Origin of the sequence: Streptomyces sp. NPDC050743, from assembly GCF_044456925.1 — a bacterium.
Classification (GTDB): Bacteria; Actinomycetota; Actinomycetes; order Streptomycetales; family Streptomycetaceae; genus Streptomyces.
In genome coordinates this window covers 1-113,816 of sequence record NZ_JBITGJ010000022.1, presented here as the reverse complement: position 1 = coordinate 113,816, position 113,816 = coordinate 1, and the positions used below count along the sequence as shown (strand labels likewise).

98 protein-coding genes and 2 pseudogenes are annotated in these 113,816 nt (G+C 71.5%); 30 read left to right on the top strand and 70 right to left on the bottom strand.

Annotated elements, in window-relative coordinates; translation table 11 throughout:
• The first annotated feature begins 125 nt into the window (after positions 1–125).
• The 4 genes and pseudogenes from ACIBJF_RS22325 (at position 126) to ACIBJF_RS22310 (ending at position 5,811) form a co-directional block, all read left to right on the top strand.
• Positions 126–1,196 carry a zinc-dependent alcohol dehydrogenase family protein gene (locus ACIBJF_RS22325; RefSeq protein WP_399175996.1) on the top strand — a complete coding sequence of 357 codons (1,071 nt, stop codon included), beginning with the start codon at positions 126–128 and terminating at the stop codon, positions 1,194–1,196.
• Between the two features lie 601 nt (positions 1,197–1,797).
• The gene (locus tag ACIBJF_RS22320) at positions 1,798–3,519 is read left to right on the top strand and encodes a GAF domain-containing protein (protein WP_399175994.1); all 1,722 of its coding nucleotides are present in this window, start codon (positions 1,798–1,800) and stop codon (positions 3,517–3,519) included.
• Positions 3,520–3,664: 145 nt separating this feature from the next.
• Positions 3,665–4,366 (top strand): CBS domain-containing protein, encoded by a 702-nt coding sequence (locus ACIBJF_RS22315; RefSeq protein ID WP_399175993.1) that lies wholly within the window; start codon positions 3,665–3,667, stop codon positions 4,364–4,366.
• 226 nt (positions 4,367–4,592) lie between these two features.
• Positions 4,593–5,811: pseudogene (locus ACIBJF_RS22310) on the top strand (RNA-guided endonuclease InsQ/TnpB family protein).
• Between the two features lie 80 nt (positions 5,812–5,891).
• On the opposite strand, the gene ACIBJF_RS22305 reads toward ACIBJF_RS22310, so the two are convergent.
• From ACIBJF_RS22305 to ACIBJF_RS22240, 14 genes are all read right to left on the bottom strand, one after another.
• Positions 5,892–6,545 carry a CBS domain-containing protein gene (locus ACIBJF_RS22305; protein WP_399175991.1) on the bottom strand — a complete coding sequence of 218 codons (654 nt, stop codon included), beginning with the start codon at positions 6,543–6,545 and terminating at the stop codon, positions 5,892–5,894.
• A gap of 24 nt (positions 6,546–6,569) precedes the next feature.
• Positions 6,570–7,028 carry a Crp/Fnr family transcriptional regulator gene (locus tag ACIBJF_RS22300; protein WP_399175990.1) on the bottom strand — a complete coding sequence of 153 codons (459 nt, stop codon included), beginning with the start codon at positions 7,026–7,028 and terminating at the stop codon, positions 6,570–6,572.
• A 196-nt stretch (positions 7,029–7,224) separates the two neighbouring features.
• Positions 7,225–7,740: a DUF2231 domain-containing protein gene (locus ACIBJF_RS22295; protein WP_399175989.1), complete on the bottom strand. Its 516-nt coding sequence runs from the start codon at positions 7,738–7,740 to the stop codon at positions 7,225–7,227.
• Positions 7,741–7,843: 103 nt separating this feature from the next.
• A complete protein-coding gene (mshA, locus tag ACIBJF_RS22290; RefSeq protein WP_399175988.1) occupies positions 7,844–9,187 on the bottom strand; it encodes a D-inositol-3-phosphate glycosyltransferase in 1,344 nt (447 codons plus the stop codon).
• 12 nt (positions 9,188–9,199) lie between these two features.
• Positions 9,200–10,582 carry an L-serine ammonia-lyase gene (locus tag ACIBJF_RS22285; protein ID WP_399175986.1) on the bottom strand — a complete coding sequence of 461 codons (1,383 nt, stop codon included), beginning with the start codon at positions 10,580–10,582 and terminating at the stop codon, positions 9,200–9,202.
• A 167-nt stretch (positions 10,583–10,749) separates the two neighbouring features.
• A complete protein-coding gene (locus tag ACIBJF_RS22280) occupies positions 10,750–11,139 on the bottom strand; it encodes a glycine cleavage system protein H (RefSeq protein WP_399175984.1) in 390 nt (129 codons plus the stop codon).
• A gap of 43 nt (positions 11,140–11,182) precedes the next feature.
• Complete coding sequence (locus ACIBJF_RS22275) at positions 11,183–12,364, bottom strand: NAD(P)/FAD-dependent oxidoreductase (RefSeq protein WP_399175982.1); 1,182 nt, start codon at positions 12,362–12,364, stop codon at positions 11,183–11,185.
• Positions 12,365–12,536: 172 nt separating this feature from the next.
• Entirely contained in the window at positions 12,537–15,338 is a 2,802-nt protein-coding gene (locus ACIBJF_RS22270; protein WP_399175981.1) for a SpoIIE family protein phosphatase, read from the bottom strand.
• 115 nt (positions 15,339–15,453) lie between these two features.
• The gene (locus tag ACIBJF_RS22265) at positions 15,454–16,587 is read right to left on the bottom strand and encodes an aromatic ring-hydroxylating dioxygenase subunit alpha (RefSeq protein WP_399175980.1); all 1,134 of its coding nucleotides are present in this window, start codon (positions 16,585–16,587) and stop codon (positions 15,454–15,456) included.
• A gap of 21 nt (positions 16,588–16,608) precedes the next feature.
• Positions 16,609–17,757, bottom strand: a complete 1,149-nt coding sequence (solA, locus tag ACIBJF_RS22260) for an N-methyl-L-tryptophan oxidase (RefSeq protein WP_399175978.1) — start codon at positions 17,755–17,757, stop codon at positions 16,609–16,611.
• A 52-nt stretch (positions 17,758–17,809) separates the two neighbouring features.
• Positions 17,810–20,257, bottom strand: coding sequence for an FAD-dependent oxidoreductase (locus ACIBJF_RS22255; RefSeq protein ID WP_399175976.1), 2,448 nt, complete (start codon positions 20,255–20,257; stop codon positions 17,810–17,812).
• 34 nt (positions 20,258–20,291) lie between these two features.
• On the bottom strand, positions 20,292–20,852 hold the full coding sequence (locus ACIBJF_RS22250) for an MBL fold metallo-hydrolase (RefSeq protein ID WP_399175974.1): 561 nt from the start codon (positions 20,850–20,852) through the stop codon (positions 20,292–20,294).
• Complete coding sequence (locus ACIBJF_RS22245; protein ID WP_399175972.1) at positions 20,849–21,934, bottom strand: S-(hydroxymethyl)mycothiol dehydrogenase; 1,086 nt, start codon at positions 21,932–21,934, stop codon at positions 20,849–20,851. The genes ACIBJF_RS22250 and ACIBJF_RS22245 overlap by 4 nt, the downstream gene beginning before the upstream one ends.
• Before the next feature lie 330 nt (positions 21,935–22,264).
• Positions 22,265–23,653, bottom strand: coding sequence for an MFS transporter (locus ACIBJF_RS22240; protein ID WP_399175971.1), 1,389 nt, complete (start codon positions 23,651–23,653; stop codon positions 22,265–22,267).
• Positions 23,654–23,869: 216 nt separating this feature from the next.
• Between ACIBJF_RS22240 and ACIBJF_RS22235 the strand changes: the two genes are divergently transcribed.
• The 3 genes from ACIBJF_RS22235 (at position 23,870) to ACIBJF_RS22225 (ending at position 26,609) form a co-directional block, all read left to right on the top strand.
• Positions 23,870–24,679: an IclR family transcriptional regulator gene (locus tag ACIBJF_RS22235; protein ID WP_399175969.1), complete on the top strand. Its 810-nt coding sequence runs from the start codon at positions 23,870–23,872 to the stop codon at positions 24,677–24,679.
• 135 nt (positions 24,680–24,814) lie between these two features.
• Positions 24,815–25,687: a formyltetrahydrofolate deformylase gene (purU, locus tag ACIBJF_RS22230; protein WP_399175967.1), complete on the top strand. Its 873-nt coding sequence runs from the start codon at positions 24,815–24,817 to the stop codon at positions 25,685–25,687.
• Between the two features lie 124 nt (positions 25,688–25,811).
• Positions 25,812–26,609 carry an IclR family transcriptional regulator gene (locus ACIBJF_RS22225; RefSeq protein WP_399175965.1) on the top strand — a complete coding sequence of 266 codons (798 nt, stop codon included), beginning with the start codon at positions 25,812–25,814 and terminating at the stop codon, positions 26,607–26,609.
• Positions 26,610–26,636: 27 nt separating this feature from the next.
• Here ACIBJF_RS22225 and folP read toward each other — a convergent pair whose 3' ends face one another.
• The 14 genes from folP to betA form a co-directional block, all read right to left on the bottom strand.
• Positions 26,637–27,476 carry a dihydropteroate synthase gene (folP, locus tag ACIBJF_RS22220; RefSeq protein ID WP_399175964.1) on the bottom strand — a complete coding sequence of 280 codons (840 nt, stop codon included), beginning with the start codon at positions 27,474–27,476 and terminating at the stop codon, positions 26,637–26,639.
• A gap of 154 nt (positions 27,477–27,630) precedes the next feature.
• On the bottom strand, positions 27,631–28,008 hold the full coding sequence (locus tag ACIBJF_RS22215) for a bifunctional 3-phenylpropionate/cinnamic acid dioxygenase ferredoxin subunit (protein ID WP_399175962.1): 378 nt from the start codon (positions 28,006–28,008) through the stop codon (positions 27,631–27,633).
• A 200-nt stretch (positions 28,009–28,208) separates the two neighbouring features.
• Entirely contained in the window at positions 28,209–28,811 is a 603-nt protein-coding gene (locus ACIBJF_RS22210; RefSeq protein ID WP_399175959.1) for a sarcosine oxidase subunit gamma, read from the bottom strand.
• A complete protein-coding gene (locus ACIBJF_RS22205) occupies positions 28,804–32,058 on the bottom strand; it encodes a sarcosine oxidase subunit alpha family protein (protein ID WP_399175957.1) in 3,255 nt (1,084 codons plus the stop codon). Before ACIBJF_RS22205 ends, ACIBJF_RS22210 begins: the two co-directional genes overlap by 8 nt.
• An 11-nt stretch (positions 32,059–32,069) precedes the next feature.
• Positions 32,070–33,302 carry a sarcosine oxidase subunit beta family protein gene (locus ACIBJF_RS22200; RefSeq protein WP_399175955.1) on the bottom strand — a complete coding sequence of 411 codons (1,233 nt, stop codon included), beginning with the start codon at positions 33,300–33,302 and terminating at the stop codon, positions 32,070–32,072.
• Positions 33,299–34,582, bottom strand: coding sequence for a serine hydroxymethyltransferase (gene glyA, locus ACIBJF_RS22195; protein ID WP_399175954.1), 1,284 nt, complete (start codon positions 34,580–34,582; stop codon positions 33,299–33,301). The genes ACIBJF_RS22200 and glyA overlap by 4 nt, the downstream gene beginning before the upstream one ends.
• Positions 34,579–35,439 carry a bifunctional methylenetetrahydrofolate dehydrogenase/methenyltetrahydrofolate cyclohydrolase gene (locus ACIBJF_RS22190; RefSeq protein ID WP_399175952.1) on the bottom strand — a complete coding sequence of 287 codons (861 nt, stop codon included), beginning with the start codon at positions 35,437–35,439 and terminating at the stop codon, positions 34,579–34,581. The genes glyA and ACIBJF_RS22190 overlap by 4 nt, the downstream gene beginning before the upstream one ends.
• Before the next feature lie 22 nt (positions 35,440–35,461).
• Positions 35,462–37,900, bottom strand: a complete 2,439-nt coding sequence (locus ACIBJF_RS22185) for an FAD-dependent oxidoreductase (RefSeq protein WP_399175951.1) — start codon at positions 37,898–37,900, stop codon at positions 35,462–35,464.
• Positions 37,901–38,105: 205 nt separating this feature from the next.
• Entirely contained in the window at positions 38,106–39,071 is a 966-nt protein-coding gene (locus ACIBJF_RS22180) for an ABC transporter substrate-binding protein (RefSeq protein ID WP_399175950.1), read from the bottom strand.
• A 13-nt stretch (positions 39,072–39,084) separates the two neighbouring features.
• Positions 39,085–41,061, bottom strand: coding sequence for an ABC transporter permease (locus ACIBJF_RS22175; protein ID WP_399176043.1), 1,977 nt, complete (start codon positions 41,059–41,061; stop codon positions 39,085–39,087).
• The gene (locus tag ACIBJF_RS22170) at positions 41,061–42,164 is read right to left on the bottom strand and encodes a glycine betaine/L-proline ABC transporter ATP-binding protein (protein WP_399175948.1); all 1,104 of its coding nucleotides are present in this window, start codon (positions 42,162–42,164) and stop codon (positions 41,061–41,063) included. Before ACIBJF_RS22170 ends, ACIBJF_RS22175 begins: the two co-directional genes overlap by 1 nt.
• 19 nt (positions 42,165–42,183) lie before the next feature.
• Positions 42,184–43,653: an aldehyde dehydrogenase family protein gene (locus ACIBJF_RS22165; RefSeq protein WP_399175946.1), complete on the bottom strand. Its 1,470-nt coding sequence runs from the start codon at positions 43,651–43,653 to the stop codon at positions 42,184–42,186.
• Positions 43,654–43,792: 139 nt separating this feature from the next.
• A complete protein-coding gene (locus ACIBJF_RS22160) occupies positions 43,793–44,629 on the bottom strand; it encodes a 5,10-methylenetetrahydrofolate reductase (protein ID WP_399175944.1) in 837 nt (278 codons plus the stop codon).
• A gap of 3 nt (positions 44,630–44,632) precedes the next feature.
• The gene (gene betA / locus ACIBJF_RS22155) at positions 44,633–46,303 is read right to left on the bottom strand and encodes a choline dehydrogenase (RefSeq protein ID WP_399175942.1); all 1,671 of its coding nucleotides are present in this window, start codon (positions 46,301–46,303) and stop codon (positions 44,633–44,635) included.
• A 150-nt stretch (positions 46,304–46,453) separates the two neighbouring features.
• Between betA and ACIBJF_RS22150 the strand changes: the two genes are divergently transcribed.
• Positions 46,454–47,251 carry an IclR family transcriptional regulator gene (locus tag ACIBJF_RS22150; RefSeq protein ID WP_399175941.1) on the top strand — a complete coding sequence of 266 codons (798 nt, stop codon included), beginning with the start codon at positions 46,454–46,456 and terminating at the stop codon, positions 47,249–47,251.
• An 88-nt stretch (positions 47,252–47,339) separates the two neighbouring features.
• Here the strand turns inward: ACIBJF_RS22150 and ACIBJF_RS22145 are convergent, their stop codons facing one another.
• The 9 genes from ACIBJF_RS22145 to ACIBJF_RS22105 all read right to left on the bottom strand — a co-directional run bounded on the left by ACIBJF_RS22145 (position 47,340) and on the right by ACIBJF_RS22105 (position 54,884).
• Positions 47,340–48,473, bottom strand: a complete 1,134-nt coding sequence (locus ACIBJF_RS22145; RefSeq protein WP_399175939.1) for an aromatic ring-hydroxylating dioxygenase subunit alpha — start codon at positions 48,471–48,473, stop codon at positions 47,340–47,342.
• Between the two features lie 130 nt (positions 48,474–48,603).
• Positions 48,604–49,767, bottom strand: a complete 1,164-nt coding sequence (locus ACIBJF_RS22140) for an NAD(P)/FAD-dependent oxidoreductase (RefSeq protein WP_399175938.1) — start codon at positions 49,765–49,767, stop codon at positions 48,604–48,606.
• The gene (locus ACIBJF_RS22135; RefSeq protein ID WP_351801421.1) at positions 49,764–50,126 is read right to left on the bottom strand and encodes a bifunctional 3-phenylpropionate/cinnamic acid dioxygenase ferredoxin subunit; all 363 of its coding nucleotides are present in this window, start codon (positions 50,124–50,126) and stop codon (positions 49,764–49,766) included. The genes ACIBJF_RS22140 and ACIBJF_RS22135 overlap by 4 nt, the downstream gene beginning before the upstream one ends.
• A 257-nt stretch (positions 50,127–50,383) precedes the next feature.
• Positions 50,384–50,977, bottom strand: coding sequence for an MBL fold metallo-hydrolase (locus ACIBJF_RS22130; RefSeq protein ID WP_399176041.1), 594 nt, complete (start codon positions 50,975–50,977; stop codon positions 50,384–50,386).
• A gap of 38 nt (positions 50,978–51,015) precedes the next feature.
• Positions 51,016–52,101 carry an S-(hydroxymethyl)mycothiol dehydrogenase gene (locus ACIBJF_RS22125; RefSeq protein WP_399175936.1) on the bottom strand — a complete coding sequence of 362 codons (1,086 nt, stop codon included), beginning with the start codon at positions 52,099–52,101 and terminating at the stop codon, positions 51,016–51,018.
• A gap of 212 nt (positions 52,102–52,313) precedes the next feature.
• The gene (locus ACIBJF_RS22120) at positions 52,314–52,739 is read right to left on the bottom strand and encodes a CBS domain-containing protein (RefSeq protein WP_399175934.1); all 426 of its coding nucleotides are present in this window, start codon (positions 52,737–52,739) and stop codon (positions 52,314–52,316) included.
• A gap of 35 nt (positions 52,740–52,774) precedes the next feature.
• Positions 52,775–53,077 carry a DUF5133 domain-containing protein gene (locus ACIBJF_RS22115; protein WP_399175932.1) on the bottom strand — a complete coding sequence of 101 codons (303 nt, stop codon included), beginning with the start codon at positions 53,075–53,077 and terminating at the stop codon, positions 52,775–52,777.
• A 271-nt stretch (positions 53,078–53,348) separates the two neighbouring features.
• Entirely contained in the window at positions 53,349–53,672 is a 324-nt protein-coding gene (locus tag ACIBJF_RS22110) for a hypothetical protein (protein WP_399175931.1), read from the bottom strand.
• An 87-nt stretch (positions 53,673–53,759) separates the two neighbouring features.
• Positions 53,760–54,884, bottom strand: a complete 1,125-nt coding sequence (locus ACIBJF_RS22105; RefSeq protein WP_399175929.1) for a CapA family protein — start codon at positions 54,882–54,884, stop codon at positions 53,760–53,762.
• 254 nt (positions 54,885–55,138) lie between these two features.
• On the opposite strand from ACIBJF_RS22105, the gene ACIBJF_RS22100 reads away from it, so the two are divergent.
• Together ACIBJF_RS22100 and ACIBJF_RS22095 are read left to right on the top strand one after the other, a co-directional pair.
• On the top strand, positions 55,139–56,173 hold the full coding sequence (locus tag ACIBJF_RS22100; protein ID WP_399175927.1) for a sphingomyelin phosphodiesterase: 1,035 nt from the start codon (positions 55,139–55,141) through the stop codon (positions 56,171–56,173).
• Positions 56,174–56,370: 197 nt separating this feature from the next.
• Positions 56,371–57,186, top strand: a complete 816-nt coding sequence (locus tag ACIBJF_RS22095) for an SAM-dependent methyltransferase (RefSeq protein WP_399175925.1) — start codon at positions 56,371–56,373, stop codon at positions 57,184–57,186.
• A gap of 319 nt (positions 57,187–57,505) precedes the next feature.
• Here the strand turns inward: ACIBJF_RS22095 and ACIBJF_RS22090 are convergent, their stop codons facing one another.
• The 5 genes from ACIBJF_RS22090 to ACIBJF_RS22070 form a co-directional block, all read right to left on the bottom strand.
• Positions 57,506–58,369: an LLM class flavin-dependent oxidoreductase gene (locus ACIBJF_RS22090; protein ID WP_399175923.1), complete on the bottom strand. Its 864-nt coding sequence runs from the start codon at positions 58,367–58,369 to the stop codon at positions 57,506–57,508.
• 80 nt (positions 58,370–58,449) lie between these two features.
• Complete coding sequence (locus tag ACIBJF_RS22085) at positions 58,450–58,725, bottom strand: hypothetical protein (RefSeq protein WP_351801441.1); 276 nt, start codon at positions 58,723–58,725, stop codon at positions 58,450–58,452.
• A gap of 58 nt (positions 58,726–58,783) precedes the next feature.
• Positions 58,784–59,278, bottom strand: coding sequence for an HPP family protein (locus tag ACIBJF_RS22080; RefSeq protein WP_399175922.1), 495 nt, complete (start codon positions 59,276–59,278; stop codon positions 58,784–58,786).
• Between the two features lie 185 nt (positions 59,279–59,463).
• Entirely contained in the window at positions 59,464–60,369 is a 906-nt protein-coding gene (locus ACIBJF_RS22075) for a universal stress protein (protein WP_399175920.1), read from the bottom strand.
• A gap of 210 nt (positions 60,370–60,579) precedes the next feature.
• The gene (locus ACIBJF_RS22070; RefSeq protein WP_399175919.1) at positions 60,580–61,209 is read right to left on the bottom strand and encodes a hypothetical protein; all 630 of its coding nucleotides are present in this window, start codon (positions 61,207–61,209) and stop codon (positions 60,580–60,582) included.
• A gap of 253 nt (positions 61,210–61,462) precedes the next feature.
• On the opposite strand from ACIBJF_RS22070, the gene ACIBJF_RS22065 reads away from it, so the two are divergent.
• Both ACIBJF_RS22065 and ACIBJF_RS22060 read left to right on the top strand, forming a co-directional pair.
• Entirely contained in the window at positions 61,463–61,750 is a 288-nt protein-coding gene (locus ACIBJF_RS22065) for a DUF1876 domain-containing protein (protein WP_399175917.1), read from the top strand.
• A 92-nt stretch (positions 61,751–61,842) separates the two neighbouring features.
• Entirely contained in the window at positions 61,843–62,763 is a 921-nt protein-coding gene (locus ACIBJF_RS22060; protein WP_399175916.1) for a DUF1918 domain-containing protein, read from the top strand.
• A gap of 116 nt (positions 62,764–62,879) precedes the next feature.
• Here the strand turns inward: ACIBJF_RS22060 and ACIBJF_RS22055 are convergent, their stop codons facing one another.
• A complete protein-coding gene (locus tag ACIBJF_RS22055; RefSeq protein ID WP_351801453.1) occupies positions 62,880–63,557 on the bottom strand; it encodes a metalloregulator ArsR/SmtB family transcription factor in 678 nt (225 codons plus the stop codon).
• A 78-nt stretch (positions 63,558–63,635) separates the two neighbouring features.
• Between ACIBJF_RS22055 and ACIBJF_RS22050 the strand changes: the two genes are divergently transcribed.
• Both ACIBJF_RS22050 and ACIBJF_RS22045 read left to right on the top strand, forming a co-directional pair.
• Positions 63,636–65,006 (top strand): rhodanese-like domain-containing protein, encoded by a 1,371-nt coding sequence (locus tag ACIBJF_RS22050; RefSeq protein ID WP_399175912.1) that lies wholly within the window; start codon positions 63,636–63,638, stop codon positions 65,004–65,006.
• A complete protein-coding gene (locus ACIBJF_RS22045) occupies positions 65,003–66,265 on the top strand; it encodes an MFS transporter (RefSeq protein ID WP_399175910.1) in 1,263 nt (420 codons plus the stop codon). The genes ACIBJF_RS22050 and ACIBJF_RS22045 overlap by 4 nt, the downstream gene beginning before the upstream one ends.
• 6 nt (positions 66,266–66,271) lie before the next feature.
• Here ACIBJF_RS22045 and ACIBJF_RS22040 read toward each other — a convergent pair whose 3' ends face one another.
• From ACIBJF_RS22040 to ACIBJF_RS22015, 6 genes are all read right to left on the bottom strand, one after another.
• A complete protein-coding gene (locus tag ACIBJF_RS22040; protein ID WP_399175909.1) occupies positions 66,272–67,672 on the bottom strand; it encodes an FAD-binding oxidoreductase in 1,401 nt (466 codons plus the stop codon).
• A 39-nt stretch (positions 67,673–67,711) separates the two neighbouring features.
• Positions 67,712–68,794 carry a class I SAM-dependent methyltransferase gene (locus tag ACIBJF_RS22035; RefSeq protein ID WP_399175907.1) on the bottom strand — a complete coding sequence of 361 codons (1,083 nt, stop codon included), beginning with the start codon at positions 68,792–68,794 and terminating at the stop codon, positions 67,712–67,714.
• 809 nt (positions 68,795–69,603) lie between these two features.
• A complete protein-coding gene (locus tag ACIBJF_RS22030; RefSeq protein ID WP_399175906.1) occupies positions 69,604–72,351 on the bottom strand; it encodes an alkaline phosphatase family protein in 2,748 nt (915 codons plus the stop codon).
• Between the two features lie 5 nt (positions 72,352–72,356).
• Positions 72,357–73,721, bottom strand: coding sequence for an ABC transporter permease (locus ACIBJF_RS22025; RefSeq protein ID WP_399175905.1), 1,365 nt, complete (start codon positions 73,719–73,721; stop codon positions 72,357–72,359).
• A complete protein-coding gene (locus ACIBJF_RS22020) occupies positions 73,718–74,785 on the bottom strand; it encodes an ABC transporter ATP-binding protein (RefSeq protein ID WP_399175904.1) in 1,068 nt (355 codons plus the stop codon). The genes ACIBJF_RS22025 and ACIBJF_RS22020 overlap by 4 nt, the downstream gene beginning before the upstream one ends.
• Positions 74,786–74,961: 176 nt before the next feature.
• Positions 74,962–75,942, bottom strand: coding sequence for an asparaginase (locus ACIBJF_RS22015; protein ID WP_399175903.1), 981 nt, complete (start codon positions 75,940–75,942; stop codon positions 74,962–74,964).
• Between the two features lie 237 nt (positions 75,943–76,179).
• Between ACIBJF_RS22015 and ACIBJF_RS22010 the strand changes: the two genes are divergently transcribed.
• From ACIBJF_RS22010 to ACIBJF_RS22000, 3 genes are read left to right on the top strand one after another with little or no spacing between them, the layout of a single operon-like run.
• A complete protein-coding gene (locus ACIBJF_RS22010; RefSeq protein ID WP_399175902.1) occupies positions 76,180–77,451 on the top strand; it encodes a glycoside hydrolase family 88 protein in 1,272 nt (423 codons plus the stop codon).
• A gap of 9 nt (positions 77,452–77,460) precedes the next feature.
• Positions 77,461–77,994, top strand: coding sequence for a diadenosine tetraphosphate hydrolase (locus ACIBJF_RS22005; RefSeq protein WP_399175900.1), 534 nt, complete (start codon positions 77,461–77,463; stop codon positions 77,992–77,994).
• A 32-nt stretch (positions 77,995–78,026) separates the two neighbouring features.
• Positions 78,027–78,935 (top strand): hypothetical protein, encoded by a 909-nt coding sequence (locus ACIBJF_RS22000; RefSeq protein WP_399175898.1) that lies wholly within the window; start codon positions 78,027–78,029, stop codon positions 78,933–78,935.
• A gap of 57 nt (positions 78,936–78,992) precedes the next feature.
• Here ACIBJF_RS22000 and ACIBJF_RS21995 read toward each other — a convergent pair whose 3' ends face one another.
• Complete coding sequence (locus tag ACIBJF_RS21995) at positions 78,993–79,556, bottom strand: hypothetical protein (RefSeq protein ID WP_399175896.1); 564 nt, start codon at positions 79,554–79,556, stop codon at positions 78,993–78,995.
• A gap of 107 nt (positions 79,557–79,663) precedes the next feature.
• On the opposite strand from ACIBJF_RS21995, the gene ACIBJF_RS21990 reads away from it, so the two are divergent.
• Positions 79,664–80,323, top strand: a complete 660-nt coding sequence (locus ACIBJF_RS21990; RefSeq protein WP_399175894.1) for a M15 family metallopeptidase — start codon at positions 79,664–79,666, stop codon at positions 80,321–80,323.
• Positions 80,324–80,353: 30 nt separating this feature from the next.
• Positions 80,354–81,130: a class I SAM-dependent methyltransferase gene (locus ACIBJF_RS21985; protein WP_399175892.1), complete on the top strand. Its 777-nt coding sequence runs from the start codon at positions 80,354–80,356 to the stop codon at positions 81,128–81,130.
• 72 nt (positions 81,131–81,202) lie between these two features.
• Here the strand turns inward: ACIBJF_RS21985 and ACIBJF_RS21980 are convergent, their stop codons facing one another.
• A complete protein-coding gene (locus tag ACIBJF_RS21980) occupies positions 81,203–82,813 on the bottom strand; it encodes a site-specific integrase (protein ID WP_399175891.1) in 1,611 nt (536 codons plus the stop codon).
• Positions 82,814–82,922: 109 nt separating this feature from the next.
• Here ACIBJF_RS21980 and ACIBJF_RS21975 point away from each other — a divergent pair.
• Both ACIBJF_RS21975 and ACIBJF_RS21970 read left to right on the top strand, forming a co-directional pair.
• Positions 82,923–83,012 (top strand): annotated as a pseudogene (locus tag ACIBJF_RS21975) (dipeptidase); the annotation flags it as partial.
• Positions 83,009–84,109 (top strand): alpha/beta hydrolase, encoded by a 1,101-nt coding sequence (locus ACIBJF_RS21970; RefSeq protein ID WP_399175889.1) that lies wholly within the window; start codon positions 83,009–83,011, stop codon positions 84,107–84,109. The pseudogene ACIBJF_RS21975 and the gene ACIBJF_RS21970, both read left to right, overlap by 4 nt.
• Here the strand turns inward: ACIBJF_RS21970 and ACIBJF_RS21965 are convergent.
• The 8 genes from ACIBJF_RS21965 to ACIBJF_RS21930 form a co-directional block, all read right to left on the bottom strand.
• Positions 84,081–84,533 carry a hypothetical protein gene (locus ACIBJF_RS21965; protein WP_399175887.1) on the bottom strand — a complete coding sequence of 151 codons (453 nt, stop codon included), beginning with the start codon at positions 84,531–84,533 and terminating at the stop codon, positions 84,081–84,083. The two genes, ACIBJF_RS21970 and ACIBJF_RS21965, sit on opposite strands and share 29 nt — an antisense overlap.
• A gap of 73 nt (positions 84,534–84,606) precedes the next feature.
• The gene (locus ACIBJF_RS21960) at positions 84,607–86,796 is read right to left on the bottom strand and encodes an FUSC family protein (RefSeq protein WP_399175886.1); all 2,190 of its coding nucleotides are present in this window, start codon (positions 86,794–86,796) and stop codon (positions 84,607–84,609) included.
• Between the two features lie 40 nt (positions 86,797–86,836).
• Positions 86,837–87,694, bottom strand: coding sequence for a biotin-dependent carboxyltransferase family protein (locus ACIBJF_RS21955; protein WP_399175884.1), 858 nt, complete (start codon positions 87,692–87,694; stop codon positions 86,837–86,839).
• Positions 87,691–88,338 carry an allophanate hydrolase subunit 1 gene (locus tag ACIBJF_RS21950; protein WP_399175882.1) on the bottom strand — a complete coding sequence of 216 codons (648 nt, stop codon included), beginning with the start codon at positions 88,336–88,338 and terminating at the stop codon, positions 87,691–87,693. The genes ACIBJF_RS21955 and ACIBJF_RS21950 overlap by 4 nt, the downstream gene beginning before the upstream one ends.
• Entirely contained in the window at positions 88,335–89,087 is a 753-nt protein-coding gene (locus ACIBJF_RS21945; RefSeq protein WP_399175881.1) for a LamB/YcsF family protein, read from the bottom strand. Before ACIBJF_RS21945 ends, ACIBJF_RS21950 begins: the two co-directional genes overlap by 4 nt.
• A 2-nt stretch (positions 89,088–89,089) precedes the next feature.
• Entirely contained in the window at positions 89,090–89,722 is a 633-nt protein-coding gene (locus ACIBJF_RS21940; RefSeq protein ID WP_399175879.1) for an HD domain-containing protein, read from the bottom strand.
• Between the two features lie 165 nt (positions 89,723–89,887).
• Complete coding sequence (locus ACIBJF_RS21935; RefSeq protein ID WP_399175877.1) at positions 89,888–90,226, bottom strand: GNAT family N-acetyltransferase; 339 nt, start codon at positions 90,224–90,226, stop codon at positions 89,888–89,890.
• Between the two features lie 43 nt (positions 90,227–90,269).
• Complete coding sequence (locus tag ACIBJF_RS21930; protein WP_399175875.1) at positions 90,270–91,259, bottom strand: pirin family protein; 990 nt, start codon at positions 91,257–91,259, stop codon at positions 90,270–90,272.
• A 420-nt stretch (positions 91,260–91,679) separates the two neighbouring features.
• On the opposite strand from ACIBJF_RS21930, the gene ACIBJF_RS21925 reads away from it, so the two are divergent.
• Positions 91,680–92,858, top strand: a complete 1,179-nt coding sequence (locus ACIBJF_RS21925) for an MFS transporter (RefSeq protein WP_399176040.1) — start codon at positions 91,680–91,682, stop codon at positions 92,856–92,858.
• 109 nt (positions 92,859–92,967) lie between these two features.
• Positions 92,968–93,837: a LysR family transcriptional regulator gene (locus ACIBJF_RS21920; protein WP_399175873.1), complete on the top strand. Its 870-nt coding sequence runs from the start codon at positions 92,968–92,970 to the stop codon at positions 93,835–93,837.
• A gap of 48 nt (positions 93,838–93,885) precedes the next feature.
• Here the strand turns inward: ACIBJF_RS21920 and ACIBJF_RS21915 are convergent, their stop codons facing one another.
• Positions 93,886–94,878 (bottom strand): NADPH:quinone reductase, encoded by a 993-nt coding sequence (locus ACIBJF_RS21915; protein WP_399175871.1) that lies wholly within the window; start codon positions 94,876–94,878, stop codon positions 93,886–93,888.
• Between the two features lie 68 nt (positions 94,879–94,946).
• On the opposite strand from ACIBJF_RS21915, the gene ACIBJF_RS21910 reads away from it, so the two are divergent.
• A complete protein-coding gene (locus ACIBJF_RS21910; RefSeq protein ID WP_399175869.1) occupies positions 94,947–95,507 on the top strand; it encodes a dihydrofolate reductase family protein in 561 nt (186 codons plus the stop codon).
• A 55-nt stretch (positions 95,508–95,562) separates the two neighbouring features.
• Here the strand turns inward: ACIBJF_RS21910 and ACIBJF_RS21905 are convergent, their stop codons facing one another.
• Positions 95,563–96,753 carry an acyl-CoA dehydrogenase family protein gene (locus ACIBJF_RS21905; RefSeq protein ID WP_399175867.1) on the bottom strand — a complete coding sequence of 397 codons (1,191 nt, stop codon included), beginning with the start codon at positions 96,751–96,753 and terminating at the stop codon, positions 95,563–95,565.
• 492 nt (positions 96,754–97,245) lie between these two features.
• On the opposite strand from ACIBJF_RS21905, the gene ACIBJF_RS21900 reads away from it, so the two are divergent.
• A complete protein-coding gene (locus ACIBJF_RS21900; protein ID WP_365723631.1) occupies positions 97,246–97,632 on the top strand; it encodes a DUF2267 domain-containing protein in 387 nt (128 codons plus the stop codon).
• Positions 97,633–97,724: 92 nt separating this feature from the next.
• Here ACIBJF_RS21900 and ACIBJF_RS21895 read toward each other — a convergent pair whose 3' ends face one another.
• Entirely contained in the window at positions 97,725–98,381 is a 657-nt protein-coding gene (locus ACIBJF_RS21895; protein ID WP_399175866.1) for a dienelactone hydrolase family protein, read from the bottom strand.
• On the opposite strand from ACIBJF_RS21895, the gene ACIBJF_RS21890 reads away from it, so the two are divergent.
• From ACIBJF_RS21890 to ACIBJF_RS21875, 4 genes are all read left to right on the top strand, one after another.
• A complete protein-coding gene (locus tag ACIBJF_RS21890) occupies positions 98,368–98,976 on the top strand; it encodes a hypothetical protein (RefSeq protein ID WP_399175864.1) in 609 nt (202 codons plus the stop codon). The genes ACIBJF_RS21895 and ACIBJF_RS21890 overlap by 14 nt on opposite strands.
• A 168-nt stretch (positions 98,977–99,144) precedes the next feature.
• On the top strand, positions 99,145–99,606 hold the full coding sequence (locus ACIBJF_RS21885; protein ID WP_399175863.1) for a MarR family winged helix-turn-helix transcriptional regulator: 462 nt from the start codon (positions 99,145–99,147) through the stop codon (positions 99,604–99,606).
• Positions 99,607–99,658: 52 nt separating this feature from the next.
• Complete coding sequence (locus tag ACIBJF_RS21880; RefSeq protein ID WP_399175861.1) at positions 99,659–101,380, top strand: MFS transporter; 1,722 nt, start codon at positions 99,659–99,661, stop codon at positions 101,378–101,380.
• Between the two features lie 315 nt (positions 101,381–101,695).
• Positions 101,696–102,877, top strand: coding sequence for a hypothetical protein (locus ACIBJF_RS21875; RefSeq protein ID WP_399176038.1), 1,182 nt, complete (start codon positions 101,696–101,698; stop codon positions 102,875–102,877).
• A gap of 65 nt (positions 102,878–102,942) precedes the next feature.
• Here ACIBJF_RS21875 and ACIBJF_RS21870 read toward each other — a convergent pair whose 3' ends face one another.
• The 7 genes from ACIBJF_RS21870 to ACIBJF_RS21840 all read right to left on the bottom strand — a co-directional run bounded on the left by ACIBJF_RS21870 (position 102,943) and on the right by ACIBJF_RS21840 (position 111,246).
• The gene (locus ACIBJF_RS21870) at positions 102,943–104,007 is read right to left on the bottom strand and encodes a hypothetical protein (RefSeq protein ID WP_399175859.1); all 1,065 of its coding nucleotides are present in this window, start codon (positions 104,005–104,007) and stop codon (positions 102,943–102,945) included.
• A 62-nt stretch (positions 104,008–104,069) separates the two neighbouring features.
• Positions 104,070–104,564, bottom strand: a complete 495-nt coding sequence (locus ACIBJF_RS21865) for a PPOX class F420-dependent oxidoreductase (protein ID WP_399175857.1) — start codon at positions 104,562–104,564, stop codon at positions 104,070–104,072.
• A gap of 62 nt (positions 104,565–104,626) precedes the next feature.
• Positions 104,627–106,078 (bottom strand): glycoside hydrolase family 43 protein, encoded by a 1,452-nt coding sequence (locus ACIBJF_RS21860; protein ID WP_399175856.1) that lies wholly within the window; start codon positions 106,076–106,078, stop codon positions 104,627–104,629.
• A gap of 50 nt (positions 106,079–106,128) precedes the next feature.
• A complete protein-coding gene (locus tag ACIBJF_RS21855) occupies positions 106,129–107,058 on the bottom strand; it encodes a carbohydrate ABC transporter permease (RefSeq protein ID WP_399175854.1) in 930 nt (309 codons plus the stop codon).
• 1 nt (position 107,059) lies between these two features.
• Entirely contained in the window at positions 107,060–107,953 is an 894-nt protein-coding gene (locus ACIBJF_RS21850; RefSeq protein ID WP_351801523.1) for a sugar ABC transporter permease, read from the bottom strand.
• Between the two features lie 34 nt (positions 107,954–107,987).
• Positions 107,988–109,331, bottom strand: coding sequence for an ABC transporter substrate-binding protein (locus ACIBJF_RS21845; protein WP_399175852.1), 1,344 nt, complete (start codon positions 109,329–109,331; stop codon positions 107,988–107,990).
• 85 nt (positions 109,332–109,416) lie between these two features.
• A complete protein-coding gene (locus ACIBJF_RS21840) occupies positions 109,417–111,246 on the bottom strand; it encodes a glycoside hydrolase family 2 protein (protein WP_399175850.1) in 1,830 nt (609 codons plus the stop codon).
• A 149-nt stretch (positions 111,247–111,395) separates the two neighbouring features.
• Here ACIBJF_RS21840 and ACIBJF_RS21835 point away from each other — a divergent pair, with 149 nt between their 5' ends.
• The gene (locus tag ACIBJF_RS21835) at positions 111,396–112,409 is read left to right on the top strand and encodes a LacI family DNA-binding transcriptional regulator (RefSeq protein WP_399175848.1); all 1,014 of its coding nucleotides are present in this window, start codon (positions 111,396–111,398) and stop codon (positions 112,407–112,409) included.
• Positions 112,410–112,420: 11 nt separating this feature from the next.
• Here ACIBJF_RS21835 and ACIBJF_RS21830 read toward each other — a convergent pair whose 3' ends face one another.
• A complete protein-coding gene (locus ACIBJF_RS21830; protein WP_399175846.1) occupies positions 112,421–113,677 on the bottom strand; it encodes a phosphodiester glycosidase family protein in 1,257 nt (418 codons plus the stop codon).
• Positions 113,678–113,816 lie beyond the last annotated feature (139 nt).

Here is a 113,816-nt window from a genome sequence, read left to right as displayed (position 1 = left end):
AGGGCCGGACGGCCCAAGCGGCACCGCCGCCTTGCCGACGAAACTGAAGGCGCGGGCCGTTCCGGCGCCGTGCCCCGGCAACGCGTTCCCGCGGCGGACCGACGACGAGGCGACGAGGAGCTGCCATGAAGGGCTTCGTTTTCCACGGTCCGGGGCAGGCGTCCTGGCAGGACGTCCCGGACCCCGCCATCAAGGAACCCACCGACGTCATCGTGCAGGTCGGCGCCGTGACCATCTGCGGGACGGATCTGCACATCCTCAAGGGCGACGTACCCGAGGTCCGCTCCGGCACGGTGCTCGGGCACGAGGCGGTCGGCGAGATCGTCGAGGTCGGCGGCGACGTGCGCACCGTACGGCCAGGCGACCGGGTGCTGATCTCCTGCATCACCTCGTGCGGCCGGTGCCGGTTCTGCCGGGACGGCTCGTACGGCCAGTGCAGGGGCGGCGGAGGCTGGATCCTCGGTCACTTGATCGACGGCACCCAGGCCGAGTACGTCCGCGTCCCCTGCGCCGACCTGTCCGTGCATCCGCTGCCCGCCACCGTGCCCGGCGAGGACGCCGTTCTGCTCGCGGACATCTTCCCCACCGCCTACGAGGTCGGCGTCCTCAACGGGCACGTGCGTCCCGGAGACACCGTCGCCATCGTCGGCGCCGGACCCATCGGACTCGCGGCCGTCGCCACGGCGCGCCTGTTCGCCCCGGAACGGATCATCTCGGTCGACCTGGCACCGGCCCGGCTGGAGGCCGCCCGGCGGCTCGGTGCCGACGCCGTCGCCGACGTCCGCGAGGAACCCGGCCAGCTGGTCGCCGATCTGACCGACGGGCTCGGCGCGGACGTGGTCATGGAGGCGGTGGGTGTCCCGGAGAGCTTCGAGCTGTGCACCCGCATGGTCCGCCCCGGCGGGCACGTGGCCAACATCGGGGTGCACGGCAAGCCCGCGACGCTGCACCTCGAAGACCTCTGGATCAAGAACGTGACCATCACGACCGGCCTGGTGGACACCTTCTCCACGCCCACCCTGCTGCGGATGGCCGCCGCCGGCCGGCTGCCGACCCGGCAACTGGTCACCCACACCTTCCCGCTGGACCACATGGAGGAGGCCTACGACGTCTTCTCCCAGGCCGCCGAGACCGGCGCGCTCAAGATCGTCCTCGGCGTCGAGCAGCACGCGGAAGTGGCCGTTCCCGCGGCCTGACGCAGAAGCGGCGCGACGGCCGCGGCCGAACGGACGACCGCGCACGCGGCGACCGGGGCACCGCCGGGCGATCCGGGCCGCTGCCTGGCCGCCCGACGCGTGCCGCTCAGCGAGCAGGCGGACAGCGCTCCTCGGGCGGGCGGAGCGCGTGCGGTGCGGGTGCACATCGAGCCCCGGACGGTGACCGGGCGTCGGAGCACGGTCTGAGAGCGGCTGGGAGCCGCTGCGGCGGCCGGCCGTCAACCGCCCATCGGGGCAGGCGAGTTCGGCCGGACCCCGTGCCCAAGCGGGCGCAGCCGAGATGGCGTCGGCCTCGAACGCGTGCGTGGCTCTCATCTCGGCGAGGGGGGACGGTGCCGCGGTGCCTGCCCGAGCGCACGGACAGCAGCAGGGGATCGTCCGGCAGGCCCCAGCCGGGCCGTCTCGACCAGGTCGGCACTACCGCCGCCGGGCCCGGTCGGCCGAGGCGCTGGTGCGCTGCGTGGCCGGCGCACGCCGGGCGATCGGTTGCCGGATCGCCACTCCGCCCGGGCCGGGAGGGGATACCGTGTGAGAAACCCATCGGTTCGACGCCAGGTGCTGATGGGAACTGGAGGACCTGGTGGACGGTACGGAGGAACCCCGCGTACGCCTGCCGCAGCTGAAACTCGACGAGCTGCTGGAGGAGCTGCAGGCCCGGATCAACGCGGTGCGTGGCACGCAGAACCGTGTGCACAGTCTGCTGGAGGCCGTCCTCTCCGTCGGCCGGGAGCTGGACGTGGAGCAGGTCCTGCACTCCATCGTGGAGACCGCCGCGGTGCTCGTGGACGCCGAGTACGCCGCCCTCGGCGTCATCGGACCGGACGGCACCACGTTGTCCGCCTTCCACACGGTGGGGGTCACCGACGAGCGGATCGCGGCGATCGGGCCCTTCCCGGAGGGCCACGGCATCCTCGGCGAGCTGATCCGGCACCCGCAGCCGCTGCGGATTCCCGAGATCTCCCGGCATCGCGCCTCGTACGGCTTTCCGCCGGGCCACCCGCCGATGAAGAGCTTTCTCGGTGTCCCGATCCGGGTCCGCGACCAGGTCTTCGGCAACCTCTACCTGACCCAGAAGCGCAGCGGCGTGGAATTCGACGAGGAGGACGAGTCGGTGCTGTCCACGCTGGCCGTGGCCGCCGGCGTGGCCATCGACAACGCGCGCCTGTACGAGGACGCCCGGTTGCGCGAGCGCTGGCAGCGGGCGAACGCGGAGATCAGCCACAGCCTGATGTCCGGCTCCGACCGGGCCGAGTCCCTCGGCCTGATCGCCGAGCGTGCCCGGGAGATCTCGGGCTCGGCCCTGGCGGCGGTCGCCATGCCCATGGAGGGCACGAAGTCGCTCACCGTGGAGATCGCCGTCGGCGTGGACGCGGAGGCACACCGGGGACTGGTGCTGCCCATGGGCGAAAGCCTCATGGGGCTGGCGTACACCGCGACCGCGCCGGTCACCAGCGGCGATGTCATCCACGACGCGCGGATCACCCCCGAGCCGCCGCGTTTCGAGGGGCTCGGCCCCGCCGTGGCCGTCCCGATCGGCACGGGTGAGAGCGGGGTGCGTGGCGTGGTCCTGGTGGCCCGCGAAGCCGGCGGGCCGGTCTTCCTCCAGAAGGAGACCGAGTTGCTGCAGGGGTTCGCCGCCCAGGCCGCGATCGCGATGGAGCTGGCCGACCGCAGGCAGGACGCCCAGCAGATCGCGCTGCTGGAGGACCGCGACCGCATCGCCCGCGACCTGCACGACCTCGCCATCCAACGGCTGTTCGCCACCGGGATGACCCTGCAGAGCGCGGGCCGATTCATCGAGCATCCCGAGGCCTCGGAGCGGGTGCTGCGGGCCGTGGACGACCTCGACGAGACCATCAAGATCATCAGATCGACGATCTTCGGGCTGCGGGCCCACACGGGCACCGCCGGCAGCGGTCTGCGGGCGAGGGTCGTCCGCGCGACCGGCGAGGCCACCCCCGTGCTGGGCTTCACCCCCAGCGTGCGCATGGAAGGCCTCGTCGACACCGATGTGCCGCCCGAGATCGCCGAGCACGTCGTGGCCGTGCTGACCGAGGCCCTCATCAACATCGCCCGGCACGCCCACGCCGACCGGGCCCAGGTGGTCCTGACGGCCGACGGCCGCGAGGTACGCCTGAGGGTCTCGGACAACGGCGTGGGCATCCCCTCCGGCGGCCGGCGCAGTGGACTGCTCAACATGGCCGACCGGGCGGAGGACCTCGGCGGAGGGTTCGAGGTGACCGGCCCCGACGGAGGCGGTGCCGTACTCGACTGGCACGTCCCGCTGCCCCACGCCGAGTAGGCCGCGTCCGTCCCCGGCCCCTCGCCGCGGCACGCGCAGGGCCGACGGGGTACGGAATCGGGACCACTCGGCCCATGGCCCGCACGGAACCGCCGCCGCAGCCTGAAGGTGTCCGACGACGGCACCCACGCCTCTGGAGGAGGCCATGAACGGCACTCCGGCCCTCGTGAACGACGTGATGACGCACCGGGTCGTCGCCCTGCGCGCTCAGGCGACCTTCAAGGACATCGTGAAGGTCATGCGCGAGTGGCGGGTCAGCGCCCTGCCGGTGCTGGACGACGCCGGCCGTGTCGTCGGCGTGGTCTCCGAGGCCGACCTGCTGGCCAAGGAGGAGTACCAGGACGGTGACATCGGCCGGTACGGGCGGGTTCGCCATCCCGCCGAGGTCCGCAAGGCGGACGCCGTGACCGCGGCGGAGCTGATGACCTCCCCTGCCGTCACCGTGGCAGCCGACGCCACGCCGGCCCACGCCGCGCGCCTCATGGCCCGCGCCAGGGTCAAGCGGCTGCCGGTCGTCGGCCGTGACGGCAGACTTCGTGGCATCGTCAGCCGCTCCGACCTGCTGAAGGTCTTTCTGCGAGACGACGAGGACATCGCGGAAGAGGTCAGGCGCGAGGTCGTCGTACGCCTCTTCGGCCCGCACACCGCCACCGTCCGGGTGGAGGTGCGCGACGGAGTCGTCACGCTGGCCGGCGGGGTGCGTGAGACGTCCCTGATTCCGCTCGCGGCGCGGCTCGCGCGGGCCGTGGCGGGTGTGGTGGACGTGCGGTGCGCCCTGGCCGGGCCGCCCCGCCGTCCGGACCTCGACCCCGACCTTCCCGAGCCCCACAGGGCGCACACGCCCTGAGAGACGGCGTCGGGCGCACCAGGAACCTGAACGGAGGGCGGGTTCACCGGGTTCCTCCGAGGATGCCCCGGCCTTCAGGCCGGGGAGGAATCGGACTCCTGCGGAGCAGGGCAGGGATAGCCGGATCGCCGTCAGGGCGATCCGGCGTCCACCCCGCACGGCGGTGATGCCGCCCACGATGATCGAGAGCTCTCAACTGTCAGTGGTCTCGGGTAGGTTCGGATGCATGACGACAGAGGCAGCCACGAAGGACACCGGGCATGCCCGGTACACCTTCCGTGTGCGCCTCGGCTGCCGCGCGGCGCGCACTCGAAGCGGAGTGGGATCGCTGCCGGTGGATCTGGAATGAGTGCGTCGCGAAGTCCCAGCAGGTCCACGCGCGGGGCCGGGCGACGGGCGAGAAGGTGACCTGTGGTCCGGGGCAGTTGGACAAGATGCTGACCGAGGCACGCGGGGTGTCGCCATGGCTGGCTGAGGGCGCGAGCGTGCCTCAGCAGCAGGTGATTCGGGACTTCGCCAGGTCGAGGGCGAAAGCGCTGAAGGACATCGGGGACCGGTTGCCGCAGCAGCGCCGGGCCCAGATGCCCCGCTTCAAGAAGAAGCGGCAGGCGCGGCCCAGCCTCAACTACACCAAGCGCGGTTTCCGCCTCAGGGACGGCCGCCTGCACCTTGCGGGCGGGATCGTGCTGAGGGTGGTGTGGTCGCGGGGCCTTCCGGCCGACCCGTCGAGTGTGCGGGTGTACCAGGACAGCCTCGGCCACTGGTATGCGTCCTTCGTCGTCCCGGCTCAGGTTCAGCCGCTCTGTGAGAGCGGCCGCGTCCTGGGCGTGGACTGGGGGGTGAAGGAGACCGCCGCCACCACCGACGACGCCTACGATCTGGCGCATGCCGAGCACGGCAGGCGGGCCGCGCAGCGGCTGGCGAGGTACCAGCGGATGATGGCCCGGCGACGCCGTCCGAAGGGACAGCCCGCATCCGCCGGCTACCGGCAGGCGCAGGCCCAGGCGGCGAAGCTGCACAAGAAGATCGCGAGGCAGCGGGAGGACACCGGCCGCAAGTGGGCCAAGTCCGTGGTGCGCGGCCACGACGGGGTTGCGGTGGAGGACTTCAGGCCGAGGTTCCTGGCGAAGACCACCATGGCCCGCAAGGCGGCCGATGCCGCCATCGCCGCGACGAAGCGTGCCCTGGTCGAGATGGGCCGCAAGCACGGGCGGGAGGTCCGTCTCGTGCACCCGGCGCACACCACGATGGACTGTGCCAAGTGCGGAGCGAGAACCAAGCACGCACTGCCTCTGTCGATGAGAACGTATGCCTGCACCGCGTGCGCAGCGGTGTCCCCCAGGGACGAGAACTCCGCCCGCGTGATGCTGGTCCGGGCAGGTTGGAACCCGGACGGTGCCGAGGGCGTAGGACCGCCGGGGCCGCCGGCTCCGGTGGCGGCCTGAGCCGTAAATCCCCGCTCAGCCCTGGAGGGTGACGCATTCCCCTCCCTCCAGGGAGGGGAGCCTTCAATCGTCCTCGTCTCTCACCCGGCGCCCGCGGTGGTGAGCTGGCAGTCCACACCCACGACGCCCTCCACGGCGCGCGTCATGCGTGCGGCGAGCGGTATCCGCGCGCCGTCCCGCACCCGCCCGGTCAGGGTCACGACACCGTCGGTGACCATGACGTGCACCGGTTCGACCGGGGCCGGGAAGAGCGGGTCGACGACATCGCGCCGGATCTCGTCGGCGAGGTCGTTGTCCGTCCGCAGGAACACCTTCAGCAGGTCCCCGCGGCTGACCACGCCTTCCAGCACGCCCTCTGCGTTCACGACGGGCAGCCGCTTGACGTGCCGCAGCGCCATGATGCGTGCGGCCTCGGCGAGCGTGGCGTCGGCGTGCACCGTGACGGCAGGGGTGCTCATCAGCTCGTCGGCGCACACGGCCCCCGCCTTGGCGAGGTCCGGCATCCGGCGCAGCTGCGTGAACCGGTCCGGATCGCTGTCCCGGAACTCCTCCTTGGGCAGCAGATCGGCCTCGGACACCACGCCGACCACCCGGCCGTCGCCCTCCAGCACGGGCAGGGCGCTGACCTGCCACTCTTCCATGCGCTCGACGACGTCCCTGAACAGAGCATTGCGGCCCACGGCGACGACGGCTCGCGTCATCACGTCACTCACCCGGTGCGGGCTGCTGTCCATGGCGTTCTCCTCACCGGACCGGGGTCAGGTCAGAGCACCGCTGCCGTAGGGGGCGTAGAGGTCGAGCAGCCGGACCCGGGAGGCATGCAGCCGTTGGGCGGCCACGCGCCCGACCCAGACGGCGATCGCCCGGCCGAACTCGGCGTCGGCCGCGCACATCGCGAGCACCGCCTCGGCGTCGAGCTCCCAGGCGCGCACCGGGCTGAGGGCCTCGGCTCCCAGGTGCCACAGGTACGGCGGGAAGTGCCAGGACCAGCCGACCAGTTCGCCGTGCCCGAGGGTCTCGATGACGGCGGCCCGGCGGCCCGGAATGTGCAGGTCGAGGGCGATGGTGCCGGTGCGCACGATCCAGAACCGGTCGGCGTGCCGGCCCTCCTCGAACAGGCGGGACCCGGCCTCGAAGGAGACCTCGTGCGCCAGGCGCATCAGCCGTTCGCGGTCGACGGGCTCAAGAGCCGCGCTCATGGTGGTGGTGGAGGTCATCGCCCCGACTCCCTTCGTGGCTTCTGCTCCCAGCGTGCGCGCGCCGGGCCGAGGCCGCCACGGGCCACTCGGGCCGGGCCTGGGGTCCTTCGGCCCCGAGCGGGACGTCCACCGGCACCAGCCATGGCCGGAAGCCGTCCGGCCCCACCGGAGGCAGACCTCTCGGCGGGGCCGGGCTCGGCGGATGGACGCCGGATCAGTCGTCGTGGTCCTTCGACCCCGTCGCCGTCTTCGAGTAGGCGTCGTGCCAGGCGGCCTTCGCTCCGGAGTCGCCGATCCGGTAGACGTCCACGACCGCTCCCACCGCGACGGCCAGCGAGAGCACGCCGACGACGATCCGTACCGGCAGGGCGGACCAGCGCATGCCGCGGCCCTGCCCGGGCTGCGCCGGAGCGCGCCGCCCCGCCCACCACACGACCGCCGCCAGCACGAACAGGCCCACGGCCCACGGCAGCAGTCCGTCGCCCAGCTCGGTGTGCCGGCGTACCAGGGCGTCGTCGTTCACGTGCCGTTCGAGCCACTCTCCGGCCTGCGTGGTCAACGGCACGCTGACCAGGGCGACGAAGGCGAGCACCGGGAGCAGGACGCCCAGCCGGCGGGCGGCGCGCGGCCAGAGCGCGGCCGTCAGCAGGGTCAGTGCGGTGAGGGGTATCAGCACGACGACCACATGGACGAACAGGACATGGGCGGGCAGACCGTTGATCAGAGTCATCCAGGGGCTCCTGAGGGGGGTGTGGGCGCGCGCCAGCCTGGCACAGCCACCTCTCAGTTGGCTCTCAGCCACTTGAGCCACAGGCGGTGTGTGCGCGGGGCGTTCACCTGTGGTGGCGGCGGCCGCGCAGCGCCGCGGCGTACACGTCCGCCGTCGTCGCCGCGGCGGTGTCCCAGCCGAAGCGACGGGCGTGCCGGGCGGCGGCCGCTCCCATCCGGGCGGAGAGTGACGGGTCGTCGGCGAAGGCGCACAGCGCCCGCGCGTAGTCCACCGGATCGTGCCCGCGTACGAGAACGCCGCTCACGCCGTTTCTCACCGCCACCGGAAGACCGCCCACCTCGGCGGCGATCACCGGCGTGCCGCAGGCCTGCGCCTCGACGGCGACGAGGCCGAAGGACTCGCTGTAGGACGGCATGACCAGAACGGACGCTGCCCGGTACCAGTCGGCGAGCTGGTCCTGGCCGACCGGCGGGCGGAACAGGACGACGTCGGAGATGCCGAGCCCGGCCGCCAGCTTCTGCAGTCCCTCCGGTTCGGCCAGACCGCTGCCGCTGGGCCCGCCCACCACGGGCACCCTGATCCGCTCCCGTAGCGGCGGCCGGTCCGCGAGCAGCCTGGCCACCGAGCGCAGCAGGATGTCGGGCGCCTTCAGCGGTTGTACGCGGCCCGCGAAGAGTGGGATCAGGGCGTCCCGCGGGAGGCCGAGGCGGGCCCGCGCCGCGGTCCGGCCGGCCGCGATGCCGGACGCGTCGGGCCGGAACCGGTCCAGGTTGACGCCCGGGTGGACGACGGCGACCCGGCCGGTGTCGGCGTCGTAGTGCCGCCGGAGCTCCTCCGCTTCCCTCTCGGTGTTCGCTATCAACCGGTCGGCCGCCCGTACGACTTGTGTCTCGCCGGTCACGCGGTGCGCGGGCTCGGGGGTGTCCCCCTCGGCGAGGGAGGCGTTCTTGACCTTGGCCATGGTGTGCATGGTGTGCACCAGCGGGACGCCCCAGCGTTCGGCGGCGAGGCGGCCGACGTGGCCGGAGAGCCAGTAGTGCGAGTGGAGCAGGTCGTAGTGACCGGGGCGGTGGTCGGCCCAGGCCTGCGTCACGCCGTGCGTGAAGGCGCAGAGTTGGGCGGGCAGGTCCTCCTTGGCCAGACCTTCGTAGGGTCCGGCGGTCACGTGCCGTACCAGGACTCCGGGTGCCAGTTCGACGCTGGGCGGGAGTGCGGCGGAGGTGGCCCGCGTGAAGATCTCCACTTCGATGCCGATGGCGGCTAGGCGCTTGGCGAGTTCGACGATGTAGACGTTCATCCCGCCGGCGTCGCCGGTGCCCGGCTGGTGCAGCGGTGAAGTGTGCACGCTGAGCATCGCGACGCGCCGGGGGCGGCTGTGGGCGCCGGGCGACCGCGGCCCGGGCAGGTGGATGCGCGGCACGCTTCCTCGCTCGATGACCCGTACCATCGCCTCTCAGCCTCAGCACTCGATGACGTTGACGGCGAGTCCGCCGCGGGCGGTCTCCTTGTACTTGACCTTCATGTCGGCGCCGGTCTCCTTCATCGTCTTGATGACCTTGTCCAGGGAGACGTGGTGGCGGCCGTCGCCGCGCAGGGCCATGCGGGCGGCGGTCACGGCCTTGACCGCGGCCATGCCGTTGCGCTCGATGCACGGGATCTGGACCAGTCCGCCGACCGGGTCGCAGGTCAGGCCGAGGTTGTGCTCCATGCCGATCTCGGCGGCGTTCTCCACCTGTTCGGGGCTGCCGCCGAGGACCTCGGCGAGGCCGCCCGCGGCCATCGAGCAGGCGGAGCCGACCTCGCCCTGGCAGCCGACCTCGGCGCCGGAGATGGAGGCGTTCTCCTTGAAGAGCATGCCGATCGCGCCGGCGGCCAGCAGGAAGCGGACCACTCCGTCCTCGTCTGCGCCGGGGACGAAGTTGATGTAGTAGTGCAGGACCGCCGGGATGATGCCGGCCGCGCCGTTCGTCGGGGCGGTCACCACCCGGCCGCCGGCGGCGTTCTCCTCGTTCACCGCCATCGCGTAGAGGGTCACCCACTCCATCGCCCGGCTCGCCGGGTCGCCCTCGCTGCGCAGCGCCCGGGCCGCCGCCGCGGCCCGCCGGCGGACCTTCAGGCCGCCGGGGAGGATGCCCTCGCGGGACAGGCCGCGGGAGACGCAGCCTTCCATGACCCGCCAGATCTCGAGCAGACCCGCGCGGATCTCGTCCTCGCCGCGCCAGGCCTTCTCGTTCTCCAGCATCAGCGCGGAGATGGACAGGCCCGTGTCGCGGGCGAGTCGGAGCAGTTCGTCACCGGTGTGGAACGGGTGCGCCAACTCGGTGTCGTCGGGCTTGATCCGGTCCGCCCCCACGGCGTCCTCGTCGACCACGAAACCGCCGCCGACCGAGTAGTACGTCTTCTCCAGCAGCGGCAGGCCGTCGGCGTCGTACGCGAACAGCGTCATGCCGTTGGCGTGGTACGGCAATGCGCGCCTGCGGTGCAGGACCAGCTGGGTCGAGGCGTCGAAGTCGATCTCGTGGGCGGGGCCGATCTCGGCACCGAGGAGGCGGATGCGCCCGGTGCCGCGGATCCGCTCCACGTCCAGGTCGGCCTGGGTGACGTCGACCGTGTGCGGTTCGTTGCCCTCCAGGCCGAGCAGGACGGCCTTGGGGGTGCCGTGGCCGTGGCCGGTGGCGCCGAGGGAGCCGAACAGTTCCGCTCGTACCGCGGCGGTCTGGGCCAGTACGCCGTCCTTCTTCAGCCGGGCGGCGAACATGGCGGCGGCGCGCATCGGGCCGACGGTGTGCGAGCTGGACGGGCCGATGCCGATGGAGAACAGGTCGAAGACGCTGATTGCCACGCCATACTCCGTGGGGTGGGCGGGGTGTGCCGGGCATGGTCCCGGGCGCCCCGGTGGGGGGTTGTCGGTTACAGGGCTGGGGAGCGGGGGTGCTTCGCGGCGCGGCGTCAGGGCCTCGCTGTCGCGCCGCGGCGGCCGGGGCAGCCCTCGGCGTACGTGTCGCAGGGTCATCGGCACTCTCCTCGAACGTGGGCGCAGTGGGCGGCGTACGCATCGGCGGACAGCGCGCCGGCGATGTTCTCCACCCGCAGCCTGAACAGCCACCCACGGCTGTAGAGCGCGGAGTTGACGACTCCGGGATCGTCGGCCAGCGCGGGGTTCACTTCCAGGACCCGGCCGGTGGCAGGGGCGTACAGGGCGCCCGCACCGGTCGACGAGGTGATCTCCCCGCAGACCTCCCCGGCCTCGACCCAGGTGCCGACGTCGGGCAGCCGGAGGTGGACGACCTCGCCGAGGACCTCGGCGGCGAACGCGGTGATGCCGACGGTGGCGTTGCCCTCGTCCACGACGAGCCACTCGTGGTCCCAGGTGTACCTCAGGTGCCGCGGAATCCTCATGGCGGCCTCCCGGTCGGGCTGGAGGGGGAGTTGACGCGCTGGGTCATGAGGTGACGGGCACGGCGGCGGGAGCGAGGGTGCGACGGAGCCGGTTGAACAGCTTCGGCTGGTTCAGGGAGAGCACCGCGACCGGCGTGTCCTCGCGGCGGTAGACGGCGGTGAAGGAATGGCTGTCGAGGTCACCGTCGACGACCTGGGGCTCGGCGCCGGGAGCGACGTGTCCGGCGAGCTGGATGCGCACCTGGTACTGGTCGGACCAGAAGTACGGCGCGGTGACCGGGGCAGGGGCCGACACGCCTGAGAGCAGCGTGCGGGCGGCGGTCCTCGCCTGCTCGGCGGCGTTGCTCCAGTGCTCGATGCGGGCGTGCCGCCCCGTGAAGGGGTTGGGGCAGCGAGCGACGTCGCCGACGGCGACCACGCCCGGGACGCCGGTGGCGCAGCCGGCGTCGCACACCACGCCGTCGTCCACGTGTACGCCGGAACCGGCGAGCCAGTCGGTGGCGGGGCGTACGCCCACTCCGACCACGACGATGTCGGCGGGCAGCACGCGCCCGTCCGTCAGCCGTACGCCGGTCACCCGGCCGTCGCCGGTGAGTCCCGCCACGCCGGTTCCGCACAGCAGGCCGACCCCGTGATCGCTGTGCAGCGAGGAGCACACCAGCCCCATCTCGCGGCCCAGTTGGCGTTCCAGCGGCACGTTCAGCGCTTCGACCACGGTGACGTGGAGCCCGAGCCGGTGGGCGGTGGAGGCCACCTCGGCGCCGATGAAGCCCGCGCCGATGACGACGAGACGGGGCAGACCGTTCAACAGCTCGGCGCGCAGGGCCTGGGCGTCGTCCAGGGTGCGCAGGGTGTGCACGCCGGCCAGTCCGTCCGCGCCGGGGAGCGTGCGGGGAGCGGCGCCGGTGGCGACGACGACGCCTTCGGTACGCACATGCCGCCCGCCGGCCAGAGTGACGGTCCGGGCGGCGGGGTCGAGCGCCACCGCGCGCTCGCCGAGCAGCCACTGCACGTCCAGGTCCGCGTATTCGTCCGCGTCGCCGAGCGCGAGGGCGTCGGCGTCGAGGTCGCCCTTGAGGAAGTCCTTGGACAGCGGCGGGCGGTCGTAGGGGGCGTGCCGCTCTTCGCCGACGACGACGATCTCGCCGTCGTAGCCCTCTGCGCGCAGCGCGCGGACCGTGCTCAGACCGGCCAGCGACGCGCCGACGACGGTGATGCTCCTCATGCGGGCTCCCCGGGAGACTGTCTCGAATGGCACAACAACCTTCGCTATACGCAACATGCTTTCCGCCGCGTCGTACCACTGTCAAGGGGACGGCATGCACCGGTCCCCCATGGCGAAGAAAATTGCGCGATGTGCAACAGAAAGGGCCGCCGAAGCGGGCGAGGGCCCGATGTCAGAGGGCGGACTCGTCCCACTCGTCCAGCAGCGCCTCGCCCATGGCTTCCTCAGGCCCGACCTCGGCGGTCTCCAGTGACTGCTCGCACCAGATGACCTTGCCGCGAGCGGTGTACCGCACTCCCCAGCGGCGGGCGAACTGGGCGACGAGGAACAGCCCTCGGCCGCCCTCGTCGGTGGCGGCCGCACGACGCATGTGCGGTGATGTGCTGCTGCCGTCGGCGACTTCGCAGATCAGACTGTCCCGGTCGAGCAGCAGACGGAGCCGGATGGGCTCGCCTCCGTAGCGGATGGCGTTGGTGACCAGTTCGCTCAGGATGAGTTCGGTCGTGTAGGAGATCTCGTCCAGACCCCAGGACTCCAGGCGGCGGGCGCAGGCGGCGCGCAGGGGAGCGATGGCGGCGGGATCGGAGGGCATGTCCCAGTCGGCGACCCGGTCCGGGTCCGTGAGCCGGGTGCGGGCGACCAGCAGGGCGATGTCGTCGCTGGGACGGTCGGGCACCAGGGCGTCGAACACGGCCTGACAGTCCTGTTCCGGTGTCCGGTCGGGCTCGGCCAGGGCGCCGGCGAGGAGCCGGAGGCCTGCGTCGAGGTCCCGGTCGCGGTTCTCGACCAGTCCGTCGGTGTAGAGAGCGAGCCGGGAGCCCTCGGCCAGGTGCAGTTCGGCGGTCTCGACGGGCAGCCCGGCGCAGAGGCCGAGCGGCGGTGAGACGGGAACGTCGGGGAACGTGACCGTGCCGTCCGGGCTGACGAGGGCGGGTCCGGGGTGACCGGCACCGGCGATGCAGCAGCGGCCGGAGACGGGATCGTAGACCGCGAACAGGCAGGTGGCACCGGTGATGCCGGCGCCGTCGCCCTCGCCCTTGGCGGTCTCGGTCTCGTCGATCTGCGCGACCAGTTCGTCCAGGTGGCTCAGGAGTTCGTCGGGCGGCAGGTCGAGGGCACAGAAATTGTGGACCACGGTGCGCAGGCGGCCCATGGTCGCGGCGGCGTGCAGTCCGTAGCCGACGACATCGCCGACGACGAGGGCGACCCGGGCCCCGGGCAGGGGGATGACGTCGAACCAGTCCCCGCTCACCTTCGCCTGGGCGGGGAGATAGCGGTAGGCCACGTCCAGGGCCGACTGCTCGGGCAGGGCACGGGGAAGCAGGCTGCGCTGCAGGGTGGCCGCCATGGTGTGCTCACGGGTGTAGCGGCGGGCGTTGTCGATCGCGACCGCCGCGCGGGCCGCCAGCTCCTCGGCGACGGCCAGATCCTCCTCGGTGAAGGCTTCCTGGTCCGAGCGCCAGAAGTCGGCCACTCCCAACGCGATGCCGCGGGCCTGCAGCGGCACGCTGACCAGCGACCGGATACCGAAGTCCAGTATGCGCCGCGCCCGCTCGGGATCCTGCGCCCGCCAGCTTCGCGAGGCACGCAGATCGCGCTCCAGTACGGCGTGGCCCCGGCGCAGCCCCTGTGCCTGCGGCATCTCCGGCAGCCAGGTGATCATCTGGTCCACGCGGTACAGCGGATGGTCGTCGCGGACGCCGCGCACGGCCGTACGGTGCATGGCGAGGCTCGTACCGTCCGGTTCCTCGCCCCGGCGCACCGCCTCCAGCAGCGCGACGGTGGCGAAGTCCGCGAACCGGGGTACGGCGATCTCGGTCAGTTCCTCCGCCGTGCGCACCACGTCGAGTGTGGTGCCGATCCGCACCCCGGCGTCGTACAGCAGTTGCAGGCGTTCGCGCGCGATCCGGGCACGGCCGGCCAGCTCGCGCAGCTCGGTGGTGTCCCGCAGGGTCGCCACGCTGCCGCCGGCCCCGCCGTGCGGGATGGTCGGACGGACGTTGACCGCGAGCAGCCGCTCGCCCGCCAGGACCACCTCGTCGCTCACGGCCCGGTCCGAGGCGAGCAGCGTCGCGGCAGGCGGGGACAGACCGAGCTCGGTGATCCGCCTGCCCGTCGCGTCCGCGGGCAGATCCAGCAGGCGGCTCGCCTCGTCGTTGGCCAGCTGCAGCCGCCCCTCGCCGTCCAGGACGAGCACGCCTTCGCGGACCGAGTGCAGGACCGCGTCGTGGTGCTCGTACATCCGCGTCATCTCGGCCGGTTCCAGCCCGTGCGTCTGCCGGCGCAGTCGCCGGCTCACCAGGGCCGACCCGCCCGTGACCAGCACCAGCCCGGCGGCTGCGGATCCGAACAGCAGCGGCAGCTGTCGCATCACCATGCGGTCCACTCTCTGGACCGAGATGCCGACGGAGACCAGTCCGACGACCTTGCCGTCGGCGTCGGTGACCGGGACCATCGTGTCCACGGCCCGGCCGACCCCGGGCGTGTTGTACGTGGCCTGGTGCACCTTGCCCGCCAGCGCGTCGGCGTAGGAGCCGACGACACGCTTGCCGATGAGGTGCGGGTCGGGGTGGGTCCAGCGGATGCCGGTCGGGCTGAAGGCGATGACGTAGTTGACCCTGGCCAGCTTCCGGGCCTCCTCCGCACGCGGCTGCAGCACCGCGCTGGGGTCGGCGGACTTCATGGCGGCCACCGTCCCCGGGGCGTGCGCGAAGGTCTCGGCGCCGACGAGTGAGCGGGCCCGGGCCGCCTGCAGGCTGGAGTTGCGGGCCTGCAGCACCAGGGCCGCCACCGCGGCGACGACGAGCAGCAGCACGACCCCCACCTGGAGGATGAGGACCTGGCCGGCGATGCTGTGCACGTTCAGGACGGAGGGCAGCCGTGCCGGTGGCCGTCGCGAGGCCTGCCCCTCGTCCCCGGGCCCCGCCGCCTGTGCGGTGCCTGGCCTTCGGGTCGCACGCCGTTGCCTGGCCATATCTCCAGTATGGGTGGCTGCCCGACGGACCCGGCCGAAGCGGACGGCGGACGGCGCGTCCACCTGCCGGAAGGCCGAGCGGCAGGTGGACGCGCGGAACCCGGGTGGGCGGGGGTCAGCGGGCGGGCCGGACGTCGAGCCTGTCCTGCAGCCAGGTGTGGAAGGCGCCGATGTGGTGCTCGCTGGGCACCAGGACGCCGCCCTTGGCGTAGGCCCGCGAGCTCATGCCCGGCTGGGTGCGCTCACAGGCGTCGAAGTCCTGCTGGTTGACGCGGTGGAACAGCTCCACCGAGCGGTCCACGTCCTTGCCGCTCTCCACCACGTGCGGCAGGTACAGCCAGTCGCACTCCACCACCGTGCGGTCGGACGCCAACGGGTACATCCGGTGGAAGATCACGTGGTCGGGCACGAGGTTGATGAACACCTGCGGCTTGACCGTGATCGCGTAGTAGCGGCGGTCCTGGTCGTCCGCGACGCCCGGGATACGGTCCAGGCCCTCGCTGCCGTCGACCGTGAAGCCCTTGACCTCCTCACCGAACTCCGCGCCGTGGCCGACGTAGTACTGCGCCGCGTAGCCGTCGGCGAACTCCGGCAGCACCTCGGTCAGTTCGGGGTGGATGGTCGCGCAGTGATAGCACTCCATGAAGTTCTCGATGATCAGCTTCCAGTTGGCCTTCACGTCGTACGTGATCCGCCGGCCGACCTGCAGGTCCTCGATGCCGTAGTTCTCGATCGACTCGGTGTCGCCGAGCCGCTCGACCACCGCGCCGATCACGTCCTGCTCGAAGGACGGCGGGGTGTCGGCCAGGCACACCCACACATAGCCGAGCCATTCGCGGACGTGCACGTTGATCAGGCCGTACTCGGTGCGGTCGATGTCCGGCATCGACGTCAGGTTCGGCGCCGCGACCAGCTTGCCGTCCAGGCCGTAGGTCCAGGCGTGGTACGGGCACTGGAACGCGCGCTTGACCTCACCGGACTCCTCCAGGCAGAGCTTCGCGCCCCGGTGCCGGCAGATGTTCAGGAACGCCTTGATCGAGCCGTCCCGGGAGCGGGAGACCAGAACGCTCTCGCGGCCCACCTGATAGGTGCGGAACTGGCCCGGCTTCGCCAGGTCCGAGGCGCGGGCCACACAGAACCACATGGCCTCGAAGATCCGCTCCTGCTCCAGGGTGAAGACCTCGGGGTCGGTGTAGTACTCCCCGGTCAGCGTGGCGATCAGGCTGGGGGGAAGGCTGGTCGTCGTCATCGTGATCACCTCGGAATGTGTTCAGACGCGCACGCGGCGCGGGTCGAAAAGGGCGATGGGGTGCTCGGTGGTGCCGTCGATGGCCAGGTCGGCGATGATCTCGCCGATCACGGGGACGAACTTGAACCCGTGACCCGAGAAACCGCAGGCCACGGTCACTTGCGGGTGGTCCGGGTGCCGGGCGAGGACGAAGTGCTCGTCCGGGGTGTTGCTGTACATGCAGGCCGCGCCCTTGAGGAAGCGGCCGGGCAGGGTGGGGATCCGCGGGCGCAGGTAGGCGGCCATGGCCTCGATCTCGTCCGCGTGGATCTCCCGGTCGAGGGTGTCGGGGTCGCTGGGGACGCCCTTGCGGAAGAAGGCGACCTTGGCGCCGCCGTCCGGGCCGTCGAGGGCGGGGAAGCCGTAGATCTGGGTGCCGTCGGGGTCCTCCCAGATGTAGACGGGATGCCGGTCGGCGGTGAACGGGCCGGTTCCGCCCTCGGGCTGGAACCAGTACATGACCTGGCGCTCGACCGTGACCTTCACACCGAGGTCGGCGAGCAGCTTCGGCGCCCAGGCCCCGGGGGCGAAGACGAGCCGGTCGGCGGTGTAACAGCCGCGGTCGGTCACCACCCAGGACTTGCCGCCGGGGCCGTCGGCCTCCCAGCCGAGGACCATCTCCGCGAAGCGCAGTTCGGCACCGTGGGCCGCCGCCAGCTCCAGGTGGGCGGTGACGGTCGCCTCCGGCCGGGCCACGCCGGCCCTGCGCTCGTAGAAGGCGACGTCCTCGGCCGTCGGGGTGAAGGTGGGAAAGTGGCGGCGGATGTCGCCGGCGGTCAGGACCTCGTGGTCCAGGCCGAACCGCCGGGCGCTGCGCAGGGTACCGGCGAACGCCGCGCTGTCCTCGCGGCCGATCATCAGGCCGCCGGTCTCGGTGAAGACCTCGTGGCCGGAGTCGACGGCCAGCTTCTCCCACAGCTCGCGCGCCCTGAGCAGCAGGGGCACATAGGCCGGGTCCTCGAAGTAGGCCTGCCGGTAGATGCGGGATCCGCCGTGGCTGGAGCCGGAGCTGTGGGCCGGGCCGAAGCGCTCCAGGCCGAGCACGCGCTGACCGCGGGCGGCGAGGTGACAGGCGGCCGCGCTGCCCATCCCGCCCAGACCGACGACGATCACGTCGTACGTAGGGGCCATGTCCATCTCCTGGGAGTCGTGCCGGTGGTGGATTGGTTCGGGCCGGGCCGGTTCAGCGCCGGATGCGGGACATCTCCGGGTCGAACAGCGGCTCGGCGGCGGTGACGGCGGGGACCCTGGCGCCGAAGTACTCGATCTCCACCGGGGTTCCGGGGGCGGTGTGCCCGGCCGGCAGCCAGGCGTAGGCGATCGGCGCGCCGATCGTGTAGCCGTAGGCGGCGCTGGTGACGTAGCCGACCGGGCGGCCGTCCACGTATACCGGTTCGTGGCCCATCACCACGGACTGCCGGTCCTGGACCACCAGCGGGACGAGCCTGCGGCCGACCGTCTCCTCGCTGATCCCGTCGAGCGCGGCCTTGCCGGTGAAGTGCGGCTTGGTGCGGCGGACGGCGAAGCCGAGGCCGGCCTCGTAGGGGTTGTGCTCGGCGGTCATGTCATGGCCCCACGAGCGGTAGCCCTTCTCCAGGCGCAGGCTGTTGAAGGCGCTGCGCCCGGCGGCGATGATCCCCAGCTCCTGCCCCGCATCCCACAGGGTGTCCCACAGCTTGGCGCCGAGGTCGGCCGTGGTGTAGAGCTCCCAGCCGAGCTCGCCCACGTAGCTGAGCCGCATCGCGGTGACCGGGACGTCGCCGAGGTAGGCCTGCTTGGCCTTGAAGTAGCCGAATCCCCGGTGCGAGAAGTCCGTGTCGGTCAGCGGCTGCACGAGGTCGCGGGCGCGCGGGCCCCACACGCCCAGGCAGCAGGTGCCGGCGGTGATGTCCCGTACCTGCACCGAGCCGTCCCCGGGCAGGTGCCGGCGCAGCCAGTCCAGGTCGAGGTTGCCGTTGGCGCCGACCTGGAAGCGCTCGGTCTCCAGACGGGCGATGGTCAGGTCGCTGCGGATGCCTCCGGCCTCGTCGAGCAGCAGGGTGTAGGTGACCGACCTGACGGGCTTGTCGAGTTGACTGGTCGTCAGCGCCTGGAGGAAGGGGAGCGCGTCGGGGCCCGTGACCTCCAGGCGCTTCAGCGGCGTCATGTCGTACAGGGCGACGCGCTCGCGGGTGACGAGGGCCTCGGCGCCGGCGATCGGCGACCAGTAGCGGGACGCCCATGCGTTCCGGCCCGGGATCAGGGCCACCTCGGGCAGGGAGGCGTTGGCCTCGTACCAGTGCGGGCGTTCCCAGCCGCCGCCCTCCAGGAAGACCGCGCCGAGGGCCTCCTGACGGGCGTGGAAGGGGCTGACCCTGAGGGGGCGCGGGGCTTCCATCGGCTGCAGCGGGTGCAGGATGTCGTACACCTCGACGAAGTTCTGGCAGCTGCGCTCGTGGACGTACGACGGTGCGAGCTGGACCTCCTCGAAGCGGTTGATGTCGCACGCGTGGACGTCGGTGCGGGGCCTGCCGTGGACCAGCCACTCGGCCATGGCCTTGGCCACGCCGGCCGAGTGGGTGACCCAGACCGCCTCCGCCAGCCAGAAGCCCTGGACCTTCGGCGACTCCCCCATCAGCGGCATGCCGTCGGGGGTGAAGGAGAAGATGCCGTTGAAGCCCTCCTCGATCTTGGCGTTGGCCAGGGAGGGGAGCAGGGCGAGGGAGTCCGCCCACGCACCCTCGAAGTCGGCCTCGGTGAACTGCAGCGAGGACGGCATCACGGCGTCACGCGGGTGGGCGACGTCGTCCAGGGAGACGGGCATGGGCCGGTGGGCGTAGGAGCCGATGCCGATGCGGTCCACGAGCTCGCGGTAGTACAGGCCGGCGTCCTGGTTGCGCAGGATCGGCAGACAGGCCTCGGTGTACTCGTCGTTGAGCCCCTTGAGCTGCGGGACGGCCGTGGTCCTGGCGTACTGGTGGGCCAGCGGTACCAGCGGCACCTCCTGCCCGACCATGCGTCCGATCGCGGGGCCCCAGAAGCCGGCGCAGGAGACCACGATGTCCGCCGGGAAGGTCCCCTGGTCGGTGACGACCGCGCTGACCCGGTCCCCGGTGGTCTCGATCCCGGTGACCGTGTGGTGGCCGTGGAACCGGGCGCCGCGGGCCATCGCCAGGCGGGCCTGCGCCTCGCCCGCGCGCAGCGCCTTGGCCAGGCCGTCGCCGGGGATGTGGAAGCCGCCGAGGATCCGCTCGGGGTCCAGCAGGGGGTGCAGTGCGGCGGACTCCTCGGGGGACAGCAGGCGGCTGTCCACGCCCCAGGAGCCGAGCCAGCCGTGCCGGCGCTGGAGCTCCGCCAGCCGCTCGGGGCTGGTGGCCACTTCCAGGCCGCCGACCTGCTTGAAGCACCACTGCCCGTCCAGGGTGAGCGTGCGGTACTTCTCGACCGTGTACTGCGCGAACTCGGTCATCGTCTTCGAGCCGTTGGTCTGGAAGACTAGACCGGGGGCGTGCGAGGTGGAGCCGCCGGTGGCGAACAGCGGGCCCTGCTCCAGTACGGTGACGTCCGTCCAGCCGCGTGCGGTCAGTTCGTCGCTGAGTGCGCACCCGACGATGCCGGCGCCGATGATGACCACCTTCGGCTGTGCCGCCATGGTCTTCCTCCAGGTTCGTGTCGTGGCGGGCGGGTCAGTGCCCTCGGGCGATCCAGGCGTCGAGCCGGGGGGCTTCGGCGCCGATCGAGGTGTCGTCGCCATGGCCGGTGTGCACGGTGGTGCCGGTGGGGAGCGTGAGCAGCCGGTCGCGGATGGAGGCGATGATGGTGTCGAAGTCGGAGTAGGAGCGGCCGGTGGCGCCGGGCCCGCCCTTGAAGAGGGTGTCGCCGGAGAACAGCGCTCCCAGCTCCGGTGCGTACAGGCAGACCGCGCCGGGCGAGTGCCCGGGGGTGTGCGGCACGTGCAGAGGGGTGCCGGCCACGGTCAGTTCCTCGCCGTCGGCCAGTTCCCGGTAGCCGGGCTCCCGCGGGGCGTGCGCCGCCTTCCACAGCACCTCGTCGGCCGGGTGCAGCAGGATGGGTGCCCCGGTGCGGGCGGCCGGCTCCGGTGCGGCGTTCACGTGGTCGTTGTGGGCGTGGGTGCAGACGACGACCTCGTCGTCGCCGATCAGCCAGACGTTGTTGTCCACCTCCCGGCTGCCTCCGTCCAGTTCGGAGGTTCCGGAGGTGACCAGGCGCTCGATCCGCGCGGTCACAGGACGACCACCGAGCGCAGGACCTCACCGCGGTGCATCTTGGCGAACGCCGCCTCCACCTCGTCCAGGGCGATCGTCTCGGTGACGAACTCCTGGAGGTCGAAGCGGCCTTGCAGGTAGAGGTCGATCAGAGCGGAGAAGTCGCGGGAGGGCAGGCAGTCGCCGTACCAGGAGGACTTCAGCGCCCCGCCGCGGCCGAAGACGTCCAGCAGCGGCAGCTCGACGGTCAGCTCCGGAGTGGGTACGCCGACCAGGACGGCGGTACCGGCGAGGTCGCGGGCGTAGAAGGCCTGCTTGTACGTCTCGGGGCGGCCCACCGCGTCAACGACGACGTCGGCGCCGAAGCCGCCGGTGAGGCTGCGGACGGCCTCGACGGCGTCGGTCTTGGAGGAGTCGACGGTGTCGGTGGCGCCGAACCTCTCGGCCCACTTCAGCTTCCGCGCGTCGACGTCGACGGCGATGATGCGGCCGGCGCCGGCCACCTTGGCGCCCGCGATGGCGGCCATGCCCACGCCGCCGCAGCCGATCACCGCGACGGAGTCCCCGCGGCCGGCGCCGCCGGTGTGGACGGCGGCGCCGAACCCGGCCATCACGCCGCAGCCGAGCAGGCCGGCCGCCGCGGCCGAGGCGGTCGGGTCCACCTTGGTGCACTGGCCGGCGGCGACCAGGGTCTTCTCCGCGAAGGCGCCGATGCCCAGGGCCGGGGACAGCGGCGTGCCGTCGACGAGGGTCATCGGCTGGGCCGCGTTGAGTGTGGCGAAGCAGTACCACGGCTTGCCCTTGCGGCAGGCACGGCACTTCCCGCACACGGCGCGCCAGTTGAGGATGACGAAGTCGCCGGGCGCGACATCCGTGACGCCCTCGCCGACCGCCTCGACCACGCCGGCCGCCTCGTGGCCGAGCAGGTACGGGAAGTCGTCGCCGATGCCGCCCTCGCGGTAGTGCAGGTCGGTGTGGCAGACGCCGCAGGCCTGCACCTGCACCAGCGCCTCTCCCGGGCCGGGGTCCGGCACCAGGACGGTCTCCACCGAGACCGGGGCGCCCTTCTTCAGGGCGACGACGGCGCGTACCTCGTGTGTCACTGCCGATCTCCTCGTTGAGGGTGGCCGAATACGGGATTCGGCCGGTGTTCTGGATGGCGGGTCCGATCGCGCCAGTGGAGCGGTCGACGAGGGAAGAGAGAGAGGGGCCGACGGGCCGGCGGCCTGGGGAAGGCCGGGATCGAGCCGCCATGCCTGTTGCGTAATATGCGACTCAGTTCGCTATAAGCAACGGTCACACTGTCATGCCTCTGGGTGACGGGTGTCAAGAGGTTGGCCGGGCGAACTTCACCGGTGCGCGGACGCACGCGGCCGGCCGACCCCGAGGGGGTCGGCCGGCCGTGTGTTACAGGCTGTTGGGCGCGTGCGCCGTCAGGATCGTTCGAGGTCGCGGTCCCGTTCGGCCACCGAGGGCGGGGTGCTGCCGGGCAGGGCACTGGTCTCCGCGAGGGTGCGGCCGCGCGTCTCCTCGGCCCACAGGAAGGACACCAGCCAGCCCACCAGGGTGATGCCGGCGCCGATCAGCATGGTGGTGCCGATGCCCAGCCTGTCGAGGGAGATGGGCAGCAGATAGGTGCCCGCCGCGGCGCCGATACGGCTGATCGAGGTGGCCACCCCTCCCGCGGTGGCCCTGATGCCGGTCGGGAACAGCTCGTTGGGATAGGTCCATTCCAGCACCGTGGGGCCACCGGAGAAGAGGGCGTAGGCGCAGAAGCACGAGACGACCACGGCGATGGGCAGTGCGGAGCCGCCGCCGAGCACCGCGAGTGGGACCACCATCAGGGCGAACGACCACACGATGACGGGACGGCGTCCCACCCGGTCCACCAGCCGCAGCGCGGGGATGCAGCCCAGGACGAACACGATGCTGATCAGCGCGGAGCCCAGGTTGCTGCTGTTGCCCTCGCCGAGGCCGAAGGAGCCCAGGATGGCGGGGCCGAAGGTGTACAGGGCGAACATCGGCGTGATCTGACACATGTAGAACAGACCGCAGAAGAGGGTCCGCCGTAGATAGGCGCCCTGGAAGAGATCGCGGAAGCGGCTGTGCTCCGCCGACTGCTCCTCGGCAGCGGCCGCGACCAGCTGCCGGATGGGGACGGTGCGGCCGAGGGCCTTCTCGATCGACTTCTGGGCATCGGCGGTGCGGCCCTTGTTCACCAGCCACAGGGGCGACTCGGGGGTGCCGATGCGCAGCAGCAGGATCACGGCGCTCAGTACGGCGCCCGAGGCGAGCATCCAGCGCCAGGTGCCGGCGCCGCCGATCTCGGCCAGCGCGTAGCCGATCACATAGGCGGCCGCGGCTCCGACGTACCAGGCCAGGATGAGCACGCCGAGCAGCCGGCCTCGATGCCGGTTCGGCACCCATTCGGCCAGCAGGGACGTCGCGATCGGATAGTCGGCTCCGATGGCCATGCCGAGGACGAAGCGGAGTGCGACGAACTGCCAGGTCTCGGTGGCGAACACCGACAGGATCGATCCGCCGACCAGCACCGCCAGGTCGATGGTGTACATCGCCTCACGGCCGAGCTTGTCGGTGACGGCGCCGAAGAAGAGGCCTCCGACGAAGATGCCGACCAGGGCGGCGGCACCGATGAGGCTCTCGTCCCCCGTGGTCAGGTTGAGTTCGTTGCTCATGCCGACGAGGGCGACGCCGATGATGCTGAGCAGATAGCCGTCGAGGAAGGGGCCGCCGGCGCAGGCCCAGGTGAGCTTGCGATGGAATCTGCTGAGTGGCGCCTCGTCGATGGCACGGATCGACATCGGACCTCCTGGTCTTGAGGACTGGGCCGGGTTGCGCTACGTAAAACGCGTCTCTATATACGCAACCGAACATAGACAGCGTTTCGACGTCAAGACAAAGGGCCGAAGCTCTTGTAACTTCCCCATACTTCCCTCCATCATGTTGCGCATTGCGAGTCTGGTTTCGAATTAAGAGACTCGCCATTCCCCGTGAAAGAGGAGACGACCGGTAACCCCATGAGCGACAGCGCCGACGGCCGCCCGAGCGAGCGGGCGGGCCCCTCGCATCCGCCGCCGTCCCCGGTTCAGTCGGTGGACCGGGCCGCGGGGATTCTGGAGTTCCTGGGACGCCAGGAAGAGGCGGGCGTCACGGAGATCGCCGCCGAACTCGGCGTCCACAAGTCCACGGCGTCCCGGCTCGCCGCCGCCCTGGAGTTGCGCGGTCTCATCGAGCAGTCGGAGGAGCGCGGCAAGTACCGCCTCGGTCTCGGCCTGATCCGCCTGGCCGGTGCCGCCTCCGTCCGGCTGGACCTCTCCCGGCAGAGCAGGCCGGTGTGCGAGCAGTTGGCGGGACGGGTCGCGGAGACCATCAATCTGGCCATCCTCGACGGGAACGCCGCGATCAACATCGACCAGGTGCTCGGCCCGTCGGCCATCACCACGCACAACTGGCTGGGTCGGCGTACGCCGTTGCACGCCACCTCCAGCGGCAAGGTGCTGCTGGCGCATCTGCCCGAACCCGAGCGGGAAAGACGGCTCTCGGCATCCCTGGAGCGCTACACGCCGCACACCGTCATCGACCCCTGCGCTCTGCGGACCCAGCTGACGAACGTCCGCACGGCCGGCTTCGCCTACAGCGTGGAGGAGCTCGAACGGGGTCTGAACGCGGTGGCCGCACCGGTCGTCGCGTTCAACGGGCAGGTGGTGGCCGCGCTCAGCGCCTCGGGGCCGTCCTTCCGGCTGACCGTGCAGCGACTGCGCGAGGTCGCCGCCCTGGTGCGGAGCGCGGCCCAGGACATCTCCGGCCGGCTCGGCCACCTCGGCTGACACGACGCCCGTTCGTTGCGCATCGCGCATCTTCTCGCGCCTTTGAGAACAAGCCTCTTGACCGGCCGCCGTTCGCACCGGACGATGTTGCGTATCACTCTCATCGTTGCGTATTACGCACTAATGGAGGATGTCATGACCCCTCGCCCGCAGCCCGGCCGCGAGTTCGTCCTCACCCTCTCGTGCCCCGACCGGGCCGGCCTCGTCCACGCCGTCACCAGCTTTCTCGTCAGCCACTCAGGCAACATCCTCGAGAGCCAGCAGTTCGACGACCGCCTGCAGGACCGCTTCTTCATGCGGGTGCACTTCGAGGTCTCGCATCCGGCCACGACCCTGGAGCAGCTGCGCACCGACTTCGGCCCGGTCGCCGAGGCGTACCGGATCACCTGGCAGCTGCACGACGCCTCGACCCCGACCCGCACGCTGATCATGGTGTCGAAGTTCGGCCACTGCCTGAACGACCTGCTCTTCCGCCAGTCCACGGGCTCGCTCAACATCGAGATCCCGGCGATCGTCTCCAACCACCGCGACTTCGAGCCGCTGGCCCGCAACTACGGCATCCCCTTCCACCACATCCCGGTGACCCGGGACACCAAGGACGAGGCCGAGGCCCGGCTGCTGGAGCTCGTCGGCGAACTCGGCGTCGATCTGGTGGTGCTCGCCCGCTACATGCAGATCCTCTCCGACGACCTGTGCAAGCGGCTCGACGGCCGGGCCATCAACATCCACCACTCCTTCCTGCCGAGCTTCAAGGGCGCCCGGCCGTACGCGCAGGCGCACCAGCGCGGAGTCAAGCTCGTCGGAGCCACGGCGCACTACGTCACCCCCGACCTCGACGAGGGCCCGATCATCGAACAGGACGTCGTCCGTGTGAATCACTCCCACACCCCGGACCAGCTGGTCGCCATGGGCCGCGACGTCGAGGCCCGGGTCCTGTCGCGCGCCGTGCAGTGGCACAGCGAGAGCCGTGTGCTGGCCAATGGCAACTGCACGGTCGTCTTCCGCTGACACCGCCGTTCGCGCGGCCGGCGAGAACCACCGGCGACGACGGCTCCCCTGCCCGAGGAGCCGTCGTATACCCTCCCTCTGCGAGCCACGGGGCCTGGCGACCAACCAAGCGTATAGTTGCGCTATGAGCAACTACACCGCAGATGGCGAAACAACAGCTCCGGCGGTGAGCGGCGTGCAGTCCGTCGACCGCGCCGTCAGCGTCCTGGAGATCCTCGCCCAGCGCGGGGAGGCGGGGGTCAGCGAGGTCGCCGCCGAGATCGACGTCCACAAGTCGACCGCGTTCCGGCTGCTCGGGGCGCTGGAGGCGCGCGGTCTGGTCGAGCAGGCGACCGAGCGCGGCAAGTACCGGCTCGGCTTCGGGATCGTGCGCCTGGCCGGTGCGGTCACGGGGCGCCTCGACATCACACAGCAGGGCCGGGAGGTGTGCGAGCGGCTCAGCGAGGAGATCGGCGAGACCGTCAACATCGCCGTCCTCCAGGAGCACTACGCCGTCAACCTCTACCAGGTGCGCGGCCCGGGCGCCGTCGGCACCCACAACTGGGTCGGCCAGCTCACCCCCGTGCACGCCACGTCCAGCGGCAAGATCCTGCTCGCGCACCTGCCGGCGAAGGAGCGCGCCGAGGTGCTCGCGGCCTCCGGGCTGCAGAAGCTCACGCCGCACACCCTGACCGCGAGGACGAAGCTGGAGAAGAACCTCGACCAGGCGCGGGACCGCGGATACGCGGTGACCCTGGAGGAGCTCGAGATCGGGCTGCACGCCATGGCGGCCCCGATCCGCTCGCACCACGGCGAGGTCGTCGCCGCCCTCAGCGCCTCCGGTCCCGCGTACCGCTTCACCGAGGAGCGCATGCACGAGCTGGCGCCCCTGCTGCTCAAGGGCGCGGAGGAGATCAGCCACCGGATGGGGTACGTGGGCTGAGTCCCGCACAGGTCCGCGCCCGGGGCGTCACACGCCCAGGCGTAGAAGGGGCAGCGGCGCCGTGACCGCCGCCTCGGCGCCCCAGCGGGCCGTCACCCGCACCGCGTCGAGGGTGGAGCCCACGTCGTGCACACGCAGGCACCAGACGCCCTGTGCGGCGGCGAGGACGGACACGGCGGTGGTCGCGGCGTCCCGCGACGGCGCCGGGCGCGGCCGGCCCGTCGCCGGATCGGCCAGCACCTGCCCCAGAAACGACTTGCGGGACGCGCCCACGAGAACGGGACGGCCCAGCGCACGCACCTCCCCCAGCCTGGCCAGCAGCTCCCAGTTGTGCCCGGGCGTTTTGGCGAACCCCAGCCCCGGGTCGACGATCAGGCAGCCGGGCTGGACTCCCGCCTCCAGCGCCGCGTCGATTCTCAGCCGCAGCTCGTCGACCACGTCGGTGACGACGTCGTCGTAGCGGGCGTTGGCCTGCATGCCGGCGGAGTGGCCGCGCCAGTGCATCAGCACGTACGGCGTGTTCGCCCGGGCCATCAGCGGCAGCATCGCCGGGTCGGCGAGTCCGCCCGAGACGTCGTTGACCATCCGGGCACCGGCGTCGAGGGCGCGGTCGGCCACCTCGGCCCGCATGGTGTCGACGCTGACGGTCGCGCCCGCCGCCGCGAGTTCCCGGACGACGGGCAGGACGCGCCGCAGCTCCTCCTCGGCCGGCGGACGCTCCGCGCCGGGGCGGGTCGACTCGCCGCCCACGTCCACGATGTCGGCTCCCTGCTCCAGCAGGGCGAGTCCGTGCGCGACGGCGGCCTCCGCGGCGAACGACCGCCCGCCGTCGGAGAACGAGTCCGGCGTGACGTTCACGACGCCCATGACCAGCGTCCGGCCGGGCCGCGGCAGACCGTACGGATGAACGTCCGGGGTGCCAGGACGGGTTGAGGCGGCACAGGCCCCGGCGGCGGTCACGGGGACCCCGCCCTGCGCGCCGCCGCCCCGGCGAGCGCGGCGCCGTGGACCGCCACGGTCCTCACGTGCCGCCTCCGGCGACCGCGACGCCTCCGAGCCGGGCGGCGGCGCAGGTGGGCGGGAGGTTCGGCGGGGCGTCGGAGAGCTTGACGTAGATCATGCCGTCCTCGACGAGGACCTGGTGGGTGCGCACGGGAAGCCGGGCCGGCGGAGCGTCCACGCCGCCGGTGCGCAGGTCGAACTTCGAAGCGTGCAGCGGGCATTCGACCTCGCACCCCTCCAGCCAGCCGTCGGCCAGCGAGGCATCCTGATGGGTGCAGGTGTCGTCGATCGCGTAGACCTCGCCGTCCTCGGTGTGGAACACGGCGACGGGCGGGTCGTTCTCGAGCCGGAACGCCTCGCCTCGGGGCAGATCGGCGATGGGGCACACGGGAATCATCGGGACCACCTCGGTGCGTATTACGAAACTTAATGCGCTTAGCGCAACGTCAGTCTGGGGTCGGCCCCCATCGTTGTCAAGAAGTCGCCCGGGCTTTCACGGGAGTTCGCCGCCCGGCCGCCACTGGAACGGCGGTGCCGGGCCGACCGTTCGGGTCGGCCCGGCACCGCCGGGTCATCTCTGCCGCCCTGCCGGGCCGGTCATCTGTATTCGACGGCCGCGTCCAGCAGCCAGTCCGCCAGGTAGCTGGCGAAGGAGGAGCGCACCAGGACCCAGAAACCGGCCCTGGGTTCGTCGCGGGCCACCAGCACGACCTGGGTGCGGGCCAGCGTCGTCTGGGCGCAGCGGCCGGGGCCGAAGGCACGCGGGTGCAGGTCCAGCGAGCAGCCGTGGGCCAGCAGGTCGCGCGCGCGGGGTCCGCCGACCAGGAGGGTGGTGCGCTGGGCGGAGACGTCGGTGACGGAGACCGGTTCGTCCCCCGCCGCCGAGCGGATCCGGCTCTCCAGATCCCGCTCGGTGCCGCGCAGGCCCACCACGAGCCATTCGTCGGGGCCGAGCCACACCGCGGTCACGTCCCCCGCGTGCACGACGGTGTTGGGTTCCAGGGGCAGTTGGAGGCCCAGGGCCAGTGCGACGGCTTCCGCCGCCGGGCTCTTGGCGTCGAGGCGGACGTTCACCTGGGCCAGGAAGGGGAGTTCGGCCAGCCGGATCGCGCCCCGGGAGGAGCGGGTCGCGGCGGCCAGGCGGTGGGCGGCGTCGCCCAGGGGGCTGCGCTGCCGTGCGGTCAGGGCGGTGTCAGCCATCGCGGCGGGCTCCCTCGGGGTCGTAGAGGACGGGGCTTGCGACGGTCACCGGGACCAGCCGGTCGCCGACGGGTGCGAAGAGACGGTCGCCGATCCGGTCCCGGCCGCCCTTGATCAGGGCGAGCGCGAAGGTCCGGCCGAGTGCCGCGCTGCGGTAGCTGGAGGTGACATGACCGAGCATCGGCACGGGTGGGGCGGGCAGTTCGCGGTCGGCGACCAGGTGCGTGCCCTCCGGCAGGAAGACGGCCGGGTCCTCGGTCAGGAGCCCGACGAGGTGCTTGCGGTCGGGGCGGACGGTGTCGGCGCGGGCGTAGGAGCGCTTGCCGATGAAGTCGCGCTTCTTCTTGGAGACCGCCCAGCCCATGCCGATGTCCTGCGGGGTGACCGTGCCGTCGGTGTCCTGGCCGACGATCGGGTAGCCCTTCTCGGCACGCAGCACGTGCATGGTCTCGGTGCCGTAGGGAGTGATGCCGTACGGGGCGCCTGCCTCGTACAGCGCCTCCCACAGGGCGAGCGCGTCCCACGGCGACACGTTGATCTCGTAGGCGAGTTCGCCAGAGAAGCTGATCCGGCACACGCGCGCGTCGATGCCGGCGACGTCCGACTCCCGCCACGCCATGAACGGGAAGTCCTCGTTGGACACGGCCAGTCGGGGTGCCAGTGAGCCGAGGACCTCGCGGGACTTCGGACCGACCAGGGCCACCGTGGCCCACTGCTCGGTGACCGAGGTGCAGTGGACCCGCAGTTCCGGCCACTCGGTCTGCAGCCACTCCTCCATCCAGTCCAGGACGGCCGCCGCGTTGCCGGTCGTGGTGGTGACCAGGAACCGGTCCTGGGCGAGCCGGATGACCGTGCCGTCGTCGAAGACCATGCCGTCCAGGCGGCACATCACGCCGTAGCGGATCATGCCGACCTTCAGGGTGCTCATCATGTTGGTGTAGAGCCGGTCGAGGAAGAGCGCCGCGTCCGGGCCCTGCACATCGATCTTGCCGAGCGTGGAGGCGTCCATGAACGCCACGCCCTCGCGGGCGGCGCGGCACTCGCGCAGCACGGCGCTCTCCATGTCCTCGCCGTCCTGCGGGTAGTACCAGGGGCGCTTCCACTGGCCGACGTTCTCGAACAGCGCCCCGTGCGCCACATGCCACGCGTGCAGGGCCGTCGTGCGAACCGGGTCGCTCAGCGCGCCGCGGTCGCGCCCGGCGAGGGCGGCGAAGGAGACCGGGGTGTACGGCGGCCGGAAGGTCGGCAGGCCGAGCGCCGAGATGTCCACGCCGAGGAGCTCGGCGACCACTCCGCTCGCCAGGACGCCGGCCGTCCTGCCCTGGTCGCCCCCGGTTCCGGCGGTCGTGTAGCGCTTGGTGTGCTCCACCGAGCGCAGACCCGCCCCCGTCGCCCGCGCCAGGTCGTCGACCGTCACGTCACGCTGGAGGTCGACGAACCGGGGGGCGCCGGTGTCGGTGGGGACGGTGAAGACCTGCATGGGCGGGGTGTACGGCTGTGCGGCCGTGGCCGGGAGGGCGGGCGCCTCGGCGGTGTAGCCCTCCGCCTCGACCGCCCGGGCGCCGGCCGCCGCGCCCTGCGCGAGGACCGTGGCCAGGTCGAAGGCGCCGTTCGCGCTGCCCGCGACCTCCACCGCCTGCCGGCCGTGGTCGGGCACGAACGTGCCGAGCACGTCGTCGTGACGGAGCTTGCCGCCCGCCTGGCTGAACAGGTGCGCGACCGGGTTCCAGCCGCCGGAGACCAGCAGCAGGTCGGCGGTGAACTCCCGCTGCCCCGTGGCCTCCCGGTGTCCGGCCGGCTCTCCGTACGGGGCGACCGTCACGGCCGTGAGCCGGTCCGTGCCCTGAGTGCCGGTGACCGCGTGTCCGGCGAACACCTCGATCCCGGCGGACCGGGCGCGCTCGGCCCACTCCCCCGGCTCGGGCCGGGTGTCGACGATCGCGGCGATGTCGACGCCCGCCGCCACCAGGTCGAGCGCGGCGGCGTAGGCGCTGTCGTTGGTGGTGAACACGACCGCCTGCCGGCCCGGCAGCACGCCGTACCGGCGGAGGTACGTCCGGGCCGCGGAGGCCAGCATCACGCCGGGCCGGTCGTTGTCGCCGAACGCCAGCGAACGCTCGTGCGCGCCGGTCGCCAGTACGACGTGGCGGGCGCGGATCCGCCAGACACGCTCGCGGGAGACGTTCGCCGGGGCCTCGGCGCCGAGGTGGTTGGTGCGGCGCTCGACGGCGAGGAGGTGGTTGTCGTCGTAGTGGCCGAAGACGGTCGTGCGCCGCAGGACGCGCACCTCGGGCGCCGCTTCGAGCCGCGCGCGCGTCGCCTCGACCCAGTCGAGGTGCTCGCCGGTGCCGAGCAGGCTGCCGCCGGGTTCCGGCTGGTCGTCGGCGAGGATGACGCGGGCGCCGGTGCTCGCCGCCGCCGCTGCCGCCGCGAGGCCGGCCGGGCCCGCGCCGACGATCAGCAGGTCGCAGTGGGCGTGTACGGCGTCGTAGCGGGCGGGGTCCGGTTCGGTGGCGAGGCGTCCCTGGCCCGGGAGGCTGCTCGCGACCAGGCCGTCGTACAGCTCGACGGTAGTGGCGGGGAGCATCGGCTCGGGGAAGGGGGCCTCGATCTGGACGACCGCGTTCGGTTCCTCCACGCCGGCCGAGAAGATGCCTCGGGGGCGGCCCAGCTTGATGCTGGTGGAGGCCTGGATGACGCCGTTGGCGAGGAGGGCGGAGGCCAGGGTGTCGCCCCGGTAGCCCTGGTATGCGGTGCCGTCGAAGGTGAAGGTGAAGGGGGTGTCGCGGTCGATTCGGCCGCCGGCGGGGGTGCGGAAGGGATGGTCGCCCCCGCCGCCCCTAACCGTCCCATCCTCCAGGGGCTCTGCCCCTTCGACCCCGCCAGGGGGCTCCGCCCCCTGGACCCCCGTCGGCCCTGAACGGACCTCGTCCTCAAACGCCGGACAGGCTGGTTGCTCCGGACGGGGCTCCACCGTCTCCGGACGTGACTCCCCCACCTTGTACACGGCGAGGATCTCGTTCGTCGCCGTGTCCCGCACCGCGTTGAACCACTTGCGGCAGCCCGCCGCATGGCTCCACCGCTCGGCGAACGGGCCCTTGGGGTTGTCGCGGAAGAACAGGTACCGCGCCCACTCCTCGTCGGTGAGGGCGGCGGGGTCCTCGGGGTAGGGGACGTGGGCCTGGCCACCGTAGTGGAACTCGGCCTCGTCACGGGGCCCGCACCACGGGCAGGGGATGAGCAGCATGGTTCGGCTCCCTAGTGGGCCACCGCGGCCGCGCCGTGCTCGTCGACGAGCGCGCCGGTGGTGAAACGGTCGAGCGAGAAGGGGGCGTTCAGAGCGTGCGGGGTGTCGTGGGCGATGGTGTGGGCGTAGACCCAGCCGACACCCGGGGTGGCCTTGAAACCACCGGTCCCCCAGCCGCAGTTGAGGTAGAGGTTGCCGACCGGGCTGAGGCCGACGATGGGCGAGGCGTCCGGGCTGACGTCGACGATGCCGCCCCAGGTGCGCAGCACATGCGCGCGGGCGAAGACCGGGAAGAGCTCCAGGGCCGCCGACATCTGCTCCTCGATGATGTGGAACGCGCCGCGCTGGGTGTAGGAGTTGTAGGCGTCGATGCCCGCGCCCATCACCAGTTCGCCCTTGTGCGCCTGGCTGACGTACACGTGGACGGCGTTGGACATCACCACGGTCGGATGCACCGGCTCCAGCAGTTCGGAGACGAGCGCCTGCAACGGGTGGCTCTGGATGGGCAGTTCGATGCCCGCCATGGCCGCGAGGACCGAGGTGTGGCCGGCCGAGCACAGGGCCACCTTGCCCGCGGCGATCGGGCCGAGCGTGGTCTGTACGCCGACCACCCGGCCGCCCACCACGTCCAGCCCGGTGACCTCGCAATTCTGGATGATGTCGATGCCGGCGGCGTCCGCGGAACGGGCGAAGCCCCAGGCCACGTAGTCGTGCTTGGCGATGCCGGCGCGCGGCTGGTAGGTGCCGCCGAGGACCGGGTAGCGCACGTCGGGTGAGGTGTTGACGATCGGGCAGACCTCTTTGACCGCTTGCGCGTCGAGCCATTCCGCGTCGACGCCGTTGAGCCGGTTGGCCTCGACCCGGCGGACGCTGTCGCGCACGTCCTGCAGGCTGTGGGCGAGGTTCAGCACGCCGCGCTGGGAGAAGAGGATCGGGTAGTCCAGCTCCTCCTCCAGGCCCTCCCACAGCTTGAGTGCGTGCTCGTAGATGCCCGCGCTCTCGTCCCACAGGTAGTTGGAGCGGATGATCGTGGTGTTGCGGGCCATGTTGCCGCCCGCGAGCCAGCCCTTCTCCAGGACCGCGACGTTGGTGATGCCGTGGTTCTTCGCCAGGTAGTGGGCGGTGGCGAGGCCGTGGCCGCCGCCGCCCACGATCACCACGTCGTACGACCGCTTGGGCGCGGGGGTGCGCCAGAGCCAGTCCGGGTGGTCGGGCAGGTCGGCGCCGGGGGTGCGGGGGCTCATCGGGCGTCTCCGTCGTGCGAGAGGTGCGGGTAGAGCGGGTGCCTGGCCGCCAGCGCCTCGGTGCGGGCGCGTAGTGCGGCCACGTCCGGCTCGGGCTGGAGGGCGAGGGCGATCACGTCGGCGACCTCGGCGAAGTCGTCCTCCGTGAAGCCGCGGGTGGCGAGCGCCGGGGTGCCGATGCGCAGTCCGGAGGTGACCATGGGCGGGCGCGGGTCGAAGGGGACGGCGTTGCGGTTGACGGTGATACCGATCTCGTGCAGCAGGTCCTCTGCGTGCTTGCCGTCGAGTTCGGAGTCCCGCAGGTCGACGAGGACGAGGTGGACGTCCGTGCCGCCCGTCAGCACCTTCACCCCGGCCGCTGCCGCGTCGGGCCGGGTGAGGCGTTCGGCGAGGATGCGGGCGCCGGCCAGGGTGCGGGCCTGGCGTTCGGCGAACTCGGGCGACGCGGCGACCTTGAAGGACACCGCCTTGGCCGCGATGACGTGCTCCAGCGGGCCGCCCTGCATGCCCGGGAAGACCGCCGAGTTGATCTTCTTGGCGAGGTCGGCGTCGTTGGTCAGGATCACCCCGCCGCGGGGACCGCCGAGCGTCTTGTGCGTGGTGGTGGTGACCACGTGCGCGTGCGGGACGGGGCTCGGGTGCAGTCCGGCGGCGACCAGGCCCGCGAAGTGCGCCATGTCGACCATGAGGAGCGCACCGACCTCGTCGGCGATCCGGCGGAAGGCCGCGAAGTCCAGCTGCCTGGGATACGCCGACCAGCCCGCGATGATCATCTTGGGGCGGTGCTCCTTGGCGAGCCGTTCCACCTCGTCCATGTCGACGAGGTTGTCCGCCTCGGAGACGTGGTAGGGCACGACGTTGAGCATCTTGCCGCTGTAGTTGATGCGCATGCCGTGGGTGAGGTGGCCGCCGTGCGCGAGGTCCAGGCCGAGGACGGTGTCGCCGGGCTGGAGCAGGGCGAAGAACACGGCGGTGTTCGCCTGGGCGCCCGAGTGCGGCTGGACGTTGGCGTAGCCGGCGCCGAAGAGGGACTTGACGCGTTCGATCGCCAGCCGCTCGGTGACGTCGACGTGTTCGCAGCCGCCGTAGTAGCGGCGGCCGGGATAGCCCTCGGCGTACTTGTTGGTCGCGACCGAGCCCTGCGCCTCCATCACGGCGGTGGGCGCGAAGTTCTCGGAGGCGATCATCTCCAGGGTGGACTGCTGGCGGTGCAGCTCGGCGTGGAGGGCTTCGTGGACCTCGGGGTCCAGCTCCGCCAGGGGCGTGTTCAGCGCGTTCATACGGTGATCGCGTTCCTCTCGGCGGCCTCGACGACGTTGGCGAGCAGCATGGCTCGGGTCATGGGTCCCACTCCCCCGGGCATCGGCGCGAGCCATCCGGCGACCTCGGCGGCCTCCGGGTGGACGTCGCCGACGAGCCCGCGCTCGGTGCGGGTGATGCCGACGTCCAGGACGGCCGCGCCGGGGCGCAGCATGTCCTTGGTGATCAGTCCGGGCGAGCCGGCCGCCGCGACGACGATGTCCGCCTCGCGTACGTGCCAGGCCAGGCCCTTGGTGCCGGTGTGGCACAGGGTGACGGTGGCGTTCTCGGACCTGCGGGTGAGCAGCAGTCCGATGGGCCGTCCGACCGTGATGCCCCGGCCGACGACGCACACCCGCGCTCCGGCGAGCGGGACGTCGTGGCGGCGGAGCAGTTCGACGATGCCGCGCGGGGTGCACGGCAGGGGCGCCTCGACGCCGAGGGTGAGCCGGCCGAGGTTGACCGGGTGCAGCCCGTCGGCGTCCTTGGCGGGGTCCATGCGCTCCAGGACGGCGTTGGCGTCCAGGTGGCGGGGCAGCGGGAGCTGCACGATGTAGCCGGTGCAGGCCGGGTCGGCGTTGAGTTCGTCGATGACGTCCTCGACCTGCCGCTGGGTGGCGTCGGCGGGCAGCTCGCGGCGGAGGGAGGCGATGCCGACCTGCGCGCAGTCGCGGTGCTTGCCGGAGACGTAGGCGTGACTGCCCGGGTCGTCGCCGACGAGTACGGTGCCGAGGCCGGGAGGTCGGCCGGTCAGGGCCGTCGACTTGGCGACGCGCTCGGCGAGTTCACGGCGGATGGCGGCAGCGGTGGCCTTGCCGTCGAGAATTTGTGCGGTCACGTGCGGTGCTCCCCTCGAACGCTCAGCCGCGAAGGCGGGACATGGCCGGGTCGAACAACGGCTCCTCGGCGACGACCGCCTCGATCCGCTGGTCGAAGTAGCCGATGTGCACGGTCCTGCCGGGCTCGGCCAGTTCCGCCGGGAGCCAGGCGTAGGCGATGCCCTTGCCGATCGTGTAGCCGTACGCGGCGCTGGTGACGTAACCGACGGCCCGGTCGCCGTCGTACACCGGCTCCTTGCCCATGACGACCGCCCGCGGGTCGTCGATGGTGAGGCAGCTCAGCCTGCGCCGCACGTCGTTCTTGCGCCGCTCCAGCGCCGCCTTGCCGATGAAGTCGCCCTTGTCGAGCCTGACGGCGAAGCCGACGCCGGCCTCGTAGGGGTCGTGCTCGTAGGTCATGTCGGTGCCGAAGGAGCGGTAGCCCTTCTCCAGACGCAGGCTGTTGAAGGCGCCCCGGCCGGCGACGATGCCGCCCAGCGGCCGGGCCGCGGCCCACAGGGTGTCCCACAGCTTCAGGCCCTGGTCGGCGGTGGTGTACAGCTCCCAGCCCAGCTCGCCGACGTACGACAGCCGCATGGCGGTGACCGGTACCGAGCCGATGTAGGCCCGCTTGGCGCGGAAGTACTTCAGGCCGTCGCCCGAGAAGTCCGCGTCGGTGAGGGGCTGCAGCACCTCGCGGGCGAGCGGGCCCCACAGGCCGATGCAGCAGGTGCCGGCGGTGATGTCGCGGACCTGGACGCGGCCGTCGGCGGCCAGGTGGCGGGTGAACCAGTCGAGGTCCAGGTTGCCGTTGGCGCCGACCTGGAAGAGGTCGAGCGCGAGGCGGGCGACGGTGATGTCGCTGCGGATGCCGCCGTCGTGGTCCAGGAGCAGCGTGTACGTCACCGAGCCGACGGACTTGGCGACCTTGCCGGTGACCAGGCCCTCCAGGAAGTCGGCGGCTCCGGGGCCGCTGACCTCCAGGCGCTTGAGGGCGGTCATGTCGTAGAGGGCGACCTTCTCGCGGGTGGCCTGGGCCTCGGCGCCGACGATGGGCGACCAGTAGCGGGCGGCCCAGTCGTTGGGGGTGGGGATGTCGCGGCCCTCGACCAGCGAGGCGTTGGCCTCGTACCACTGGGGGCGCTCCCAGCCGTTCGCCTCCAGGAAGAACGCGCCGTGTTCCTGCTGGCGGGCGTAGAAGGGGCTGGTGCGGATCGGGCGCGGCTTCCCGGCCGGCTGGAGGGGGTGGAGGATGTCGTAGACCTCGACGAAGTTCTGGCAGTCGCGGGCCAGGACGTACTCCGGGGAGAGCTGGTGCGGCTCGAAGCGGTTGACGTCGCACTCGTGCAGGTCGAAGGAGGAGCAGTAGCCGTCGACCAGCCACTCGGCGACGGCCCGGCCGACGCCCGCGGAGTGGGTGACCCACACGGCCTCGGCGACCCAGAAGCCCTTGACGTCCGGGGACTCGCCGAGCAGCGGGTAGCCGTCGGTGGTGAAGGAGAACAGGCCGTTGATGCCCTCCTCGACCTTCGCCTCCTTGGTCGCCGGGAGCAGGGACTGGGTCTCGGTCCAGGCGTCCTCGAAGTCCTCCTCGGTGAACTTCAGCACCGAGGGCATCTCCTCGGCCTCGTCCACGGAGAGGATGTCGCCGGCGCAGACCGGCATGGGGCGGTGGCCGTAGTAGCCGATGCCGAGGCCGTCGAAGCGGTCGCGGTAGTAGAGGTCGGCGTCCTGGTGGCGCAGGATCGGGCGGACCGCCTCCTCGGTCTGGCCGGCGAGGGCGGGGACCGGGCCGGTCCAGGCGAGCTGGTGGGCGAGCGGGGTGAGCGGCAGGTTCATGCCGACCATGCGGGCGATCTTCGGTCCCCAGATGCCGGCACAGCACACGACGATGTCGGCTTCGATCTCGCCCTGGTCGGTCACCACGCCGGTGACGCGGCCCTCGCTCTGCCGGACGTCGAGGACTTCGTGCCGGGCGAGGAAGCGCACGCCGCGTTCGGTGGCCCGGCGGATCTGCGCCTCGACGGCCAGGACGGCCTTGGCGAGGCCGTCGGTGGGGACCAGGAGGCCGCCGAGGACCTTGTCGCGGTCGACCAGCGGGTGCTTCTCCACGCACTCGTCCGGGGTCAGCAGGCGCGCCTCGATGCCCCAGGCGCTGATCCAGCCGTGCCGCCGCCGGAGTTCGGCGAGACGCTCCGGGCTGGTCGCCACCTCGAGGCCGCCGACCTGGAGGAAGCAGGGCTTGCCGTCCACCTCCAGGGAGCAGAACTTCTCGACCGTGTACCGGGCCAGCTCCGTCATGGTCTTCGAGGCGTTCGTCTGGAAGACCAGGCCCGGCGCGTGCGAGCTGGAGCCCCCGGTGGCCGGGAGGGGGCCCTGGTCGACGACGGTCACCTCGGTCCAGCCGCGTGCGGAGATCTCGTCCGCCAGGGCGGCTCCCACGACGCCCGCTCCGATGATGACCACTCGGGGTCCCGCCATCGCCCAACCTCCGAACTTGAGACCGGTTCAGTTGCTTGTTGCGCAACTTGATTCAGGTTGCGCAACTCAATGTGCCTGGCGCCATGGAGGGTGTCAAGGGGTCGGTGACGTCGGAAAACGGCCCGGAACACGGCGACGCCCGGCGGGCGGTACGCACGGGTGCGCACCGCCCGCCGGGCGTCCTCGGCCGACCTTTTCCGACGTGCTACTTCAGCCAGGCGTCGACCTTGTCGCGGTTGGCCTCGACCCACTTCTTGGCCGCCGCGTCGTCCGACATCTTGTCCACCGCGATGTACTTGGCCACGGTGTTCTGGTCGTCGTTCGTCCAGTGGAAGTTCTTCACCAGCTTGTAGGCCGGGCTGCCCGACTTGGCGAACTGCGCACTGACGATCTTGTCCAGGTCGTAGACGGGATAGTCGCAGGCGATCTTCGCCGCGTCGGCGTCGCAGCCCTTGGTGTAGGTGGGCAGGTTGACCTTCACCAGCGGCACTTCCGACAGGAACCACTGCGGTTCGTAGAAGTAGCCGATCATCCACTGCTTGTTCTTCTCGGCGGTGCGGAAGGCCTGGATGAGCGCGGTCTCACTGCCCGCGTACACCACCTTGAAGTCCAGCTTCAGGTTCTTGACCAGGGCGGCGTCGTTGGTGACGTACGACGGGTCGCCGTCGAGCAGCTGGCCCTTGCCGCCCGACTCGGAGGTCTTGAAGTTGGCGGCGTACTTGTTCAGGTTCTTCCAGTCGGTGATGTCCGGGTGGGCCTTGGCCAGCCACGGCGGCACGAACCAGCCGATGACGCCCTTGTTCCCGGTGGAGCCGGCCTCGACGGCGGTCTTCTGGTCGGTGATGTACTTCTTCCTCAGATCGTCGTGGCCCCAGTTCTCCAGGACGGCGTCGACCTCACCGGTCCCGAAGCCCTGCCAGGCGATCTCCTCCTTCAGATCCTTCTTGTTGACCGTACAGCCGAGGTCGTGCTGCGCCACGTACGCGACGACCGCCGCGTCCGCCTCGTAGCCGACCCACGGGTTGACGGCCAGGTTGAAGGTGCCGCACTTGCCGCCCGAGGACTTCGAGCCGGCCGAGGTGCTGTCGCCGACCTTGGCCCCCGAGCAGGCCGTGAGGGTGAGACCGAGGACGGCCAGGCCGGCCGCGCCGGCTCGCCAGTGTCTTGCCATGGTGTCGTGCTCCTTATGCCCTGGTGCGTCGCGCCGCAGCCTGAGTGATCCGGTCGAACATGACTCCGAGCAGTACGATGGCGAGCCCCGCCGCCAGCCCCTTTCCGTACAGCTCTCCCTGCGAGAATCCGGCCACGACGTCGTAGCCGAGGGCGCCTGCCCCTACCAGGCCGCCCACCACAACCATCGACAGCACGTAGATCAGGCCCTGGTTGGTCGCCAGAGTCAGGGCACTGCGTGCCATCGGCAGTTGGACCTTGGTGATGATCTGCCAGGTGTTGCACCCGGCGGAGGTGGCCGCCTCCACGGTGGACTCGGACACGTTCCGCACACCGTCCGCGATGATCTTGATCGCCACGGGCGCCGCGTACACGACGGCCGCGACGATCGCGGTGAACCGGGTGGCGCCGAAGAGCGCCAGGAACGGCACCAGATAGACGAACGGCGGCATGACCTGCGCGGCGTCCAGGCTGGGCCGCACTATCCGGTCCACGAGCCCGCTGCGCCCCATCCACACACCGAAGACGACGCCGAACAGCATCACCAGCACTGTTGCCACGGCGGTCGAGGCGAGGGTCGTCATGCTGTCCGACCACAGCCCGGTGCCGACGAGCAGCCCGACGCACACGGCGGCCGTCACCGCGGCGAGCCGGCCGCCGAGGACCGCGCCCAGCGCGACCAGGGTGATGCCGACGAGCCACCACGGGGAGTCCGTGAGCAGTGTCTGGAACGGGTTCAGCAGACCGTTGGTGATGACGTCCCGGATGCCGTTGGTCAGTCCCGAGAGGTGGTCCTGCAACCAGGTGGTCGTCGAGTCGGCCGCGCTCGCGATGTGGCTGCCGGTGCTGCCGTTGCCGGGGAACTCGGCCGCCCAGACGTAGGTGTGCGACAGATAGACCAGGACGGCCGCCGCGATCCCGCCCGCCACCAGCAGCGGACGGCGCCACTTCCTCAGGCGGTCACCGCTGCGCCGGGCCGCGTCGGCGCGTGCGGCCGCCGCGGTGGTGACCCGGTCGAGCACGATGGCCATGACGACGATGGCCAGGCCGGCGTTGAAGGCCGTACCGACGTCGAGCGACTGCAGGGCCTGTACGACGGTCTTGCCGAGGCCGGGCGCGTCGATCAGGGCGGCGATGGTCACCATGGCCAGGGCGGCCATGATGGTCTGGTTGACGCCCATGACCACGGTGCGCTTCGACATCGGCAGCAGCACCTTCAGCAGTTGCTGCGACCGTGTGGTGCCGAGCGAGTCGGCGGCCTCGACGGTGGTCTCGGGCACCGAGCGGATGGCGTGCGCGGTGATGCGGATGGCGGGCGGTGCCGCGTAGATCACCGTGGTGATCACGGCGGAGGCTCCGCCGATGAGGAAGATCAGGGTCAGCGGGGCGAGGTAGACGAACGTCGGCATCGTCTGCATGAAGTCCAGGAAGGGCGTCATGATCCGGTTGAACCGGTCGGAGAGACCGGCCCACACGCCCAGCGGGATGCCGATGAGCAGGGCCACGAGGACCGCCGACAGGGTCAGCGCGAGGGTGTCCATGCTCTCCTGCCACAGGCCCTGCAGCCCGAAGAAGGTGAAGCCCGCGACCGCCAGCAGCGCGACCCGCCAGTTGCCCACGGCCCAGGAGACATAGCCGGTGAGTCCGACGACGCCGAGCCAGCCGATCTGCGGGACCGGGCGACTGCCGGTGGGCTGGGAGATCAGCGACTGGACGAAGGTCACCAGGTTGTCGATGACCAGCCGGATCTCGTTGAAGAAGTACAGGAAGAGCGGGTTGGAGTTCCGGTTGGCCCCGATGCTGTCGTTGAGGTCGTTCAGCCGGCGGTGCAGACCGGTGAGGTCGGCCGCCGCGAGGGTCAGCGTCTGCCGGCCGCGCAGCACGGCGAAGAGCACCAGCCAGGCGAGCAGGATCGCCGCCACCACCATGGGACGGCTGACCTTCTGACGTATCGTCGCGACCGGTGCGGTCGCATCGGCGGCTACGGCCATCACGCACCGCCTTCCTGACCGGCTGCCTGCCCGGCGACGACGGAGAGGATCTCCTCGTCGCCGACGATGCCGAGCAGCTTGCCGTCCTCGACGACCTTGACCGGCTTGTGGGCGGCCAGCACGGTGCGGGTGGCCTCGCGCACCACGACGTCCGGTCCCAACTCGGGCCCGTCGAGGGCGTCGTCGGGTTCGGCGGGGCGCATGATCCAGCGCAGGGTGAGGACGTCGCCGCGCGGCACGTCCTTGACGAAGTCGCGTACGTAGTCGTCGGCGGGGGCACCGACGAGTTCGTCTCCGGTGCCGCACTGGACCATCTTGCCGTCGCGCATGATCAGGATGCGGTCGCCGAGCTTCAGGGCCTCGGAGAGGTCGTGGGTGATGAACACCATGGTCTTGCCGACCTCGTGGTGCAGGCGGATGACCTCGCTCTGCATGTCGCGGCGGATCAGCGGATCGAGCGCGGAGAACGGCTCGTCGAAGAAGAGGACGTCGGGGTCGCCGGCGAGGGCGCGGGCCAGGCCGACGCGCTGCTGCATACCGCCGGAGAGCTGGTCGGGGTAGGAGTTCTCGTATCCGGCCAGGCCCACCAGTTCGACGACCTCCAGGGCCTTCCTGGTGCGCTCGGCCCTGCCCATGCCGCGGATCTCCAGGCCGAACGCCACGTTGTCGACGACCTTGCGGTGCGGCAGCAGACCGAAGTGCTGGAAGACCATGGAGAACTTGCTGCGCCGCAGTTCGCGCAGCCGGCGGGCGTCGGCGCCCCGGATGTCCTCGCCCTCGAAGACGACTTCTCCGGCGGTGGGTTCGATCAGCCGGGTCAGACATCGCACCAGGGTGGACTTGCCGGAGCCGGACAGGCCCATGACGACGAAGACCTCGCCGGGCGACACCTCGAAGTCGACGTCGCGTACGGCGGCGGTGCATCCGGTGCGGTCCATGAGCTCGCGGCGGCTGAGTCCGCACAACTCCTCGGAGCCCGGCACCTCGTCGGCCTTCGGCCCGAACACCTTCCACAGCCGGCGCACGGAGATGACCGGGGTGCGGTCCTTGGGATCCTGGGACGTGTCGCGCCGCTGCGACACCTCGGTCTGTGCTGGGGTCATGATCGACCTCTTTCGGCGTTCAGCCGCGGAACCAGTGTTGCGGCCGGGGTTGGATGTTCTGCCAGACGTGCTTGGGCTCTCGGTACTCGTCGAGGCCGGTCGGTCCCAGCTCACGGCCCACGCCGGAGTGCCCGAAACCGCCCCATTCCGCTTGCGGCACATAGGGGTGGTAGTCGTTGATCCACACGGTGCCGTGGCGCAGCCCGCGGGCCACGCGCTGGGCCTTTCCCGCGTCCTGCGTCCAGACGGCTCCGGCGAGGCCGTACTCGGTGTCGTTGGCGATGCGGACGGCGTCGTCCTCGTCGTGGAAGCGCTCGACGGTGAGCACGGGTCCGAAGGACTCCTCGTGCACCACGCGCATGTCCTGCCGGCACTCGTCGAGGACGGTGGGCGGGTAGTAGAAGCCGCCTTCGAGCGCGGGGTCGTCGGGGCGTGCGCCGCCGCAGCGCAGTACGGCGCCCTCGGCGAGTCCCGCGGCGACGTACGCCTCGACCTTCTCGCGGTGCTGCGCGGAGATCAGCGGACCGGTCTCGGCGTCGGGGTCGAAGGGTCCGCCGAGGCGGATGAGCCGGGCCCGCCGTACGACCTCGTCGACGAAGGCGTCGTGGATCGAGTCCTCGACGATCAGCCGGGCGCCGGCCGAGCAGACCTGCCCGGAGTGCAGGAACACGGCGGTGAGCGCGAAGTCGACGGCGGTGGCGAAGTCGGCGTCGGCGAAGACCACGTTCGGGTTCTTGCCGCCGAGTTCCAGCGCGACCTTCTTCACCGTCGCGGCGGCGGTGGCCATGATGTGCCGCCCGGTCTGCAGACCTCCGGTGAACGACACCATGTCCACGGCCGGATGCTCGGCGAGCGGTGCGCCCGCCTCGGCTCCGGCGCCCAGCACCAGATTGGCGGCGCCGGCCGGGAGTCCCGCCTCCTGAAGGGCCTTCATCAGCAGGACGGAGGTGGAGGGCGTCAGCTCGCTGGGCTTGAGGACGACGGTGTTGCCCGCGAGAAGGGCCGGGGCGACCTTCCAACTGGCTTGCAGCAGCGGGTAGTTCCAGGGGGTGATCAGTCCGCAGACGCCGACGGGCTCGTAGGTGACCCGGCTGAGGGCGTCGTCGCGGCCGGTGTCGACCACCCGTCCTGCGCTGGTGCCGGCGATGCCGCCGTAGTACCGGAAGCAGGAGACGACGTCGGCGATGTCGTACTCGCTCTCGACCAGCCGCTTGCCGGTGTCGAGGGATTCGGCGCGGGCGAACTCCTTGGCGTCCCGCTCGATGATGTCCGCGGTGCGCAGCAGCAGGGCGCCGCGCTCCCGTTCGGGGGTGCGGGGCCAGGGGCCCTCGTCGAAGGCGCGCCGGGCGGCGGCGATCGCCGCCTCGGTGTCGGGGCGGGTCGCCTCCGCGACCGTGGCGACCAGCGTGCCGTCCGCCGGACAGCGGATCTCCCGGTGGCCGCCGGCCACCGCGCCGCGCCATTCTCCGTCCACATACAGATCTGCCACGGCCGTGCCCTTCGGATCAATTCGTTGCGCATCGTGCATTGAATTGCTTGTGGTGGAACACCCTGGCCGAATCGGCCGAGACCCGTCAAGGGGTCGGTGTATCTCGATTTGGCCGCCGCCGCGCCGCTCCCCGCGCGCGTCAGCCGCCCAGCCGGTCCAGTGCCGCACGGCGCCAGCGCTCCGTCTCGGCGATCTGGTTGAAGGTGAAGAGGTGCAGACCGGCCACCGCGGCCGCGGGCCCGGAGAACGCCTCCGCCGAGCGGCTGAGCAGCCGCTCGGGAGCGTAGCCGCCGGGTGCCGCGAACCGCAGGAACCAGGAGGGGTGCCGGGTGAGGAAGCGTGTCGACTCCCCCACCCCGATCTTCGTCGCCATGGCCAGCAGCTTCGCCCGCTGCACGGGTCCGGCGACGCCCACGTACACGGGCAGGGTGACGTCACGGCGCCGGATCCTGGCGATCCAGTCGCCGAGCACGCGCGCATCGAAGCACAGGTTGCTGACGATGTACGTGGCGTGCGCCCGCTTGTCCCACATCGACTGGATGGTGATGTCGTCGTGGATGAGCGGATGGCTCTCCGGATAGCCCGTGATGCCCAGGTCGGCGAAGGGACTGCCCAGGTCGCTCAGCCCGCGCAGCACCGGCAGCGCCCCGTCGTACGGGCCGGCCGGCGGATCGGCGTCACCGGCCGGCACGAAGACGTCGTCGACGCCTGCCGCGCGCAGCCGCTCGGCCACGTCCTTCAGGTGGGTGTCGTCCCGCAGCAGCCGTGCGGGCACATGGGGGACGACGCGGTAACCGTGCGCCGCGAGCCGCTCGGTGAGGCCGAGCGTCGGCTCCAGCCCCTTGACCGGCGACGCCGTGACCGTGACCACGACGTCGCGGGGCACATGGGCGAGGACCTTCCCCTCGGTCGCCTTCGCGGGCAGCACCTCGTAGCGGACGCGGCCGAGCAGCGCGCGCAGGACCTCGGCGCCCATGGCTCACCCGGCCTGCTTCTGGGCGTCGCGATGCCGGTAGTACGCGGCCTTGGAGGGCTCCAGCGGCTCCTTGCCGAGGATGAGGTCGGCCGCCTTCTCGGCGACCATCATCACCGGCGCGTAGATGTTGCCGTTGGTGACGTACGGCATCACCGAGGCGTCCACCACCCGCAGCCCGTCCAGTCCGTGCACCCGCAGGGACAGCGGGTCGACGACGGACATCTCGTCGGTGCCCATCTTGCAGGTGCACGAGGGGTGCAGAGCGGTCTCGCCCTCCTTGGCGACCCAGGCGAGGATCTCCTCGTCGGTCTCGACGGAGGGTCCGGGCGAGATCTCGCCGTCGTTGTACGGGGCGAGGGCGGGCTGGTTGAGGATCCTGCGCGCGACGCGGATCGCCTCGACCCACTCGCGGCGATCCTGCTCGGTGGAGAGGTAGTTGAAGCGCAGCGCGGGCTTGACCCGCGAATCCCTGCTCTTGATCTTCACCGATCCGATGGCATCCGAGTACATGGGCCCGACGTGCACCTGGTACCCGTGGCCGCCGGCCGGCGAGGAGCCGTCGTAGCGCACGGCGACCGGCAGGAAGTGGAACATCAGGTTGGGGTAGTCCACGTCCTCGTTGCTCCGGGCGAAGCCGCCCGCCTCGAAGTGGTTGGTGGCCGCGGGACCCTTGCGGAACAGCCACTGCAGCCCGATGAAGGGGGCGCGCCACTTCGCCATGTACGGCTGCATGGAAACGGGCTGCTTGCAGCCGTACTGGACGTACACCTCCAGGTGGTCCTGCATGTTCTCGCCGACGCCCGGCAGATCGTGGACGACGTCGATGCCGAGGGCGGACAGTTCGGCGGCGTTGCCGACGCCGGAGAGCTGCAGCAGCTGCGGGGAGTTGATCGCGCCGCCGCACAGGATGACCTCGCCGGCGCGGACCTGCTGGGGCGCCCCCTTGCCGCGCCGGTACTCCACACCGACGGCCCGCTTGCCCTCGAAGAGCACCCGGGTGACGAGGGCACGTGTCTTCACCGTGAGGTTCGGCCGCTTCATCGCGGGCTTGAGGTACGCCTTCGAGGCCGACAGCCGGCGCCCGCGGTGGACGTTGCGGTCGAACTTGGCGAATCCTTCCTGCCGGAAGCCGTTGACGTCATCCGTCGGCACGTAGCCCGCCTCCTGCGTGGCCTTGAGGAAGGCGGTGAAGAGCGGGTTGGTCGCGGGACCGCGTTCGAGGACGAGGGGGCCGTCATGGCCGCGGAACTCGTCGTCCGGGTCGGCCGCGAGGCAGTTCTCCATCCGGCGGAAGTACGGCAGGCAGTGGGCGTAGTCCCAGGTCTCCATGCCGGGATCGGCCGCCCAGCGCTCGTAGTCCATGGGGTTGCCGCGCTGGAAGATCATGCCGTTGATGCTGCTGGAGCCGCCGAGCACCTTGCCGCGGGCGTGGTAGATGCGCCGGCCGCCCATGTGCAGCTCGGGCTCGGACTCGTACTTCCAGTCGTAGAAGCGGCTGCCGATGGGGTAGGTCAGCGCCGCGGGCATGTGGATGAAGACGTCCCAGGGGTAGTCGGAGCGGCCGGCCTCCAGGACGAGTACCCGGTTGCCGGGGTCGGCCGAGAGCCGGTTCGCCAGTGCGCTGCCGGCTGACCCACCGCCGACGATGACGAAGTCGTACTGCAAGGGAGCCATGGTGCCTCGTCTCGCTCGGGCCGCTGATGTGCGGGCATGCTAGTACGGGTATCGCTATACGCACTAGGTTGCGGACGGCGCAACTTGTAAGATCTTTGTTCACACTGCGTTGCTTGCATGTGTGTTGTTTACTGCGCGTATAGTTCCGCTATGAGCAACTACAGTCCGGATACCGAAACAAACGGATCACCACCCGGCGGGGTGCAGTCAGTCGACCGCGCCATCAGCGTGCTGGAGATCCTGGCCCAGCGCGGCGAGGCGGGCGTGAGTGAGGTGGCCGCCGAGATCGATGTGCACAAGTCGACCGCGTTCCGGCTGCTCGGGGCGCTGGAGGCGCGCGGTCTGGTGGAGCAGGCGACCGAGCGCGGCAAGTACCGGCTCGGCTTCGGCATCGTACGCCTGGCGGGCGCCGTCACGGGACGCATCGACATCACCCAGCAGGGACGTCCGGTGTGCGAGCGCCTCGCCGAGGAGATCGGCGAGACGGTCAACATCGCCGTGATGCAGGAGCGCTACGCGATCAATCTCTACCAGGTGCGCGGCCAGTCCGCCGTCACCGCCCACAACTGGGTCGGCCAGCTGACCCCGCTGCACGCCACCTCCAGCGGCAAGATCATGCTGGCCCACCTGCCGGCCGGGGAACGCGCGGCGCTGCTGACCGAGACCGGCCTGAAGAAGCTGACCCCGCACACCATCTCCGCGAAGGCGAAGCTGGAGAAGAACCTCGCCGAGGCCCGGGAGCGCGGTTACGCCTGGACGCTGGAGGAGCTGGAGATCGGGCTGCACGCCATGGCCGCCCCGATCCGCGACCGGGAGGGCCAGGTCATCGCGTCCATCAGCGCCTCCGGCCCCTCCTACCGGTTCACCGAGGAGCGCATGCACGAGCTGGCTCCGGTGCTGGTCAAGGGCGCGGAGGAGATCAGCCACCGGATGGGGTACCTCGGCTGAGCGCCCCGAGCACCACCGCCGTACGGCCCGCGTACGCCCCCCGCGCGGGCCACGGGCGCTCCTCCGGCACGACACAACCGCCCCCGCGTCACTCCGGCCGCAGCGTGCCGAGACGCTCGTTCACCCAGTCGTGGAAGGCACCGATGTGGTGCTCACTGGGCACCAGCACCCCGCCCTTGGCGTACAGCCGTGAGCTCATCCCCGGCTGAGTGCGTTCGCAGGCGTCGAAGTCCTGGCGGTTGACCCGGTCGAAGAGCTCCACGGACCGGCTGACGTCCTTGCCGCTCTCCACGACGTGCGGAAGGTAGAGCCAGTCGCACTCGACGACCGTGCGGTCGACGGCCACCGGGTACATCCGGTGGAAGATCACGTGGTCGGGCACGAGGTTGACGAACACCTGCGGCTTGACGGTGATCGCGTAGTACCGGCGGTCCTGCTCCTCGGACACCCCCGGAATGCGGTCCAGGCCCTCGGAGCCGTCGACGGTGAAGCCCTGGACGTCCGCGCCGAACTCGGCGCCGTGGCCGACGTAGTACTGGGCGGCGTAGCCGTCGGCGAACTCGGGCAGCACCTCGGTGAGTTCGGGGTGGATCGTGGCGCAGTGGTAGCACTCCATGAAGTTCTCGATGATGAGCTTCCAGTTCGCCTTGACGTCGTACACGATCCGCCTGCCCACCGACAGGTTCTCGATGCCGTAGCGCTCGATCGACTCCACGTCGCCGAGGCGTTCGACGACCGCGCCCATGACGTCCTCCTCGAAGGAGGGCGGGTTCTCCGCCAGACAGACCCAGACATAGCCGAGCCACTCGCGCACGGCCACGCTCACCAGGCCGTACTCGGTGCGGCCGACATCGGGCATCTTGGTCAGGTTGGGCGCCGCGACGAGCTTGCCGTTCAGGTCGTAGGTCCAGGCGTGGTACGGGCACTGGAAGGCCCGCTTGACCTCGCCCGTCTCCTCGGTGCAGAGCTTGGCTCCGCGGTGCCGGCAGACGTTGAAGTAGGCGCGGATCGCGTTGTCCCGGGCCCGGGTGACGAGGATGCTCTCGCGACCCACGTCCACGGTGCGGAAGGCACCCGGCTTGGCCAGGTCGGACGAACGCGCGACGCAGAACCACATCGCCTCGAAGATGCGCTCCTGTTCCTGGGCGAAGATGCCGGGATCGGTGTAGGCGGAGCCGGGGAGAGTGGCGATCAGGCTGTCCGGCAGGCTGGTCGAGGTCACGGTGCACTCCTCGGGAGACGTCGTGGGTCGGTAGGTCACGCGCCGGGAAGAGCAACTTCGGGCGGCGTTGTGTATGGAGCAACACTGCGTTTCATGTGCAACGCACAATGAGTTGCCGCAGGGGGTGGTGTCAAGATGCGGCGGAGGCGAACTGCTTGCGCCGGCGGGTGAACAGCCGCGGCTGGTTCATGCCGAGCACGGCGACCGGCCGATCGCCCCTGCGGTAGACGGCCAGAAAACTGCGGTCGTCGGTCGAGCCCTCCTCGACCGTCACGCTGTCGGCCCCGGCGGCGTGGCCGACGAACTGGATCTTCACGCCGTACTGATCGGACCAGAAGTACGGCGGCCGGGGCGCAGCCGGCTCGGTCGCACCGTGGGCGAGCAGCACGGCGACGGCGGCGTCCGGGCGTTCCAGCGCGCCGGTCCAGTGCTCGACCCTGCGGTGGGCCCCGGTGTACGGGTCGTACCAGTTGGCGCAGTCGCCCACGGCGACCACCCCGGCGACGCTCGTGCGGCCGTCGGCGCCGCACTTCACACCGTTGTCGAGTGCGACGCCGGAGCCCTCCAGCCACTCGACACAGGGGCGCGCCCCCACGCCGACGACGACGGTGTCGGCGGGGATGCTGCGGCCGTCCTCCAGGAGCACCGCGTCGACCCGGCGCTCCCCGCTCAGCCCCTTGACCCCCACGCCGCACAGCAGCCGTACGCCGTGATCCGCGTGGAGGGCGGAGACGACCTTGCCCATGGCCTCGCCGAGCGGCCCGGCCAGCGGTGTCGCGGCCGCTTCGACGACGGTCACGTCGAGACCGAGGGCGTACGCCGTGGAGGCGACCTCGGCGCCGACGAACCCGCCGCCGATCACCACGAGCCGTCCGCCCCGGGCCAGGTCGTCCCTCAGGGCGCGGGCGTCGTCGAGCGTGCGCAGCACATGGACGCCCGCGAGGCCCTCGGTGCCGGGCAGGGTGCGGGCGGCGGCGCCGGTCGCGATGACCACGCCGTCGGCACGTATCTCGCGGCCGTCGGCGAGCCGGATCGCCCGCTCGGTGCGGTCGAGTCCGGTGGCGCGGGCGCCGAGCACCCACTCCGCCCGGAGCTCCTCGTCGTCCCTCTCCAGTGCCAGTTCCGCTTCGCCGATGGCACCGGCCAGGAACTCCTTGGACAACGGCGGCCTGTCGTACGGGCGGTGGAGCTCGTCGCCGACGACGACCAGCCGGCCGTCGTACCCCCGCTTCCGCAGCGAGCGCGCGGCCGAGAGTCCGGCCAGCGAGGCGCCCACCACGGCGACGGTCCTCACGCGGGGCCTCCGGCCAGGCGGGCGGCGACGCACGGCGGCAGGTTGGGCGCCTCGGTGGACAGCCGCACGTAGACCATGCCGTCCTCGACGACGACCTCATGGGTGCGGACCGGGAGCTTGGCCGGCGGTGCGTCCACGGCTCCGGTCCTCAGGTCGAACTTGGAGGCGTGCAGGGGACATTCCACCTCACAGCCTTCCAGCCAGCCGTCGGCGAGCGACGCGTCCTGGTGGGTGCAGGTGTCGTCGATGGCGAAGAGTTCGCCGTCATCGGTGTGGAACACCGAGACCGGCGGGTCGATGTCGAGCCGGTGGGCCTCGCCTCGCGGGAGATCCGCGAGTCGGCACGCGGGAATCATCATGACACCTCGGTGCGTATAGCGAAACGGATTGCGATTAGCGCAACGTCAGTCTGCGGGCCGCTCTGAAGCGTTGTCAAGGCGTCGAAAGGGCCCTTTGCGCGGTGTCCGGCGACCGGTTTCCGGGCATGCCGGAGCGACCTCGAACGCGCAGGTCAGCAGGCAGATCAGGGGTGGTGGCACAGGTGCGACGACGGCCCTGCCGCCGGTGCCGTCCACGTCGGTCCGTCACCGGGGCAGGGCCGCTGTTCGCCGGGCGGTCAGAAGCCGCGCTCTATCCACTCCTGAAGATGCGGCGCCTCGGCGCCGATGGTCGTGGTGTCACCGTGGCCGGTGTGCACGACGGTGTCCTCCGGCAGGGCGAGGAGGCGTTCCCTGATCGACCGGATGATGGTCGGGAAGTCGCTGTACGACCGTCCCGTGGCCCCCGGCCCGCCCGCGAACAGCGTGTCGCCGCTGAACAGCGCCGACAGGTGCGGGGCGTAGAGGCAGACGGCGCCCGGGGCATGTCCCGGGGTGTGCAGTACGGCCAGCTCGACCCCGGCGACCGTGAGGCGCTGCCCGTCGGTCAGTTCGCCGTCGGGCGCCCGGTCGGGATGGGTCTGTTTCCACAGCGGCAGATCGCCGGCGTGCAGCAGGACCGGGGCGCCGGTCCGGGCGGCGAGGTCGGGTGCGGCGTCGATGTGGTCGTTGTGCGCGTGGGTGCACACGATCGCCCGCAGGGTGCGACCGCCGAGGGCCCGGGCGATGGCCTCGGCGTCATGGGCGGCGTCGATCACGACCGCCTCCGTGTCGTCGCCCACGATCCACACGTTGTTGTCGACGTCCCAGGTGCCGCCGTCCAGTGAGAACATCCCCGACGTGACGAGACGTTCGATGCGGGCGCCCGCCGTCACAGCAGCACCACCGAACGCAGCACGTCGCCGCCGTGCATCCGCTCGAAGGCCTTCTCGACCTCGTCCAGCGCGATGGTCTCGGTGACGAAGGCGTCCAGGTCGAGGCGGCCCTGCAGGTAGAGGTCGATGAGCATCGGGAAGTCACGGGAGGGCAGACAGTCCCCGTACCAGGAGGACTTGAGGGCGCCGCCGCGGCCGAAGACGTCCAGCAGGGGCAGTTCGAGCTTCATCTCGGGCGTGGGGACGCCGACGAGGACGACGGTGCCGGCGAGGTCGCGGGCGTAGAAGGCCTGCTGGTACGTCTCCGGGCGGCCGACGGCCTCGATGACGACGTCGGCGCCGAAGCCGCCGGTCAGCTCGCGCACCGCGTCGACCGCGTCGGCTTCCTTGGAGTTCACCGTGTGGGTGGCGCCCAGCTTCCTCGCGGTGTCCAGCTTGCGGTCGTCGATGTCCACGGCGATGATCCTCGCCGCGCCCGCCAGCTTGGATCCGACGACCGCCGCGGCTCCCACACCGCCGCACCCGATCACGGCGACGCTGTCCCCGCGACCGACGTTGCCGGTGTTGATGGCCGCGCCGATGCCGGCCATCACGCCGCAGCCGAGCAGCCCGGCGGCGGCGGCCGAGGCGGCCCGGTCCACCTTGGTGCACTGGCCGGCCGCGACGAGCGTCTTCTCGGCGAAGGCGCCGATGCCCAGCGCCGGCGAGAGCTCCGTACCGTCGGCCAGGGTCATCTTCTGCTTCGCGTTGTGCGTGTTGAAGCAGTACCAGGGGCGGCCGCGCAGACAGGCCCGGCACTGACCGCACACCGCACGCCAGTTGAGGATCACGAAGTCACCGGGAGCCACGTCGGTGACCCCCGCACCGACCGCCTCGACCACACCGGCGGCCTCATGCCCCAGCAGGAAGGGGAAGTCGTCGCTGATACCGCCCTCGCGGTAGTGCAGATCGGTGTGGCAGACCCCGCAGGCCTCTATCTTGACCAGCGCCTCGCCGGGGCCGGGGTCGGGAACGACGATGGTTTCCAGGCTGACAGGGGCGCCCTTGCTCCGCGCGACGACACCCCGGACCTGCTGAGACATGGCCACTCCTCGGCTCACAGAGGATCAAGGTGTTGCCTATTACGGCACACCTCTCACGTTTCGCAACACAGCATCGCGGAGGCCGAAGCAGCGGTCAAGGATCCGTCAGCCGTCAAAGGTTTCGCCGACGTCTCGGCCGGCCGACTCCTGGGACAGGAGCCGGCGTGCGCGGCCGAGTCGCCGGCGACGGGGTGCTTGAGTCTCTTGCGCGATCAGGCGGGGGCGTACACCCGGTGGACGAACTCCGCGAGCTGGTCGTCGGTGAGATGCCGGGCGATGTCGGTCTCGCTGATCATCCCGACCATGCGCTTGTTCTCGACCACCGGGAGGCGCTTGATCTGGTGGCCCTCCATCTCCCGCAGGGCCTCCCTGATGTCGGCAGCGGCATCGATCCAGCGCGGCGTGCCCTCGCACAGGTCACCGCACGTCATCCGCGCCGGGTCGCGGCCTGCGGCGATGCACTTCACCACGATGTCGCGGTCGGTGATGATGCCGCACATGCGGTCACCGTTGTCGGGGTCGCTGACCGGAAGCGCGCCCACCTCGTGGTCCCGCATCATCTGCGCGGCCCGGTCCAGCGTCTCGTGCCGGGGTATCCACTGGGCGCCCGGGCTCATGATGTCCTTGGCAGTCGTCATCGCTCGTCCCTTCACGGCGGTGCCCGTGCGAGCAGTCAGCCCGCCCGGGAGTCCTCGGTCGTCGGAGTGGAGCGACGCGACCGCCGGCCGACGGAGGCCGCCCGTATCCGCCCGTTCCGCTCCCTCAGGTAAGTGACCAGGTCGGTGCACAGGTAGCGGCGGGCGGCGGCGGCCGCCTCCCGCGGGTTGCGCTCACCCATCAGCACGCACAGCGTGTAGCCCGAGTCCTCGAAGGCGGCACGCGACGTGAGATCGGCGGGTGCCGCGACTGTGGCGCGCTCGCACACCCGGTAGCGTCGCAGCAGGCGGCGTACTTCGGATTTCGCCGGTAGGAGCATGGTGAGTTCACCATCCCAGGGGCTCGGCGGACTTCCGGTAATGGCGCCGATGCCGCGGCGCACGACCACATCCCTTGCCCGAACAAGGCCTTCAGCCATCGTGCCCGAGGCACGTGGCGCTGTCCTGTTGGCCTTTCAATCGGCGCACGGCGAACCGTGGAAGGCTGCGGAACCTCGGCGCGACCCCGCAAAGGGCCACGAAAGCCTCGGTGCCGCCTGCGCAGAGGGCCGAGGCGCTTCGCTGCGCCCCGCGCCGCACGATCCCCGGCAGTCAGGCCCGCGCCCCCGGTCCCGTCGGCCCGGTCATCCCGCCCAGCGTGGTGTCCCGCGTTCTGCGCCCCCACGGATCCCTGTGGCGGCGGTGACGGTGCCGACGGGTGCCGCCCGCGGTCGTCATCGCCAGACCCAGGCAGAAGACGAGCGCCAGCGCGAGGCCCGAGCCGAACAGCGCGAGGCCGTTCATCGTGGCGATGTGGTGGTCGAGGACGGAAACGGTGTACGCGGGCCCGCCGGACAGGTTGCCGACGACCGCCAGGGCCGTGAAGGCACCCGAGCCCGCGAGCAGGAGCAGTCCGAGGAACAGCATCCGAGTCATCTCCTCAGGAAACGTCTGCCCGCCTCGGGTACCCGCGACTCTCCGGCTGATCCTCACTGCACCGCGTGACGTCCGGCGCCCCGTGCATCACCGGTCCGCGCCCGCAAACCCCGCCACGACACTGAGCGTGCCGTCGGCCTCCATGCCGATGTGCAGGCCGTGGCAGATCCGGTCGAGGGTCGAGCGCAGCCACGCGCGGTCCCGCTCCTCGGCGGGCTCCAGCCGCATCCGCCGCGCCTGCCAGGGGACCATCCGCACGCCGGTCGGGCGCCCGGTGTCCGCCTCCACCGAGACGAAGTAGCCGAGCCGGAGGTCGTCGCGGTACTCCTCGTAGCCCGAGATGCCCTCGTAGTCGTCGATGAAGTCGCCGCAGCCGTAGAGGATCAACCGGTCTCGGTACACCTCGACGGGACGGGGGTGGTGCGAGGAGTGCCCGTGGACGATGTCCACGCCGCCGTCGACCAGGGCGCGGGCGAAACGGGTCTGCTCGCGGGGGACGAGATAGCCCCAGTTGGAGCCCCAGTGCACCGACACGACCACGATGTCACCCGGTCGCTTGTCCCGCCGCACCTGATGGACGGCCGCCTCGGCCACCGCCGCCGACGGCTCGCGGGCGTAGGCGACGCCGGAACGGTCCGTGGTCGCGGCCCAGTCGGGCGGAATACCGCTGGACCGTGTCCCGAGGGCGAAGACCAGGATCCGGCGGCCGGGACCGACAGGGACCGCCGCGGGCGCGCAGGCCTCGTCGGCGTCGCGCCCCGCGCCCACGGCCCGCAGGCCCGCACCGGCGAGCGAGTCCAGGGTTTCCTCCAGGCCCGGCCGGCCGAAGTCCAGCACGTGGTTGTTGGCCAGGACGCACACATCGGGCCGGGCCACCGTCAGGGCCAGCAGGTTGGCCGGGTGCATCCGGTAGTGCACCGCCTTGCCCGGCGCGAACGCGTCGCTGCGCGTGACCGACGTCTCCAGATTCACGATCCGCACATCCGGCGCGACCTCCTCCAGCAGTCGCAGCGCCTCGCCCCACGGCCAGGCCGGATCGACCGGTGCCGGGATCGGACCGCTGACCGCCTCGACCAGTTCCACGTACGTCCGGGCATCCGTGACGTAACCCTCGCGCAGCTCCGGGTTTCCGGGGTGCGGGAGGATCTGGTCGACGCCGCGGCCGAGCATCACGTCACCGCACAGAAACAGCGTCACCACACCGCCGCTCATACACCCACCCTAGGCGGCGTCTCCCTGCCATGGCCCGTCCGGCATCCGTGTGAACAGGCAGCACACGAACACCGGGCGCCGACCGGTGGGACTCACTCCGCATGGGGCGAACTTGTCCAGACACCTTTTCTCCATGAGGCGATCGGACGAAGTTCCCCCGGCCGTAGCGGCGAGCACCCTAGAGTCGCGCTGTCATGTACGCGACCGACCATTCGGTCGCGGTCGAGGGACGACCCACTTCACCAGGAGAGCGCATGGTCTCGCGTCGTACAGCTACCGCCCTCACCTCCGCGGCGGCAGCTCTGCTGCTCGGCTTCAGCGGCTACGCGGCGCCCACTGCGGACGCGGGCACCGGCACCGGCCTTTCGGTGTTCGCGTGGAACGTCGACCTCGGCACCGCGATCGTCGACAGCACCCAGAACGAGAGGGCCGCGCAGCGCACCCCGACCATCGAGTCGATCATCCGCAAGCACAGCGCGGACGTGGTCGTGCTGGACGAGGACTTCAACAACAGCTCGACCGCCGACATCGTCGGCAAGCTCGCCGACCTCTACCCGTACCACACCCCCGTCGTCGGCCAGACCTGTTCCGGCGGCGGCTGGACGGGCATCAGCGGCGACTGTTCCAACTCGTGGTTCGTCATCAACGGCGGCACCATGATCCTCTCCAAGTATCCGATCACCGCCCAGTACGCCCACGTCTTCGGCAACTCCACCTACGGCACCTGGGACTACCACGCCAACAAGGGCGCGGCACTGGTGCGGATCGAGAAGGACGGTGTGCGGAGCTGGGTGGTCGGCACTCACCTGCAGGCCGACGAGTCCGGCACCTCCACGGACACCACGCAGTCCACCCGGCTCGCGCAGCTCGGCGAGATCCGCACCTGGGTGGACGGCATCGTCGGCTCGACGGCGCCGGTGCTGATCGGCGGGGACCTGAACGTGGAGTACTACAGCGGCCGGTCGCGCGGTGACTACGCGGACGCCCAGACCGCGGTGAACGGCGTGCTCGGCACCCCGGCCGCCGACTCCGGCCAGACCCTGAGGACCATGGACTGCCCGGTCTCCGCCTGGTGCCAGTACATGTCCGGCATCGAGTCCTTCCCGAAGGACTACCGGGACGACCTCGACTACATCGGCTACCTCAACGCGCCGGGCCGCCCGGCGCCGGCCGCGATGTCCACCGTCAAGGTCGGCTTCGACCCGCAGCCCGGCTGGACCACGGGCCAGACCGACACCGCCGCTCCCAGCGACCACTACCCGGTCGAGGCGACGTTCCAGCTCGGCTGACACCGCGCGAGACCGACCGGCCGGACAGCGCAGAACTCCCGGGACACGGTGCCCCGGGGGTTCTCCCTCGGCCGGCCCACGGAACTGTCCGCCGGGGAGTAACCCGAACTCATAGGCGAAAGGTGAGCGTTCGGACGTAGGTTGTGCGGTGAGTGATCCACGCCTTGACACGCCCTCACGAAAGACGGACACGACTCATGACCGACCCCGCGACGACGCCCGAGACGGCGATGGGCCAGAAGATCGACACGTCGGTGCCGCATTCCGCCCGTATCTGGAACTACTGGCTCGGCGGCAAGGACAACTACCCCGTCGACGAGCAGGCCGGCGACGCGTACACCGCGGTCTTCCCCGGCATCGTCACCATCGCCCGCAGCAGCCGTGCCTTCCTGCGCCGCAACATCGCCTATCTGGTCCATGAGGCGGGCATCCGGCAGTTCCTGGACGTCGGCACCGGCCTGCCGACCGCCGAGAACACCCATGAGGTCGCCCAACGGCTCGCCCCCGAGGCGCGGATCGTCTACGTCGACAACGACCCGATGGTCCTGGCGCACGCCCGCGCCCTGCTCTACTCCTCGGCCGAGGGCGCGACCGCCTACATCGACGCCGACGTGACCGCTCCGGAACGGATCCTCGAGGCCGCCGCGGAGACACTGGACTTCGGCCGCCCCGTCGCGCTGATCCTCAGCAACATCCTGGGACACGTCGCCGACTACGATCAGGCCCGCTCCATCGCCAACCGGCTGATGGCCGCCCTGCCGTCGGGCAGTTACCTCTCCGTCAACGACGGCTCACGCGGCATCGACCCGGTCTTCGAGCAGGCCCAGGACGCCTACAACGACAGTGGCGCCGTGCCGTACAACCTGCGCACGGTCGACCAGATCACCGCGTTCTTCGACGGCCTGGAACTCATCGAGCCCGGCGTCGTCTCGGTCACGCAGTGGCGTCCGGAGCCCGGCTCGCCCACCCCGGAGGTCATCGCCGAGCACGGCGGGCTCGCGCGGAAGCCGTAGCGGAACAACAGGCGGGCGTCGGAGCCTTGTCGGACAGTCCGTGGCATGCCAGGCCACGGGCTGTCCGAGGGCCGCGCTGCTCTGCACCGGCATGCCGGCACTGTTCGCCGGCCCGGGCCCTGTCCGTGCCCGTGGGCATCACGCCGGCGAGTTTCACCGTCGCGCCCTACATGATCAGCCTCCACGCCCTCACCGAAGGCCGCGTCGGGAGGCCTCGCGGGGACGCAGCGTCTGGATCGGCGACCTCGTGCCTCGGGCGAGGCGACGATGAAGACGGTTCGAACAAGGAGAGTCCTGCGGCGGGGGCGGTGCCGGCTGTTCAGAACCGCGGCGGGCCCGCCTCGATGCGGCGCAGCACCGGTGCCAGACGGTCCAGGTCGGGGCCGGTCTGCACCTGTCGCTCGTCCCACCAGGTGGCGCCGGCGTCGTACAGCGGACCGATCACGTCCCTGGCCTTGGCCGGTTCCGGGGGCGTGGCACCGCCGAGCACGAACTCGAAGGGCTGCTCGGGTCCGGCCGTACGCTGCTCGCGCACATAGCCGACCAGCTCCCGTACCTCCGCCGCATCCGGCACATGCCCGTGCCGGGCCGTCTCGAAGAGCGGCACCGCGCCGTCCCACCGCGCCGCTCGGCGCATGGGCGGGCGGCGCGGCCAGAATCCGCCGATCCACACCGGCGGACCGGGCCGCTGCACGGTGGCGGGCACGAGCGTCACGTCCCGCACCTCGTAGTGCGGGCCGTGGTGGTCCACCGGCTCGCCGGACCAGAACCGCCGCAACAGCCGCAGTCCCTCGTCCAGCCGCTCGGCGAGGAGGCGCGGATCGGTGGAATCGCCGAAGCTGCCGTACTCGTCCTCGATCGGGCCTCCCAGGCCCGCGGCGAAGATCACCCGGCCGCCGCTGAGGTGATCCAGGGTGGCCACTTGGCGGGCGAGTTGCTGCGGACGGTACCGCGGGACCGGCGTCAGCAGGGTGCCCAGCCGGATCCGGGAGGTCGCCAGCGCCGCGGCGGTCAGCAGCATCCAGGGGTCCCCGAAGGGACGGCCCTGGTGCTGTCGGTGCAGTACGTGGTCCCAGACGAACAGCCCGTCCCAGCCCGCCTCTTCGGCGGCGGCGGCCACGATCGCGACGTTACGGGGATCGGCGAAGTCGCCGAAGTTCGGGATGTTGACGGAAAAGCGCATCCCAGCAGGATGCGCACCCGGCGGCGGAGGGGCAATCGCATTTACGCCCGGGGCACTTGGGGGCCGGCATGTACGGATGCTCAGAGGTGGGGGACGGTGGATCCGCCGCCCGCCTTGACCGCTTCCACGGCGGCCTGGTGCAGTTGCCGGCTGAGCACCTCGGAACGGCAGGGCACGGGGCTTCCGGAGAGGGTGAACCATTCGGAGGTGCCCGTGTACTGGACCGCCACGTCGGCCTCGTTGCCGTCCCAGGTGGTGTGGACGGTCAGGTCGCCGACGACGATGCCCGCCTCGTTGGTTCGTGCGCCACCCCGGCCGGTGAAGACTCCGGGGGTGGTCCATGATGCCCAGACCATGACGTCAGCCTTCCTTTCTGAGTGAGCGGCCGCTTGAACGGCCCGGTGAGCGGAACCGCTACGGAATGGGGATTCCGCGCGCCTGTGGTGCGTGGCGGGGCGGCAGCCCGTCCAGGGTGGCCCGTTCGGGACTCCGGCTGACCGTCTCGGAGCAGGTGCGCAGGCCTGCGGCGGCGGCCACGTAGTCCCGGGCCGTGAGCAGGCCGACCAGCCGTCCCCGCGGATCCGTGACCGGCAGGGCGTCGAGGCGTTCCTCGGTCATCACGGCCGCCGCGCGGAGCATCGACTCCTCGGGGTGGACCGTGACGGTACGGCGGGCGTGCACGAGCTCGCGCACCGTGCGGCGGGACAGCGTCACGGCCGCGGCCGCGCAGGCCACGGCGAGTTCGGCGCGGTCCAGGACCCCGGCGCAGCAGCCGTCCCCACGGACCACCGGGAGCTGACGCTGCTCGGACCTCTCCATGACCTCCCAGGCCATCAGCACACTCTCGTCCTCACCGATCGAGTACGGAGCGGCATCCATCAGGCTCCGCACCGCGATTCGCTCGTCCACGGTTGCCTCCTCGTACCGGGCGTCCGGCCCCGGTCATGCCTCTCGGGCGGCGCCGGTGCGGCGCCCGGTGCTCTTTCAAGTTCGCCGGACATGCCGTCCCTGTCATGGGGCCGCATGGCCCTTGCGGGGGCCATTGGCCCCGGCCGCCTCGTCGGCCGCCCGGTCGCCCTCCTCGCAGTGGCGGATCAGCTGTGTGGGACGACCGCGACGGGGGCCGTGACGTGGTGGATGGCCGCATGCGTGACGTGCCCGATGCGGTCGCCGAACAAGCCGGTGCGGATGCGCCGGCCGACGACGGCCAGCGAGGCGTCGCGGGAGTCCTCTACGACATTCTGCGCGGCACTGCCGCACCGGCTCGACTCGATCACCTCGACGTCGGGGAACCTCTGCCGCCAGGGTCGCAGCACCTTGCTCAGCAGCTCGGCCTGTCCGCGCGCGAGCGAGTCGTAGAGCTCGACGTCGCCGGCGAAGCGGTAGAAGGAGGTCGGTGGCTCGGGCCAGCTGTGGACGGCCCGCAGGGGGGCCTTCCGGCGTACGGCGGCCTCGAAGGCGAACTCCAGCAGGGTGTCGTCCGGATCGTCGATGTCGAGACCGAGCACGACGGGCCGGAAGGGCGTCGCGGCCGACGGCTCGCCCGCGGGATCCGTCCTGTGCTCGTCCGCGGCCCGCTCCTCCGCCCGCACCAGCACCACCGGGCGCTCGGCGCGGGCCACGACGGCCAGACTCACCGAGCCGGTCAGGAATCCACCGATCCCGCCGAGGCCCCGTGAGCCCAGCACCAGCAGTTCGGCGGGCCCCGCCGCCTCGCAGAGGATGTCGGCCACGGTTCCGGTGAGCTGCTCGGTGACCACCGTGAGGCCCGGGTGACGCAGCCGGATGCCTTCCGCGACTTCCTGCACCGTCCGCTCGGCCCAGTGCCGGTAGGCCTCGGGGTCCAGCAGCGGGTTCTGGGCCAGGCGCCCGGGCACCGGCTCCCTGACGCACACGATCTTCAGCCGCAGGCCGCGCAGCAGCGCCTCGCGCGCCGCCCATTCAGCCGCGGCACGGCTCTCGGGCGAGCCGTCGATGCCTGCTGTGACGGTTCCGGACATGGTCTCCGCCTCTCGTGACCGGCCTCCATCAGCGCCGCGCACGGCACCAGGGGCCTCGCCGGCCTTTCAGGCCCACGGTCGCAGCATCTCCGGTGCGGCCGCGCGTCGACAGAGCCATGCGGCCGGTCACGCCGGGCCGACCGGTCCCTTGGGCACGGCCACGCGGACGCCGCGGATCCAGGGCCGCCGTGGAGGGCGGATCCACGACGCTCAGCTCGTTCGGTGGGATGTGGACAGGACGTACGTACGGCCCTCACGGCCCCACTCCCCGTGCTCGGGGGTCAGACCGGCGTCCATGGCCCGGAGGCAGGGGCGGCCGATGTGCGCGTAGACCAGGCGTCCGACCCGGTTCCGGGCCGCCTCCGCGCCCACCTCCCGCACGGGGGCGTGCCCGCCCACCCCGCCGCGGAAGCGGATGGGGCGGTTCCAGGACGAGGCTTCGGCGAACATCAGGTCCGCGTCCGCGGCCCAGGCCGGGAAGGCCCAGAACTCCGGTGCCCACACCACCGCCCCCGGCCCTCCCTCGATGCGGTAACCGCAGGTGGGATGGGAGGTGTGCGCGACCGGCAGCGCGCGGATGCGCAGCTCGCCGAAGTCCGCGTCCGTCATGCGCGGCACCAGGCCGCGCGCTGCGGCGAGACGCCGCAGGGCGGAACGCAGTTCGGCGTGCTCGTCGGTCACGAGCCAGGCGTCCAGCCGGCCCTCGGGCGGCTCCGCGCCGGGCCCGCCGTCGAACGCGACGCGCCGGCGGCCGTAGGCGAGGAGCAGTCCGGCCGGGGCGAAACGCGGGGAGGCCATGGCGCCCACGCCCAGCAGCGTGAGCCGGAACCGAGGCGGCATATCCGTCACCTCCCGGGAAACCTGCCCGTTCATCGTCTCAGGCAGGCGGCGACTGCGAGCGCGAGCCGCGCAGGCGGCCCGAGCGGGCGTCCGGTCGGTCTCCCGGGGCCGGACGCCGGTCTCCCAGGGACGTTCGGCCCTGGGCCTGGAGGCCGCCACCGGCCGATGGTGGGACGGAGCGGGGAATCCGACCAGCGGCTCGCCGGAGGCCGCACGAGGTGCCGGTCGTCGGGCCGGGACGAGGAGGAACGTCATGTCGCACACGACGCAGTGGCAGGTCCGCCTCCACCTCTTCGAGGACGACGACGGGACGACGAAGGCGCATGCGGTGCTGGACACCGGCGGCACCGCTCTCTCCGCCGACGGAAGAGCGCGCTGCCATCCGGCGGACGCGAACGTGCCGGAGATCGGCGACGAACTGGCGGCGGGCCGGGCCATGGTCGACCTCGCCCATCAGCTGCTCAGCGCCGCCGAACGCGACATGCGGGCAGTGGAGGAGCCCCGGCAGAGCAGCCGTCGGCCCTCTGCACGGCCCGTGTGAACCTGTGCCGCGCCAGGGTTCGCGCCCCGTGCGGCGCTGTGTCCCGCGTGGCACGTCGGAGAGAGCACGATTCTGCGGAGAGGGCGGCGATCATGCGAGCTCACCTCGGCGACCAGCTCATCGTGGAAAGTCCGGCGACCGGTGCCGCCAGGCGCGACGGCGAGATCGTCGGGCTCCACCACCAGGACGGGACACCTCCCTACGAGGTGCGCTGGTCGGACACGGACGAAGTGACCCTGGTGTTCCCGGGACCCGACGCGCACATCCGTCCGCTGCACCACGAGCGGGCCGCGGGCCCGCACGGGCCAGGGCAGGTCACGGGTGAAGCGACCGCCGTCTCCCCCGCCGCCCCACCGCCAGGGGCGGCCGACCCCGGCGACATCGGCCGGCGCGTGGCCCTCGAACGCGAGAGGCAGGGCCTCAGCCGCGAGGAGACGGCCGGCCGCGCCAGGATGTCGCCCGACTATCTGGCGTATCTCGAGGAACGGCCCGCCGACCCGACCCTGACGACGCTCGTCAGACTGGCCGACGCACTGGGCACCACGGTCGCCGCCCTGCGCGGCGGAGGCATCGATCTCCCACCCGCTCAGGGCTACGCACTGCTCCATCCCGAGCTGCGCGACCTCTCCCCGGAGGAATGCCGCACGCTGCTCTCCGCGTACGGCGTGGGCCGCGTCTCGGTGACGACGTCCGACGACCGCCCGGCGGTCATACCGGTCAACTACGACGTGGTGGACGACGCCATCGTCTACCGGACCGCGCCCGATTCCGTGGCCGCCGCGGCCGCCGAGCGGGAGGTCGCCTTCGAGGTCGATCACCTGGACGAGGCTCTGGGCCAGGGCTGGAGTGTCCTCGCCGTCGGCCCGGCGAGCGTCGTGACGGACCCGGACACCGTCCGGAGCCTCGCCCGGCAGGCCCACACCCCGCCCTTCGCCGGCGGTGAGCGCGAGATGTGGGTGTCGATCCGGCCCACGAGCCTCACGGGCCGTCGGATCGTTCCGGCCAAGCGGTAGACGCCCCGGCCCAGCGCGGACACCGAGGCTGCGGGCGAGCGGCAGGGGACCGGGGCGCAGGCGTGACGGCGTTCAGTCCAGGTGGGCCGGGCCCGGACGCGCCGGGAGTGCCTCGCTCACGTCGGCTCCGCCGCGTCCACGGGCATGTCGGCCAGGCGCCATTCGAGCATGCCGTCGTTGAGGCGGATGGCCCGCCGTCCGCGGTCGGTGAGGAGGCGGACCGCGTCGTAGGCGAGGACGCAGTACTCGCCACGGCAGTACACGACGATCTCGGTGTCCTCGGGCAACTCGCTGATGCGGTCGGCCAGTTCGCCGACCGGGATGGAGATCGCGCCGGGGATGTGCCCGGCCCGGTACTCCTCCACCGGCCGCACGTCGAGCACCACCACATCCCCCGCTGCGACGCGGGCGTGGAGTTCCTCGCGGCCGACCTCCACGGCACCGTCGTCGCCGAGGTAGGCGTCGCGGGCGGCCGGCACGGCGGCTTGGTGTTTCTCGGCGACCTTGCGCAGCAGCGCGAACAGCCGGGCCACGTCGTCGCCGGCGAGCCGGTAGTGGATGCGCACGCCCTCCCGGCGGGTGGCGACGAATCCGGCCTGCTTGAGCGTCTGCAGGTGCGCCGACGCGGTCGTCAGGTTGAGCCCGGCCGCCTTCGCGAGGGCGTCGACGGTCCGCTCGCCCTGGGCCAGCAGATCGAGCAGTTCCAGACGTTTTCCGCTGGCCAGCGCCTTGCCGCTGGCCGCGAACGCGTCGTACAGCTCCGCCTTGGAGCCGGTTGCCGTGGTCTCCGCCATGCGCATCCTCCATATATCCATGGAATATCGTAGGGGATGCGGGGTGACACGGGAGTACCGGATGTCGGAGGAACGGCCATGGGTTTCGCTGGGGACCATCTGATTCCGCTGGTGGACGAGGGACTGGGCAACAGCGCCTACCTCGTCGACCTGGGCGACGGCCGGGCCCTCGCCGTCGACGCGAGCCGCGATCTGCGCGCCCTGCACGCGGCCGCCGACCGGCGCGGGCTGCGCGTCGCGTTCGCGGCCGACACCCATCTGCACGCCGACTTCCTCTCCGGTGCCGTCCAGCTCGGCTACGACCACGGCGCCGCCGTGCTCGCTTCCGCCGCCGGCCGCCGCGCCTTCCCGCACCGGGGCCTCGCGGACGGCGACGAGGTCGACCTGGGCGGGCTGACGCTGCGGGCCCTGGCCACCCCCGGGCACACCGACGAGCACCTGTCCTTCCTGCTGCTGGACGGCGGCCGCCCGCTCGGGGTGTTCACCGGCGGCTCGCTGATCGTGAACTCGGCCGCGCGCACCGACCTGCTCGGCGCCTCACGCACCGAGGAGCTGGCCCGTGCGCAGTACCGCTCCCTGCGGCGGCTGACCCGGCTGCCGGACGAGACCGCGGTGTGGCCCACCCACGGAGCCGGCTCGTTCTGCTCGGCTCCGCCCGGCGCCGAACGCACCACCACCATCGGCACCGAGAAGCGGGCCAACCCGCTGCTCGCCGCGCCCGACGAGAACACCTTCGTGTCCCGGCTGATCGCGGGCCTCGGCAGCTATCCCGCCTACTTCGACCGGCTCGCCGCACTCAACCGGTGCGGCCCCGCCGTCCTGACCGCCACACCGACGCTGCCCGCCCTGGACACCGAGCGGGTGCGCGCGCTGCTCGCCGACGGCGGCCATGTGGTCGACGTCCGTCCGGCCGTCCGCTTCGCCGCCGCCCACATACCGGGGTCGATCTCCATCCCGCTGCGCGGCACGTTCGCCACCTGGCTGGGCTGGCTGCTGCCCGCCGGGGACCCCATAGCCTTCGTCGCCGAAGAGGACCAGGATCTGTCGGAGATCGTCTGGCAGGCGTACAAGATCGGTTACGAGCGGCTCGCCGGCCGTCTCTTCGGCGGCGTGACCGCCTGGCAGGAGGCCGGCCTTCCCACCTCGGCCACCGCGTTCGTCACCCCGGACCAGGCGCCGGACGCCCCGTACCTCGACGTCCGGCAGGCGGCCGAGTACACCGCCGGACACGTCCCGGGCGCCGTCCACCTCGAACTCGGCGCCCTCGCCGCCCACACCGCCGAGGTCCCCGGGGGCGCGGTGGTGGCCTGCGGGCACGGGGAGCGGGCCATGACCGCCGCCAGTGTGCTGGAGCGCGCCGGCCACACCGACCTGACCGTGCTGAACGGCAGCCCCGGTGACTACGCCGCGGCCCACGGCCGCCGGCTCACCATGGGCGCCGCCCGGTGAGCGCGACCGTCGACTCCGAGGCCACGCCTGTTCGGCTGGGGCTGCGCGAGAACTGGGTGCAGTTCACGCTGCTCGTCATCGTGAACGTCTGCGTGGGCGGCCTCGTCGGCCTGGAACGCACGACCGTCCCGCTCATCGGCGCCCGCACCTTCGGCCTGACCAATGACCTGGCCGTCTTCTCCTTCATCATCGCCTTCGGCCTGACCAAGGCCCTCACCAACCTCGCCGCGGGCGCGCTGACGGCCCGCTTCCGCCGCAAGCAGCTGCTGGTGACGGGCTGGCTCATCGGCGTCCCCGTGCCGTTCGCGCTCGCCTGGGCGCCGTCCTGGGGGTGGATCGTGGCCGCGAACGTGCTGCTCGGCCTCAACCAGGGCCTGACCTGGTCGATGACGGTCAACATGAAGATCGACCTGGTCGGCCCCGCCCGGCGCGGACTGGCCACCGGCCTGAACGAGGCGGCCGGCTACACCGCCGTCGGCACCACCGCCCTGGTCACCGGCTATCTCGCCACCGCCTACGGCCTGCGTCCGGTGCCGGAACTCATCGGTGTGGTCTTCGTCGCCGCCGGGCTCGGCCTCGCCCTGGTCGTGCGGGACACCGCCGCGCACGTCGCCCTGGAACTCGCCCACCACACCAGGCCCCTGACGTCCGGCGAGAGCACCGCCCTGGCCGCCACCTTCGCCCGGACCTCCTGGCACCACCGCTCCCTGCGCGGCGCCAGCCAGGCCGGCCTGGTCAACAACCTCAACGACGGCCTGGCCTGGGGCGTCTTCCCCCTGCTCTTCACCGACCACGGTCTCGGCCTCGCCGCCGTCGGCCTCGTCAAGGGCCTGTACCCCATCCTCTGGGGCCTCGGCCAGATCCCCACCGGCCACCTCTCCGACCGGATCGGGCGCAAACCGCTCATCGTCGCCGGCATGCTGACCCAGGCCGCCGGATTCGTCCTGGCCCTCGCCCTGTTGGACACCCCGCTCCTGGCGGGCGTCCTCTCGGCCGTCGCGCTCGGACTCGGCACCGCCATGGTCTACCCGGCCCTGATCGCCTCGGTCTCCGACCACGCGCACCCCGCCTGGCGGACGGGCGCGCTGGGCACCTACCGCTTCTGGCGCGACATCGGCTACGCCGTGGGCGCCCTCGTCGCGGGCGTCCTCGCCGACGCCCTCGGCCTGAACGCCACCGTCGTCGCCGCCGCCGCGCTCACCGCCGCCTCCGGCCTGCTCGCCGCCCGCTGGATCAGCGAACACGACACCGGCCGCTGACGCCGCTCAGTCCGGGGCCGGCGGGATGTTCTGGTTGGCGTGGAACAGGTTGTCCGGGTCGTAGGCGCGCTTGACCGCGGCCAGGCGGTCGTAGTGACCGCGGTAGGTGGTGCGGACCCGTTCCTGGCTCTCCCCGGGACCGATGAAGTTGACGTAGGAGCCGCCCATGGAGTGCGGGTGCAGGTCGGTCCAGTAGTCGACGCACCACTGCCGGATCGCCTCGGCGCTGCCGGGGTCCGGGTCGATGCCGGCGACGATGCCGGACCAGACGGCGTCCCGGTAGGCCCAGGCCGTGCCGTCCGCGTCATCGACCTGGTGGGCCGCCCCGTCCACGGGGTACAGGTGCATGGTCGACAGGCCGGTCGGGATGTTCTCGCCGTACTTGTGGTGCACCTCGATCGCGGCGTCGGAGACGGTCTCGAAGAAGTCGCCGCGCCAGTACCACTGCAGTCCCTCGGGAAGCAGCCCGTCGAACATGCTCTGCAAGGCGGGGTAGGGCATCGGGGCTGCGAAGTGGAAGGCCGGCGGCGCCGGCTCGTTCACCACGGCGAACGTCTCCGCCAGGCGCTCGTCGGAGAGGTCGCCCGTGTAGCACCAGACCACGGCGCACATCTTCTGCCCGTGGATCGGCTCGGGGAAGGGCGGGCCGGGCGGTACCACGAGGAGGGCGAAGAACCCGTAGAGCTCGTCCGGCGCGGCAGGCAGGAACTCCCGGTACCAGCGCAGCACTTCGGTCGTGCGGTCGACCGGCCACAGCGTCACGGCGCCCCCGACCGTGGACGCCGGGTGCAGCCCGAAGGTGAACGACGTCACCACGCCGAAGTTGCCGCCTCCGCCGCGCAGCGCCCAGAACAGGTCCGGGTGGTTGTCCGCCGACGCGGTCACGTAGCTGCCGTCGGCGAGGACGACGTCGGCCGACAGCAGGCTGTCGATCGTCAGGCCGTACCTGCGGGTGAGATAGCCGTGGCCGCCGCCCAGGGTCAGACCGGCGACGCCCGTGGTCGACACGATCCCGGCCGGCACGGCGCGTCCGAAGGCGTGTGTCGCATGGTCGAGGTCGCCGAGTTGGCTGCCGCCGCCCACCTGGACGGTGTCCGTCTCCGGGTCCACCCTCACCCAGCGCATCGGCCTCAGGTCGAGGACGAGTCCGTCGTCGACCAGGCACAGACCCGGGCCGCTGTGGCCGCCGCCGAGCACGGCGAGCTCGGCGGCGGTGTCCCGGGCGAAGGAGATCACCGTCTGCACGTCGGCCACGTCCACGCACTGGGCGAAGGCGGCCGGCCGCCGGTCGATCATGGCGTTGTAGATGCTGCGGGCCGCGTCGTAGCCGGGGTCCTGCGGTGTGATCAGGGATCCCCGCAGTGCCTCGCGCAGACCGCCGACAGCCGTTTCGTCGCTGGTGTTCATGGCCGAGTGCCTTCTTGGAGGTACGAGTCCTGCAGCTGGTCAGCGCCTGGTCGCCACGTAGTAGACGTTGAGCGGGTCACCCTCCACGGACTTGACGTCTATGGTCCCGAACCCCGCCTCCGCGAGCATCCGCACGGCCGTCTCCTGGCCCCACGCCGTGCCCAGACCCGCTCCGCCCGTGCTGAGCGAGGTCGTCATGCAGTAGAAGACGGAGAAGCCGTAGAGCGCGGGGGCGAAGGGACGGCCGATGTTCTCCTCCAGCCTGCTGGAGGCGGCGATGTCGCCCATGAGGAACGTGCCCGCGGGGCGCAGGGCGCGGGCGATCGCCTCGAGGGTCTCGGCCGGCCGGGCCAGGTCGTGGATGACGTCGAAGGCGGTGATGAGGTCGTATTCGCTGGTGATCCGGGTCGCGTCGGCGACGGTGTAGGTCAGGTTGTGCAGACCGGCGACGGCCGCCTCGGCCCGGGCGGTCGCGATGGCGGCCTCCGACTGGTCCAGGCCGTGGAAGCGGCTCGCGGGAAAGGCCTTCGCCAGCACGAGCGGGGCATGGCCCTGCCCGGTGCCCACGTCGAGAACCTCGATGCCGGCCCGCAGCCGCTCGGACAGCCCCGGCACCAGCGGCACGATCACATCCACCAGCGCGAGGTCGTAGATCCGGGCGGTCTCCTCGGCCCGCAGCGCCTGGAAGCGGGGATACGCCGAGTACGGCACTCCGCCGCCCCTGCGGAAGCACCGCACGACCTGTTGCTCGACCTCGCCCATGAGCGCGACGTACGGCATCATGGCCGCCACGTTGCCCGGGCCCGCCGCCGTGGTCAGCGATGCGGCGTGCTCCGCCGGCAGCGCGTACGTGTGCCGCGCCGGGTCGTACTCGACGAGTCCGCCGACGACCATGCCGCCCAGCCACTCCCGCACATACCGTTCGTCGAGATCCGCCGCCTCGGCTATGCCGGCGCTGGACGACGGGGGCAGGCCGGCCAGGGTGTCGAACAGGCCGCACTGGTGGCCGACGCTGGTGAGCAGGGCCAGTGCCGCCTTGTTGAGGACGTCGACCATCTCGGCGGCGAACGCTTGCTGCCTGGCGGGATCCGGTGGTGCCTGCCGCTCCTGGGAAACCGACATGTTTCCTCCCTCGCCGGTGAGCTGCGGCGAGCTTCACCGGGGGTGCTGGGACACGACCGGCGAAACCACCCAACTGCCAGGCTATGCCCGATCGGGATCTCCGCACCTCACGAACGCGGAACGGCTGCCGGAGCCACGGCCGGGTGCCGGCGGCAGCGATGCCGGACGCCCGCAGACCGCGGGCCAGGAGCTCCATCTCCGGGAGGGTTCCGGAGCAGCCGCCGCGCTTCGCCGACCGTCCGCTCACGCGCAGCGTCGCCGGCCCGTGCTCGGCGAGCAGCTGATCCCGCCGTTCGCCCGGCGGGCCCGCGACCTCCTGGGCGGCTTCGCGCGCCAGCGTGGCGCGGCGCGCACTCGGCGGATGGCGGCTGGTCGCCCTGGTGCCGGGCAAGGACTACGGCCCGCTCGGCCGGGCACAACTGCGCTGGCTGCGCGACGTACTGGCAACCCCCGCCGCACCGGGCACGATCCTGGCCTTTCACCACCCGCCCATCGCCCTGGACGTCGACGTGCAGCAGGCACTCGGGCTGCACAACGCCCGGGAACGCGCCGTACCCGGCCCCTCCGCCTCTCTCGTCCGACTCGGCGCGCCGCACGGCCCTCTCATCCACACCCTCCACGCCCGGGACATCCGCATGGGCGAGACCCTCCACGAATCCGACGCGGACCAGATGCGCGAGGTCATCGACAGGCTCGGGCCGGCTCGGGGACCGGCGCGGGATCCCTCGCGTGGGGCGTGCCATGCCGGAACGCCGAGGACCCCTGGCAGGCGTGCGGCCGGCCAGGGGTCCTCGACGAATCAGCCTGCGTCAGCCGTCGGACTCCGACGACGGGATGTAGGCGCCGGGCACGTCGTTCGGTGCGTAGATCTTCTTCTCACCGGGGTACGGCGTGCTCCAGTTGTGCGTCTGATACCACGTGAGGTGGTTCATCTGCGCGGGGTTGGCGAAGTCGGGCACCGCGTGCGACCCGGTCAGCCGCTGCTTCGACTTCCAGCTGTCCCACTCGGCGGCGAGCTTCTGCATGTCCGCCGGGACCTTGGCCGCCGGAACGGCAGCCGCCTTCGGGTCCTGCGCCGCCGGGGTGTCGACACCGCAGGAGGGCGGGGTCTTCAGGCCGTCGGTCAGCGAGGTCCGGTTGGGCACCGCCTTGAACGGCGTGTAGTCCGGGCGCTGGGTGAACGCCCCGCGCATCGGCGACGCCGCGCTGTCCTTCTGGTTCATCGGGTGGATCCCGAGGATCTGCTCGATGGTGCGGATCATCGTGATCTGCGAGTAGTAGTGGCTGTCGACGGTGCCGTGCTGGGCCCAGGGGCTGATGACCTGGATCGGGGCACGGTGGCCGTCGACGTGGTCGAGACCGGCCTGGGAGTCGTCCTCGACGACGAAGATCGCCGAGTCCTTCCAGTACTTGCTGTGGGAGATCTCGTCGACCATCTTGCCGACCGCGAGGTCGTTGTCCGCCACCTGAGCCGCCGGGCTCGCCGGACCACCGGTGTGGTCGTTGGAGAGCCAGAACATGTTCAGGTTCGCGGGACCGTTCTTCTCGAAGTCCTGCTTCCAGATCTGGTACTTGTAGACGTCCGGGACGTCGAGGTCGAACATCGGGAAGCCGGGCACCGACACGGAGTTGAGCGACGGGATCGCCGAGCCCGTCTGTATCGGGTAGGCGGTCGGCTGGCCCGTCGCGTCCATGTTCTTGGCGTCGCAGTACAGGTTCTGCCAGGTCGCGCCGGCCGGCTTGCTCTCGATCGACTGGAACTCGCCGAAGTCCCGCACGGTCTTCCCGGCCGCCTGCGCACCGCTCCAGATGAAGCCGGTCTTCTGGTGGCCGAGAGCGTCGTTCTCGGTGTCGTAGCTGCGCTGGTACTCACCGGCGGACGACTCGGTGTACTCCGGGTCGTCGGCCTGCATCAGCCAGTTGTGGCCCTCGGCGGAGTTCGTGCCGATGTCGTACGTGTTGTCGTACAGGCCGAACTGCTTGGCCAGCGCGTGCTGGTTCGGCGTGACGTTCTCGCCGAACTGCGTCACCGACGGGTCGCCGTTGCCCTGCGGCATGTCGCCGAACACCTGGTCGTAGGTCCGGTTCTCCTTGACGATCAAGAAGACGTGCTTGATCGTCGAAGGGTCGCCGAGCCGCTGCGGGACCGCCACCGGCCGCGTCGTGCCGCCGCCCTTGGCCATCGAGACCGAGCCGGGGGTCCAGCCGTTCTGCTGGAAGACCTTGGCCGTCTCGGACCGGATGACGCTGTCGTCCGGCAGGGTGAAGCGCTGGAGGCTGGACGTCGTGTCGTGGGTGCCGTGCCCGGCGGGGTTGTTCGGGCGGCGGGCGTCGATACCACGGGTGTTGGAGACCAGCACCTGGTTGCCGACGGTCGTGATCTCCGCGGGGAAGTAGTCCGTCGGGAGCAGGCCGACGTAACTCACCGGCTCCAGCGGGCTCTTGTACCGGTAGACGGCGACCGCGTTCGCGCGGCCGAGGGTCACCAGCAGGCGGCCGTCGTCAGTGAGCGTCACCGCGTTGGGCTCGTAGCCCACCGACGCCTCCGGCCACGGCTGGGTGTTGATGGTCTGCACGACCTTGTTCTTGTCGGTGTCGATGACCGACACGTTGTTGCTGGCCGTGTTGGTGACGAACAGCGCCTTGCCCTTGGCGTACAGGGCGGTGGGGTGCAGGCCGACGTCGATGCTCGACGGGTCCGCGGTCGGGTTCGCCAGGTCGATGACGCTGACGGTGCCGGTGGTGGTGGCGCCGGTCTTCGGGTCGGCCGGCACCTGGGTGCCGTACGAGTTGATGGTGGTGTCGCCGGCCTTTGCCGGACGGCCGCCCTCGTTGCTGATGTAGAGCTTGTCGCCGACCTGGACCATGTCACGCGGCGCGTTGCCCACGTTCCAGCTCTGCTTGATGGCGCCGGTGGCCGCGTCGATGGCGACCACCCGGTTCTGGCCGTTGACCGCGGAGTACACGGTGGAGCCGTCGGCCGAGAAGACGGCCTCGCCGACCAGGGCGTGCTTGGACCCGTCCGCCGGGATCTTGATGGAGGTCGGGTTGGCGACCGTGCCGTCCGGGTTGACCGTGAACTTCGTGTAGCCGTCGGTCTGGCCCAGCCACAGCTGCTTGCCGTCGGGCGAGTACGTGGGGCCTTCCTGGCCCACGGAGTTGCTGCTCAGGCGCGGGGTCGACGAGGCGGCGGTGCCGACGACCTGCTGCACCTTCCAGTTCTTCACGTCGACGATGGCCAGCGCGCTGCCGCCGTCGGTGACGGAGGCCGCGATGTGGGTGCCCTCCGGGCTGGGCGAGGACGACATGATCTTGCCGTTGTTGATGACCAGGCGTTCGCCGTAGGGGGCGATGTACTGGTCGCTGGAGATCACCTGACCGCGGTCGGTCGTCTGGCCGACCTGGTCGGTGCCGAACTGGTGCGTCTGGGCGTAGCCGACGCCGGCGGTGACGGCCAGGACCACCGCGGTGGCGCCTGCCGTGAGGGCGCTGCGGCGCCCGATTCGTCTACCGCGGAACTCCGTCTCCACAGGCCTGCGACGACGTGTTACCTGCACTGGAGTCATCCCTTCGTGGTGCTGAGAAGTTCGACGTTGCCGTCGAACTGCCAAAGTGGGTTCGGTGCGTCGCCGGTCGGGGTCCGCACCAGGAAGTAGCCGTTCACTTCCTTCGGTCCGTCGCCGTCGGCGACGAACCGCCCGTCTGAGGTGACGTCGAGTTGGTAGATGGCCGTCCCGGTGGCCTCGACGTTGGGGAGATGCCAGGACACGACGCAGCGCCAGTCGTTGCCGGGTCCCACTGCGGCGACCCTGACGCTGCCCTTGTCGCACGTCGCCGTGGCCTTCAGCTGCGCTTCGGTGACGTCGGGACGGTTGAGCTGCTTGGTCTGCATGCGGTAGAGGTGGGCGAACTCCGTGGCGAGGGAGCGCTGCACCTTGTCCTGCGTGATCCCGGAGCCCGTGGCCCCGGTCGCCGTGGCGACGACGGCGACGGTCGCGCCGGCCAGTGCGACGAGCGGCAGGAGACCGACGGCGACCGCGCGGCGCCCCGATCCGTCGGCGGTGAGATTGGTGAAGTCGCGCCGCAGGAACAGCAGATATGCCAACGTTGTCGCGAGCAGGGCCCACACCAGGCTTACCACGACGCCGATCAGGAGCGGGCCGAGCTGTGCCGGGCTGGTGAACAGGCCGTTCCAGGCGATGAAGGCGTAGCCGGGCAGCGCGAGGCGTACGGAGACCGGGAGCGGCAGCATCTGGGCGAGTTGCATCGCGAGCGCGACGACCGCGGGCAGCAGCAGACCCATCGGGGACCGCCCCAGCACGACGGAGCCGAGGAGTCCGATCGCGGCGAGGGCCAGGGTCGGGGCGAGTGCGCACACCCAGGCCAGGGCGACCTGGCCGGCCGCGTCCGATGGCGTCAGCTGGTGGCCGTCGAGGCCGACCAGCGGCCGGTTGCCGACGGTCACGAGGCCGCCAACCGCGCTGGAGCAGGCCAGCCCGGCCACGAGGAGCAGGATGACGGTGAGGCTGGCCAGCGCCTTCGCCGCGAAGATCCGCCGCGGCGAGCGGACCGCCACCAGCAGGTGCCGCCAGGTGCCGAGCCGGTCCTCGGAGGCGAACACGTCGCCGGCGACCACCGAGGTCAGCAGCGGCAGCGCCCAGGTGCCCGCGAAGCCGAGCATCACCAGCGGTCCGGCCCACCCGGTGGCGAGCATCCAGCGGCCGAAGAGGGTGTCGGAGGGGAGTGTGCTCTGCTGGCTCACCGCCGCGACGAACAGCGCCGGGGCGAACCAGCAGGCGAGCACCAGCAGGCGGATCCGCCATTGCGAGACGAGCTTGACCAGTTCGAAGCAGTAGCCGCGAGCCACCGAGACGCGGCCGGCGCCGGTGGACCGGTCGGGGGCGGGGGCGGTCGCGGTGGCGGTCATCGGCCGGCCTCCTGCTGCTCGGCGGGGGTGTCCTGCGGCTGGGCGGCGGCTTGCAGTTGCCGCTCGGCGCCGGCTTCCTGCTGCTCGACGACGGACTCCGGCTGCTCGGCGCCGGACTCCTTCCCTTCGCTCTCCGCCTCCTGATGTTCGGTCAGGGCGAGGAAGGCGGCCTCCAGCGGCGAGACCACGGGGGCGAGTTCACGCAAGGCGGTGCCCGACTGCACGAGCCGCACCACGAGTTCGTCGAGCGCCGGCACGAGGGCGCGTACGACGAGCACCTCGTCGCCGCCGGGACGTCCGTCGTCGACGAGGTGGATCCCGGGCGTGTCGGCAGCGATCCGGCGGGCGGTCTGCGGATCGGAGGCGATCAGCCGGTAGTCCAGTTCACGGTTCTCGGCGGCCAGCTTGCGCAACGGGCCGGAGAAGACGACCCGTCCGGTGGCGAGGATGGTGACCTCGGAACACAGTGCCTCGAGGTCGTCCATGCGGTGGCTCGACAGCACGACGCTGGTTCCCTCCGCCGCGAGCCGGGCGAGGACGCCGTGGACGTGCTTCTTGCCGGCCGGGTCGAGGCCGTTGGACGGCTCGTCCAGCACGAGGAGCCGGGGCTTGGTGAGCAAGGCGGCGGCGAGCCCGAGCCGTTGCCGCATGCCCAGGGAGAAGCCGCGGATCCGGTCGTCGGCGACATCGATGAGTCCGACTTGGCCGATGACGTCGTCGATGCCCGCCGTGCGCGCGTCCTGGCCGCGCAGAGCGGCGAGCGCGGCGAGGTTCTGCCTGGCGGTGAGCGACGGGTAGAGGCCGGGACCGTCCACGAACCCGGCGACAGCGTCGGGAGCGGCGAACGTCCTGCCCACCGGGGAACCGAGGATCTCCAGACTGCCGCTGTCGGCCACGGCCAGCCCGAGCAGGAGCCCGAGGAGCGTCGTCTTGCCGGCGCCGTTCGGACCCACCAGTCCGTGGATCTGTCCCTGCGCCACATCGAGGTCGATGCCGTCGAGCGCGACGACATCGCCGAAACACTTGGTGATCCCGCGAGCCCGGATCGCGAGGAGTGAGTCCATGAGCCCCTTCTTTCGAAAGCCTCATGGACCCTAGGGAGGGCACACCGTACGCACAGGAATCGCCAGTTAAACGCTCAAGGAACGGAAGCCGACAGCCGTTCGCCGCGTCCACAGCCGGAGGAGGGCGCCTGCGCCCTTGCCCTCCAGCGTAGCTGACGTTCCGTCAGTGACACGTGTCAGAACGCCGCGCGCACCTCCCCCACCGTCTCCCCCCGCCCCAGCACCGGCGTGCGGCCGATGCGGTCCACGACCGGCGCCGTGACCCCCGTCAGGCGCAACGCACGGGCCAGGACCGGGCCGAGGGCCCGGACTCCACCGTCCTCGATCTTGAGGGCCAGGGCACGGCCGTCGGGCAGGGCGAGGGCCTGTACGGCTTCCGCGCCCACCTTCGACAGGGCGCCCGGCATCTCCCTCATGAGCCAGGTGTCGTGGCGGTGGGTGCCGGCGACGTACTCGGGGTGGGCGCGCATGGCGTCGGCGACCCGCCGTTCGGGGGTGCCGGGCGCGGCGAGGACGAAGGAGCGGAAGGCACGGGCGAGGCCGGTCAGACTGATCGCCATCAGCGGCGCCCCGCAGCCGTCCACGCCGACGGCGGCCACCGGTTCACCGGCCGCCTCCTCCACGACCGTACGGATGAGGCGCTGAAGCGGATGGTCCGGGTCGAGGTAGGACTCCAGCGGCCAGTCCCGCAGCGCGGCGGCGGCCAGCATCGCCGTGTGCTTGCCGGAGCAGTTCATGGCCACACGGTCGCGCCGGCCGCCGGCCGCCAGATAGGCCTCCTGCTCCTCCTGGTCCAGCGGGAGGGCGGGCGGGCACTGCAGGTGCTCCGGGGTCAGGCCGTGCTCGTCGAGCATCGCTCGCACCAGGTCGCGGTGGAACGGCTCGCCGGAGTGGCTCGCGGCGGCCAGGGCCAGCCGCTCTCCTCGCAGGTCGAGGCCGGCCCGCAGTATGCCCGCCGCCTGCATCGGCTTGTTGGAGGACCGCGGGAACACGGGGGAGGCCACATCACCGATCGCCCACTCGACCGAGCCGTCCGCGGCCAGGAGCACCACACTGCCCCTGTGCCGTCCTTCGACGAATCCGGAGCGGACGACCTCGGCGAGGACCGGGGCACTCGGCGCGCTCGCGCCGGGAGTGGTGAGGGCGGGGTGGGACATCGGCGGTCACCTTCCGGACGGGAATCGGGTTCGACCCGCCCGGCCGTCCCCGGGATCTCCGGGTACGTCGGCCGGATGAGCGGGTCGCTCCGCACCGTACTCAGGCCGGAGTTGTGCTCCGCAGGCAGGCCTGGCATTCATGGACATGAACATCACACATGTGGGTGTACGCGGAGAGCGCTGCCGTGCCAGACTCCCTCAACGCCCCAGCCACATTGCTTACTTGGAGGACCGTCCATGAGCATGTCCCGGCGCACCGTGCTCGCCGTGGCAGCCGGAGCCACGGCAGCCGCCGTCCCACCCGCCGACGCCGCGGAGGCGTCCGGCAACCGGAGCCCGGCCTCGGCTGTGCGAGCGCTCCGCGCGGCGGCCGACTACGCGGTGGAGAAACTGCACGCCGTCGCGCCCGGAGTGACCGGCTTTCCCGTCGGCACGAAGTTCGAGAAGTGGACCTACTCCCAGAACGGTGACTGGGTCGGCGGGTTCTGGCCGGGGACGCTGTGGATGGCGTATCTCCACAGCGGAGACGACGCGTTCCGCACGCTGGCGCTCGACTCCGCCCGCAAACTCGCTCCGCGCCGGCACGACACGTCCACCCACGACCTCGGCTTCCTCTTCTATCCGTCCTGGGTCACCGCCTGGCGACTGACCGGCGACGACAGTTGGCGCACGGGCGCGATCGAGGCGGCCGAGTCGCTCATCCAGCGCTACAACCCGCGCGGCCGCTTCATCCGGGCCTGGGGAGCGCTGAACGACCCGAACAACGCGGGCCGGGTCATCATGGACACGATCATGAATCTCGATCTGCTGGCCTTTGCCGGCCAGCAGACGGGCGACGACAAATACCTCAACATCGCCGTTGAGCACGCCAAGACGGCACAACGGGTCTTTCCCCGCCCGGACGGCTCCACCCCCCACGTGTTCGACTTCGACCCCGAGACCGGCGCCCCGATCGGCCCGAACACCGTCCAGGGCTACAGCCCGTCCTCGTGCTGGTCCCGCGGGCAGGCCTGGGGCGTCTACGGGTTCACCACGATGTATCGCCGCACCGGAGACCAGGGGTTTCTTTCCACGGCGCGCAAACTCGCCGACTTCGCCGTGGGAGCGCTGAGTCCGGATCAGATTCCGGTGTGGGACTACAAGGCGCCGCAAGCGCCGTACGACATCAAGGACACCTCGGCCGGCGCGGTCATGGCATGCGGGCTGCTCGACCTGTCCGCCGCGACCGGCCGGCGCGAGTACCGGCAGGCCGCCCTGCGGATCCTCACCGCGCTGTCGGAGACCTGCCTGACGCGGAACTCGGCCCGCGCGGAGGCGATAGTCGCCCGCTGCACCCGCAACCGGCCGGCCGAGGACGGAATCGAGGTCTCCCTCCCCTACGCCGACTACTACCTGCTCGAAGGCATCCTGCGCGTGCTGCGGCCGCGGGACGTCGACCGGGCCATCGACCTGTCGGCAGTCCGAAGCGATCACGCAGGCCACACCCTCGCTCGTACGGCCAGGCCATAGGTTGGGGCCATGAGTGACGACTGGCGCACGGACCGGATCGGGGCTGCTCTGCGGGGTGAGAACCCGACGGTGCTACGGCGGCTCCAGGCGGGGTTCGCGGTGATCGGCGACGTCCAGTTCCTGCCGGGCTACTCGGTCCTCCTGGTGGACGAGCCGGGTGTTCAGCGGCTGTCCGAGCTGCCGAGGGCCAAGCGGCTGGCGTTCCTGTCCGACATGGACAGGCTCGGAGAAGCCGTGGAACGGGCCTGCCGGCGGCTGGATCCCGCCTTCCGCCGGGTGAACCTGGAGATCCTCGGCAACACGGACCCGTTCCTGCACGCCCACGTCTGGCCCCGGTTCGAGTGGGAGTCTCCCGAGGTGGTGGGGAAGCCCGTATGGCTGTATCCGCCGGACCGGTGGCGGGACGAGCGATTCCGCCTCGGTCCGCACCACGACGCGCTGCGGGAAGCGATCGGGACTGAGCTGGACGCTGTGTTACGAGCCTGTGACACAGAGCTGACAGTTCCAAGATCAGGCCCTGTCAAGCTCGGCTTCACCGAATGACCTGACCTGTGCATTCTGGGGGAAATCAAGCCATGACCACCCGTACCCGCACCATGGCGGCCGCCATCGCCGTGGCCGCAGCCGTCACCGGCACGGCGCTGCTGGGCGTCTCCGGCGCCGCCTCGGCCGCCGCCGGCGCCTCGCACGGCACCCTGACCATCAGCAACGGCACCAAGTACGTGCTGATCAACGGCCGCAAGGTGAACTTCGGGGTACCCGTGCGGGACCTCGCCTGGTCCCCGGACGGCGCCAAGGCGGCCTTCGTCGACGGCTCCGGCAACCTGGACATCGCCAACCCCGACGGCAGCGGGCGTGTGGTCGTGGCCAAGAACCCCGGCAACCAGAACTGGTCCCACCCGACCTGGCAGGTGACCGCGAAGGACACCCGGTACAACATCCCCGCCAAGGACAACCTCGTCTTCGCGGCGCGCGCGGGCGGTGTGTCCCGGCTGAAGTACATCTCCGCCAAGGCCGTCCACGGCACACCCAAGACGTTGTCCCTGAACGCCGAGCCGGGTCCGGGCGGGGCGCTGCCGCAGACCGGCAACGTCTGGCCGAACGCGGCCGGCCACTACGGCACCTCGGTCTACGCCAACGTCGACAACGGCGCCGTGTACATCCGTGACGACTACCTGCGCCAGCAGGGCGGCAAGCTCACCCAGGGCTCCCAGCCGGCGCTGTCCCCGAACGAGGAGGAGGTCGTCTTCGTGCGCTCGGTCGCCGGTCACGACCACGTGCTCGTCGAGGACTTCACGCACGGCAACCACGTCAAGGACCTCACCCCGCACGCCACGACCGACTACACCGAGCCGGCCTGGTCCCCCGACGGCAAGACCCTCGCGGTGCGCACCCCGTCCGGCACGGTGACCCTGCCGGCCGACGGCACGGGTCATCCGGTCAAGGTCACCTCGACGGTCGGCCTGGCGGCGTACCGCCCCTGACGTCGTACGAGTCGTACAAGGTCACGGGCCGGGCGCGTCCGGGGCGCGGAGTGCGGGTCACTTCGCGGCCCGGGCGAGCTCGGCCCGCAGTTCGTCCAGGTGCGCGTCGGCGGTGTCGTGCGGCAGGAACTCGACGACGTCGAGGAACCGGAAGAGCACCCGGCTGCCGGTGACGGCGTACTCGTACTCGGCGAACCCCACCACCGCGCCCATGGCGCCCCGGACCGCGCCCCGCACCACATGGGCGGTCATGTCGTCCCGCTCCGCCGCCGACATGCCGCGCCGGGCGTTGGGCCGGGCGAGATAGGGACACACCATCGAGGCGTACAGCATGCACGCACGGTGGCCCGGTCCTTCGAGGGTCGGCGCGAGATTGCGGTAGGGCCGTCCGGCGGCCAGTGCCTCCCCGATCGCCGCGCTCTCCACGGCCCCCACCACACGCCACACCGGTCCCTGTGGCATGCCCTGATTGCACACCGAGCACAGCCGCTTCCGCGCGCATGCGGCGCTGCGTTCGTAGTCGGTCAGCGCGAACTGCGGCTCCTCCCCTTCCCAGGGAGTGATCGCCGGCACCGGATACCCACGGGCGTCACGGGGCCGTGCCTCGACCGCGGCCGGCATGGGAACACTCTCGAATCGCACAGGCCATGACTACCAGGGCCAACGGCTTTCGGCCAAGGCCGCCCAGGTGGCCGCCTGTTGCCGGGAAGATCGGCCAGGATCGGTGCATGAACGAGATCGTGCTGATGTCGGATCCAAGGGTCGCGGCCGTCCCCGTGACCGACTGCGATGAACCGCTCGTGGACGTCCGGCTGCGGAATTCCCTCGCCGTGGACGCGCGCCGGGCCGAACCGTCAGGGGCGTTCGCGCATCTGCGGGAAGGGGTGCTGATCCGTCTCCTCAGGGCTCAGCAACTGCTCCCGGACGGCCTGCGTCTGCTGTTCGTCGAGGGGTACCGGCCGCCCGCGCTGCAGCGGCAGTACTTCGAGCAGTACTCCGGCACGCTGCGGGCCGCGCACCCGGACTGGCCGGCGGAGCGGGTGCGCGAGGCAGCGAGCCGGTATGTGTCGCCGCCGGAGATAGCGCCGCACAGCGCCGGTGCCGCGGTGGACCTCACGCTCGTCGACGCCGAGGGCCGGGAGCTCGACATGGGGACGCGGGTGAACGCCAACCCGGAGGAGAGCGACGGCACTTGCTACACGGACGCCGCCACGATCGGCCCCGCAGCGCGGGCCAACCGGCGTGTGCTCGGTGCGGCGCTCAGTGCCGTCGGCTTGGTCAACTACCCCACGGAATGGTGTTCCCAGTCAAGTTCTTGTGTTCAGAGTCTGGGAGTCAGCCGCAGGTCCTGGGAAGACTTCGCAGGCAGGCTTGGCCATGCGAAATGACTGAGCACTGACGACGTAGATCGTGCCAGGATGCTCGGCATGTCTGGTCGCGCACTGAGTTTCGGAGCAAAGGCGGAAGCATACGAACGCTTCCGACCGGGGTACTCCACGGAGCTCTTCGACACGGTGATGGGGTATGCGGGGCAGCCGGTCCGAACTGCGCTCGAGATCGGCGCTGGGACAGGCAAGGCGACCCGCCTGTTCGCTCAGCAAGGGATCAGCCTCACCGCGACTGAGCCTGACGGGGCCATGCTTGCCGAGTTGCGGAGCCATGTACCGGCAAGCGTCAGGACGGTGCAGGCCGCGTTCGAGGACCTGCGACCTGGCGAGAAGTACGGGCTGGTCTATGCGGCGGCAGCGCTGCATTGGACGAACCGGGAGGGCAGGTGGCAACGGATGGCTGCGCTGCTGGAACCCGGTGGCGTGTTCGCCTCCTTCGGCGGACCGATCCGGCTGGCTGACCCGGCCGTGGAGGAAGCTGTTCGCGCGGCACGGGCGCCGTTCCTGGAGAGCGATGAGGTTCCGTCCCCGGACGGGACGCCTCCGGAGCAGGAAATGCAATGGCCGGGTACGGAGCTTCAACGATCTGTGTGGTTCACCGATGTTCAGCAATCGGTGATCGAACGGCGCTTGACGATGAGCGCTCGTGACTACGTTGGCCATCTCTCGACCATCTCGGCCTATCTCATACTGCCGTTCTCGGAGCAAGAGCAGGTATTCGGTCAGATCATGCGAGTTCTGCCTGAGACGGTCGAGCTTGTCGCCGACGTCACCGTCCATCTCGCGCGTCGGCGCTACGGGCAGTAGTACCTCGAAGGGCAGATGCCCGCCACTGCGGCCGCCCATCCAGCCATGCCACAGGCAGCGTACGGCTGGTGGTCACTTTCTCGTCGGATGGAGGGAGATGACATTGTCCGGTGCCTCTTCCGGGCGCTTCTCCGGCTTCTTACCTTGATGAGTGAGGACGGCGTTCGCGAGCGCGAGTTGAGTAACTTGGTGCCGGAGTGCCGTAATCTCGGCCTTCTGCGTGGCAACAGTTTCTTTCAGGTCGGAGACGGCTCTCCGGAGTCGCCTTTCCGATTCCGGGAGTTGCTTCGTCTCCATGCGGATGCGCTCATAGAACTCGTTCTTTAGGTCTGCGTGGCGTTTCTGGAGGGCCATGCGGTGAACACCAGCCTCGGCCGCGAGGGCAACGACAGTCAGCGCGCCGTCGGAGGTTGTGGGCTGGCCGGCGAGGAGCCGGTCGATAGCGGCCCGTATGCGTGCGCGTTCGTCGGTGGATTGCTCGGTCATGACAGGTCCTCGGCGGGTTGGGCGGTGGCGTGGTGCGTGTCGGTGCTGGTGCGGTGCTCGGCGGTGGCTCGAAGGCGCCTGGCCAGCGGGAGTCAGGCCCCGGACCTCTGCGGCTCGGAGGTTCCGGCTCACCTCCCGCTCGGCGGGGGACAACAGCACCTCTTCGCAGCGCAGGTTCGCCGTGGTGAACACCGTGTTCCAACGGTCGGGAAGCATCGGCAAGCCCTGCTCGGTCAGCCACAGCCACGCAGGTTCCGGCCCCTCCGGGCCCTCGACGAACAACCACTGCCGTTCCCGCCAGCCCAGATGGGTCAAGTACTGATGGCCCTCGACACCATTTCGGTCCACCCAGAAGACTCTCGGTGCCCGGCCGCGGGTCACCTTCGTGACCAGGCGCATCTGCTCAACCCGCTCGTAGCGGCCCACCTGCTGAGCGCGCTTCACCGCCCAAGCCCGCTCCGACTGCACATAGGTTTCGACCTGCCGCAGGGCATCCAGCGAGGTGTAGAAGGTACGGCCGTTCTTTGATCGGGTCACCGCCCCGGCGAGCTGGCCGTGCTGGTAGCGCCCGTGCTGCAACTGCTGAGCGGGCAGCTCGAACGTCAAAAGCGACCCGCCTTCCTGTCGCCGAAGCCCCGAACTCAAGATGAACTGCACAAACGAGGTGTTACGGGCCTCGGTCCGCGCATCCCATCCCCAACTCGGCACCCCGTCACGGCCGTGACCGCGCAGGCCGACGTCCGACCATAAGCTCCACGTACGCGGTGTCAGCCACGACACCCGGGCACTGACCGAGTCAGCCGCACGGTCCTCCCGCCGGGACGCGTCCACCGGCCGCGGGCTCACCCTCGCCCACTTGAACAGGCGGGTGAAGGCGGCGGCCTCACGGTTCCATTTCGACCCGCTGATTCGCTCGGGATTCTGCGGAGCATCACAGCGCCAGGTCCTGTAGTTCAGCAGGTCCTGCTCGGAGGCCCGGCGCCAGTCGATCCCGCGCGACGACAGGAACGTCAGGAGGATCCGAATGTCCGTGGCGTAGTTTCGCTTCGTCTCCCGTGCAAGGAAGCGGAAGTGCTTCGAGAGAACGAACTCCAACAGGTCGGAGTCGATGGTGAAATCTGGAGCGATGAAGACAGGATAACCCGGCATCAAGCCGATCCGCTCGACCGCCGTCGGAAGGTCCTCGACCCCCAACACTCCCGCTTCAGGAAGCGTCCTTCACCGGCCCGGGTCGGGCACCCACACCACATGCCACTCACTCACACTCGCTCCTCCCTTGATGCTTGAACACATCCAATCATCAGGGAAATGGTGGCATTGGTCCTTCGGCGACCGGTACTGGGCGCTGTCCACCGAAGCCGGCAGTGCGCTGTACGGGCCACGGGAACTCGGATGAGCCCTGATGCGGCCCGCCCCGACGGCCCATGCCCGGCGGGTGAGGGACCGGGCCGCGCGGACGCCGGTGCCGCCATGCCCTGCGAGCCGGGTCCTGTCGCGACGGCTGGGGGCGCGCCTCCGCTCGATCCCGAACTGGCGCTCGCGCTGGCGGGTTCGGGGCGTGATGTGCGGGAGCCGTTCACCCCGGAGAACCTGGCGGCCCGGCAGGCGCGGGATGCTGCCGGGCGGCCCAGGCCGACGGTGGCCGATCTCCGGGCCGGCGGCCGCTTCGAGGTGGCGGAGCTGCGGGTGCCGGGGCCGCCGGACGGGCCGGACGTCGCGCTGGTCAGCGCACGGCCCGCGGGGATCGCCGGGCCACTGCCCTTGCTGTACTACATGCACGGCGGCGGGATGATCACGGGCAACGCCTGGTCCGTGTTGCCGCGGCTCCTTCGCGAGTGGGCCGCCACCCTGGAGTTGGCGGTCGTCTCCGTCGAATACCGGCTGGCGCCCGAGGCGCGGTATCCCGCAGCGGTGGAGGACTGTTACGCGGGGCTGGTGTGGGTGGCCGCGCACGCGGCGGAGCTGGGCATCGACGCCGGCCGTGTCGTCGTCGGGGGGAAGAGCGCCGGCGGCGGACTCGCCGCCGCGCTCGCCCTGCTCACCCGTGACCGGGGCGGGCCCGGCCCGGTCGGGCAACTGCTCCTGTGCCCGATGCTCGACGACCGCGACGACACGTTCTCCAGCGGTCAGATGGCCGGCGTCGACACCTGGGACCGGACCTCCAACGCGACCGCGTGGCAGGCGGTGCTGGGCGACCGGTACGGTGCCGCGGACCTGCCGCCCTACGCGGCTCCCGCCCGCGCGACCGATCTGTCGGGGCTGCCCCCGACCTATGTCGAGGTCGGGTCGGCCGAGACCTTGCGGGACGAGGCCGTCGCCTACGCGCAGGCGCTCTGGCAAGCCGGTGGCCAGGCGGAACTGCACGTCTGGCCCGGCGGCTGCCACGGCTTCGACACCTTCGCACCGCGGGCGGAGCTCAGCCAGGACGCCCGCGAGGCCCGTACCCGCTGGCTGCGGCGCGTTCTCACGCGGACGCGACGACCCCGTAGGTGACCAGGCCGTAGGCGAGGTGCGGGATCGCGTCCGAGGCCCAGTCGGCGGGCGACCAGGTGCGCGGGTCGCTGATGTCCAGGCCGGCTATGGGCACGTCGGCCAGCGCCATCCCCAGGGCTCCGGTCAGCACGGCGCCGAGCCAGGCGTGCGGCCGCAGACCGGCGCGGTGGAGCAGTGCCACGAGGACGCCCGTGCCGACTCCCACGGCGGTGCCCGACAGCGCCCCCAGTCCGGACAGCCGGTTGTCCCGTCCCTCCCCGTCGGGGACCGGGTGTCCCGCCTTGGTGGTGATCTTCTCCACGACGGCCTCGGGGGTGCTGCTCGAAGGCCGGCCGCGCAACGCCATGTCGAGATAGCTCACGGCGTTCAACGCGGTGGTGCCGGCAGCCCCGGCGGCACAGCCACGCGCGATGGTTCGGAACATGCGGCTCCGTGTCCCCCGCCCTGACGTGGGCCAAACGGCGCCGCCCCGGCCATGTCCGGGTCCAGCGGCGCGGTCACCGCGCGGGTGGGCCTGGTCCGGCCTCCGGGCCGCCCTGTGCGATCCGGGTCAGGTCGGTCATCAGCGAGTCGAGCCACGACACGGTCGCGTAGTACAGGCGCGGCGTGCCGGGCGGCTCGGGGACGGAACCCACGAGCGCCGGATCGAGCAGCGGGAACCGCCCGGTCGGGGTGTCCGCTCCGGGATCCAGGGCGGCCGACACCAGCAGCATCCGTGCGGCCACCCGGTCCCCCAGCCCGCTGACGGACTCGGCCGCCACGGAGCCGAGGCCGCTCAGCGGCGGCGCCAACAGCCGTTCGGAGCCCCACAGGGTGTGGTGCCCGGCCATCAGCGTGGCCTGCCAGTCCACGGTGCGCGGGGCGGGCCTGCGCGCCGCGCCGCCGAAGGGTGTCGGCTCGCTCTGGAACTGCGCGTACGCGGACTCGGCGAGGACGACCGCGCTCTGCAACGACCGGTGTCCGGAGGCCCCGGACGGTACGGCCGCCGCAGCGCCGCCCGCCACCGAGGCGCCGGTCGCGACCACGATCTCGGCGGCCCGGCGCAGGAGTTCCGCCGCGTGGCGCAGTTCGTCATGGGCGCCGCGCGGCCAGGCCAGTAGTCCGAAGACGGCGCCGATCGCGCTGCCGACCAGCACGTCCAGCACCCTCACCTCCGCCAGCCGCCAGGTCGGCGGGGCCAGCTGGGCGAAGACCAGGGCCACCAGCACGGTGAACAGGCCCTGTGCCCAGCCGACGCCCTTGACCGGTCCCACCGTGAAGGCGAGCAGCATCCACGCCGGCAGGACGACGGCGTAGACGGTGGTGTCGGTCCCGGCCAGGCTCAGCACCCCGGCGGTGACGAGGGCCCCGGCCAGGGTGCCCGTGAGCGCCAGACGGATGGTGTGCCAGGTCTCGTCCATGGTGGTCCGGGTGAGGGTGAGCGTCGCCAGCATGGCCCAGAAGCCATGGGGCAGCGTGTCCACGCCGGCCACGAGCCGGGCCGCGGTCAGCGCCAGGGCGATCCGGACCGCGTTCTGGAAGCACACCGACCGGCGCCCGGCGTGGCCGCGCAGCCGGTGCCACCACAGGATCGGCGCCCACGTCCCGGCGTACCAGAAGCGGCCGTGCGCGCTCTCCACCGCCGCGTGTCTTCCGCGTACGGCGAGATCGGCCGCCGGGGCCATGGCGAGCGCGGCGTCGGCGATCTCCAGCACGGCGGCGTGCCGGCGCAGCACGGCGGGCGGGAAGTCCGGCGCGCGAGCGGTTGCGGGCGCCGGATCCCCGGCGGGGGCCGGGCCCGCGGACACGGCCGACAGGTGCGCGCGTGCCCTGACCAGGTCCTCGTACGGGGCGACCGGTGACGGTCCGGTCCCCAGGCAGTCCGCGGTCGCGGTGGCCAGCCGGGCGACGGCCCGCAGTACGGCACTCACCTCGGGGCCGGGCCGCCCGCCCGGTGGTGCGGGCAGTTGCGCCAGGCGGCTGAGGAGGGTGCGCGTGGCCAGACCGGTGTGGGCGAGGGCGCGGTCGCGCAGGCCTGCCCCGGCCGGGCGTTCCGCCTCCGGCACGGTCAGGGACCGCAGCGACCGGCCGGCCTCCCAGGCCTCCCGGATGTGGGGGGCGGTCAGGGCGTACGGCGGTGCGGCGAGGAGGGTCGCGTCGTGGGCTGCGGTCCGCACGGCGTCGGCGGCCCGTTCCCGGTACGACGGCGGGCCGGGCTCGGGAAAGATCAGCGCCTCGGCGACGACGAAGAGGACCAGTCCGGTGCTGGTCCCGGTCAGGCGCTCGCCGAGCGTGCCGGGGTCGTACGGGGGGAACGACGGGAGGATGTAGAGGAGTTGCAGGCCTGGCGCCGCCCCCGCCGGGCGTGGACCGCCCACGGCGGCGAAGGCCAGCGCGAAGCCGACCGCGAGCATGCCGACGACGGCGCTCCAGGTCCGTACGGACAGATACGTGCCGACGGCGACCAGCAGCCAGCACACCGGAAGCAGGCGGAGCACCGTCGCGGCCCGCTGCCGGCCGGTGCCCGGGATCTTGGCGAGTCCGCCCAGTGCCACGGCCGCGAACAGGGCGTAGGTGGCCGCGACAGGACGGCCGAGGCCGTAGCGGAAGAGGTAGAAACCGGCCGCGGCGACCAGCGTCACGCGTATCGCCCGGCGGCCCGAGACGGCGTAGTCCGCCCTGATCCGGCGGGCTGGGACACCACCCACCCCTACAGGATCACCCACCGCCGAGGGCCCGGCACTCCGGTCAGCCCGGGGTGAAGCGGATCGGCGTACCGGCCGCGGCCTGCGCGGCAGCCGCCAGGGCGGCCTCGGTGACGACGCCGATCACCGGGTAGCCGCCGGTGGTCGGATGATCGTGCAGGAACACCACCGGGCGCCCGTCCGGGGGCACCTGCACGGCGCCGAGGACCATGCCTTCGCTCGGCAGCTCACCGGTCGACACGCGCTCCAGCGCCGGTCCTTCGGTGCGCAGGCCGATCCGGTTGCTGTGCTGCGACACGCGGAACGTCGCCGAGGTGAGGGTGCGCAGCGCGCCGGGGGTGAACCAGTCGGCGCGGGGGCCGAGCCGCAGCGGCAGGGTCAGTTCGGTCGGCGGCGCCGGCCAGGGGGCGCTGTCGGGGAGCGCCGGCTGCCGGGCGGGGGCGCCGAGCGGGAGGACGTCCCCGGCCCGCACCGGCGCCGGGCCGAGTCCGGAGAGCAGGTCCGTGGAACGGCTGCCGAGGACGGGCGCGACGGCGATGCCGCCGGCGACGGCGACGTACGAGCGCACGCCCGCGGTCACCCCGCCCACGTCGAGTACGGCGCCCGCGGGCACCCGTACGGGCACGCCCCAGGCCACCGGCCGGCCGTCGACCGTCACGGGGCACGGCGCTCCGCCGACCACGACACTCACGCCCCGGTCGGGGCGCAGGGCGCAGCCGGTCAGGGTGGTCTCCAGGACGGCGGCTCCGGGGGCGTTGCCGAGCAGCAGATTGGCCAGCCTCATGGCGGCGGCGTCGAGGGCGCCGGAGCGGGGAACGCCCAGGTGGGCGTGGCCACGACGGCCGCTGTCCTGGACCGTGGTCAGGGCGCCGGAGCGCACGACGGTCAGCTTGACGGTCATGGCGCCCCTTCCGCCGCCACGAACCGCACCCGCGTCCCCGGCGTGAGCAGGGCGGGTTCCTCCCGGCCGAGGTCCCACAGCGGGGTCGGGTCCGGCATGGTCCCGATCAGCTGCCAGCCGCCGGGTGTGGCGCGCGGGTACACCGCGCTGTAGGGGCCGGCGAGCGCGACCGCGCCGGCCGGGACTCGGGTGCGGGGGGTGTCGCGGCGCGGCACGTGCAGTTCGGCGGGCAGGCCGGTGAGGTAGCCGAAGCCGGGGGCGAAGCCGCAGAAGGCGACGCGGAAGGTGCAGGAGGAGTGCCGGGCGGCGACCTCGTGCGCGGCGACGCCCCACAGGGCGGCCACATGGGCCAGGTCGGGTCCGTCGTAGCGTACGGGGATCTCCACGACTCCCCTGTCGTCGGTGGCCCGGGTCGGCACGTCCCAGTGGGAGATGTGGCGGGCCAGCTCCTCCGGGTGGGGGACGCCGTCCAGGAGCACGGTCCGCGCGCCCGGCACGATCTCCGCGACGGGCGGCAGCGCGCCCGCCGCGCGCCGCCGCAGGAGTTCGGCGTGGAAGGCTCCGGTGTGCTCGGCGTCCGGCAGCTCGACGAGCAGCGCGTGCCGCCCGGCGAGGCGCACCTGCACAGACCGGCTCTCCGTCATGCGAACGCCCCGACCTCGATCCCGGCCGCCTCCAGGGCCGCGCGCACCCGCGCCGCGATCCGGGCGGCGCCCGGGGTGTCGCCGTGGACGCACAGGGAGCGGGCGGTCACCACGACCGTCGTACCGTCCACGGCCTTGACCGCGCCGTCCACCGCGAACGCCAGCGCGCGCCGGACCACCACGTCCTCGTCGGTCACGACGGCGTTCGTCTCGCGCCGCGACACGAGCGTGCCCGAGGAGGTGTAGGCGCGGTCCGCGAAGGCCTCCGGTACGGCGGTCAGACCCGCCTGCTCGGCCGCGGCGAGCAGCTCCGACCCCGGCAGGCCGAGGACCGACAGGGCGCCGCCGGCCAGTTTCACGCCCTCGACCACGGCCGCGGCCTGCTCGGCGTCGTGCACGGTGCGGTTGTAGAGCGCGCCGTGCGGCTTGACGTAGGCCACCTCGGCCCCGGCGGCCTGCGCGAAGACCCGCAGTGCGCCGATCTGGTAGGCCGTCTCGGCCGCCAGTTCGTGGGCCGGTACGTCCATGGCCCGGCGGCCGAAGCCGGCCAGGTCCCGGTAGGACACCTGTGCCCCGATCCGGACGCCGCGTTCGGCGGCGAGGTTGCAGACGCGGCGCATCACCGCGGGGTCGCCCGCGTGAAAGCTGCAGGCGACGTTGGCGCTGGTCACGACGGAGAGCAGGGCGTCGTCGTCGGTGAGGGTCCAGCGGCCGAAGCCTTCACCGAGGTCCGCGTTGAGGTCGATCACGGTCAGAACGTAATCGATTGTTGAACGATCCGACAAGGGATGGATTCACCGACGGCCTCGGCCCCTGATCGCCTCTGCGCGCCCTGCTGACGGCGGGCGGCGACGCGCTCCACGACCGGTCGCCACGACTCCAGCGCAGCCACCGCCAGGCCCACGACCTTGCCGGCGTCGTCGGCGCGACGCAGTGCGATCGCCACCGGGAAGTCGGGGTCCGCCTCGAAGGCAGCCGCCTCCGCCGAAGTCATGGGACCGCCCTGGCAGCCGAGGGTGCGGGCACTCTCCGGCGACAGCGCCAACAGCGGGTCGGCGGCCGCGAGGTAGCGCTTGGCCGGGATGTGCGCGGCGACCAGACGGGCGACCCGCGGCCCCAGCAGGTCCTCGACCGCGGCCACGGCGTGCCCGCCGTGTCCCGCTTCGTCGGCGGGCACGAGGTAGTGGCCGATGTCGTGGACCAGCCCGGCCACCTGCAATTCCTCGTCGTCCGGGTGGCTCACGGCGAGCAGGGCGGCGACCTGGAGCCCGTGGTCCAGGATGTCCACCGGGTCGCCCGACCGGTCCGGGGTGTCCCAGACGTCCGCGCAGTCGGCCAGCAGAGCCATGAGCTCGTCCACGGACGGCAGAGGTTCGTACGTCATGGGCCCAAGCTGCCGCGCCGAGGCGTACGGCGGATGTCGGCGGGGTGTACGCCGCCGGGCCTGGGCGTCGTCCTCACCGACACCGAGCGTGCGAGTCCTCGCGCGCAGCCGTCGGTGCGTTCAGGCATCGGGTGGCCGGGCGCGGCGGCCGGCCGGAACCCGCGGTCAGCCCAGTTCGGTGTCCAGCCAGCGCAGGACTTCGGGGGTCACGGGGTCGGTGATGTCCGCGAACTCCTCGTGCTTGTTCAGGAACTTGGCCACGTACGGGCAGACGGGCACGATCCGCTTGCCGGCCTCCCGCACGTCGGTGAGCGCCTCCTGGACCAGCCGGGAGGCCAGGCCCTGTCCGGCGAAGGCCTCGTCGACCTCGGTGTGGAAGAAGACGCGCTGCTCGCCGCGGTCGCGGTAGGCGGTCAGTCCGGCGCGCTTGCCGTCGACCAGGATCTCGTACCGGTGCTTGACCTCGTTGTGCTCGACGGTCGGAGCGGCGGAGGGCTGGCTCATGGGATGCCTTTCGGATGGGGTTCGGTGCACGCGGCGGGACGGGTCAGTGGCGCGGCGGATTCCTGCGGGGCGTGATGACGGCGTTCGGCAGGGCGGGGGCGAGCAGACGGTCTCCCGGATACCCCTCGACGGCGCCGAAGCGATCCGAGGAGTTCTGCCAGTCCTCCCGGGCCTTGGCGATGTCCTCGTGGCTGCGCCCGATGAAATTCCACCACATGACGATCTCCTCCTCGAAGGGGGTTCCGCCGAGCAGCACCGTCCGCGCGATGTCGTCCGACTCGTTCGTCAGCGTCAACGCCTCGGCGCCCGGCGGGACATAGCCCAGCTCCGAAGGTCCCACCTGGGTGTCGAGCAGGCGCACCTCCCCCTGGTCGACCAGCAGGCCGTGCTCGAAGGCGGAGTCCACTGCGAGCGTGAGGGTCGCGCGGGGCCGGATGACGATCTCGGCGCCGAGCAGGGGCGTGAAGGTCGGCACCGGGGAGACCCGGCCGGCGAGGGAGCCCAGGAAGACCCTGATCTCGGCTTCGCCGGTCAGCACCGGCTCGGGTGCGTAGTGCTGGAAGTCCCGTTCGGTGTGGCGGTGTCCCTCCGGCAGCGCGACCCACAGCTGTACGCCGTGCAGGATGGTGGTCCGCGGTGTGGAGACCTCCGAGTGGCTGATGCCGTACCCGCCCGTCATGAGGTTGAGCTCGCCGGGCCGTACGTGGGCGTGGTTGCCCATGCTGTCCCGGTGCTCGATCTCCCCGGTGAACAGCCAGCTCACCGTCTGCAGCCCGGTGTGGGGGTGCGGGGCGACGTCCATGCCGCCGGTGACCGAGACGTCGTCGGGGCCGTAGTGGTCGGCGAAGCACCAGGCGCCGATCAGGGTCCGGGCCCGCTGCGGCAGCGTGCGGCGTACGGTCATCGCCCGGGGACCGCCGAGGGGCACGTCGCGCGGGGTCAGTACGTCGACCCGGGCGGCCCGGGTGGACCGCTCGGCGTCCACCGCGCCACCGCACCGCAGTTCCGTGGGTTTCGTTTCGACGTTGCTCACCGTGGACCGCCTCCCGGAGGGGTAGTTCTATATTCAACTATGATGCCATGATCATAGACACCCGGCACCGGATGTCCATCCATGCCGGCCCCCGGCTCGACCCGACGCTCGTAGTGCTGACCAAATTACGCGTTTGTCCAGAAATCATCTGATACGGATTCGCGGACGGGACCGGTTACCCGCTGGTCATCTCGATCAGAGATGACCGACATCCCGAACCATCGCGATTAAGAGGGAAGCAGAAGGGGGCGGCGCGGCGCTTGTGCCTGTGCGAGCAGCGAGGAAGCTGCCCGATCGTCGCCAGGCATCCCGCCGAGCCGGCCCTCACCGGCTCCCGGCCAGAAGAAGGTCACCGTGCCCCAGTCCCTCGAACTCCGGACCCCACGTCAGGGTGCGACCAGCACCGAGCCCGCACCCGGTGTGCCGGGCCGGCTGATCGCGCTGCTGGCCGTCGCCGCCGGCATGACGGTCGCCAACCTGTACTACGCCCAGCCCCTGCTCTCCTCGCTGCGCGAGGTCTTCCACACCAGTACGGCGGCGGCCGGCTGGCTGATCACGCTCACCCAGGTCGGCTATGTGATCGGCATGCTGTTCCTGGTCCCGCTCGGCGACCGGCTGGAGAAGCGGGGCCTGATCACGGCTCTGCTGACGGTCACCACGGTCGCCCTGGTGACGGCCGGGCTGGCCCCGAACTTCCCCGTGCTGCTGATCGCGTCCCTGGTCAGCGGCGCCACCTCGGTCGTCGCCCAGATCCTGGTCCCGTTCGCCGCGACCCTCGCACCCGACCACTCCCGCGGCCGGATCGTGGGCCGGGTGATGAGCGGCCTGCTCACCGGGATCCTGCTCTCGCGCACCCTGAGCAGCCTCGTCTCCGACGTCGCCGGCTGGCGCGTGGTCTACCTCGGCTCCGCCGTCCTGATGGCCGTCCTCGCCGTCACCCTGCGCTCGGCCCTGCCCCGGCACGCGCCCACCACGGCGATCCCGTACGTCCGCGTGCTGCACTCCACCCTGCAACTGGTCCGCACCCACCCCGCACTGCTGCGCCGCGGGCTGTACCAGGCGGCGATGTTCGGCGCCTTCAGTGCCTTCTGGACCACCGTCTCCTACCTCCTCACCGGCCCCGGGTTCCACTACTCCGCCATCGGCGTCGGTGTCTTCGCCCTGGTCGGAGCGGCCGGCGCGGGCGTGGCTCCGCTGGCCGGACGGTGGGCCGACCGCAAGCTGACCCGGCCCATGACGGGCGCCGCGTTCGTCCTCGCCGCGCTGGCCTTCGCCGTCGCCGGGTTCGGCCGGCACCACATCGTCCTGATAGCCCTCGCCGCGATCCTGCTCGACATGGCCGTCCAGGCCACCCTGATCCTCGGCCAGCACACCATCTACCAGCTCGACCCCCACGCCCGGGCCCGCCTCAACAGCGCCTTCATCGCCACCTTCTTCCTCGGCGGCGCCCTCGGCTCCCAGCTCGGCTCGCTGACCTACCACTCCGGTGGCTGGACGGCGGTGACGGCACTCGGCGCCGCCCTCCCTGTCCTCGCGCTCCTGTACTGGCTCACCGAGCACCGGAAGGAGCACCGGAGTCATGCCCGGGACGCCGCATAAGGATTCTCGCGGAGGTCCAGGCCCCGGCGAACGGCGTCCGCCCGCATACCATGCAGCGAAGATCCATGATGCCCAAGGCATGGGCACTGCGTCCTGACGGGAGCGGATGATGGACCTGCGGCAGATGGAAGCCGTCGTCGCGGTGGCGGACGCAGGCGGGTTCACGGCCGCGGCCAGGCGGCTGCACGTGGTCCAGTCCGCCGTCTCAGGCACGGTCCGCGCCCTCGAACGCGAGCTGGGCACCCCGCTGTTCACCCGGACCACCCACCGGGTGACGCTCACCCCGGCCGGGGAGGCCTTCGTACCCGCCGCACGAGCGGCCCTGCGCGCCGCCGAACTGGCGCGCGAGGCGGTCGACGCCGCCAAGGGAGAACTGCGCGGGCGGGTGACCGTCGGCATCATGCAGGGCGTCTGGGCTGGGCTGCACCACGCCCTGGCCGCACTGCGGTCGGAGCACCCGGGCGTGGTGGTCCGGCTGCGGCAGGCGGCGGTGACCGACATCCGGCAGGCCCTGCGCGAGGGCACGGTGGACCTGGCGGTGGTGGCACTGGACCGCCAGCAGCAGCGGGGACTCGTCACCCGGCTGCTGTCCCGCGAGGAGATGGTCCTGGTCGTGGCCCCCGGCCGGGACCTCGCCGAGAGCGCTCCCGAGGGCGCCGTCGAACCGGACACGGTCGCGCGGCTGCCCCTGGTGGACTTCACCCCGGGCTGGGCGATCCGCCACGCCGTCGACCGGGCCTTCCGCGCCGCCGGCGTCGAGCGCACCACGACCTTCGAGGTCAACGACATCGTGGCCGCGTCCGAACTGGTCCGCAACGACCTGGGTGTCTGCGTCATGCCCCGGTCCATCGCCGACCGCTTCCCCGATCTGACGACGTATCGGTTCACCCGGCATGCACCGAGCTGGAAGGTGATGGTGGTACGGCCGCACGGTGAGCCTCCCGCTGCGGTCGCGGCGCTGCTGCGGCACATCACCTGAACAAACGGCGGCCCGGAGGCAGTTCACCGGCGGCGAACGGCCCAGACGTCAGCCGGCGGAGGTGACGTCCGTACGCAGGACGGCCCGCCGTCTGTGCAGTTCGCCCTTGTCCATCCGGGCGTGCACCTCCGCGGCCGCTCTGAGGGGGGAGACCTCGATGCTGCGCGGGCGCAGAGCACCCCGGGCGAGCAGGTCGTTGATGTACCTTGCGGCTTCCGCGAGTTCGTCGGGTGTCGCGTGGGAGATCACGAACCCCACGATGGAACGGTCGTTCATGTACAGCGCCCCGGCGGGCAGCACGGGCCGGGTCCGGGCGCCGGCCAGCAGCACCACGCGGCCCCTGCGGGCGAGCAGGTCGACCGTGGTCTGCAGGTCGTTGACGCCGGCCGTGTCCAGGTACAGGTCGAGACCCGACGGCGCCGCGCCGCGGATCTTCTCGGTCAGTTCCGGATCCCGGTAGTCGAACACCTCGGCCGCGCCCAGCTCGGCGCAGTACCGCGCGTCCCGCGCGCCGGCCGTGGCGAGGACGCGGGCGCCTGCCCGCGCCGCCATCGTCACCAGGGCACTGCCGACATTGCCCGCGGCGCCGCCGACGAGCACGGTCTCCCCCACCCGGAGCCGCCCGTGGACGAACAGAGCCAGATAGGCGGTCGCCGCCGGATGGAACGCCGCCACCGCCGCGTACGGATCGACTCCCTTGGGCAGGTGGTACAGCCGGTCGGCCGCCACCACCGCCTGCTCCGCCGCCGCACCCTGCCTCCCGCCGTGCCCGAGGCTGTTGCACCACACCCGGTCCCCGGCGCGGAACCCGGTGACACCGGGGCCCGTCTGCGCGACCGTGCCGACCAGGTCACGGCCGACGACGAAGGGAAAGTCGATTTGCGTGGGGAAGAGCCCGGACCGCACGAACGTGTCCACCGGGTTGACCGTGGTGGCCAGGACGTCCACCAGTACGTCGGTGGGGCCGGGCCGGGGCGCGGGAATCTCGCCGTACCGGATGACGTCGGCGGAACCCAGCTCCTCGATGTACGCAGCGCGCATGGGACGACATGTTTCCACTCCACATCGTGTCCGCCGGCCGATTTCCCGTATGGCGCTGCTCTGAGCGGATGGTGCGAAACCCTCGATCGGGAGCTGTCGGATACGCCGACGGCTACGTCGCCGGCAGCGACGTCAGCATCGACAACCCGGGCGGCGACGGGGCCGAGTCGCTCTTCGAGTGGATCCACAACCTGGCCGGCTGGCGGGAGCGCCAGGGCATGGCCGGCGGGGAGGACAACCGCGACTCCGAGTTGCTCCGTGAGTGGTTCGACGCCACCGGAGCCGTGGTCATGGGCCGGATGATGTACGACACGAGCCAGGAGTTCTGGGGGGTGAAGGAGGGCGGTACGACCTTCACCTTCGTCACCGACGGCGTCCACAGCGCCCTCGACCAGGCAAAGGCCGCCGCGGGCGCCAAGAACGTCGACATCGCGGGCGGAGCGAGCACGGTGCAGCAGTACCTCAGGGAAGGGCTCATCGAGGAGTCGCGGCTCCACGTGGTGCCCGCGCTCCTCGGGGAAGGCCTGCGGCTGTTCGAGGGCGTGGGTACCGGGCAGCGGAGGGTCGAGCAGGTCAGGGTGGTCGAAACGCCCCTGGCCACCCCCCTGAAGTACCGCTTCGTGAGGTGACAGACCTGGCTGCCCGACGGCGGCGCCCGGTACCGCTCGCGCCGTGTCGGCGAGGTCAGTGCCTCGGCTCCGCGCTCTCCACGCCGAGTGCCCAGGCCCCGTAGGCCGTCCCCGTGGTCTCGAAGGAGAAGATGATGTGAGAGGCGGCGGTGTTGACGTCGCGCCAGAACCGCTGGACCGGGTCGGAGTCGAAATGACCCGTCGTCCCCGTGCCCCGGAAGAGCCGTTCGACGGCCGACACCGACAACTCGACCGCCAGCGCGAAGTCCCGCGGTCCGCGGACCGCGGCCTCGCCCTGCTGGGTCTCCTCGGTGCCGTCGGCGACCCGGGCGGCCCGCTGGACGAGGAGTTCCGCGGCGTCCACCTCCGCGGCCGAGCGCGCCAGGTCGATCTGGACCGACGGCTTCTCGCGCAGCGGGGCGCCCCGCCGGTCGACCCGCCGGAGGTTCTGCTCGGCGGCGGCCCGCACCGCGCCCCGCGCGGCACCCACCACGGGCACGGCGAGCGGCAGCGCGTTCACCTCGTTCACCGGGACCGTGTGGCAGCGGGCCGCGGAGGCCGTCGCCCGGCCCGCGTTGATGTCGAACCTCGACAGGGTCAGATACTCGGGCACGAAGACGTCGTCCAGGACCATGGTGTCGCTGCCGGTCCCGCGCATGCCCAGTGTGAACCAGGTGTCCTTCACGGTGACGTCCGCCTGTGGCACCGCGAAGAACCGCACCTCGCCGCGCCCGTCGGGGCCCACCTCGCCGGGTACGGCGGAGCAGGCGAAGACCCAGTCGGCGAAGCGCACCCCGCTGATGTACTTCCACTCACCGCTGAGCCGCCAGCCACCGGAGACGGGCTCGGCCTTCCCGGCCGGCATGAGGGCGCCCGCCATCAGGGCGTCCGGTCCGTCGCCCCAGATCACCGCCTGTCCCTCCGGGGGCAGGTACGCGCCGTACCGGGCCGCGTAGGCGGACAGCGAGGCGGCCCAGGCGGCCGAGGCGCAGCCCTCGCCGACCAGGGTCACCGCCAAGGTCATGTCCACGAACCGGCCTTCCGTGCCGTCGAAGGCCGCGGGGACGAAGTGCCGGGCGAACCCGGCCTCCCGCACCGCCTCGACCACCTCGGGCGCTAGGCGCCGGGCGGCCTCCGTCTCGTCGCTGCACCGCGCCGCGATCTGCGCCACGCGCGCAGCACCGGCGACGACCGCCGCCACGCTCGGCCTCTCGGCAAGGATCGTCGCCGTGCTGTCGCTGAGCATATGTTCGCCACCTCCGTTGGGATGGCCGCAGTCTCTCCGGCCGCGCCCGCGACAGGCCGCACCCGAGCCGAGACCGGCCCGCCAATCACCCGACCGGCTTCGCCTCGGCCCGCCGTGCAGTGCTCCGCCGGCAGGTGCGGCGCATGCGGTCTCGCCGGTCTGGAAGGCGGTGACGATGCCGTCGTGCTCGGCGAGGATCGTCTCGGCCCTGCCACGTCACCGGCGGCCGCGGCGCGGCGCTGGGCCAGGGTCCGGCGCGGCTCCAGTGCCTCCCACACCCACGGCGGTCGGCGGTGGTCACTCCGGGCGCGTCGCCGGCGGCGGTGTCGGCGCGTTGGTCGTCCACGGCCGCGCACATCGCCGCGATGTCCTCCAGCCGAAAACCTACAATGACGACATCACCCGTGTCCGTCGGCCGTCCCGGACCCGGCCGCGGTGGACGGCAGGGGTGCAGCTCGCCGTGATGGCCTACGACGACAGTGGGAGGCCGCCGTGCAATTGGAAGAATTCCTGGCCCAGGTCCGCGACCGGGGCGAGTACCGCAGCCGCGAGGAGACCGAGCACGTCTGTGAGGCGGTCCTGTGGGTGCTCGCGACCCGGATCGCCCCGGAAGAGGCCGACGAACTGGCGGCCCGGTTGCCCGCCCCGCTGGACGAGGCCCTGCATCTGGACCGTGGGCGTCCCGAGGCGTTCGACTGTGACGAGTTCCTCCGGCGGGTGTCCGTGCAGACCGGCGCCCGGCCCCGTACGGCCGAGTGGGACGCGGACGCCGTGCTGTCGACGGTGGCCGACGCGGTGCCCGCCGGGCAGATCGACCACCTCCTGTCCCGGCTGCCGGCCCGCTACGCGGAGTTCTTCGGGAGGCCGGACCTGAGCTGACGGAAACCGCGCCGACGGGCGACTTGGCGAACCGCTCGCGCCGGGGGGTGCCGGCGCGAGCGGTCACCTGTCCTGCCGCGCGGTCTGCCCGGTCAGTCGGTCGTCCCGGTCAGTCGCTCGTCACACCACTGCCTGGCCACCTCGGCGACCTGTTCCAGGGCTCCGGGCTCTCCGAACAAGTGGGTCGCGCCCGGAACGACGTGCAGGCTGTGCGGCACGCGCAAGTACCGGGCCGCTTCCTCGTTCAGCTCCTGGACCTGCTGGTCCTGGCCGCCGACGATGAGCAGCACCGGGGCCTGCACCCGTCCAAGGGCGTCACCCGCAAGATCGGGCCGGCCGCCTCGCGAGACCACGGTCAGCACCCGGTCGGGGCGCTCGGCGGCGGCCACCAGCGCCGCGGCGGCGCCCGTGCTGGCGCCGAACAGGACGACCGGGAGGCCGCGGGTGTCGGGTTGTGTGTCCATCCAGTCGATCGCTGCGACGAGCCGTCGGCCGAGGAGCGGGATGTCGAAGCGGTGCTCGCCGGTCAGCGCGTCGTGCCGCTCCTCCCGTTCGCTCAGCAGGTCCATCAGCAGCGTGCCGAACCCGGCGGTGCGCAGTTCGGCGGCCACCATCCGGTTGCGCGGACTGTGCCGGGAACTGCCGCTGCCGTGCGCGAAGAGCACCACGGCCCGCGCCGCCGTCGGGACCACGAGGTCACCGGAGAGCGTGGCGTCGCTGGTGGGCACCAGAACCATGTCGGAGATCATCGGCATCACTTCTTCCACGCTGCCGACCCAGCGGATCGCGGACATCCTGGCGTATCCCCGCGTACCCACCATATCCGTGCGAAAAGCCGCCTGCCGGGTTGACCACGATGAGCGGCTGGTGATCCTCGCTGGAGGAACAGCCCCGTCGGGAGATCGACACGGAGGTGCTGCACGACCGCCTGCTCAGGGCGGTCAAAGGACCTGGCTGCGCGAGGCGGAGGAGGTCGTCCACGCCCGCGGCGACCGCGAGCGACGCAGGCAGCCCGATCCGCTGGACGTCTCCTCACTCGCGGCCCGCGCGGCCGCGCACCCGGGCCGGGTGGCCGCGATCGAGGCGGTCTGGGACGGCGACACCGTCCATGACTTGTTCGTGCGCCCGGTCGCGGTCCTGGAGGAGCCGGACGGGGAAGGACATCCGGCGACCGTCCACCAGCGCACCGACGGGCCTCCGCCGGCCGCTGCCGCCACCGAGGCGGGACAGACCCTGGCCGACCGTCTCGGGGTGCCGTTCCACTTCGCTTCCCCGGACGTCCCCGACCACGAGGCCCCGCGCCGGCGGCAGGTCCATCGGCGAGGGGCCTCCGACGTGCCGTAACCGCCGTGGTTGCGAACGGCGTTGAGGGCGGGACTCGCCCCCCGGGGGTCGTTCCCGCACAGCAGCGCGATCAGCCGGGCGCGGCGGGTGGGCTCCCGAGGTGCCGGGACGGACACGCCCCGCCGAGACGTACTTGATGTGCAGTGCACGTATCTGCATAATGAGCTTATGCATAAGCAGGTTATGGACCCTGTCGGCCCGGTGGACTCATCGGCCGAGCACCTGATGCTCGCCGTTGAGGACATCGTCCGGTACGTGCGCCGGAGCGCCACGACCGGCGGCCTGAGCACCGCGGCCTCGTCCGCGCTCGGCCGGCTGGGGCGCGAGGGACCCCAGCGGCTGACCGAACTGGCCCGCGCCGAGAACGCCTCCCAGCCCAACATGACCCAGCTCGTCACCCGCCTGGAACGCGCGGGGCTGGTGCGCCGCACCGCCGACCGCACCGACGGCCGTGGGGTACTGGTGGAGGCGACCGACACCGGCCTGGAGGTGTTCCGGCAACGGCGGGCCGAGCGCGCCGACGCCCTGGCGGAGCTCATGGAGGAGCTGACCGGGCCGGAGCGGCACGCCGTGGCGATCGCGCTCCCCGCGCTGGCCCGGGTGATCCAGGACCGCCAGGCACGTTCCTGAACCTGCCCGTCCCCTCGCAAGCTCCCCGAAGAGAACTGGAGATGAAGCGTTCATGAGCGCACCGCATGGAAGGACCGCCAGCCCGTTCCGGCAACCCAGGGCCGTCTGGGCCGTGGCGTTCGCCTGCGTGATCTCGTTCATGGGCATCGGCCTGGTCGACCCGATCCTGCCCGCCCTCGCCGAGAGCCTGCACGCCTCGCCCAGCCAGGTCTCGCTCCTGTTCAGCAGCTATCTGATCGTCACCGCGGTGGCGATGCTGGTCGTCGGCTGGTTCTCCAGCCGGTTCGGCGCCAAGCGCACTTTGGTCATCGGCCTCGCCGTCATCGTGGTCTTCGCCGCGCTGGCCGGCTCCTCGGGCTCCATCAACGGCATCGTCGGCTTCCGCGCCGGCTGGGGCCTGGGCAACGCCCTGTTCATCGCCACCTCGCTCGCGGTCATCGTCGCCTCGGCCAGCGGCGGCTTCGGCGGCGCGATCATCCTCTACGAGACCGCGCTCGGCCTCGGTATCGCGGTAGGGCCGCTGCTCGGCGGCGAGTTGGGCGCCGTCAGCTGGCGCGGCCCGTTCTTCGGCGTCGCCGTCCTCATGGCCATAGCCCTGGTCGCGACCCTCGCCTTCGTACCGTCCCTGCCCAAGCCCGCCCGGCGCACCTCCCCCATGGCGCCGCTCAAGGCGTTGCGCCACCGCGGTCTGCTGACCATGGGCATCATGGCCCTGCTCTACAACTGGGGCTTCTTCACCATGCTCGGCTACGCCCCCTATCCGATGAAGCTCAGCGCCCACCAGCTGGGTCTGGTCTTCACCGCCTGGGGACTGCTGGTGGCCCTGTTCAGCGTGTTCGTCGCCCCGCGTCTGCAGGCCCGCTTCGGCACCGCTCCCGTGCTCTACGCCAACCTCGCCGGCCTCGCCGTCGTGATGGCCGTCATCGCCGCCGACGTGCAGACGCCGGCCGTGGTCATCGTCGCGGTCGTCGTCAGCGGTGCCTTCATCGGCATCAACAACACCCTCACCACGCAGGCCGTCATGCTCGTCTCGCCGGTGGAGCGCCCGGTGGCCTCCTCCGCGTACGGCTTCCTGCGCTTCATCGGCGGCGGCCTGGCGCCCTACGTCGCCGGCAAGCTCGCCGACGCGACCGACCTGAGCGTGCCCTTCTACCTCGGCGCCGCCACCTTCGTCCTGGCCGTCCCCGTCCTGGCCAGCGGGCACGGCCTGCTGCGCCGGGCCGAGACGGACACCGGGGAGAGCGAACCGATGGCACCCTCGCTGACTCCCGTCGGCGCCCCGGCGGCCACGGACACCGCGCCGGTCATCGTCGCCGTCGGCGCGCACGACCGGGCCGCCGCCATCGTGGACGCGGCGGCCCGCCTCGCACGGGACACCGGCAGCCCGCTGGAGGTCGTCCATGTCCAGCGGACGGCGGTGGTCGAGGAGCAGGCCGTCGATACCGAGACCACCGAACAGGCCCGGGCCGCCGTGGTCGCCCACCTGGACCGCCTCGCGGGCCAAGGCATCGCCGCCACCGGTCAGATCCTCCACAGCGTCGGCGATCACGCGGCCGCGGGCCGTGCGCTGGCCCAGCACGCGGCACGCGTGGGCGCCCGCGCGGTCGCCGTCGGCCGCTCTCCGCGTGGCCCGCTCGCCCAGTTCGCCGACGGCAGTCTCACCACGGCGCTCACGCACAGCGCCCCCTGCACGGTCGTCCTGCTCGACGCCGGCGACAGCCACCGGCACCTGACACCGGACACCCTGGCGGAACTGCGCGACGCCGCGGCCTGAGGTCGGGAGGAACGGTCCCGCCGGCAGAGCCGTTTCAGCCGTTCGGACGGCCTCGGGGTCCCACGCCGTGTCACGGGAGTGCCTTGCAGTCGGGGCACTCCCGTGACACCTACGGCGCCACCCCACCGACCCGACCGGCTTCCAGCAGCGCGGTGAGTTCGTCCAGGTCCCGCGCTCCGGCCACGGCCCGCTCGAGGGCGCTCTTGTGGTTCATCATCGACGTGTTGTCGAACAGCTTGCCGTACGCGGGCCTTCCATACGGGTGTGTTCCGGATTGCGCTCGGGTTTGCCGCCGCTCATGGTCGGAGGGTGAGCATGCCACCCGCGCTGCGGTCGCCCGACAGCCCTCGTGAGACCGGCCGTGGTCGGGTGGAGGGTGCGCCCGGCGTTCTCCTGGCCCTCGCCGTCTTCGGGGCCGTCCGGCTCGCCGGGATCATCCTGCTGATCGTGGTCGACGCGGTGGCCGGCCGGCCGTTCGGGAAGAGCCTGGTCCATGCGTGGGACTCGGTCTGGTACCTGCACATCGCCGAGCACGGCTACGGCACCCAGCTGCGCATCACCAGCACGGGCGCGGTCCAGACCGACTGGGCGTTCTTCCCGCTGTATCCGGGGCTCATCCGCGCCCTGTGCGGATGGGTCCCCCTGACCGCCGGGCAGGCCGGCCTGCTGATCGCCTGGGGCTTCGCGGCGCTCGCCGTGTACGGCATCTACACGATCACCCATCACCTCTACGGGCGGACGGTCGCCATCGCCGTCGTGGCCCTGTGGGCCGTACTGCCGCAGTCGGTCGCCCTCACCCTGGCCTACACCGAACCGCTGTTCACCGCATGTGCCGCCTGGTCCCTGTACGCCGTGCTGCACCGCCGCTGGCTGGCCGCGGGCTCGCTGGCGCTGCTGGCGGGCCTCGCCCGGCCGAACGGTGTCGCGGTCGCCGCAGCCGTCGCCGCCGCGGCCGCGCACGAGGTCGTACGCCAGCGCGGGCGCGCCTCACCGGGACTCCTGGCCGGCACGGTCCTCGGTCCACTGGGCTGGGTGGGTTATGTGCTGTGGGTGGGACGGCAAACCGGTGACCTGTGGCACGGCTACCTGCAGGTGCAGAGCGCCTGGAACTCCCGCCTGGACCTCGCCGTCGGACCACTGCGGTTTCTGGAGTCGATGCCGCTGCAGGGCAGTTGGGTGACCTACCCGCTGTCCGTGGTCCTCGTCGTGGCCGGCATCGTGTCGTTCTGCGTGCTGTGTCTGGAGCGCGCCCCGCTGCCGCTGGTGGTCTTCGCGGGCATGCTGCTGCTGTCGGCGGTCGCGGTGTCCGGACCCTTCTCGTCCAAGCCGCGCTTCCTCCTCCCGGCGTTCCCCCTGCTCATCCCGCCGGCCCGCGCCCTCGTACGGGCGTGGCACGCAAACCCGTCGGCCCGGTCCCGCCTGGTGTGCGCCGGCCTCACGGCCGTGTCCCTGCTCTACGGCACCTACCTGGCGGCCCTCGCCGGCCAGCCGCTGTGAAGGCTCGGAGATCCTCGCGCAGAAGGACACACATCGGCTCGTGCCGGACCGGCGCCGTCGGTCTTTCAGGGTGCCTGTAGTGTCCAGCGGTTGAGCGTCTCGGTGCCGGCGTCGTAGGTGAGCCAGGTGCCGTCGCCGAGCGGACGCACCTCCGGGCCGGCGGGCCCCTGGGGATAGGTCACCGTCCCGCGTATCTCCAAGGTGCGGGCGTCGAGAATCCAGTGGCGGTTGTCCTCTGCGTCCTCGTCGGAGTCGACGGTCGAGCCGATGACGGTGCCGGCGTCGACGAAGCCGCAGAAGTAGTTCCAGGAGTGCGGGTCCTCCTCGTCGGCGGGCTCCGCCTCTCTCTCGGCGAGCACGGTGCCGTCGAGGGCGTGCAGACGCAGGTCCGCGCCGTAGTGCTCGACCGTCAGGAAGCCCTCGTGTCCCGCGTGGACGTCCATCAGGATGCGGTCCATGGTCTCGTTCAGATCCCAGCCGGTCAGCTCCTTGCCGTCCCAGCGTCCCCAGTGCAGCAGGATGCCGTCCTGGCCCATGCCGATGCACAGGCCCATGTGAACGCCGTCCGGGTGGGAGAGGTGGTGCGATCCGGCGGCGGCGCTGTCCAGCGGCAGCGCGGCCAGCTCGCGTCCGCCGAGGGCGTCCAGCACCACCCAGCGTTCCTCCCAGTGATCCTCCTCCGGCTGGGTCACGATGTGCGCCCACACCAGTCTGCCGTCGTCCGAGACCCGGCAGGAGCCATGCTCGAGCCCCGGGCACACCTCCTGCTCATCCCCGGTGTGCGGGTGGCCCAGTTCCGGTCCCCAGCAGCTGTGCCGGTACTCCCACAGGGTCTCGCCGTCCGTGCTCACGGCCCGCACCGCGCGCTGCCCCGAGAACACGGCGAACGTGCCGTCGGGACTCACCGAGTGGACACCGCGGTCCCAGCCCGGCCAGGGCAGCGGAAAGACGGCGCCGGGCGCCCGCTCTCCGGCGAACACCTCGTCCAGGTCGTACACCTCCAGCTCATGGCCGTGGTGGAGGAGGGCGCGGCGCGAGTCCGTCCCGCGGCTCTCGAAGGCGAAGCCGTTGACCAGGGCGTGTCCGCCGGGCAGGCGGACCGAGCCGCGCAGGTGTGCAGTGATCGACATGCGTCCGAAGATAACGAAGCCCACTGACAGCGGACCGGTGAGGAGCAGCCGGGCGACGCGGCTCACTCGGGGGTCGTGGCGCCGGCTCGCCGTTCCCGCCGGCCCTCGATGTCCAGGGCCGTCCCGTACAGCCGGTCCACCCGCAGCCGGATCACGACCCTGCGCTCGGCCACCTGCTGGGCGAGGAAGGCGTCCTCGTCCTCGGGCCTCGCGGCCGGCGGGAGCATCGCGAGCAGTTCCCGCCCGACCGCGTCACCGGGCACCGTGGTGATCTCGGAGACCTCGGCGGATCCCTCGGCGACGGCGAACGACCACACGTCGCCGCCCTGCACATGCAGCGCCGCCCGTGGATCGCGCCGCAGGTGCTTGGCCTTCACACGGTCGGCCGTCGTGGACAGCCGCACGACACGGGCCTCGGGGTCCCAGGCGTAGAGCATGGTGGTGAGGTGGGGGTGACCACTGCGCCTGACCGTGGCGAGCGTGCCGAACCGCTGCCTGGCGAGCAGATCGGAGAGGGCTTCGTCGGACAGGGGCCGGGGTGCGGGTCCTTGAGTCATGTGGTGATCAACTCCCGTGCCCGAGGCGGCATTCCGGGTAGCGTGCCCCCACCTGGCGGCCGTCAGTTCGTGTACACCTCCGCCCGGTCCACGCTCACGAACACGGCCTGCGACTGGGCGTTGTGCTCGCCCGTCACGCGGATCCGCAGTGTGTGACGGCCGTACGGCAGCCGGGGGCTCACGTACTGGAGGGTCTCACCGGTGCGGATCGCCCCGTAGAAGTCGACGCGTTGCTCCGCCGCTGCGTCGACGCCGACGGCGGCGATGCCGTTGCCGGTGTCGCGGACGGACAGCAGGGCGATGCGGGTGCCGGTGAAGGTGAAGGTGGCGGTGTTGCCGGCCTGGTCGCTCCAGTGGTCGTCGCCCCAGAAGCACTGGGTGGCGCAGCCGGTGCCGGAGTTCCAGGTGCCGGTGTAGGCGACGGTTCCGGCGCCGCTGGAGCGGCCGTCGTCGTTGATCCAGTAGGTGCCGGATCCGGGGTCGCCGGAGGGCAGGTCCTGGGTCGCGCCGAGGGCGAGCGGCCGGCCGAGGTCGGGGCTGCCGTCCGCGTTCCAGGTGATCTTCTGGGCGCGCGTGGTGCGGTCGGTGTAGGTGTACGCCGACGTGGCCTTGGCGTGGTAGACGATCCAGTCCTCGGTGCCGTCGGGCGAGCGGAAGAAGGCGTGGTGGCCGGGGCCGTAGACACCGTGGTCGTCGGCGCGGGAGAAGACCGGGCCGGAGTGCTGGGTCCAGTCGGCGGGCACCAGCGGGTCGGCGCCGTCGGGCAGGGACATCATCCAGAGCTGGTAGTCGGGCTTCCCGGTGTCGCACGTCGAATACGTCATCCAGGTACGGCCGTTGCGGTTGAGGAACTCGGGTCCCTCGCGGACCTCGGGGCAGCCGCCGGCGGCGTCGATGGCGACCGCGTCGCCGGAGACGGTGAACGGGTTGGACATCGGCGCGATGTTGAGGCCGTTGTGCTGGTAGGGGTTGATGCCGCTGTAGGCGAGGTAGAGGCGTCCGTCGTGCTGGAAGACGCTGGGGTCGATCGCGAAGTCCGAGGCGTGGTTGGGCGGTGCGAGCCTGGACTTGAAGTGGTACGGGCCCGCGGGGTCGTCCCGGTCGGACTCCAGGACGTAGACACGGTGATGGTCGTCGACGCCGTCGTCGGCGGTGTAGTACAGGTACCAGCGGTCACCGAAGCGGTGGAACTCCGGTGCCCAGATGTCGCGGTCGCGGGACGAGTCGGTGTCGGTCCAGACGGTGACGGGGTCGGCGGTGAGCAGGGTGCCCAGGGACGGTGAGCGCCACATGCGGATGCTGTCGCCCTGGGTGGTGGTCAGGTAGTAGGCGCCCTTCCAGTAGGTCATGTAGGGGTCGGGGCCGGGATTGAGCGGGTTGCGGAAGGTGCCGGTGCTCGCCTTCACCGCGGGCGCGTGCGGCGGCGTGGCCGCGGTGGCCGCGGGGACGGTGGCAAGGCCCAGCAGTAAGGCCAGGAGGACGGCGAGGAGTGGGGTGCGGGGGCCTGTGCGCATGAGCGGCTCCTTCGGTGGATGTCGTCGGGCGGAACAGGGGCCGTGCCGGCTCACTGGCCGCCGAGGCCGGTCGTCGCCACGGACTTCACGATGTGCCGCTGGAAGAACATGAAGACAACGACGAGCGGCAGCGCGGCCAGCACGGCCGAGGCCATCGACTGGGCGTACTGGATGCCGTAGGCGTCCTTCACCGAGGTGATGCCGACCGGCAGGGTCATCAGGTCCGGGTCGGACGTCGACACGAACGGCCACAGGAAGTTGTTCCACGCCCCGATGAACACGAAGATCGCCACGGCGGCGAGCATCGGCCGGGACAGCGGCAGCAGCACCGACCAGAAGATCCGCCAGTGACCGGCGCCGTCGATACGGGCCGCCTCCTCCAGCTCGTGGGGCAGCGAGTCGAAGTGCTTCTTCAGGATGAAGACCATCACGGGCGCCACGGTCTGCGGCAATATCACCGCCGCGTACGTGTCGAGCAGGTGCAGGCTCAGCATCTGCTGGAACCAGGGGACGATGAGCAGTTGGGGCGGGACGACCACGGCGGCCACCGTGAGCGCGAACAGTCCGCGGCGGCCGGCGAACAAGGTGCGGGAGAAGGCGTAACCGGCCATCGCGGAGACCAGGACCGTGATCACGGTGACGGCGGCGGCGATGAGGAAGCTGTTGAGCATCCACAGCGGCAGGTCACCGCGTTCCCAGACGGTGCTGAAGCCGTGGAAGGTGAGGCCGTGCCGGGGCCAGAACCAGTGCACGGGATCGCTGGCGTCCTGCTCGGACTTGAAGGCCGTCAGCAGCGCCCAGGCCACGGGCAGCAGCCACACCAGCGCCATGACCGTGAGGGCGGCGAGGGCGAGGATGCGCGTGGTCCGGCCCTCGCCCAGGGAGAGGTGTGCGGCACGGCGCCGGGCCGCCACCTCCCGGACGGCGGGCGGTACTCGGGGCGCGGGGGCGGTGCGGACGGGCAGGTCGGTGGAGGCCATGTCACTTCTCCCGGCGGCGGAGGGCGGTGTACTGGGCGGCGGAGGCGAGGACGACGAGGGCGAAGAAGATGTAGCTGATCGCCGAGGCGTAGCCGAGCCGGTAGCCGGTGAAGCCGACGTCGTAGACGTACTCGACGACCGGACGCGTGCTGTTGTCCGGGCCGCCCTTCGTCAGCAGGTACACCTGGTCGAAGACCTTCAGCGAGGCCAGGATCTGCAGCACCGTGATGACGGCGGTGATCCGGCGAAGCTGGGGCAGGGTGATCGACCACAGCCGCCGCCACGCGCCGGCGCCGTCGATGGCCGCCGCCTCGTACAGGTGGTCCGGGATGGACTGCAACGCGGCCAGGTAGAGCAGGAAGTTGAAGCCGACGGTCCACCACAGCGTGGTCAGGACGATCGCCCACATGGCGACCGACTGGTCGCTGAGCCAGGCCACCTGGCCGAGGCCGAGCGCATCGAGGAGGTGGTTGTACAGGCCGAGGTCGGGCTGGTAGAGCCAGAGCCACAGCAGGCTGACGACGCCCACGGGCAACAGGTAGGGAGCGAAGAAGGCCAGCCGCCACACCCACTGTCCGGGCAGGCCCGTGTGGACGAGCAGGGCCATGCCGAGGGCGACCACGACGAGCGGCACGGTCGACAGGGCGGTGAACCACACGGTGTGGCCCAGGGCCCGCCACATCTCCGCGTCCTTCAGGGCCTCGGTGAAGTTGTCGAGGCCGATGAAGGACGGGGCGTGGGCCGACAGGGAGGTGTCGGTGAGGCTCATCCACAGTCCCTGGACCAGGGGCCAGAGCATGAAGACGGCGAACAGCACGAGGAAGGGGAGCGCGAAGAGCAGGCCGGGTGGGAGCAGCCGGCGCGCCGGCAGTGCGCCGTTGCGGGGTGAGGACATCGTTGTGCCTCCTGCGCGGATCGTTCGCAGCCGGTCAGGCCGGGCTGGGCTTGGAGAGGAAGGTGTTCAGGCGCCGCACCATGGCGCGCGCCGCGCGGTCGGGGGCGAGCCCGTCGAGGAGGGCCTGCTGGAGGACCTGGGACATGGCGTTCTGGAAGTCGGATCCGGCGCCGGCGAACCAGACCGCCGGGTCCAGGACGACATGGCTCTGTGCCTGCGCGTAGTGGGCCTGCGGCCGAAGGTCCTGGTAGGCCTTCGTACGGGTCACCGGGCGGTAGGCGGGGATGTGCCCGGCGGTGGCCCAGATCTGGCCGGCCTTGAGCAGGGCGGCGACCGCGCGGTGGGCGCGTCGGCGGTGCTCGGCGTCCGGGTGCGGGTGGTGCGGCAGGACGAAGGAGTGCGAGTCGGCGTACACGGCGGGCGTGCCGAACACCGTGGGGAACGGCGCCGCTCCCACCTTCTGGTCGGCGGCCCGGAAGGTGCCGAGCTCCCACTCCCCCGACAGGATCATCGCCGTCTGCCGGTTGGCGAACGCGGCGATGGCCGCCGAGTAGTCGAGCTGCCTGGGGTTGACCCGGCCGTCGACCAGCTTGGCCATGAAGGCGATGACCTCCGCCATGCGGTCCACATCGACCTCGGCGGGTCCGCCCTCGGGGAGCCGGAAGGCGCCGCCGGTCTGCCGGTACAGGCCGTAGAACAGGCGCCAGCCCTGGGCGGTGTCGGTGACGTAGCCGAAGGCGATGCCCTGCTTGCCCGAGGCCTTGGCCAGTTCCCGGCCGGCGGCGAGGAACTTGTCGGGCGAGCTGAACGCCTCCGCGTCCAGGGTGCCGTCCTTCGTCAGCAGGCCCGCCTTGGCGGCGGGTTCGGGATGGAAGAAGACGATGAACGGGTGGGTGTCCAGCGGGACCGCGTACGTCCGGCCCTCGAACTGGGTACGAGACCACACCGCGTCGGCGAAGTCCTCGCGCCGGATACCGTACTCGGCCAGGGTGTCCAGGTCCCACGGGTCCAGCAGACCGGTGGGCGCGTATCCGGCGAGGCGGGACATGTGCGCGACCGCCACGTCCGGGCCCCGGCCGCCGGCCGAGGCCATAGCGAGCTTGGTGTAGTACGGGGTGCCCCACTCCAGGACGGTGCGCTGGATGCGCGTGCCCGGCATGTCGGGTCGCGCGGCACGCACCATGTCGTTGAGCAGGCCGCCGTCGGCGCCGCTGAACAGGTCCCAGAGGCGGACGGTGGACTCGTCGGCGGCGAGCGCGGATCCGCAGCCGGCGAGCGCGCCGGCACCGAGGACCGCGGCTGTGGAGGCGAGGGCCGCGGTCAGGGCGCGGCGCCTGGTCAGGCCGGGAGGCCGGACGGGTGCGGGTATGCCGGTCATATGGCTCCTTTCCCCATGGATATACATCGATGTAAATCGCGGGCAGGATGTGCTGTTCGCGCTCAGGCAGAGCCTCGCGAACGTGCTACGGCGTCCCGGCTTCGTAGGCCGCCGGGCGCTGCTGGGCGTCCCTCAGCCGGTTGGTGTCGACCTTCTCGGAGCGGTCGAAGCGGTAGACGCCGTTGCGCTCCTGGAAGACGTCGGTGAGCTGGGTGTAGCAGTAGCCGAACATGTCCGGGTCGTCGAGCAGGACGCCCGTGAGGCCGGTGAAGCGGTCGATGAACTCCTCGGCGGTGCGCGGACGTTCGCCGTAGCCCCAGGAGGTGCCGGGCTCGTTCCCGGCCGCCTCGGCCGCCGCCTTCGGGTCCCACCAGACGCCACCGAACTCGCTGCAGAAATAGGGCTGTCCGCGGTAGGGCACCGACCACGGCCGCCCGTCCGGCGCCGCGTTGACGTACGGCCGGCCCTCGGCCAGCCCGTCCATGGTCTTGGCGAGGACCGCCGGATCCTGCTCGTAGCAGTGGGAGTCGTACACGTCGGTCTCCGCCACCCGGTGGGCGTAGCCGGAGGCGTCGATCACGGGCCGGGTGGGGTCGGCCTGCTTGGTGGCCAGGAACATCGCGCGGGTGACGTCGTCGAGCTGGGTGATGCGGTCGTGCAGCGGCTGGTACGTCTCGTTCAGCGGGCACCAGCCGACGATCGAGGGATGGGAGTGGTCGCGCTCCAGGGCCTCCAGCCACTGGGCGACGTACGACGCGTCGGGGCGCTGGTTGTCGTCGCGGACGCCCACCTCGCAGCCCCAGTCGCCGAACTCGCCCCACACCAGGTAGCCGAGGCGGTCGGCGTGGTACAGGTAGCGCTCCTCGAAGACCTTCTGGTGCAGTCGGGCGCCGTTGAAGCCGGCGGCGAGGCCCAGTTCGATGTCGCGGACCAGGTCGGCGTCGCTCGGTGCGGTCATCAGGCCGTCGGGGTAGTAGCCCTGGTCGAGCACCAGGCGCTGGAAGACGGGCTCTCCGTTCAGCAGCAGCCGTTTGCCGTCGACGGCGACCGAACGGAGGCCGGCGTAGGAGCGCGCGGTGTCGACGACCGTGCCGTCGGCGTCGAGGAGTTCCAGGGTCAGGTCGTACAGGTGCGGGTCCTGCGGGGACCAGGGGCGCACCCGGTCGGCGGGCAGGGGCAGGACGAGCCGGGGGCACAGGTCGAGGTCCGCGCGGGTCTCGGCGGCGGTGATGTCACCCTGGCCGCCGGCGAGCGTGGCCCGCAGCCGGTGGCCGGGCCGGTTGGCGGTCAACGGGAGTTCCAGAAGGAAGGAGCCGGAGGCCAGGTCGGGGGTGATGCGGGGCCGCTTGAGGGCGACGGCGCGCGGGACCGGCTCCAGCCACACGGTCTGCCAGATCCCCGTCGTCCGGGTGTAGTGGCAGTGGGAGTTGGCGTACCAGGTGGACTGCTTGCCGCGCGCCTGCACGCCGTGCCGGCTGTCCCGGGCCCGTACGACGATCGTCAACTCCTCGCCGGACAGGGCGACTTCGCCGAGGTCGGCGGTGAAGGGCGTGAAGCCGCCGCGGTGCCGGGCGACCTCGGTGCCGTTGACCCAGACGGTGGCGTCGTGGTCCACGGCCCCGAAGTGCAGCAGCACCCGGGCGTCGCCCCAGGTGGCGGGCACGGTCACCGTCCGCCGGTACCAGACGGCCTCCAGGAAGTCCGTCTCCTCGATCCCGGACAGCGCCGACTCCGGGCAGAAGGGGACCAGGATCGTGCCGGCGAGTTCACGCGCCGCGAGGCCGCGCTCCAGGCCGGTGTCCGACCGGTCGATCTCGAACTGCCACTCGCCGTTGAGGTTGAGCCAGGCCTCGCGGACGAACTGCGGCCTGGGGTATTCGGGACGGGGCTTGTCCGGGGCGTGCGGGACGGGCATGGGGCTCCTTGCATCGAGTGTGCGGGCCGGTGCGCGACACATGGCACCATGGGTTTACATCGATGTAAAGACGTCGGGAGAGAAGACGGGGTCCGGAACCCCATGCATGACGGTCGGTACGATCACGGCAAGCGGAAGGACGGAGCAGCGTGGCGGCCAGACCGAGGATCAAGGACGTGGCGGAGTACGCCGGCGTCTCCCCCAAGACCGTCTCCAACGTGATCAACAACTTCGAGCACGTGTCGGAGCGGACCCGCGCCGCCGTCCAGGAGGCCATCGACGCCCTCGGCTACCGCGTCAACATCGCCGGGCGGCAGCTGCGCCAGGGCCGTACCGGCATGATCACCCTGGCGGTCCCGGAACTCGACGTCGCCTACTTCTCCGAGCTGGCCAAACACGTCATGGCGGAGGCCGACCGGCGCGGCCGTACGGTGCTGCTCCACCAGACCGGCGCCGTGCGCGAACGCGAGCTCGCGGCACTGCACGGCTTCGACGCGCAGTTCTCCGACGGCGTCATCCTCAGCCCGCTGTCCCTGCTCCCCCGCGACCTGGTCACGCGGGACCGGCGCCTGCCCGTCGTCCTGCTGGGCGAGCGCTCGGCCAAGGGCAGCACCGACCATGTCGGCATCGACAACGTGCTGGCGGCCCGCGAGGCCACCGAGCACCTGCTGGTCCGCGGACGCCGCCGGATCGCCGTCATCGGCGGCGCGCTGCGCGGCCGCCAGGGCACCGACCGGCTGCGGACCGACGGCTACCGCGAGGCCCTGAAGGCGGCGGGGGTGCCCTTCGACGCCGATCTCGTGGTGCCGGTGGAGGCTTTCCACTGGCAGGACGGGCTGCGCGCCGCCACCGCGCTGATGGCTCGGGAGGACCGGCCGGACGCGCTGCTGTGCCTGAACGACCATCTCGCCCTCGGCGCGCTGCGCGCCCTGCACGAGCAGGGCCGCTCGGTGCCGGGAGACCTCGACGTGGTCGGCTTCGACGACATCGAGGCCTCCCGCTTCAGCGTGCCCAGCCTGACCACCGTCGCCCCCGACAAGCGGGAGATCGCCCGGGTCGCCGTATCACTGCTGCTGGAGCGGATCGACGACCCGGACGCCACTGCCGTGCACGACCATGTGGCCGGGCACCGGATCATCGTGCGGGAGAGCACGGGCGGCTGAGCGGAGGGATCTCAGCCCTCGGTGGGACGGGGGCCGGGTACGAAGACCAGGGCGTCGCCCACGGACCGCTCCGTGGAGCCGCTGGGGTGGTTCACCAGCGTCCCCTCGACGGACATGGTGGTCGAGCCGCCGCCGTCCAGGTTGACCGCGTCGGTCAGGCCGAGGGCGTCGGCGACGGCCGCCGTCTCGTCCATCGTGGTGCCGACACTGGTCGTCATGCGGCCGTCGATGGTCGCCAGGACGACCTTGCCCTCGCGGGTCGTACCGGCGATCGTGCGCGGGTTGCGGTCGAAGAAGCTGCCCGTGCCGGCCGGCACCACGATCCGCCCGTGCGCGGTCAGGCGATAGCGTCCGTTCACGCCGAACAGTCCGGGCCGGACGGGGACTTGCCGGCCCTGCTCGTCCGTGAGCACCGAGTCGGTGCGCAGGCAGCCCCCGTCGGCGGTGTGCAGCAGGGCCGCCGCGTCGGCGCCCGTGGCCTGTACCGAGGTCTGGCCGGTGGTCAGGTGCGTGCCGCGCTCCTTCTGCGTGCGCACGACGCAGCCGTTGCGGTCGAGGACCACCTCGACGCCCGCGCCGGAGGGCGTGGCATCGGCGAACTCGGGGGTGAAGCGCACGACGTCACCGGGCACCGTGCACTGGGTCGGATCGGTCAGGTCGGCGCAGCCCGCCGGTACGACGGGCGGGTGGTTCACGTACGTCAGCGGCAGCGTCGCGTCGGTCCGCCGGTTGTGCAGGCTGCCCGACCAGCTCAGCCGGCCCATCAGAGCGTGGTTGTCGTGGGCGTCCACGACGAAGTCGGCCTCCGCGGGATCGCCGGTGGGCTCGCTGAGGAGGCGTCCGTCGTAGAGGCCGAGCCCCACCGGGTCACCGGGGTACTGGGCGCTGGCGGTGAAGGTGAAGAAGGAGGCGTTGACGCCGGCCAGGGCCTGCGAGGAGCGCACCAGGTCGGTCGTCTTCTCGGTGTGGGCCAGGTCGGGGCCGTACGTCGCCTTCAACTGTCCGCGCGCCCTGCGCGGGTCGATGGTCAGGACGTCGACCACCCAGGGGCCGCGTGTCGTGGTGTTGATCTGGTCGGCCGGGGCGGGGTCGGTCCCGCGGACGATACGGGTGAGGGTCACACCGTCGGCCAGGGTCTGTGTCGTGCGGGTCTCCGCGAGGCCGGGGTCGCCGAGCGGGAGCGTCGCCTCGGCGGCGGCGGCCCGGCCGGCGGGCGGCGCGAGCAGCAGGAGCAGGGCGGCCGCGGTGAGCGTCGCGGCACGGGTCAAGCCGGGTCTGTACGAGTTGAAGGCTCCCCTCCCTGAAGGGAGGGGATGCCTCACCCTCCAGGGCTGAGCGGGGATTTACGGCTCAGGCCGCCACCGGAGCCGGCGGCTCAGGTGGTCTTACGCCCTCGACACCGTCCGG

Bases quoted from the DNA above. Each gene is read 5' to 3' on its own strand.
- ACIBJF_RS21860 (WP_399175856.1), bottom strand. From the start codon at position 106,078: ATGCGCACAGGCCCCCGCACCCCACTCCTCGCCGTCCTCCTGGCCTTA.
- ACIBJF_RS22090 (WP_399175923.1), bottom strand. From the start codon at position 58,369: ATGCGCTTTTCCGTCAACATCCCGAACTTCGGCGACTTCGCCGATCCC.
- ACIBJF_RS22255 (WP_399175976.1), bottom strand. From the start codon at position 20,257: ATGGCGGCACAGCCGAAGGTGGTCATCATCGGCGCCGGCATCGTCGGG.
- ACIBJF_RS22210 (WP_399175959.1), bottom strand. From the start codon at position 28,811: ATGGCTGACACCGCCCTGACCGCACGGCAGCGCAGCCCCCTGGGCGAC.
- ACIBJF_RS22305 (WP_399175991.1), bottom strand. From the start codon at position 6,545: ATGGACAGCAGCCCGCACCGGGTGAGTGACGTGATGACGCGAGCCGTC.
- ACIBJF_RS21845 (WP_399175852.1), bottom strand. From the start codon at position 109,331: ATGACCGGCATACCCGCACCCGTCCGGCCTCCCGGCCTGACCAGGCGC.
- ACIBJF_RS21890 (WP_399175864.1), top strand. From the start codon at position 98,368: ATGTCGGAGATCATCGGCATCACTTCTTCCACGCTGCCGACCCAGCGG.
- glyA (WP_399175954.1), bottom strand. From the start codon at position 34,582: ATGAACGCGCTGAACACGCCCCTGGCGGAGCTGGACCCCGAGGTCCAC.
- ACIBJF_RS22050 (WP_399175912.1), top strand. From the start codon at position 63,636: ATGGGTTTCGCTGGGGACCATCTGATTCCGCTGGTGGACGAGGGACTG.
- betA (WP_399175942.1), bottom strand. From the start codon at position 46,303: ATGGCTCCCTTGCAGTACGACTTCGTCATCGTCGGCGGTGGGTCAGCC.
- ACIBJF_RS21935 (WP_399175877.1), bottom strand. From the start codon at position 90,226: ATGAGCCAGCCCTCCGCCGCTCCGACCGTCGAGCACAACGAGGTCAAG.
- ACIBJF_RS22020 (WP_399175904.1), bottom strand. From the start codon at position 74,785: ATGGACTCACTCCTCGCGATCCGGGCTCGCGGGATCACCAAGTGTTTC.
- ACIBJF_RS22070 (WP_399175919.1), bottom strand. From the start codon at position 61,209: ATGCCGCCTCGGTTCCGGCTCACGCTGCTGGGCGTGGGCGCCATGGCC.
- ACIBJF_RS22170 (WP_399175948.1), bottom strand. From the start codon at position 42,164: ATGACCCCAGCACAGACCGAGGTGTCGCAGCGGCGCGACACGTCCCAG.
- ACIBJF_RS21920 (WP_399175873.1), top strand. From the start codon at position 92,968: ATGGACCTGCGGCAGATGGAAGCCGTCGTCGCGGTGGCGGACGCAGGC.
- ACIBJF_RS22130 (WP_399176041.1), bottom strand. From the start codon at position 50,977: ATGTTCTCACTGGACGGCGGCACCTGGGACGTCGACAACAACGTGTGG.
- ACIBJF_RS22265 (WP_399175980.1), bottom strand. From the start codon at position 16,587: ATGACGACGACCAGCCTTCCCCCCAGCCTGATCGCCACGCTGACCGGG.
- ACIBJF_RS21990 (WP_399175894.1), top strand. From the start codon at position 79,664: ATGAACGAGATCGTGCTGATGTCGGATCCAAGGGTCGCGGCCGTCCCC.
- ACIBJF_RS22275 (WP_399175982.1), bottom strand. From the start codon at position 12,364: ATGAGGAGCATCACCGTCGTCGGCGCGTCGCTGGCCGGTCTGAGCACG.
- ACIBJF_RS21850 (WP_351801523.1), bottom strand. From the start codon at position 107,953: ATGTCCTCACCCCGCAACGGCGCACTGCCGGCGCGCCGGCTGCTCCCA.
- ACIBJF_RS21970 (WP_399175889.1), top strand. From the start codon at position 83,009: ATGAGCCCTGATGCGGCCCGCCCCGACGGCCCATGCCCGGCGGGTGAG.
- ACIBJF_RS22025 (WP_399175905.1), bottom strand. From the start codon at position 73,721: ATGACCGCCACCGCGACCGCCCCCGCCCCCGACCGGTCCACCGGCGCC.
- ACIBJF_RS21915 (WP_399175871.1), bottom strand. From the start codon at position 94,878: ATGCGCGCTGCGTACATCGAGGAGCTGGGTTCCGCCGACGTCATCCGG.
- ACIBJF_RS21985 (WP_399175892.1), top strand. From the start codon at position 80,354: ATGCTCGGCATGTCTGGTCGCGCACTGAGTTTCGGAGCAAAGGCGGAA.
- ACIBJF_RS22075 (WP_399175920.1), bottom strand. From the start codon at position 60,369: ATGTCCGGAACCGTCACAGCAGGCATCGACGGCTCGCCCGAGAGCCGT.
- ACIBJF_RS22150 (WP_399175941.1), top strand. From the start codon at position 46,454: ATGAGCAACTACAGTCCGGATACCGAAACAAACGGATCACCACCCGGC.
- ACIBJF_RS22180 (WP_399175950.1), bottom strand. From the start codon at position 39,071: ATGGCAAGACACTGGCGAGCCGGCGCGGCCGGCCTGGCCGTCCTCGGT.
- ACIBJF_RS21895 (WP_399175866.1), bottom strand. From the start codon at position 98,381: ATGATCTCCGACATGGTTCTGGTGCCCACCAGCGACGCCACGCTCTCC.
- ACIBJF_RS22215 (WP_399175962.1), bottom strand. From the start codon at position 28,008: ATGATTCCCGTGTGCCCCATCGCCGATCTGCCCCGAGGCGAGGCGTTC.
- ACIBJF_RS22000 (WP_399175898.1), top strand. From the start codon at position 78,027: ATGACCACCCGTACCCGCACCATGGCGGCCGCCATCGCCGTGGCCGCA.
- ACIBJF_RS22280 (WP_399175984.1), bottom strand. From the start codon at position 11,139: ATGAGGATTCCGCGGCACCTGAGGTACACCTGGGACCACGAGTGGCTC.
- ACIBJF_RS22120 (WP_399175934.1), bottom strand. From the start codon at position 52,739: ATGACGACTGCCAAGGACATCATGAGCCCGGGCGCCCAGTGGATACCC.
- ACIBJF_RS21885 (WP_399175863.1), top strand. From the start codon at position 99,145: ATGCATAAGCAGGTTATGGACCCTGTCGGCCCGGTGGACTCATCGGCC.
- ACIBJF_RS22100 (WP_399175927.1), top strand. From the start codon at position 55,139: ATGGTCTCGCGTCGTACAGCTACCGCCCTCACCTCCGCGGCGGCAGCT.
- ACIBJF_RS22135 (WP_351801421.1), bottom strand. From the start codon at position 50,126: ATGATGATTCCCGCGTGCCGACTCGCGGATCTCCCGCGAGGCGAGGCC.
- ACIBJF_RS21955 (WP_399175884.1), bottom strand. From the start codon at position 87,694: ATGACCGTCAAGCTGACCGTCGTGCGCTCCGGCGCCCTGACCACGGTC.
- ACIBJF_RS21880 (WP_399175861.1), top strand. From the start codon at position 99,659: ATGAGCGCACCGCATGGAAGGACCGCCAGCCCGTTCCGGCAACCCAGG.
- ACIBJF_RS21950 (WP_399175882.1), bottom strand. From the start codon at position 88,338: ATGACGGAGAGCCGGTCTGTGCAGGTGCGCCTCGCCGGGCGGCACGCG.
- ACIBJF_RS22060 (WP_399175916.1), top strand. From the start codon at position 61,843: ATGCGAGCTCACCTCGGCGACCAGCTCATCGTGGAAAGTCCGGCGACC.
- ACIBJF_RS21905 (WP_399175867.1), bottom strand. From the start codon at position 96,753: ATGCTCAGCGACAGCACGGCGACGATCCTTGCCGAGAGGCCGAGCGTG.
- ACIBJF_RS21910 (WP_399175869.1), top strand. From the start codon at position 94,947: ATGGTGCGAAACCCTCGATCGGGAGCTGTCGGATACGCCGACGGCTAC.
- ACIBJF_RS22125 (WP_399175936.1), bottom strand. From the start codon at position 52,101: ATGTCTCAGCAGGTCCGGGGTGTCGTCGCGCGGAGCAAGGGCGCCCCT.
- ACIBJF_RS21870 (WP_399175859.1), bottom strand. From the start codon at position 104,007: ATGTCGATCACTGCACACCTGCGCGGCTCGGTCCGCCTGCCCGGCGGA.
- ACIBJF_RS21840 (WP_399175850.1), bottom strand. From the start codon at position 111,246: ATGCCCGTCCCGCACGCCCCGGACAAGCCCCGTCCCGAATACCCCAGG.
- ACIBJF_RS22205 (WP_399175957.1), bottom strand. From the start codon at position 32,058: ATGCTGCTCATCCCCTGCCCGTGGTGCGGGCCCCGTGACGAGGCCGAG.
- ACIBJF_RS21965 (WP_399175887.1), bottom strand. From the start codon at position 84,533: ATGTTCCGAACCATCGCGCGTGGCTGTGCCGCCGGGGCTGCCGGCACC.
- ACIBJF_RS22185 (WP_399175951.1), bottom strand. From the start codon at position 37,900: ATGGCGGGACCCCGAGTGGTCATCATCGGAGCGGGCGTCGTGGGAGCC.
- ACIBJF_RS22010 (WP_399175902.1), top strand. From the start codon at position 76,180: ATGAGCATGTCCCGGCGCACCGTGCTCGCCGTGGCAGCCGGAGCCACG.
- ACIBJF_RS21995 (WP_399175896.1), bottom strand. From the start codon at position 79,556: ATGCCGGCCGCGGTCGAGGCACGGCCCCGTGACGCCCGTGGGTATCCG.
- ACIBJF_RS22085 (WP_351801441.1), bottom strand. From the start codon at position 58,725: ATGGTCTGGGCATCATGGACCACCCCCGGAGTCTTCACCGGCCGGGGT.
- ACIBJF_RS22055 (WP_351801453.1), bottom strand. From the start codon at position 63,557: ATGGCGGAGACCACGGCAACCGGCTCCAAGGCGGAGCTGTACGACGCG.
- ACIBJF_RS21875 (WP_399176038.1), top strand. From the start codon at position 101,696: ATGCCACCCGCGCTGCGGTCGCCCGACAGCCCTCGTGAGACCGGCCGT.
- ACIBJF_RS22105 (WP_399175929.1), bottom strand. From the start codon at position 54,884: ATGAGCGGCGGTGTGGTGACGCTGTTTCTGTGCGGTGACGTGATGCTC.
- ACIBJF_RS22235 (WP_399175969.1), top strand. From the start codon at position 23,870: ATGAGCGACAGCGCCGACGGCCGCCCGAGCGAGCGGGCGGGCCCCTCG.
- purU (WP_399175967.1), top strand. From the start codon at position 24,815: ATGACCCCTCGCCCGCAGCCCGGCCGCGAGTTCGTCCTCACCCTCTCG.
- solA (WP_399175978.1), bottom strand. From the start codon at position 17,757: ATGGCCCCTACGTACGACGTGATCGTCGTCGGTCTGGGCGGGATGGGC.
- ACIBJF_RS22035 (WP_399175907.1), bottom strand. From the start codon at position 68,794: ATGTCGGTTTCCCAGGAGCGGCAGGCACCACCGGATCCCGCCAGGCAG.
- ACIBJF_RS22270 (WP_399175981.1), bottom strand. From the start codon at position 15,338: ATGGCCAGGCAACGGCGTGCGACCCGAAGGCCAGGCACCGCACAGGCG.
- folP (WP_399175964.1), bottom strand. From the start codon at position 27,476: ATGGGCGTCGTGAACGTCACGCCGGACTCGTTCTCCGACGGCGGGCGG.
- ACIBJF_RS22110 (WP_399175931.1), bottom strand. From the start codon at position 53,672: ATGACTCGGATGCTGTTCCTCGGACTGCTCCTGCTCGCGGGCTCGGGT.
- ACIBJF_RS22065 (WP_399175917.1), top strand. From the start codon at position 61,463: ATGTCGCACACGACGCAGTGGCAGGTCCGCCTCCACCTCTTCGAGGAC.
- ACIBJF_RS21865 (WP_399175857.1), bottom strand. From the start codon at position 104,564: ATGACTCAAGGACCCGCACCCCGGCCCCTGTCCGACGAAGCCCTCTCC.
- ACIBJF_RS21855 (WP_399175854.1), bottom strand. From the start codon at position 107,058: ATGGCCTCCACCGACCTGCCCGTCCGCACCGCCCCCGCGCCCCGAGTA.
- ACIBJF_RS22005 (WP_399175900.1), top strand. From the start codon at position 77,461: ATGAGTGACGACTGGCGCACGGACCGGATCGGGGCTGCTCTGCGGGGT.
- mshA (WP_399175988.1), bottom strand. From the start codon at position 9,187: ATGGTACGGGTCATCGAGCGAGGAAGCGTGCCGCGCATCCACCTGCCC.
- ACIBJF_RS22300 (WP_399175990.1), bottom strand. From the start codon at position 7,028: ATGACCTCCACCACCACCATGAGCGCGGCTCTTGAGCCCGTCGACCGC.
- ACIBJF_RS22160 (WP_399175944.1), bottom strand. From the start codon at position 44,629: ATGGGCGCCGAGGTCCTGCGCGCGCTGCTCGGCCGCGTCCGCTACGAG.
- ACIBJF_RS21940 (WP_399175879.1), bottom strand. From the start codon at position 89,722: ATGACGTACGAACCTCTGCCGTCCGTGGACGAGCTCATGGCTCTGCTG.
- ACIBJF_RS22115 (WP_399175932.1), bottom strand. From the start codon at position 53,077: ATGCTCCTACCGGCGAAATCCGAAGTACGCCGCCTGCTGCGACGCTAC.
- ACIBJF_RS22240 (WP_399175971.1), bottom strand. From the start codon at position 23,653: ATGTCGATCCGTGCCATCGACGAGGCGCCACTCAGCAGATTCCATCGC.
- ACIBJF_RS22315 (WP_399175993.1), top strand. From the start codon at position 3,665: ATGAACGGCACTCCGGCCCTCGTGAACGACGTGATGACGCACCGGGTC.
- ACIBJF_RS22325 (WP_399175996.1), top strand. From the start codon at position 126: ATGAAGGGCTTCGTTTTCCACGGTCCGGGGCAGGCGTCCTGGCAGGAC.
- ACIBJF_RS22095 (WP_399175925.1), top strand. From the start codon at position 56,371: ATGACCGACCCCGCGACGACGCCCGAGACGGCGATGGGCCAGAAGATC.
- ACIBJF_RS22200 (WP_399175955.1), bottom strand. From the start codon at position 33,302: ATGAGCCCCCGCACCCCCGGCGCCGACCTGCCCGACCACCCGGACTGG.
- ACIBJF_RS22015 (WP_399175903.1), bottom strand. From the start codon at position 75,942: ATGTCCCACCCCGCCCTCACCACTCCCGGCGCGAGCGCGCCGAGTGCC.
- ACIBJF_RS22225 (WP_399175965.1), top strand. From the start codon at position 25,812: ATGAGCAACTACACCGCAGATGGCGAAACAACAGCTCCGGCGGTGAGC.
- ACIBJF_RS22295 (WP_399175989.1), bottom strand. From the start codon at position 7,740: ATGACTCTGATCAACGGTCTGCCCGCCCATGTCCTGTTCGTCCATGTG.
- ACIBJF_RS22175 (WP_399176043.1), bottom strand. From the start codon at position 41,061: ATGGCCGTAGCCGCCGATGCGACCGCACCGGTCGCGACGATACGTCAG.
- ACIBJF_RS22040 (WP_399175909.1), bottom strand. From the start codon at position 67,672: ATGAACACCAGCGACGAAACGGCTGTCGGCGGTCTGCGCGAGGCACTG.